Raw genomic sequence first — 115,343 nt, 5'->3', positions numbered from 1 at the left:
TTTCGCCGGCCGCGATCGTCAGGGTGCGCTCGTACTCACCGGCCCGCGGCAGCGTTGCTGTGATCGCGTCGAGGTGCCCTTCGACCTCACCCTGGAGTTCAAGCGCCGTCAGACTCCCCTCACGCACGTGAAGCACACCCGCACGATCGACGAGGGTGGTGACTGCGTTCGAGTCGATCTTCCTGCCCCCTTTCAGGGCCTGCGCGAGACGTTCCCATGGCTCGGCGGCGGCGGCAACGACGGCCCCTCCGAGTAGCGTGCGGCGTTTCACGTCGTTCTGATCCTCCCCTCCACGGCGCGCCTTCCTGCGCCGAGCACGAGCGGCCGCGGCCTCCCGGTGCAGGTACTCGGGGGCTAGGCCGCAGGCCACTGCAATGTGCGTGAGCGTGTGGTTGGTCGGGATGTTCGCGCCGTGTTCATACCGGTTGATCTCACGCCGGGTCATGGTCTCCCGGCCTGAGACAGCGTTGACCGCCGCTGCCTGCTCTTCCTGCGTTCGACCGGAGACCTTGCGGAGTCGAAGAAGCAGCTCGGCGAACTCGTCTGTTGCCATGAGTGTGACCTCGTCCTCGGGTGGATTCCAATCATGGCCTCAACTTCCCTCCGCGATTTCCCCCTTGGCGTCCTTTTCCCCCTCTGGTTTCCCCTGGCAGGTGGCGCGGACTCGCGAAACGGTGAGTCCATGACCACGATCCGTAGGGGGCCCGTGCACTGCGCGACCCGCGGCTTCGCGGTGGCCTCCGCCCCGGAGAGAACAGGCGCCAGCCAGATGCGCAAGGTCCCAGGGGCCCACGGCAGGCTGCTGCAGGCTCGCTCGGGGCAAGCTGGCCAACAACGTCACGCACAGCGTTCATCGGCTGAGCTGCTCGACAGCGACGTCCTCCCTATACACCTGCGACTGCCTCACGGGAGACAGCCGATGACTTCCACGACCGTCAAAGTCGCGGTGGCACACTCCGCTGCCGACCAGGAGACAGTGCTCGGCTTCGACGTGAGCTTCCTCCCCGACGATGTCCGCGTCCCGCAAATGCGGCGGCTCACCCGCGCCCACCTACGCCTCTGGCAGGCACTTCACCTGTCCGACGCAGCCGATGTCCTTGTGAGCGAACTGGTCACCAACGCTATCCAGCACGGCGGCGGCCACCCCGTTCGGCTGAAGGAGACATACACCCACGGCAAGCTGCACATCGAGGTCACGGACGGCAACCCGCAGCCTCCCCGCCCCCGCCGGCCCGACGCCGCCGAGGAGAGCGGCCGTGGGCTGTTGCTGGTCGCAGCCCTCGCCAGCCAGTGGGGCGTCAGCCCCGACGGCACGACCACTTGGTGCTCCCTCTCTCACGACAAGGGATCCCCCTCCATGGAACCTGTCGCTGGCTTCACACACGAGGCTGCGGCCCACACGGCATTCGACGTTCACGGCCGCTCCACCCCCTGACAGCCGCGCCCCCGTGAGGATCTCCGTAATTCCCCCACGGCGATGGGTAACGGGGGCGCGGCGCTCCACTCGTCCGACTCCAGGGTCCATGTGCTCGTGGCAGCCAGACTCCCGACTCGCAAAACGACAGCCCACGGTGGGCGGAGGTAGCCCAGAATGACCATCACAGCGTTACCGGTCCAACGACCGGCAGTGCCAGCGGGTACCCCCCTCGTGCTGTACGCCTGCCTTCCTGCATCGCTCGGCGAACTGGCGGATCGCACGGTCGACGCAGCCCGGCGCTACGCGAAGGAAGCGCACTGCGAGATCGTGAGCGAGTTCCTCGACAGCGCGGACCCGATGAAGGACCGAGAGGGATGTCCGGGGTGGCACGACTCCCTGGCCGCCGTCGAGTCGGGGAGAGCACAGGGCATCATCACGCCGCTGATGGTGATGCTCAGCCGGGGCAAGGAGACGCACCTGGCCGCATGGCAGAGGCGTACTGGTGCATACCTGCTGACCTCTTCCGCCATCGACACCCCGGACGCGTACGGCTTATCCGCCCTGGGGTCGGCGTGAACCCGTAGGAGCAGAACGCCCCTGGCCATCTCCTCATAACCACCACCGAGACCCGAAGACTCCACGTGCTCTCACACACGACCGTTCCAGCCCAGTTGCAGACCCCTCCGCCGGGCGACCTCGTCGTCGGCTCCAATCTCCGCGCCCTTCGCCGAGACCGCGACAAGACGGCCATTCATATAACCAAGCACCTGCGGCTCAACCTGGCCGCCGTCAGCCAGATGGAACGGGCGGCCAGCGCACTGGCCCCCAGCCGCGTCCGGGACATGCTGCGCCTCTACGGCCTCCGCGACTTCGAGGCCGCCGCGCGAGGGGAAAGGGGCCGCGGTCTCTGGCACATCGTCCGTCTGGGAGCCCGGGTCATGCGGTTCGTGCCACACAAGGAGGACGGCAAGACAGTACGTGCTGTCCTCCGCCCAGCATGAGCTGCACTTCCTTCCATCAAGCCCGCGAACGAGAAAGAAGAACCCACCATGGGCACCGCGACTGAGCCGCGCCTGGTTCCCTACATCACCCTGCGAGACACCGAGGAGATGGTGCCGGGCACGTTGGTCATGGACCTGGCCGTCCCCGGTCGGCCCCGGCTCTCCTACCGGGACGAGCGCGCCGGTGACCGAGACAGCCAGGGCGTTCTGTGGGCCCGGTACTCCGAGACGCTGAAAGACGTGCACGGCATGCCGGCCGGCGAACCTCGGCAGCGGCTCGTTCACCCGGCACGACAGCGCGAGAGCATGCTCGGGCTGAAGTGCGCGGTGTGTGTGGCCCCGGCTCGAACCCCCTTGGGGTGGATCTTCCTCGCGAGCCCCAACGAGCTGCGGTCGGAGGACGACCTGGTGCTCACTGTGCAGCCGCCCGTGTGCGGCGAGCACGTGCGCGCGGCAGCTGCTTCGTTCCCGCACTTGGAAGGCCGTCCCTTGGTGTACCTCAGCCAGTGCGCTCCGCTGCACGGCGTCTACGGCGCGGTGTACGGTGCCGACGCCGAGCACGGACTGCACGTCGTGGACGCGGCACACCGGCTGCTGCCTTACGGCCATACCCAGTCGGCCGTCTTCCTTGCATTCCAACTGGTTCGGCGACTTACAACTTTCCAGCTCATCACCGTCGACGAGCTGATGGAGGCGCTGACTGCGGCGGCTGTATACGCCGCATGACTCATGCTCGGTGGTCGAACTCGGACCGGCTGTCGGGCAGCCCAACTCCCGGCGGGGGGCTGCTTGCCCCATTCCCACACGGCGCTGGAAATGACCCCGTGCCGGGGCTCGCACTCCCCTTGCCTACCTGGTAGCGGCTCGCGCTCCAGCGAGGAGGGGTCTCAACACCCGGTGCCAGCTCATTCTTCCGGGCTGGCACGGGGCCGAATCACTACGAAAGGTCAGCCGGATGAAGACTTCGATCAGGGGGGAAGTGCGGCACCGTCACGGCGCCCCCGGCTCTGGCTTCTGGAAGAGCAAGAGCCGGCCCGCCACCCGGTTTGCGGTGCCCGCGGTGTGAGCTGCACCCGCCAGAAAGGCAGGTCACACCGGGGGTCCTGCGGACTCCTCCGCCCCGTGCCATGGGCGGCCGTCTTATCAAGGAGGACTAGCTATGGCCCAGGTCACTGCGCCACTCGCCACGAAGACCCTCGGGAGCTCGCTCTTCGACGACGAGTGGGAACTGGACACCACCATCACGCACGCCCCGACGCCGATCACCGAGGCCTGCGACAGCAGTGACGGGTGCGCCGCTTCCTGCGCGTCGTCCTGCGCGTCCAGCTGACCCGGCACTTCTCGCGTCGGTGCGGGCAGACCAAGCGCCCGCCCGCACCGACGCACGACCGAGAGGGAGGACACCTATGCCACGACCGATCTATCGGCGCTCCGGAGACGTGCTGGTGCTGCGCGCCGCCGCCATGCCTGCTACGGCCCGCCCCGCAGACTGGCCTGCTGTCGACTCATCGGAGGCTTGTCTTGAGTGGCTCGCGCGTGTGTGGGAGGACAGCGTGTTCGTCGCGTCGCTGCGCGCAGCCTCCCCGCGCTTGGTCGGTTACGTGGAACGGATCCTCGATGGCGCCGACATCGAGTCGAAGCGGGTTCACAAGGCAGCCTGCTCTGTCGCCGGCTACCTCCTGCGTGCCACGGGGCGGCCGACACCGTTCGGCTTGTTTGCCGGAGTCGCCCTGGCCGCAGTTGGCCCCGCCTCAGCCGAGTTCGGCACAGCGCATCACGCCGTCGCACGCCCCGATACCTTATGGGTCGACCACGTGCGCAGGGACCTGGAAGGCCGCGCCGACGTCCTGCCGTACTTGACCATGCAGATGAACACCACGGCGTTCCTGTGCGGTGACACCATCAATGTGCCCCGGCCGGGTGGTCGTATCGCCACCGCCAGGATTAGCCGCCCCCTGTCCGCTCTTTTGCAGGCCGTGCAGAAGGCCACCACGGGCCAAGAGCTTGAGCGGCTGCTCATCGAGGTCGGGGGAACTCCCGCACAGGCCCGGCATCTGATCGAACAGGCTCTCGCTGACGGGTACTTGATCAGCAACCTTTCGGCACCGATGACCAATGTTGATCCCGCAGGGCACATCCTGCGTATTCTCGCCCCGCATGAGGAGGAACTGGAGACTGCAACCCGGCGCGTCCTCGCACAGCTCGCTGAAGCTGGGCAGCTCCTCGCCGCGCACAACGAGGCATCTGGCACTGACACCGATGCTCTCCGCGAAGCCGCCGACGGCACGATGCGATTCGTCCCCGCATCCAGCCGCAGCCGCATCTGCATCGACCTGCGGCTCGACGCCCAAGTCAGCGTGCCCGCTGAGGTTCTGGACGAGGCGGAGTATGCCGCTGATGTGCTCCTCCGGCTCACCCGTGCTCGCGGGGAGTCAACGGCCTGGGCAACGTACGCCACGCACTTCTGGGAGCGGTACGGCGCAGGGGTCCTGGTTCCCGTACGTGATGCCGCCGACCTGGCTGCTGGCATCGGGTTTCCCGCCGACTACCCACTGTCGTTATGGCAGGACACGTCGCCCACGGTGCTGTCGCGGGATGAATGGCTGGCGGCGAAGGCCTCGCAGGCAGCCGTCACTGGTAACCGCGAGGTCGCCCTCACAGACACGGACATCGACCAACTGACTGATGGCGCCGAGATCGAGCTGGTGGCGCCGCATGTCGAGCTGGGGATTCGGATCCGTTCCGTCAGCCGTATTGCGCTGGACCGAGGCGACTTCCTGATCGAGTTACGGCCGGCTTGGACGGCGGGCGCCCTTTCCGGGCGTTTTATGGTCCTCCTCGGGACTGCAATGTCCGACTTGTATCGGACGCTTCCCACCACGGTTGAGGGAGCACTGCCCGCACAGCTCTCGTTCAGCCCCGTCTTCCCCCACGGGGAGAATGTTGCCCGCATCCCCGCAGTGGTGCCCCATGTGCTCAGCGTCGGTGAGCATCAGGAGCCGTCCGACCACGTCATTGATCTCGACGACCTGGCCGTCTTCTCCACCGGCAGGCGTTTGCACCTGGTCAGCGTTTCCCGTCGGCGGGTGGTGGAACCGCTAGTGCTGCACCCCCTTGCGCTTGAGAAGCAGGCTCCGCCCATCGCTCGGTTCTTGGCCATGCTCGGCCGGGGTTCGGTCACCGCCTGGACCGCTTTCGACTGGGGCCCGGCTGCCGCCGCCCTGCCGTTCTTGCCACGGATCCGCTATCGCCGTGCCATTCTGGCTCCGGCGCGCTGGAAGCTGTCCGTCACTGCGCTGCCAGCTGGACCCTTCTCGAAGCAGTGGCACGCGGCACTCCTCGACTGGGCCTCGATGTGGCGATGCCCAACACGTCTGGAACTCCATGACGACGACCGCACGATGAGCCTCGATCTGACCGAATCGCTCCATGCCCGCCTGATCCACCAGCACTTGCAACGGCGCCAGTGGGCAGTTCTCTGCGAGACGGCGCCCAGCGATGACCTGGGGTGGATCGGACACGCACACGAGATCACGGTGCCGCTCGCAGCTGCCGGCTCACAGCTCCCGCACCCGGACCTGACAAGCGCGCCACTGCTCACGAACGAGGACCTTCCGGGCGTCGGAGTCGGCCGCTGGCTGCAAGCGAAGGTGTTCACCCATCCGACGGCCATGGATCAGATCATCACCGACCGTCTGCCTGGGCTGCTGCAGGAGTTGGGCACGTCCGAGGTATGGCTTGTGCGCTACCGGTCGTTACACGAGTCCGATCACCTGCGTATCCGTGTTCCCGTAGGCACCAACACCTTGGCAAGCCTGGCTGCGTGGACCGATCAGCTCACTGCCGACCGGCTCGCCTCCCACCTCGTCATCGACGGCTACCGGCCGGAAACCGGCCGCTACGGTGTAGGCCCGGCGATGGAGGCCGCCGAAGCGGTGTTCATCGCGGACACCCTGGTGACCCGCTACGCGCTATCCGATCTGCCTCGTTTTGACAGGGAAGTGGTGTGTGCCCTCAGCATGATCGACTTGGCTGAGGGATTCCTCGGCACTCGCGAAGGCTGGAAATGGATGGCTGCTGCGGCTGAGCCGGGCGCGGGTCGCATTGAGACCACCCGACTCACTCTGAAGCAGGTGCATGGCCTGCCGCTGCTCACGGCGTCCGCCCGCCTGGCTGCGTCCCTGACCCAGCGTCGCGACGCTTTACGGAGGTACCGGATCTGCCTTGGCGACCAGCGCCTCGGGCAAGTTCTTGAATCGCTGCTGCACATGCATCACAACCGGATGGTCGGGCCCGATCGGGCCAGCGAGGCAGCTTGTCGCCATGCTGCACGGCAGGCGTGCCGGTCACTGACAATTCGGGAGGGCGCATGAGGCACGACGACCTGGGGGCTGGCCTCACGGGAACCGCTCTGTATGAGTTGGTGGCTGCCAATACCCGCGGCTCGTGGGCCGCTGCCCGTGCCACCGTGCAGGCCATCACCACCCAGCCGATAGCTGCCTACCCCGACGAAGCGAGTCTGTACCGAGGTGTGCCGGCCGTTGCCTACGCCCTGGACTTCGCCAAGCCGTCGGCCGCTTCACGGACGCTCGCGAAGCTGAACGCTGAAACGATCGCGATCGTCGCCGCCCGCCTGGATGCCGCGCAGCGCCGCATGGACAGCGGGCGTCCACCCCGCATTGCGGAGTACGACCTGATCAGTGGGCTGACCGGGCTCGGCGCCTATATGCTGCGGCGAGAGCAAGAGACCGCGCTTGAACGCATCCTTCACTACCTCGTACGACTGCTCACCGAACCGCTCACCGTCGTCGATCACCAGGTCCCCGGGTGGTGGACCTTCGATGGACCACGCGGCCGTCCGGAAGCCGGAGCGTTCGCCACCGGACACGCCAACTTCGGGATGGCACACGGGGCGCCTGGCCCGCTTGCGCTCCTCGCTCTGTCCAGCCGGGCAGGAATCACCGTCGATGGCCAGGACCGAGCTCTTGACGCAGGGATCAGGTTTCTCACCAAGTGGGCGCAACCGTTCAGCGACGGCACCCTCGGATGGCCAGAATGCCTACCACTGCGCGATTTCGTGAACGGACCGGTCGGCGGCAACGAACCTGGCCGTCCTTCCTGGTGCTACGGCGCGCCCGGCATCGGCCGCGCCCTACAACTTGCCGCGCTCGCCCGCCGCAATGCACAAGCAGGTCAGTTCGCTGAGCATGTCGTCCTTGGCTCCATCACGCCCCCCCCGGCACCTCTCCCGGATTGAGGACGCAACGCTCTGCCACGGCTGGGCTGGACTACTCCTGACCTGCGACCGCATCGCGGCCGACGCCACGACCTCCGCCATCGCCAACGAACTGCCAAGACTGCGCGCACACCTCAGCGAGCACCTGGTGCGGCACGAGATACCAGAGAACGTCGGCCTGCTCTCTGGCAGCGCCGGCGTTCTGCTCACGCTGCACACGCTCAGCACCCCCCGCCCCGACGACCTGGGGTGGGAAAGGTGCCTTCTCCTGAACTGATCTGAAAGGACCGACCAGTGGGTCAGACCCCCACCGCCGCCGACCTTCGCAACCGCCTCGTCGACAAGATCCGCTTGGACGGACGCCTAACCGACGAAGTCGAGCGGGTCATGCGCACGGTGCCCAGAGAAGCGTTCCTGCCCGGCATCGGCCTTGAGGAGGCCTACACCGACCAAGCTGTCTCCATCAAAGACAACCCCCTCGGTGGCCCTCTGCCGCTCTCCTGCGCTTCTGTGCCGTCCCTCGTCGGGATGATGCTGGGCCAGCTCGACGTCCAGCCGGGCAACAACATCCTCGAAATCGGTGCCGGAACCGGCTACAACGCTGCACTGCTCGCAGAACTGGCGAGTGAGAAGGGGAACGTCACCAGCATCGACATCGACTCTGATGTGGCGCTGCACGCGCGGACCGCCCTCGACCGCGCCGGATACCAGCGGGTCCACGTGATGGAGCGCGACGGGCTGATCGGCGCACCGGAAAACGCTCCCTACGATCGCATGCTCGCAGCCGTGGGTCTGTGGGACGTGCCGGCCGCATGGTGGGAGCAACTCGCCGAGGGTGGGCGCCTCGTCCTCCCGCTGCGTTGGCGCGGCCAGACTCGAGCCGTGGCACTGATCCGCCACGGTGACGCCCTTGTCTCGGACGGCATGGAGCTGTGCGGCTTCGTTCCGATCATCGGGCAGGATGGAGAGAAGGCCACCGCCCTCAACGCCTCCGACACGATCCGCGTCTTCCACGATGAGGACCAACCTGTGGATTCCGGTGCTCTCGGCGAGAGCCTGAATACGACCACCGGCATCGAGGTCATGTCGGAGCAGCGGATCAGCGGTGAGGAATCGTTCGACGGCGTGTGGCTGCGAGCCACTGCCTCAGACGATCGCGTGTGCCGCCTTCAGGTCATGCCCGAGGCGATGGCTCAGGAACTCGTCCTGCGGCCCGCAGTGCCTGTCCGCAGCCCAGTGCTGATCGACGGGGACTCTCTCGCCTACCTGATCGTGCGCCGCGAGGGAGTCGACCCGCAGCGCCCCCACCAGCTCGGCGCCGCCGCCTACGGACCGCACGCCGAGAAACTGGCTCAGGACCTCATCGCGCACATCGAGGACTGGGGCACGGCACGCACTGCAGTTCCGCGCCTGACCGTCACCCCCGCGTCGGCCGACGCGGCAGATGGTCCGGGGCACGTGATCAGCAAGGTGGAGAGTCGACTCACGCTGACCTACTGATCCGACCGCACGGGCGCCCTCAGGGTGGGGGCGCCCGTCACCCACCCCGTGATGCGGCGCCTTGACTGTCGTCGAAGCTTAGGGGTGCCACTGCTGGTCACGGAGGTTCGATCGGTCCGCCGCTAGCAACCAGCAATTCGGCGGATTCTGTGGCGTCACGGTGGTTGCATGAGCATGCTGGTCAACTATGGGTAACGAGCCGTCGCCTGAGAGTTCCTCGCTGTTAAAGCGGATCGGTCGCTGGGTCGGCCTCACCGTGGCTGCCGGAGGCGTGAGCGCAGGGGTTGGGTTCATCGTTCAGGCCCAGTCCTCGAAAGGTCCTGCGATGCTCTGGGTGGCCGCTATCGGAGCGGCTGTGACTGTGGTTGCCCTCGGTTATGGCGTATCGGCGCATGTGCGCGAGTCCGAGCGAGCCATTGATGCGGGCCGTGAGCGTGTTCGCGAGGCAGAGCGCGGGGTTGAAGGCGCTCTTGCTGCTCGCTCCGGACCAGCGCCCGCGGGGACTGAGGACGAAGCGGAGGTGCAGGCCGATCGCCGGGATTTGGCACTTGCTCGCCTGTGGTCGCTTACTCACCGCCGACTGGATCTCTACCACGAGATTGCTACGAACCAGGCGCGGCGATCGTTCCTGAGCGCGCAGATCTCAATGGGGGTCGGCTTCGCGCTGTTGGTGCTGTTCGTTGTCCTGGCTTTGAACGTGAGCAGCACGACTGGCGCAATCGTGACGGGCGGACTCGGGGCGGTCTCGGCTGCGCTCGCCGGGTTCATCAGCAAGACGTTCGTGAAGTCTCAGGAGTCTGCGGCTGACCACCTCAAGGCGTACTTTGATCAACCGCTGGAGTTCTCCCGCTACCTAGCGGCAGAGCGGTTGCTGGCCGATTCTGGCCTGTCCGATGACAAGCGGGCTGAGATCGTCGCCGTTTTGGTCCAGACGGTCGCAGCGGGGCCCGGGCCTAACACTCCCCTGGATGCGAACGGGCTTTTGCAGCAGTTGCAGGACCTTCTGCCCGGCCAGCCGTAGGAGCGGCCTATTTCCCTGCCCGCTCGCGCTCCGTACAGCGCGCGATGAACTTCAGCGACCATGCATCCTTCCGCGCGCGTCGGGCAGACAGGAAACGCCACTAAGCTCGAATGTATGATCGAATCCAGTGAAGGGCTGAATCTGGGGGCCGTCAGCACGCTTGTCGAGAAGAAAGTCCTGACCGACAAGATCAGGGTCTCTCGGCCGGGTGAACCAGTCTTCAACCCGGACACAGGTCAATACGAGCCTGGCCCTTCTCTGACCGTCTATGAGGGTCCCGGCGCTGTTTTTCCTTCCGGTGGACCCTCTGTGGTCCTGCACCTGGCCGGACAGGCGTACGTCGACGACACCCCGTCGCGCTACCGCCTACTCACCCCCTTGTCCGCGCCCGTCGCTTCTCGGGAGGACACCGTCACCATCGTCGAGGCCGAGGACGAGGCCGCCGTCGGCCGGACCTGGCGCGTCGTCGATATAGGTGAAATCTCCACCCTCAGTATCATTCGGACCACTTGGGTCGATCAGAACAACCAGACGACGGATGCGTGAGATGAGCACTGCGATCGACCCGGAGGAGGTCCGCAAGGACCTAGAGACGAAGCTGCTCTTGGACACGGTGCGTGTCACGCGCCCGACGGGCACGCCCGTTCTTGATCCGGGCACCGGGCTGGTCGGGGAGGTCCCGGCGGATGTGATCTACGAAGGACCGGGCGCGTTGCTCTCCGGACACGGCCAGGTGACAGCAGAAGGGATCGTCGGCAAGCAGTGGCTGGACGACACGGTCTCCTGGTACCGGTTGCTGACTCCGCTCAGTGCGCCCGTGCCGGCTAGGTACGACCGGGTCGAGGTGACCGTTGCCCACTCCGGGAGTGCCGCAACTGGTGGACGCGTGTGGCAGGTTCTCGATCCGGCCGAAGCGTCCACGGTGGAACTGGTCCGAGTCACCAGGCTGGACGAGATCACGCCCCCGTCCTGAGGCGATTCGGAGCGTCCGAGAACCGACCTAGGCTCGATGCATGGAGATCAACGACACTCCGCCCGCCGTGACCCAGCAGGTCAGCATCAGGACGGACGGCGCAAAGGCGGCGCTCCGCATAGACGGAATCGACTACTCGCGCCTCATCTCCGGGTACACCATTCACCAACGTGCCGGTCAGACAGCGGATTTGATCATCCAGTTCGCGCACGGCAAGACCAGCCCGGACTTCGACGGCCATGCGCGGGTCGCGGTGGGCGTGCCATACGCGCCGGGTCCGGCAGCGGCCCAATTCCTGTCGGCTATCGACGCCGCCCTGTTGGAGAAGGCAGTGCTTGCGCGTCACGACCTGATGGACGGAGGTCCCCACGAGCTGACACGCGCGACGCTGGTCCAGCTGCGGGAGTGGGCACAGGGACAGTGGGCATCGGCACCCGCGGGCGAAGAAGGCTGAAGCCGTGGTGTCCCCGCAGAACCCTCATCCCAACGCCCACCCGCGCGCGGGCGCATACTCCAACGCCGCCCAGATCGCCGCGCAGCTCGATGCCAGGGCGGCGCGCACCTTGCCCGAGGTCACTGCCACCGTCCAGCACTACGCCATGCTCCTGGAGACTCGTATCAAGGCCAAGGCCAGCGGCAGGCCGGGCCCCAACGCTCCCACGGGTGACTACCGGCGCTCGTGGACGCAGGAGGTATCAGCGGACGGCTTCACCGTCACCGCCGTCGTCGGTACGAACAAGCCGCAGGCGAGGCGCCTGGAGTACGGATTCGTCGGCGCGGACAGCCTCGGCCGGATCTACAACCAGCCGCCCTATCCGCACGTCGGTCCGGCAGTCGAGGAGATTCGGCCGCTGTTCATCGCAGCTCTGGGCGAGACCATCGGCGGCGACCTGTGACGTGCCGCAACCAGGGCCACCGGCGCAACTCCGGAAAGAACAGGAAGAGGGAAACCAGATGCCCATCTCCGGCCGGGAGGTGTCCCTGGCTGTGCAGAGGACGCTCGCCACGGCAACGGCCCGCAGCTGCGGGTACGGCACCGCTCCGACCGCATCCAGCACGCCCACTGGGGCTGCCATCCCGTACAGCGTCCTGTACCCGCTGGGGGTGACCACCAGTGGGCCGCCGTACGGCGACGGTGATGCGGACGCCCGCGTTCTCGTACAGGTGACCTCCGTCGCCTTGACGGCTGAACAGGCCGAGTGGATGGCCGACAAGGTCCGAACCGCCCTGCTCGGTCGAAGTCGTGGCTCCTATGCCAACGCCATCACGGTGGCCGGCTGTGCCGTGATGGGGCGAGAGCTCGACAAAGAGGAAGGTCTGACCGTCAGCAGCGGCGTATACAGTTGCGTACAGCGGTACGTCTTCACTGTGACCACCCTCGGGTCCTGACGAACCAGCTACCTCACCGCGGAGGCCCCCTCGCGGACGCCCGGCCCACCGGCACGGGCCGATTCCCTCACTGATCGCGTACGCACTGCTGCGCGACCTGAGTGGGACGGGCCCGCGGTACTCGCTCCGGGGCAGTCCCCGGAGAGCGAGAATCTGTGGGTACCACCCAGCAGCGGTTCATGCGCCGAGGCGTCACCCAGTTCCTGTTCCTCAAGGACATCGCCGCGGCCACCAACATCCCGACCCGCGCCGAGCTGACCGGCGAGGCCAACGCCACCCAGCTGTCCGGCGCCGTTTCCGACGTCGAGGGCTTCTCCCTGGAGAACACCCCCCCTGGAAACCCCTGACATGGCCAGCACATTCACGCCGAACATCCCCGGCGAGGACAAGGCCGACGGCAGCGCCCTCACCCTGTACGAGGACAAGGTCGACGACTCCCTGGAGACGCTCCTGAGCAAGGGCACCGAGGGGTACGTGGTGATTCTGCGCAAGGGAGACGTGGCGGGCTCCAAGAGCATGGACGTCTTCCCCGTGCGCGTCGGCTCCCGCAGCCCGAGCTACACCACCAACGCCGAGCCGGCCAAGTTCAAGGTCAGCTTCTCGATCACCGCTCTGCCGACCCTCGACGCGACCGTGCCGGCCACCACCGTGCCGACCACGGCCTGACGGGACGGTGCCGCATGTCCACGTTCACCCCGCCAGTGGCGGCTGTCGCCAAGGACGCCCACTGGGCTGCGAAGATGGCCCGCCTGCGTCACCGGAGTCTGCCGGAACGGACTCTGTCGATCTGCGACGACCCGGACGTCAAGAGGGCAGTGACCGATGCCGCGCTCGCCTTGGCCAAAGCGCGGACCAAGGCAACCAGTGCGGCGATCGAACAAGACGTCCCCGAGGAGCAGCGCGAACAGTGGGTCGCAGCCCAGCCGGACGTCCTGGCCGCCAGCAGCGCGCTCGATGCCGCACAGCGGGCGCAGGAAGACGCCACCATCACCCTCACCTTCCGGGCGCTGCCGCGTCCGGTTTGGGAGCAGCTGCTGCGTGCCCACCCACCGACCGAGTCCCAGGCCGAACAGGGCATGGAGTACAACGTCGAGACCTTCCCCGCGGCACTGATCGCGGCCTGCCACGTCGAGCGCGACGTGGACGGCACCGTCGTCGCCGGCATGACCGAGGCCGAGGCCCAGGAGCTGCTGGACGCCTGGCCGGACGCCGAAGCGAAGGCGCTGTTCACCTGCGCCCTGCTGGTCAACCAGACGCTCAGGTCGGATCTGGGAAAAGGCTGATTTCCGACCCGGGGTTCCGGGCGGAGATGGAGTTGTGTGACCGGTACGGCCTACCGCACTCGCAGCTCATCGGCGCTGGTGACGGTCGCTGGTCAGCCCTGGATCGGGCCAAGGCTCTGGCCTACCTGGCCTTCAGAAAGGCGGTCTGCGACGGCTGTGGGACTCGGATCGCCGAGTGGGACGAGCAGGCCGGTGGTGACAGGTTCGCCTACATCCCTGAGACCCACCGGTGCCCGGGGTGCGAGCTGATCGAGATGGAGCGGGAGCAAGTTCCCGGAGGCGCGGAGGGACGAGGCATCAAGATCGGGCTGAGGCCCCGGAAGGACGAGTAGCACGTGGCCGGCGCCTACAACCTCTACGTCAACCTCATCGCCAACCACGGCGCCCTGACCTCTGGGCTGCGGCAGTCGGCCGGGCAACTGCGCGCCTTCGACGGCCAGCTCGCCGCCGTCGGCGGCCGCATGGACACGGTGCAGGCCGCCACCCGGCGGCTCGCCCGTGCCCAGGCCGACGCCTCAGCGCAGGTAGTGCGATCCCAAGCTCAGGTCACTCAGGCGACGCAGCGGGCTGCTCAGGCCCAGCAGCAAGTGACTCGCATCCAGCGCAGCCAGCAGCTCGCTGCTTCTCTGGCGGCCCGCGCCCAGACGGCGCAGGCCGCCGCTACGGCGAATGCGGCTGCCGCCCAGGCAACCGCTGCCCGCACGGCTGCCGCAGCCCAGGCCGCACAGGCACGCGGAGCAGCCAACGCCGGTGAGCTGGCCCAGCGAGCCGCGCGTGCTCAGGCCATCGCCGACCAGTACGCGCGGGGCACGGCCGCCTCACAGGTGCGAGCGGCATCGGCCGCCGGGGCGGCCGCCCGCGCCAACCAGCTCGCGGCCCGCTCGGCAGTCGGTCTTGCCGACGCCGAAGCTCGCGCTCGTTCCGCAGTCGCCATGCGCGACGATGCCCAGCGAAACTCCGCCCGGACCGCGCAAGCATCCGCAGCGCGGGTGGCCGCCGCGCAGGGCGAGGTCATCACGGCGATGAACGCACGGGCCAGGTCGCTCGCGCAGACAGGTCTGATCATGGGCGCGGCCCTGGGCGTGGGTGTCGCGCAGGCCATCGCCTTGGAGCGGGCGATGGCCAACGTGATGACGATCTCGCAGCAGATCACCGCAGACAACGTCTCGGCGTTCACGGATGAGATCGTCGAGTTGAGCACGCAACTGCCGCAGACTGCGGAACAGCTGGCCGACGGCCTGTACCAGATCGTCTCCACTGGCTTCGACGGTGTCGACGCGATGGGGATTCTGCGGGTCGCGGCGTCGGGCGCGGCTGCGGGGCTCACCACCACCGAGAGCGCGCGAGCCCTGCTGGGCGTGCTGAAGGCGTACGGGCTGGAGGCCGGCGACGCGAGCGACGTCATGGACGTCATGTTCCAGACGGTCAACCTGGGCGTTGTCTCGTTCGAGGAACTGGCCCAGCAGCTTGGTGACGTCGTCCCGATGGCCGCCGCGGCAGGAGTCGAGTTCGACGACCTGTCGAGCGCCCTTGCAGCGATCACGTTGGCCGGCATCCCGGCCGCTGAGAGCGCCACCGCTCTGAACATGCTCATGACCCGGCTGATGAAGCCGACGAAGGAGCTGAAGGAGGCCGTCAGGGGCCTCGGCTACGAGTCGACTGCTTCTGCTGTTGAGCAGGATGGACTGTACGTCGTCGTCAACAAGCTCAACCGTGCGGCTGGGGGAACGGCCGAGAACCTGGCGAACATGTGGCGGGACATCCGTGCCACCAGGGCCGCCCTGGCGCTGGCCGCTGCGGACGGTCAGAACTACGCCGACACATATGCGGGGATCGCCAACGAAGTCGAGCGCGCTGGTGCCACCCAAAGGGCGTACGAGATCCAAATGGACACGACAGCTGGCCAGTGGCAGCTGTTCGCCAACCAAGCTCGCGCGCTGGGCATCGACGTCGGGCGAGCTCTGCTCCCGGCGTTGAAGGAGATCGGAGGCGCCCTGAATCTCTTCGCCGGGGCGGTCAACGAATTGCCGGGCCCAGTCAAGAGCTTCGCCGGTGCGCTCGTGGCCGTCGCCGCGGCAAGCCTCCTGGTGCGCGCAGGACTCACCAAGGCGAACGCCCAGCTCGTCACCTTCCGGACCGCGCTGGCCGCGACCCGAGCAGGGGGCGCCGTCATGCCGACGGTCCTGGCTGGCGCCGGTATGGCTGTCTCGGGTCTTACCGCTCTCCTTGCAGTCGGCACGATCGGTTACGCCGCCTACACCGCGTCCAAGCAGGCAGCGGTAGCAGCCACCGAAGAACTGGTGACCGCACTCCAGGCAGAACGGGAGGAAGGCCAGTCTGGCGCTGGACTTCGCGCCCTCACCGAGCAGCTGACGGACTCCGACGATGCGGGGAAGCTGAAGGAAGTCGGCGTCGACATACAAGATGCGATCGATGCCATCACGAGCGGCGGCAGCAAGCTGGCCGCGCTTCGCCGACGCATCCGCGCCGAGGGCTCGTTCGCGGTCACCGACCCGAGCGGCAGTCTCGGCTCAGCGGTGTCGGCTGAGGCTGAGGACGCGGTCGAAGTGCTGGACAAGCAACACAAGGTGTGGTCGAACGCGGTCCAGAAGGAAGCTGAGCTGGCTCAGCAGATGGACATCATCGAGGCCAAGATCAAGCAGTCGCGGGCAGGCATTGCCGGGGCCTGGAACCTGGACATGCTGCTGCCTCTCGACAAGAACGGTGCTCCCCAGTACACGAAGGAGGTGGAGGCGCTCGCCAAATCCGTTGGCGATGCGGTCGATCCTGCTCGTGCATTCAAGGACGCCCAGTCCGAGGCCGCCGAAGCCATGCAGAAGGCTGGCAAGAGCGCCGACGAGGCGAAGGTCAGCCTCCGTGACTACGTGCGTGAGCTGCGCGAGCAAGCGGCGGCTCAGCGCAACTTCCAGTCCAACCTGTCGGAGCTGGCCCTTGCCGGGTACACACCGCTGGTCGACCACTTCGCTGAACTCGGCGTCGACTCTGCGCCCATGCTGGCCGAACTGGTGCAGCAGCTGAAGCAGGGCAAAACGAAGGTCGCCGAAGAGATGCAGGGCATCGTCGAAGAGGACGCCCGCCGCTCAACCGAGGCGTACCGAGTGGGCCTGGAGCAGTTGCCCGCCATCGCGGCCCAGTACGGGGAGAAGACCGCGCGGGCATGGGCTGAGGCCTCCGAGACCAACGATCCGGCTCAGTTCCAGACGATCACCGAGCAGATGGCACTGGCGGACTTCGGCGGGGCGATCCGCAGGTCCAGCAAGGACGCTCGGGACGAGTTTGCCCGCGGCATGGATCTGATCAACCAAGTCGCCCGAAAGCGTGGCCGGGAGGCAGCTGACGCCCTTCGCGATGCTCTGCTTTCCGGCGACATCGACAAGGTCGCAGACCAGCTCAGCGCAGTCTGGGGCGCCGACAAGCCCATCGAAGGACCGGATCTTTCCAGAGTGGTAGCAGCTTTCAAGACGGCCGGCGGACAGGCGAACGCCGAATGGTCGGGGATGCTGACCCTGATCGCGGCAGTCTCGAAGACGAAGGGCACCGAGGCGGCAACGGCACTGACGTCGGCACTGCTTTCCGAGGACATGGCAGCGGTCAAGACGCAGCTGGACGACATCGGAATAGCCGTGCAGAACATACCCGGCCACAAGTCGGTCACCGTCAGCGTGACTGCGAATCAGCCCCCGCCGGTCGTCGTGCCCGTGTTGATCAAGCGACAGGCTACGTCGTGGGACCGCGACGCCAACGGCGTCCCGGACTCCATACAGGCCCAGGCCAACGGGTCGGTGCTGTTCTTCTTCGCGAACGGCGGTGTTCGCAATGAACAACACGTCGCGCAAATTGCGCCCGCCGGCAGTATGCGGATCTGGGCCGAGCCGGAAACCGGTGGTGAAGCCTATGTGCCTCTCGCTCAGTCGAAGCGACCTCGCAGCAAGGCGATCGTCTCGGAGGTCGTCCGACGCTTCAACGGAGAGGTGACCTGGTACGCCGATGGCGGTCTGTCGGACTGGTCGTATAGCACTCCCGAGCTGTTCAGCCTGTCGGGCATCGCCAGCGACTCCAGGGACAAGAAGGACCGCTTCAGCCTGTCCAAGTTCGCCACCAATCTGCACAAGTCGGTCTCCGTGGCTCGCCGCTGGCGGAAGGACCTGGACACGGTCGCCTGTCGGGCAGGGCAGGACGTTGCCGACGCCCTGGCCGAGATGGGTGAGGACGGGATCAACCTCACCCACAAGATGGCCACCGGCAGTTCCAAGTACGTGAAGGCGATGACAAAGGACCTGGAAGCCCTGGCCGCGACGGCCAAGCCGTCGCTGTCCTCCTACACCGCCCAGCTGAAAGCCGCGGTCAAGGACCAGCAGGCGTTCGAGGAGAACATCGCCAAGCTCGCCGCTCTCGGCTACAACGACCTCGCCCAAATGCTGGCCGAGCAAGGCGACCAGGACGCCGAGGACCTGGCGGCACAGGCGGTGAAGTCACCGAAGAGGGCAAAGGCCGCCAACGCCGCGGCGACCTCCGCCAGCAAGACGATGTCGGACGAGGACCTGGCCGACCTCGTGAAGATCATCGGCGCGATCACCTCGTCCAAGACGGGCATTCACGCCGTCGCCGAAGCGACCGAGCTGGATGAGGACCGCATCATCGACGTCGGCAACGTGGGCAGGTCCCGCATCAAGAAGGTTCTCGGGAAGAAGGCCGACAAGTTCCTCAGCGACCTGTTGAGGGCGAACAAGCACCTGGCCTACGCGAACGGCGGCATCCTCACACCGGGCATCTACGCCACGTCGCGCGGGATAGTCCGGTTCGCGGAGCCAGAGACGGAGGGCGAAGCCTTCCTTCCTCTCGGAGCGGGCAAGCGCGGCGCGGCTACTGCCGTTCTCAACGATGTCGCCCGGCGCTTCGGCTATGTGCTCACCCCCAGTGGCGTGACGGGCCCCGCCCGCCTAGTCGACGCCAGGCCGGCCAACGCGGTCCAGGTCGTCGTCGTACGTGAGCAGCCCGCCGCGCTCGTCGGCTCGATGCCGGTGACCGTCAACGGCGGTGGCGACGCCAAGGCAGCCGACCGCATCGGCACAGAGATCATGCGGCGGCTGCGAAACGCCCAGCGAGGAGGCCGTATCTGATGGCGACGATCAACCAGCCGTGGCAGGTCGACTTCGCGGGAGTACTCCTGGGACCCGACACCGTGTATCCGATCAGCGAGATCACTGGCCTGGGCACGCCCGAAGTCCGCGCCCAAGACGTGGACTTGCCCAACGACGACGGCTCCTTCCCCGGCGTCGACTACTACAACTCCCGCACGGTCACGGTCGAGGCTGGAATCCGTACGCCGGGCGACCCCGACGCCGCGGTTGCCGCGCTGGCAGCACTCGACGAGGCTGCGGCCAGTCCGGGGGTGCGGAAGACCGCCGGGGCCTTGCAGACCTTGAGGCTGTTGTGGCCCGGCCGCGACACCAGCAAGCGACTTTACGGGCGGGTTCGGCGGATTGAGGCCGTCACGATGGCGCAGGCTGTCTTCGGTTGGATACCGGTCACGCTGGAGTTCACAGCGACTGACCCGCGATGGCACGGAGAGCCAGAGCAGCAGATCACGATCCCCCTCGCCCGCGATTCCGCAGATGAGGGCTTCACGGTCCCGGTCACTGCGCCGATCACGACCGGTGTGGCCGACCCTACCGAGCGGCCCGGCTGGGTCGACAACGCGGGCGACCTGCCCGCCTGGCCGTCTCTGAGAATCACCGGCCCGGTCGTCAATCCCCACATCTGGATCACGGAGACCCGCCGAGTCCTCGACCTCTCACTAAGCCTCGGTGAGAACGAGACCGTCCAGATCGACACCCGCCCCGGCACCCGCTGGGTACTGCGCAACGGCGGCAACACGGCCTCGGCACTGTCCTCCACGTCACGGCTGGATCTGTTCCAGATTCCCCCGGGAACGAGCGAGGTCCGATGGACCGGCGCGGACTACACCAACTCCACCCGCCTGCAGGTGTCGTGGCGTGACGCCTACACCGCCCTGTAAGGAGAGCACCAAACCATGGCACTGATTCAGCCGCCCATGTTGACCCACGGTGGTACGCACCCTGCACGGGCTTTCCGGATGATGGTCCGTGACCTGGCATCCGGCAACCAGGGCGTGACCGAGGGAAACGACCTGAAGGTCAGAGCATGGACCACTCCAGGCGCAGGCGTCCGCGTGGGTGATGGCTCGGCCGTCATCAGAGGTGCGGCATGGGGGCAAGGCTCGTACACCCAGTACAACGTGGGGGACGCCGTCGTGCCGATTGCTCCCACAGGCTCCACCGGGCGCTCCGACCTCATCTGCCTGCGGGTCGAGGACCCGGAATACGAGGGCAACCGGAACCCGGCCGCCGACGAGATCGGCTACTTCCACGTCGTGTCCGGCGTCTCAGCGACGACGACGAACGTGCCGCCTGGCATGACCGCCATCCCGCTGGCCCGGCTCGACCTTCCCGCCAACACGGCCACAGTCACCACCGCCATGATCAAGGACCTGCGGAGGATCGCGAACCCGCGCCGAGACAGGAAGCTCTACACCGCTTTCCCGTCTGGGCTGAGCGAGCTGAAATACCAGGACAACAAGTGGCATGCCTGGCCTGCGGCTGCGCGATGGGCGGTCCCCATACCGGCATGGGCCGTCTCGGCCAAAGTGGTGATCACCATCGCCGGACTGCGCATGGCACGAGCCGACGTCTTCGCCTCGATGCAGACGAAGCTCGGGTCCGACCTCGGGCAGAACACGATCATCGACGACAACCAGAGCTCGACCGTACGCCGGCAGACCGTAGTCGTCGCAGACAACATCACCATCTCCTCAGAGCAGCGCAATACCACGCAGCTCCTCACGCTTCAGACCTACATGTCCAAGACGGAAACCGGTGACCTGTCGGTGGACGCCTCCACGTCGATCATCGCCGACGTCGAATTCACTGAAGGCGTTCTGTAGCTGGCAAGTAGCAGAGCAACAGCCCATCACGGCGCGGGGGAGAGCAAGGAAGCGCCGATGGCGTCGCCGTCGTACCGGTACCTAACAACTCATGCGCTCACCAACAAGGTGCTGGCCAGCGACCTGCCCCTGACCGGCGTTGAGTTCGGGCCAGCCCTATCCGCCTCCGGCACTCTCACAGGAGCCGTTGCGCCCCGCCTCGCCCACCTGGTCCGCTCCCAGCTCGATCCTGGCAACACCAAGATCTACGTCGAGCGAGACGGGCGCCTGCTGTGGGGCGGCATCGTCTGGAGAGCTGACCCAGAGGGCCAGCAGCTGAACGTCGAAGCGGCCGGGTGCTTCGACCACTGGTACAGCGCGGCCGGCGGGACTGCCACGATTCGCGCCCACCAGCACGCCAGCCGCCCGGCCAGGTTCTCGTGCGACCCGGAGGCGATGTCCGTCCCATGGAAGCGCAATCAGGGCAAGTGGGTTGATATCTCCACGATCTTCGACAGCGTGCGGTGGCGAGGTATCGCCCTGGACCCGAACAGCACAAGCCGCACCGCCTACGGGCGGGCGCGCGGCTACGGCCAGACCTACGCGCCGCGGCTGCGTGTGACCTTCACCAAGTAGACAACCAGAAAGGGGCGCTCCGTGCCCACGTACGGTGACCTGGTAACCAACGGGTCGTTCTCTGACGGCACGACCGGCTGGTGGTCGGGCAGCGCGGACATGGTCACGATCGTCGCCGGGCCAGCTGGTTTGGAGGCCACCGCCAGCACTGACGCAGCGAACCTTTGGGACGCAGTGTTCGGCCAGGACGGCATCAGCCTGCGCGAGGGCTGCCGGTACACCCTGTCCTTCACCGCCCGCGCTTCGCAGGAGGGCGCGGTCATGGCCGCCAAGGTTGGCCTCGGAGCAGAGCCCTGGACGGCGGCCGTGGAGAAACAGATGCGGCTGTCAGCCGTCGACACCGCCTTCGTGTTCACCTTCACCTCTCCGATGTCGGCGACCGGGCAGATCAGCTTCCAGCTGGGGCAGGCGAGCGCCGTCACCATCTACCTGACCGAGGTCCGGCTGACCTGCTCCACCGTCCGCGAGGGCTTCTACACAGACCCTGACTCAAACGCCCAGAAATGGATGAACGCCCATCCTGATGACGAAGGCACCCCCAAGATCCGCAGGGCCATCGCGTCCCGCCCCGGCGCACGATGGTTCGGCGACTGGACCAAGGACATCCGCGCCGATCTCGATGCGTACGTGACCGTGGCGGCCACCCTGGGACAGATGCCGATCATCACGCTGTACAACATGTTCAACCGCGATGTCGGCGGGCAGAGTTCCGGTGGCGCGGCCTCGCCGGACACCTACCGGGCGTGGATCGACGCCGCCGTGGTGGGCATCGGTGATCGGCCTGCCCTGGTGGTCCTTGAGCCAGACTCCCTGGCCCAGCTCGGCAACCTTGCCTCGGACACGGCCCGAACTGAACGTCTCAGCCTGGTCGCCTACGCTGCGAGAGCCCTTGCTGCACTGCCCGCCACCACTGTCTACCTGGACGGCGGCAACGCCACCTGGATCCGACCGCCGGAGACGGCGGCTCGCCTGGCGTCCGCTGGTGTCGAGCACGCCAGAGGCTTCGCTGTGAACGTCGCCAACTTCGATGCCATCGCCGTCTGTTGCACGTACGCGCATCAGATCACGGCCGAGCTGGCTCGCCTCGGCGTCCGCGGGAGGGGGTTCGTAATCGACACATCTCGCAACGGCAACGGCGCCTTGGACGAACTCGGCCAACACGTCGACTGGTGCAACCCTGGTGGCCGCCGTCTCGGCGTACCCAGTTCGATCGGCGTCGCCGGGGCCGACTACCTGCTATGGATCAAAACCCCGGGAGACTCGGACGGACAGTGTGGCGTGGCTGCCGGCACGCCGGCAGGGACGTTCTCACCGTATCTGGCGGAGCGCCTGATCGACGGGTGGTAGCGCGGGGGGCAGTCCCGCCTGGACAGGCCTGTCCCTCGTCGCATTCCCTAGACTGATCTCCACGGCGCGGGGCCACGAAGGAGGAAGGCCGCCGTGACCGAGCCCGCGGGCCAGGACCCCACGCCCTGGGAGCTATTGCGAGCCATGAGGCAGATGCGCGATGACCTGCGCGCCGACTTCGCGGCGCTGGGCGCACGGCTCGCCGAGATGGTGACGAAGATCCAGTACGAGGCTGACCGCCGAGCGGACGAACTCAGGATCAAGAGCGTGGAGGACGACGTTGCCGCGCTGCAGCGCGAGCGCGAGGCCGAGCGCCAGGAGGCCCGAGCGGTACGCCGACTGGCGGTGACGGCCTTGGTCGCCCCGATCCTGGTCGGCGTAATCGTCGCGATCACCACCAGCAGAATCGGATTGTAGGCTCACACCAGGCGCGGGGGAGAATCAGGAACGCGCCATGCCCGACCTCTGGCTGCCGGGAGCCGAGCGGCACCCGCTCACCGACACAGCCCCCACCGAAACCCAATACGCGCCGCGGGTGATCTGGCACATCACCTGGGACAGGAACGCGACAGCCACGAAGCCCGCGGACCTCGTACCGTTCGACAACCTCGTGCGCTACTTCACCAGTGCTGGCCGCAGCGCCGCACCCCATCTGCTCTGGGACCCCTTCACCGGCCGCACGGCCCAGTTCTACCCGGCCAACAGTCGCTCGAAGTCTGTGGTCGACGTCGCCGGCGGCACGCGCACCAACCGCACCGGGCGCGTCTGCCTGCAAGTGGAGACGTTGTTCTTCCCCAACTGCCGTGTGAACGGCCGCACCTATGCCACCGTGCGGGACACGCCCGCCAAGGGCCTGGACAAGATCCTTGCCTGGACGCGGAGCTGGAAGGTGCCCGACACGTGGCCGATGGGCGCACCGACCTGGAGTGCCAAGCGGAACGAGCACACCTGGCGGACCGAGGGGGGCCACTACGGCCACAGCCAGGTCCCCGAGAACACCCACACCGATCCGGGGCCGATGCCGAAGTGGCCCACCAGCACGACAGCGCCGAAGCCCGGACCGCCGCCGTTCCCCGGCCGCGACGCCTTCGGCCCCGGCCGGACCAACGCCTCGATCCTCCTCCTTGGCCAGCAGCTCGTGCGGCGGGGCTACAGCAAGCACTACGTCGTCGGCCCCTCACGCACTTGGGGCGAGGCCGACCGGCGTAACACGGCCGACTTCCAGCGCGCCCAGGGCTGGAGCGGCAGCGACGCCGACGGCTACCCCGGACCGCAGACCTGGTCTCGCCTCTTCAACAACTGACCCCGCACGGTAAGGAGCATCACGTGTTCACCTCGCTCGTACGTACCGGCGTGCCCGCCGTAGCTGGCTGGCTCGTCTCCGAGTCTTGGAGGTACGGCCTCCACCTGGACGAGACCGCCGTCACCGGCGTGCTCACGCCGGCGGCGATCTTCGCCTACTACGCTGTGTTCCGGTTCGCGGAGGAGCATCTGTCCCCGCGCTTCGGCTGGCTGCTCGGCTACGCCCGTCCGGCGAAGCGCGAGCTGCCCGCGGACTGACACGGCTCCCGCCAGAGGACGTCAGGCAGCGATCCAGGGCCTGTCCAGTGAAGACTGGGCGGGCCCTGCTCTCACGTGCTGCGCAAGATCAGGTCACTCTGACCGTCACGCGGACGAGCAGCAAAGGAAGAAGGCCCCTGCAGCAGCAGGGGCCTCCGACCTCTTGGAAAGGCCACCCTACCGTGCTCCCAGGCGTAGTACGGAGACGACAAGGGATGGCGGTGACAACCGTTTCACGAGCCGCAAAAGGAAACGGTGCAATGCCGATGTCGTAGAACGCCCTTGGACGGCATGATGAGATGACGACAACTGCCTAGCAGGTGGAAGGCTTTGGGCTGTGCGCAAACAGGTTTCGGAGCAGTTCGCCTTCTGGACGTGCCGCAGGCTGTTCGGCCCGATCCGTCCCTACGATAGGTGCTTCCGCTGCGGGACCATGCACATCCCACCCCGTTACGAGGATCCTCATAACGGCCGCTACGACTTCGCGGGTGAGGACGTTGCCGTTGAGGTCGTGTCGATCGTCAACTCCTCCGCGCTTAGGAACTTCTCCTCTTGGAACAAGCGCCACCCTGGACCCATCGAGGGGGAACCCGCCGAGTTCGGACTGACCCTGCCGTGGGTGATCGAGGTTCCTGCCCGCACTCCCACCAGCGAACTGGACACAATCCTGGAGGCAGTGCGTTCTATGGAGGGGGCCGGTATCCAGGCAAACCGCACCTACGGATGCGGCGGTCGCCGCTGCCCTGCCGGATCGGGCGGGCAGATATGCACGTTCTGCCAGGTCGCATACACCGCGCCCTTCCACGCCTACGTCGATGACGAGGGGCTGCTCGCTGCCCGGAACGGGAACGTGGTCGTCAGCGTGTCCGAGAGCCTGCTCTCCCGGGGTCTGTTTGACCTGGCGCATGAGATCAAGCGTCTGCTCCGGCCGAGCTCTGACGGGCAGAGAACAGACGTTCAGCAAAAGCTCGACCTGGCCGAACGGCAGGGCAAAAGCCGGCGGGTGGTGTGCTTCGTGCTGGATCTCTACTTCGCTCTCCGACTCAACGTGTACCCGGGCACCTGGAAGAAGCTGGGGACCTTCCCCTGGGATGCGATCCGACCAGTCACCGACGTCGTAGTGGCTTCACCAGACTTTCAACGCGCCGTGGTCTTCTCGGATGCTGCTCCCCCTAGGCAGATGCCGGTACGGGACGCGGAAAGGGTGCCGGCCCCACGCACTCTCGGGTGCAGCTCCCGCCGGTAGCAGCGGTCAGGGCTGCACATCACGGTTGGCGCACTGCGGACACCTCTCGCACACGTTCCGAGCGGGCAGGCTGCGTCGGCAACACGCGGGGGGCTCGTTTACACTCCCCACTCCGTTGAATGTCTGACCAAGTGGTGCAACGACCCCTGGCCGTTTTCATGGATCTTCATGAGCCAACACTGGTTAGAATCTATGTGCAGACATGCGGTGATCCGGAGGCGATGAAGTGGCGGAGGAGACGAGGCCGGTGGAGATGAAGCCGTACCTCGCCGGCGGTGCGGAGTTCGCTGCCCTGTACGGCGTGAAGCGCCTTCAGGTAAGCCAGTGGATCAGCCGTGATCACACATTGGACTACCGATACGCCAAGATCATCAGCGGGTCGCCCTACTGGCTACTGTGGTTCGCCAAAGCGTTTGGCGAGACGACCCCGCGCCGAAAGTACCTCGATGAGCGTGAGCTTGCGCGGCTGATCAAGGAGCAGGAGCCGGGCTACTGGGTCAGCGAAGTCTCCCAGCTGCCGCCCCTCGTGGGGCAGGCAGAACTCACCACCCTCTTCCGGCTGTCATCGAGTGCACTGCTGCGCAAGGCGGTCGACACAGGACGCTTCAGGCCTGCCGACTACACCCTCTCCGGTTCGCCAATCTGGCTTCTGGAGCCGGTCCTTGGGGATGTGCCCGCCCTTCAGGAGGGGGCGCGCACCGTGGACTGGCAGGTCGACGAGAAGGTGCTCGCGGCCCTTCGTGACGGTGCGTACGACGGCCCGGGGTCGAAGATCATCCCGCGCGGCAAAGCCGCAAGTCGAGCCGTCGAGTAAGCGCAGGTCGGGGCTGCGATCTTCTTGATCCAACCCCCGTCCGCCTATAGAATAGAAGTGCGCCCAGGGTGGGTGCACTTCCGCTCTTCGGGGGGTTCATTGCAGCTCATCAGAGGGTCGCCGCTTGGTGTGGCCGGTCTTGTCGATCGACATTCGCCCGCATCCAAAAGTAGATTCCAACACTCCAGCGTTGGATATCTCGATGAGGGGGGAGTCTTGCTGACCGACCAGCCGCCGTTGTTCGGCACCATCCAGCCCGTTCGCCACCCCGCAACCTCCGGCGAGCTGACCATCCAGCAGCGGTTCGAGGCGTTCCACGCGCTCAACCCCTGGGTGCTCAGAGCCCTGACGCGGATGACTGCGGACTGTGCGGAGAAAGGATTCCGCCGCATCGGCATCGGGATGCTCTTTGAGCTCCTGCGCTACCAGTACGGCGCGGCGACCTATGGCGATGAGTTCGCGCTGAACAACGACTACCGCTCCCGGTACGTGCGCCTGCTGTTGGCCCAGCACCCGGAGTGGACGCATCTCTTCGAAGTCCGCGCCCTGCGCACGGACTGACCACGACCTCTTGGAGCCAGATCGTGAACGCCCCAGCGGGCGCCGCAAGGCCGTCCGCCCCCAAGCTCAAAACCCGTAAGCCCACCGGCATCGTCCCCTGGCCACTCCTGCTCATTGAGGGAGAGGAAGGCGCCGGCAAGACCTACTCGGCCGCCGAGTTCTCCCGCAGCGACCGCATCGGCCAGATGTACTGGATCGACCTCGACGAGGGATCGGCAGACGAGTACGCGGCCATCGACGGCGCCAACTACCTGATCATCGAACACGACGGCACCTACCGTGACATCCTCGAACAGGTGGAGGCGGTGCACGCCGAGGCCAGGCGTGCGGCGGCGGCCGGAGACCCGCCGGTCGTTCTCGTCATCGACTCCGGCTCCGCCCTGTGGCGGATGCTCACCAACTGGACCTACGAGCGCGGTCGCCGCACGCGGAAGAATCGGAAGCTGCTCCAGGAAGACCCGGACGCCGCGTACGACATCGGGCGCAATCTGTGGAACGACGCCCTGGAGCGGTGGAACCGCATCATCTACCTGCTGCGGACCTTACCGGGCATCGCCATTGTGCTGGCTCGCGGGAAGCAGGTCAGCGCAACGGACGACAACGGTCAGCCCATCCAGGGCCGGAGCGAATGGAAGGTCTCCGCTCAGAAGGACCTCGGATTCGACTCGACCTGCTGGGTGCGGATGACGCGCGATGCGCATCCGCAGATCATCAAGGTCCGCTCCCTGCGGTTGCAGGTGACGAAGAAGAAGCCGCTCACGTTGCCTGACTTCAGCATCGAGGACCTGGTCTTCAACCGCCTCGGCTGCTCCGTCGAGTCCCAGCCCCGCGTCATGCCCGCCCTCGCGGGCGACCTCGTGCAGCCCTGGCTCACCCGAATCGCCGAGCTGGACGACACCGAGAAGCTGAAAGCCCTGTGGCGCGCGGTGCCGGACCCGGCGAACCGGCTCAGCCGCGACGAGATCGCCACCGTCCGGGCCGCCGCCGAACAGAGGGCCGCCGAACTGGACAGCCCGCGCCAGGACATGGGCGACGGCGCGCTGACGGATGCCGACAAGCTCAGGGCTGCAGCGGCACGGAAGGCCGCCGAACAGGACACGGACGCCGAGCAGTGACCGATCCGTACCGACCTGCTGGAGACAACCAATGTCCGTAGCCACCAGCGTTGACGGTGTCGCGCCCTCCATCTGGAATGCCGCGCACGACGTGGACGCTCGCCGTCCGCGCTCCTGTCAGACCCAACTCGGCGCCTCCGACACCGTATGCGGCCGACGGGCCGCCTACATCCTTCACGGCGTCACCCCCACCGACCAGCCGGACAAGCGCGCCGCCATCCTCGGTACGTACATCCACCACGGGCTGCTCGAGTCGGCCCGCACCGAGTACGGCTGGCTGGTGGAGCGCAGTGTCCAGGACGACCTTATTCGCGGTCACGTGGACGTCGTACAACTCGACGCAAACACCGCCGCTCGCCTCCCCGCCCGGCATAGACCAGTCATACCGGCCGACGTGCTCACCGTGGAGGACGTGAAGACCAAGTCGACCTACCTGTGGGACCGCGTCGTACGCTATGGCGCCACGGCCGCCGAGCTGCGCCAGGTCTACCTCTACGCGGGGGCGCTGTCCGAGGTGGGCTTCGAGAACGTGCCCGGCCAGCGTTACTTGGCCCGGCTTGGGCCGCTGCCCATCGGCCGGATCCGCTTCCGCTTCATCAACCGCGACTCTGGTGCCGAACACCTGCAGGAGTTCGACTTCGACCCTCAGCGTGCCGCCGAGGCCCAGTGGTGGGTCGAACGGGTACGCGAGAGCCAGAGTCCCGAGGACATGCCGCGTGACTTCCACGGACCCGGCCTGGATGCCATCTGCGATTATTGCCCGTTCCGTTCGCTGTGCTGGCCGGGAGCGGCCCCCGGCGTGCCGGAGCAGACGGCGCTCATCCACAACGACGCCGACCGGGAGCAGGCGCTGATCGAGTACGTGCAGGGTCACGAACTCGCCAGCGAGGGCAACCGCATCAAGAACTTCGCGCGCAAGAAGCTCGACCAGTCACCGCCCGGTGTTTACGGCAGCAACCGCCTGTCCTGGCGCGGCGGCAACGACGAGGAGAAGGACGACGTGGAGGCGATGGTCGACCTCCATGAGATCGCCGGGATTCCGGTCCCGATGCAGCCCGACGCCGACCGCATGGTCAAGAACCTCAAGGAGGCGGGACTGCCGATTCCCCGCCGGAAGACCGGGCGGAAGACGGCCCCGGTGATCAGCGTCGGGCCGGCCTGACCGGTCCCACGACCTGCCAGCCCCGCCCGGTCCGACCTGGCGGGGCATCCCGCCCTGCTGCCATGCCTGCACCATCCAAGGGGAACCGTGTCCATCCAGCTGATGATCGCCGCGGCCTATCTGCCGCCTGAAGAAATCACCCAGAGCCAGAAGCTCGCCCTGATGAAGATCGCGGACAGCGCCGACGATGAGACACGGCTTGCTCGTCCCGGTCTGACCCGTCTTGCCGCCTGGGTTGGCGTCACAGACAAGCGGGTCATCACCATAGTCACCGAGCTCGTAGCTCTCGGATTCGTTGAGAGGGTGGAGACGGGTAAGGCGGGCAGAGCCGCCGTGTACCGAGTCTTTCCCCTCGGTGTGCCACCGACGCCGACCACCGCGGACCTCAAGGTGGCTGCCGAGGCTCGCCGGGCCGCTCCGAAGAACCCGCGTAAGGCCCGCACCGGCGTGAAGCGTGCAGCGCCGGCCAAGCCCGCTAGGACCTACAAGGACGTCGAACAGCGCAGAGCCTCACGTGAAAAGGCCGCATCACCGCAGGTCGATGCAGGGTTCCACGGGGGGAACCCGGAGCAGACGCAAGGGTTCCACGGAGGGAACGCTGATGCGTCAGAGGGCCAGGTTCCACGGGTGGAACCCGACGAGTTCCACGCGGGGAACCCACCGTGTTCCAGTGATGGAACCCCTTCCTTCCCTGGTTCTTCCTCTGTTCCTTCCTTCCCCCCTACCCCCACGGCTGACGCCGTAGGGGAGCCCGCTCGCGAACCCGAAGACGCACTCCCATCTGCCGATGCGAAGCAGGGCTGTGAACGGCACAGGGGTCGCCCTGCTGCCTCCTGCCGCGGCTGCGGTACGAATCCGCGTGCAGGCCGGGAGAGAGAGCAGCGCAAGGCCAAGGAGGCGGAGCGGCGGGAGCGCGGGCGCTTCTGGGACCAGTGGCATGAGGATGCTGCCCGACGTCGTGAACAGGCCGAAGCGCGCCCCGAGGTCACTGAGGCGGCCCGCCGGGCGGCCAGGGAGGCCGCGCGGGTGGCGCGCGGTCGGGGGGCACAGGAACCCTAGGTCCCAGCAAGAAATTTCCGCCAGAAATTTGGACACCTCCGACTTTGCATATAGAATAGAACCACCAAGAGGGGGGGTCCCCTCGCTGACTGGAAGGGAGACGCTGTGTATCTGCCCGTACTGCGGCGCGAACACAAAGGCGCGCTCGTGCTCGACGGATCGGAGGTGGCGCGCGGTCAGATCCGCGCACTCGCGGACCTCTATCGCGAAGACCCGGAAAGGGTCGGTGAGATGCTCGCCGCCATCGCCGATCTGGGGGACCGGGCCGAACATGAGCGCGACCTCGACGGGCTCGGCAGGGCCGAGCATGAGCGTGACGATCTGGTCGAGGAACTGCTCGACGACATCGGCGGTGCACACACCCATCTCGACGGCCGCGTCAACCACAACGCACTGATGCAGGCGCGCAACTCGCCTTCGAGGCTGGGCGCATCGCCATGACGGCCATGGAGCGCGCGGAGGAGCTGGCGGTGCAGACCGCACTCGCACGCGGCAGGCGCGAAGAGCGGCGAAGGGAGCCGGTCTGCTAGGGCCTGGGCGGCTTCCCTCCGTTTTCAAATAGATCCCAACACTGTAGTGTTCGATAACAAGACCTCTTGGAGACACCCGTGAGCAACGACCTCGCGCGCATGGCACCGATGCCCAGCCACCGTCTGACCGGAGACCCGCTCTGGCGGAAGCTGTGGACGGCGTACGAGCCGGTCATCACCCCTCTCCGCCGGATCCCGCTCGTCACCAACGTGGAGTCCGGCAACGCCTTCGCCATCACCGCCGAGCTCACCGACGGCTCGTACCTGTGGATCACCTCGGTCGATGACCTCCCCATGGACCCGAGCACGGCCAAGGGTTTTCACGTGAAGCGGGTCCACGACGAGACCCCGACAATCGACGAGATCATCTACGACTCCACCGAGGACGGACCGGACGTTCAGCACGGCAACAACGTCGTCCCGCTCATCCAGGCCGTCACGGCGTTCGTCACCGAACGCGATCTCGCCCCCAGCTTCATCGAGCTGCTGTCCGTTCAAATCACGGGCGTCAGCCTGCAACACACCAGCGTGAGCAAGCCCTACGCGGGCCCCTTCGACGACCGCAACGAGGCCGTCAAGCAGTACGGCTACGCCACCCACGAACTCATGGAAACCGGCTGGCGCTGCGTCTACGAGCAGGGCGGCGTGCAGTGGCCGCTCACCATGTGGGTCCGCGACTGCGAGGTCGCCACCGTGTACCTGGCCCACATCGGCTACATCCCCGCCTGACGGGGGTTCCGAGATGGACCCCTTACTCGGGCTGCTCGCGGTCGCGATCGTCGTCGGCGCTGGCTGGGCCGCCGCAGTCATTGACGACCTCCGCTGGGAGGCCCGCAGCCGACTACAGCGATGCATGACCTGCGGCCACACCCACCCCCGGCACGCCGCCCACCGCTGAAACCCGCTGTCCGGCCCCACTGGCCGGGCAGCACCCAGACCTCTTGGAGAACCACCCAATGGGCTTTGACATCTACCTTCAGGCCAACGGAGAGAGGCTCGCCGAAGGCGAACCCACCTACCTCGGCCTCACCACCAGCCAGATGGCGCGCATCACCGACGCCATGAAGAATTTCGGGATGCTCGTCGAGCTGTCTCCGCCGGTCTACCCGACGCTCGCCACCTACGGGCTCAGCAGAGCGGACTTCCATCCCGATGTGCGCCACGACCCGGCCACGACCAACCGCATCGCCGAGTATCGGGCGGCCTACCAGGCCGTGAAGGAGGCGGCCGACCCTCACCCGCGCGGCATCCCCAGCTACAAGGTCGCCTTCAGCGCGGGCTACCTGATCACCCCCGCCGAGATCACCGCCGCCCTCACCACGTACGAGGCCCACCCCCACGTGGACATCGCCGAGATGCCTGTCGGCGACCCGACCTGGCGGAACTGGGTGGCGTTCCTTCGCCGCGCCCAGGCGCACGGCGGCCTGCGCGTTCGCTGACCCCTCCCACCATCCACCCGGCCCCGCCACCGCGCGGGGCCGGGCTCCGCAGAACTCCCAGGAGAACCACCACCACTATGGCCACAGTCATCGACCTGCTGTGCGGGGCCGGCGGCAGCAGCACCGGGCTCAAAGAGGCCGGACATGAACTGGTCCTCGGGATCAACCATTGGAAGCTCGCGCTCGACACCCATGCCGCCAACCACCCCAACGCCGACCACGCATGCATCGACATCTCCGGCTTCCCGATGCGCCACCTGCCCAAAGCCGACGTGCTGTGGGCGTCCGTCATTTGCACGGAGATCAGCCCCGCGGGCGGCCGCCGCCGGGAGACACCGCAGATGGATCTCCTCGACCTGCTGGACGAGGCCGACGACTGGGTGGCGCTGACCAAGGAAGCCTTCGAGGGCACGCGTGCCACCGCCTGGTGCGTGGTGCGCGCAGCTGAGGCGAAGCGGTTCAAGGCGATCATCGTCGAGAACGTCATCGAGTTCGGTCTCGACTGGATCTTGTTCCCCAAGTGGTTCGAAGCCCTGCAGCTGCTGGGCTACCAGTATCAGATCGTCTGTGTGAGCAGCGCCCACATCGGCGACGACGTCAACCTCCGCGCACCGCAGTGGCGCGACCGCCTGTACGTGGTCTTCACCCTCAACACCATGCGGAAGCCGGACCTGGAGCCCAGGCCGCTGGCGCCCTGCGTGGAGTGCGGTGAGGACGTGCACGCGGTGCAGTCTTGGCACGTCGACGGCGTACGTATCGGCAAGTACCGGCGCGACTACCTGTATCGCTGCCCCAACGCGTGTTGCCGCCACGCCGTAGTCGAGCCCTACGTTCGACCGGCCAGCGACATCATCAACTGGAGCGACCTCGGAACGCGGATCGGGGACCGCAAGAAGCCCCTCGCCGACACCACGATGGACCGCATCCGCGCAGGCCTGGCCAAGTTCCCCTTCCGGCCGAGCTCCATAACGCTCGCCCACGGCAGGGATGGCGGCGACAGGGCCTACGCGGTGGAGGACCGGCCGCTTCCCACACGGACCGCGAAGCAGGGCGACGCCCTCCTGGTGCCCACGGGCGGCTCCTGGAACACCGACGCTGTACCCGTCGACGCACCGCTGCGCACCCGCACCACCCGCGAGAGCGAAGCCCTGGTCACCGTGGATCCGTTCATCGTGGAGTTCCGCAACAACGCCACAGCCCGGCCGGCGAACAGCCCACTCAGCGGAGTCACCGCCCAGGGCAACCACCACGGCCTGGTCACCCATGCCGGCCACGTGCCCGAGCACGCCCGCAACACCCTCGTCGTTCCGTACCGCAAGGCAGTCGTGAAGACGGCCGCCGAACCGGTCCACACCCTGTCCACCCGCGACTCGGCCGCACTCGTGCGCAGCGCCCCCGACATCCTCGACTGCCACTTCCGCATGCTCAAACCCCGCGAACAGCTCGAAGGGCAGCGGTTCCCCGCTAAGTACGTCGTCTACGGCAACCAGGCCGAACAGACGATGCAGGCAGGCAACGCAGTCTCGGTCAACGTCGCCCGGTGGATCGGCGAGCGACTGGAACCGGTCCTGTGACCGGGTCACGAAGCCGACTGCCCGGCACACATGTCACCAGCCACGCGCCCTGCTTCGGCGATGAGGACTTCGCCGTAGCCGACGACCGCTGGAAGAACGGCCAGGATCTGCTGGCCATTTGCGAACCCGTGCTCTACGTCTGCGGCGGCTGCCCCTACCGAGCCGCCTGCATCCGTCAGGTCGTGCCCGCCAAGAGCGAGTTCAGCGGTGTGTGCGGCGGGCGGATCTGGCTCAACGGCGTCATCGTCCGCGCCGTGCCCGACGCCGACATGAGCGAGCTGCCCGCTCCCGTCATCCGCCAGGCATGCGGTACGGCCGCCGGATCACGAGCCCACCGGCGAGCCGTGGAACAGCAATGCCCCGACTGTCTGCCCTTCTATCGCCCCGGCCCGAACCCGCTCGACGAGGAACAGCTCGAACTCGCCGACCTCCCCTGACCGTTGAAGGACCTACCCATGCCCATGCACAGATCCATGCGGGACCTCCTCGGACCTGTCGCGGCCGTCGCACTTATCGCTCAGCTCAACCCCGATCTCCCCGCCCCCGACATCGAGTTCGCGGACATATACCGCGACGACATGGCGTGCGGTGCTGGCCTGCGCCTGCACATGCACCGGCCCGAGCCGGGAGTGTACGAACGCTGGGCTCACCTGATCGGCAGCGACGACCCCGATTCACACACCGATCCCCGGCCGTCCCGCCGCGGCACCGTCTGCCGTCGCACGTACGGCAACTACGCCCAAGTCCCCATCGAAGCCATCGCCTACCTGCCCGCCGCCCAACACACGCGGTCCGTTGGCGCGGTGGCCTGACTGCCGCCCTGACCCAAGCCAAGGAGACACCATGAACAAGCAGCAGCTCATCGCAAGCGTCGCCCCCCAGTTCAAGTCGCGGCGCTAGGCCGCCCACGCCGTGGAAGCCGTCTTCGACGGACTCGTCCGCGCCATCGCCCAGAAGCAGCGGATCAACATAACCGGCTTCGGCTCCCTCGAGGTCGTCGAGCGCCCCGCGCGCATTGCGCGCAACCCGCAGACCGGAGAGAAGGTGCGGCGGGAGGCCACTGACGCGGTCCGCTTCCGACCCGGCGCTTCCCTGAAGGCCATCGTCGACGGCAGCAAGAGCCTGCCCGCCGAGGGCAGCGCCATCGCCAAGGCCCCCCGGACGCCTCGCCCACGCGTCTGACCAGGACTCCCGCTCACCACAGCCGCCCCGCGACCTGCGGGGCGGCCCAACCCCGGAGAGAACAGTGCCCACCGCACACCACCAGCCCGACGACCCGCAGCCACCCATGGGGTGGCCGGAGGGCGCAAGCTCCGGCAACCCGGCGCCGGAAGGGCGAGACCCCTGCCCGCCTGCGGACCGCCAGGTCTGCCGCGCCAGCCGCAAACTCGCCAGAGCCCTGCTCGGGCGCATCGCCGTGAACGCCCACACCTTGCAGCCGCAGATCCGAACCATCGTCGCCACTCATGGGGACCCCGGCTACACCCTGTGGCGACTGCACGGCGCGAACGGGCGACTCCTCATCCAGTTCGGCCCCTACAGTCGACCCGGCCCGGCATGGGGCGCGCTCATCGCCGACCTGAACGTCCTCGCCGGGCTTGCCGACCTGCGCACCCACCCGCCCGGCTACTTCTACGTCCACCACATGAGCGACCCGCGGGACATAGCCGTCCCTCTTCCTGTCCGCCCCCGCGGTCGGGCACCCCGAACGATCGAGCGCCTCCAAACCGCCTAGGTCTCCACCGGTGAAACCCAGGGCGAGCCATGCCCTAAATGCTTATAGAAAAGAACCTAACCGAGAGGGTCCCATGCCACCCAGCCGCTCCATCCCGGTCATTGACACGCCCGAGCACCAGATCGGCGCCATGGCGCTCGTCCTGCTCACCCGCACGCCCGACGAGGACACCCTCAAGGCCGCCGTACGGCTGGCGGATCACGCAGCCGTCGCCGTCTGGGCTCTGCGTCCCGATCACCTGGGGACGCTCGCCGTGGAGCAGTACCGGCAACTCCTCGACTACGGCGCCGCGCCACAGGTCCTCGACCTGGCCCTCTACCTCGGCGGCGACCCCCAACAGATCCGCACCCTCATGGACCACATCACCCGGTCCGTGGAAGACATCTGCGCCCACTACCCGGACCCCGCGTCCAGCGACTGACCCCCAGCCTCGCCCACCCCGGCGACGCGCAGTCGCGCCTGGGTGGGCCCCACCCTCACCGCATCACCTGACACACCACCTCATCGGAGAACCCTGTGCACGTTGCCCAGCCCCAACTCGCCCGCGTCATCGCCCACGTAATCCAGAACCTCGGTGTGAGTCCCGCGGCAGCCAGGCATGCCGTAGGCGCCACCATCCGGCACTTCGATGCCGAATCCACCAACCCCGCCATCATCAACGCCGGCCTCACCTCGGACGAATACCTTCAGCGAGCGGTCACGACCCGACGCTTCACGGCGACCTTCGTCGCTGCTGCTGTGCACGCTGACGGTCGCGAGGCGGATGCCCGCCTGGTCTGGGCGGTGTTCCTCCAGCGAGAAGCGTCCGCCGCACGAACTGCCCACCGAGCCGTTCCCGCGACCGCACCGCTCGGCAGCCCGGGCACCATCCGCCGCATCGGCAAGCAGCTCGGCCTCCCCGATGAGATCACCGACCAGCTCACGGCGGACATCGTGCTCAACCTCGCCATGGGCTACCCATACCGCAGCCCCGGCCATCAGCACCTCAGCCTCACCGACCTCCTCGGTCAAGTCACGGTCCAGGAACTGGCCGACATGTTGCACCATTCCGCCCTGGTCGCCGCCGGCCACGCCCAGGAGGCCGCCACGGCGCTTCGCCGCATGCAGCGCGGCACCCCCTGAACTCCCGGTCGGCTCGCCACTCGGCGGGCCGACCGCACATCCCTCCCACCAGGAAGGAACCTCGTGAGCCAGCTCGACCTGTTCGCCGCCGACGAATCCGAACAGCTGCCGACCAAGCCCGCACCCGCCGCGCGGCCCCGCAGATACCTCACCGACGTGCCGCCCGCGCCCGCGACCCGCCTTGCCAACCACGCCAATTCCAAGCCAGCCGTTCCCAAGCCGACCACCGTCAAGCGAACCCTGGGCCACTACCGGCCCTCGCACAGCAACCCGCACCAACATGCGTTCGATATCGCCGAAGCCGTCAGCTACGCCTGGCATCACAACTACGGAGGCCCCGGCCTCGAAGTGCCCATCGGCGTTGTGGCCACGCTCGCACTCTGGCCCCTGCGCGGCCCCGACGCCTACCTCGCCGCCGACTGGTGGCTCAGCCTCGACGACCCCCAGCTCATGACCGCCTTCCGAGAGTGCTGGGCCCGATGGTGGATCATGCACCCTGACCTCATCGACCGTGCGACCCCGCTCCACAAGTGGATCGATGACAGCGAGCCGCCCGCCCGACGAGCCGGAGCTGTTCGGGCGGTCGTCGAAGCTGCCCTCACCCGAGGGCTCCTTCACCTGACCTCCAGCGATGACCCCTACCTCCGCTCCACGGCGGACGTCATGGGAGCCTTGCTCACCGTCATGCGCTCGCAGGGCGCTCACGATGCCCTCGCGGAGATCCATACGCCCCCGTCGGTCGCTGAACTGATGGCGCGGATGATGCTCGACGGTCTGGCCTTATCGCCCGGCATGCGCTTTGACGAGCCCGCCGGCGGCACCGGAGGCATGTATCGCGCCGCCGCTCAGACCATGCGTGAGCGGGATATCAGCCCCCACGACTTCGGCTGGGCGCTGACCGACGTAGACCCGATTGCCGTAGCAGGCGCCGCCGTCAACGCCATTCTGTGGGACCTCGGCCCGCACGTGCTCATCGCCTGCGGGGACACGCTGCATGAGCGCGACGTGTACGCGAGGGCGATCAAGGAGGCACGGGGATCTGTGGAGCGGCGCGATGAGCTCCACGCACAGGCCGTCCTCCTCGCGGCGATCCAGGGAGTAGAAGCCCTGCTGCAAGACGTCTCCTGATCTGAGGCGTCCCCGCGGAATCTCATGCAGGTGATCTTGACCAACCCACTAATGCATATGGAATAGAACTAGTAGCGGGGGTATGGCCTCTCTCAAACGCCATCGCAGGAGACCAGATGACCTACCAGCGGGGCGATCGCATCGCCCTCGTCCGCACCAGCGACCCACGCACCGACCTCCAACCCGGCGACCACGGCACCGTTCGCCGGTTCGACGCCAGCCAGTCCAAGCTCTCCGTGGACTGGGACAGCGGCCCCACCCTCTCGATGCTCTTGGACGAAGGCGACGAAGTGCACCTCGCCTAGGCGCTCCGGGGCCTGCCCCGCCGAGGCAGGCCCCGGAGCACCACCAGCAGACCTCTTGGAGAAACAGACATGCTCATCACCGACGCCGCGGTCCAAGAAGCCGCGGCCAGCCTGCTCCAAAGCCTCGGCGCCGACTGGACATTCGACCCAGAAGCCCCGGCCGACGGTGCAGCCCACATCATCCACAGCGACGGACGCGGCATCAGCTTCCGCCCCATTTTCGGCGGGACCACTGTCCAGCTCTGGATCACCGGCGGCACCACCGAACCCAACACGGCTGACAACCAAGACGCCGACGACACGGTCCCCACCGTGCGCCTGGCCAATGGGCACCGATACAACAAGGCCGCCACGCTGATCACCGAAGACGACGACGTTGAACCCATCGACATCATCCGGCAGACCCTCCAAAACGACCTGATGCCCGCCTTCGAGTTCAAGCCCATGTATGTCGGACACCGACCCTGGGATGAGCTGTTCAACAGCGCCCTGGCTGCGGTCGCCGCAGGGAGTGACGAGCCGCTGGCGGGAGCCGACGATTCTGGGCCCGACCAGCAAGCCGAGGGTGCTCCGACCAAACCGGACTCGGTCGAGGAGACTGCGCCGGACCAGATCGAGGAGTCCATGCCGGAGGCGGTCCAGCTGGCCTCGGCCGCAGATGACCCAGCGCCGGACCCGGCCGAGGAGCGCGCGCCGGACCTGGCTCACGAGTCGGAGCCCGATTCGGCGACGGAGCTGGAGGCCGTTCCGGTGCCGAAACAGAACGAGGAGATCGAGCCGGAGGCCAATGCCGTCGAGCCGGTCGCCGCCGAGACCGCCACGGAGCGGGCCGCTTCTTCCGCGAAGCGCCGCCCGCGTAAGCGTGTAACCGGACGGCGCTCCAAGCCCAAGACGGCCTAAGTGCAGCGGCCTGGCCGGCCGCAGTCCCGACCTCGTGTTTCAACGGCAGGCCAGATACGCTGTTCCTAGACGTCTGGCCTGCGCAAAGGCCACAGAGGCTCCGCCCCGGCTACGGGGGCGGAGCCTCTGCACGTTGGAAGGTCAATCCGCTGCGGCAGGGTGCGGCTCCCCGCGCCCAGCTGGCACGACGCTCCGTCAGGCCCGGGGCCTGTCCAATGAGGTGGGTTGTCGGGCGGCAGTCGGGACACAAGGATCGGAACAGGGGCATCCGCACTACCGACACCGGTTCCAGCCAGCCTCCAGAATCCAGTGCCCAACCAGCCGCAGGAGCCCTTTAGCGCAAGTTCAACCGCTGCGAACTGGAACATTCGTGCAGGTCCGCGGGGAAACCGGAAGCGATTGCTCCGAAGCGGAGCCGTCCATGTTGGACTGGCGAGCGGAGTCGGTGGGCGTGGTGGCAATGGGCTCATGCAGTTGCCGAAGAGGCTGGTCGACAAGGAGGGAGGAACGGCCCGTACTGAAAACGGCCCAGAGGGTCGAGGTGAGTGCGTGACTCGTGGAACTCTGCCGCAGAGAGCGCCTCACGTCCCGATGACTAGGACTGCCGCCATGGGAGTTCCGCGTGGGGTCGGGCCCCACAGCGGCAGGCTGCGGTCACTTCAGGTGGTCGGCGAGAACTCGGGAGCTTCCCGAGGGACTGGGTGATGTGCGGCGTCTTGTCGTACAGATCGGCGTGGCTGGCACCGGGGATGACGAACGGTTCCTTGGGCTCGGCCACCTAAAGGCCAGGGCGGGTAGCCCTGCTCGGCGAGCAGCTGGGCGTGCAGGTCGGAGTTCTGTTCCTTCATGTCGAGGAACGGGTCGCCGACGAGGATGGCTGCGTGCTTGCGGTTGAGGTCGGGGTTCGCCAGCAGGGAGAGGCTGGCCGCGATCATGGTCTTGGACCTGAGATTGGGGTAGGTCACGTGCTCGATGCGGACGCCCTTGTGATCCGGGAAGCCGAAGACCAAGGAGCTCTAGGGCGGTGGTAGTGCCCTCAGCGACGGGTTGCTCACGAGTGGCTCCAGCGGAATGACGCATGATCGATCTCGATACGGCGGTGATGGGCGTGGTGAAAGCGCCCGCTGTTCGAGGCCACGAGTCTGGGGATCGAACTCAGCGAGCCGTCAGTGGGAGGTGTGTGAAGCCGGACGGGAAAAGGCGACTGGCCGGACATTGTGGTCCAACTGCGCGCTTCTCAGTCATTCTGCACCTCTGCGGCCTGAGGAGCAGGTGCGTTGGGGGTGTCCTGACGGGCGCTGAACGGCCCTGCACGGCCTGTTACGGAGCGTGCGTGGTCAGCAGGCTGGGTCCTCCCTGGAGAGAGTCGGAGTTGGCTCCGGCTCCGAGCCCCTCGACCTCTGGCTCGTTCGTACCCCTGCCGCAGCAGGCCTCAACTGGAATCGTTGGCGGCGTTCTGCTCGACCGGCGTCCGGCATTGGATAAGGGCGGTGGGAGAGAGTGTCCAGCTCATGTGGTGTGCAACAACCCGAAGGTGTCTCTAGCCCTTCTGCGTCGTTACTCGGACCGAGTGAAGAAGCCGCCGTTCCGTACCGACCCTGGCTGCAGCACTGTTATCCGGTTCCACTATGATCGACCGTTGCGGAAGACAACGGAACGCCGGTCGAGAGTCACTGTTTGGGAGTCTGCGCGTTCGCCGCAGGCGCCCGAGGGGGACAGGGGCAGTCGCCGCAGGTAGTTCCGTTGATCAACATGTTGGAATCATTGCTTCCACCAGGGTGTCTGTGATCTCCTGGTGCTCGTTCATGTCATGCGTACGGAGGGTTGGGCTGTGAAGAAGGGATGGTACGGCGTACCCCTTGAACGCAGTGACTACCTCAAGCTTGATCCAGACGAGAACAGCTGTGATCCCGAGGGCTTCCCGGAGTGGCTTGAAGGCTTCGGTAAGGGCAAGAGGCTGGCTGTCGACCTCTTCTCCGGTGCCGGCGGCCTCAGTTTCGGCGTTCAGCAGGCAGGTTGGACCATCGCGGCCGCCGTGGACTTCGACGACCCTGCGCTGGACACCCACATGGCGAACTTCCCGGGCCTCAGCCTGAAGATGGACCTCGGTGACCCCGCTGAGCGCGACAGGCTCGAGGAGATCCTCAAGCCTGCCAAGATCGACCTTGTGGCGGGAGGACCTCCCTGCCAGCCCTTCAGCCGGGCCGGGCGCAACAAGATTCGTGACCTCGTCAAGAACCACGGCCGTGACCCGGAGGACCGCCGGAAGGAGCTCTGGAGCGCCTACCTGGACATGGTCAAGCGGATCCGCCCGCGGACGGTCCTCATGGAGAACGTCCCCGACATGGGGCTGCACGACGACTTCTTCGTCATCCGGACGATCGAGGACGAGTTGGAGGACCTGGGCTACGCGACCCAGGTGCGACTCGTCGACGCGTGGAACTACGGAGTCCCCCAGCATCGGAAGCGTCTCATCCTCCTGGCCCGGAATGACGTCGACCAGTTCACCTGGCAGAAGCCCGACCTGCAGCGCACCACCCTGCGCGATGCCATCGGCGACCTGCCCGAGCTGGAGGTCGTCCCCACAGAGCGAGTTGGACAGCGGGAGCTGAAGTACCGAAAGTCGGGCAATCTATCTGATTTCGCCACGAAGATGCGGGAAGGTGCGCCTCGTGGAGTGATCTGGGACCACATGACCCGGAGGGTCCGAAAAGACGACTACCGGATCTTCGAGGTCATGGAGTCCGACACGAAGTACTCGGATCTCCACAAGAAGCTGACCAAGGAGGAGATGGAGTACCAGCGGTACAGCGCGGAAAACTACACGGACAAGTACAAGAAGCTGGCCTGGGACGAACTCAGCCGTACGATCACCGCGCACATCGCCAAGGACGGCTACTGGTACATCCATCCGGAGCAGCTGCGGACCCTCACCGTGCGCGAGGCGGCGCGCGTTCAGACGTTCCCGGACCGGTTCCGTTTCGCCGGTACCCGGAGTGACGCCTTCCGACAGATCGGGAACGCCGTACCTCCCTTGCTGGGGGCAGCCGCCGCGTCGGTACTGAAGCCCGTCGGTGACGCCGCTCCGGAGGCCGCCGGTCTCCGGCCACACTGGCGGGAGGTCCGGAGCGCCCTCACCGTGTGGGCGGAACAGCGGCGCGACAGCAGGGACTGGTATCAGCTTCCCAGCGAGGACCCTGTGCCGCTTCATGCCGCCGTCGTGGCCATACTCTCCGGAGCGAAGGCCAAGCCGGCCGTGATGGCCGACATGATGGCCCTGGTCAGAAAGTCGAAGCGGCTCACCGCGACTCTTTTCAAGAAGCTGGTCGACGCTGCGCCCACGGCGCCCGTCCGAGCCCGCGTCGACCGCTTGGCGCCGCTGGTGGACAAGCCCTACGACTGGCAGTGGAACAAGCGGTTCGACGTACCTGCCAAGCTGGCCATGAAGCCAGCCGAGGCATCCCTCTACCGACTGCTGATCGGAGAGGATCTCATGCTGGTCGCGCAAGGGACGCTGCGGGTCGCCGCGCGGATAAACGACGTCGACACGGATCACCCGAACCGGCTCAGTGAGGGTCGCGTCAACCTGGTGAAGCTCGTGGGGGCAGGAGAGGAAGCACCGCTCCGCATGGGCGCGATCCGCCTTATCGGTTTGGATCATTGTCGGGAAGAGCAGCCCATGTGCTCGGGGTGTCCGCTCGCCGCGTACTGTCCCCGGCGGGAAGCAGACGATCTGCTGACACTGGCAGCCGTCACGGAGGAGTGACTGGCCTACGGAGGGCCGCCCTGTCGGTGCCGGCGATCGCCGCCACCCGCTCTGCCGCACCCTGGACATCCCGCCGAATCTCGCACTCCCAGACGCGGACCACAGTCCACCCGGCGGCCGCGGCCTGCTCGGTGTTGCGCCGGTCCCGCTTCTTGTTGGCCCCGATCTTCTCCTGCCAGAGGGCGGCGTTGGGCCCCCGGAACTCCGCTGGAGAGTGATCCGGACAGCCGTGCCAGAAGCAACCGTCGACAAAGACCGCGAGGTGGTATCGGGGGAGCACGAAGTCGGCCGTGCACCGGGGCGCCACCCGCTTGTGGAGACGGAACCTGAGGCCCAGCCGGTGCACGGCCTTCCTGAGTGCCACTTCCGGCTTGGTGTCCCTCACGCGCCGGCCGCGAAGGTGCTCCCCTTCAGCAGTGGCAACCCACTGCTGGTTCGGCGTCCTGCCACCTCCGGCCATGTTCACAGCCCCAGCCTGTCTACGTTCTCCGAGAGGAAGGGTGCCACACTCTCCTCATGATCCGAGAGCCAGCCGAAGTTCATGTCGATGACCAGGGACGTGTGGAGCTGCCGCTTGGCCTGCTCGCAGAAGCCGGCATCACACCTGGTGCTGATCTCGTTGCTTTCAGTGATGGTGACGGGCGGATCGTACTCAGGAGGGCCGAGGACTCGATCAAGGACCTGATCGAGAAGGGAACACTCTGAGTGGCGGCTTCGCCGCTGAGGTGCGAACCCACTGGCCAGAACGACCTACGTCTCGAAGCCTTGCGGCTCCGGTTCGAGACTGCCGACGAACGGGGCCCGTTACCGCTGCCGGGGTTACGGCAGGCCATCAGCGTCTCTACTCGTCCGCGAGATCCTCGAGCAACTCGGCGAGCCCTTCGGTCCACGATGGCTGGGGCAGGGCATCGAAGGCATCGCATGCAACCAGGACCGCCCTGCCGAGAACGTGCAGGTCTTTGACGGAGCGCCCGTAGATGTACCATCGCCCGTACACCTGATCGATGCCGCAGCCGCTTTCCTCGATCAGCCGGGCGAGTAGGCCCGCGCGCTCTGGATCGGGCACAGCACCAACCATCGGATACTTGGCGTGATGACGCTTGTTGAGCCCGCTTGAGCAGGAGTAGAAGGTTGCAATCCGGGCGGCGCTGAGCGCCAGACTGAGCCCCGCCACCCCGATGTCGTTCCAGTGGAACGTGTACGCCATCAGTTCGGCATAGCCGACGTCGTCAGCGTCATGCAACTCGTCAAGAACCGCCTCCATCCCGTCGGGCTCCTCAGACCTCCCCGCCCGCTCCAGGAGGGCGGCCTCCTCCGTCAGACACTCTGCGGCCTCTTCCCAGCTCGGGAGCCCCAGGCATTCGTACTCGTGGTGATCCGTGAAGCCCCTGGCCACGTCCTCTGCGCTCAAGCCCGTGAGTAGCGTTTCCAGGTCGTAGTCACGACGGATGTACACATCGAACTCGGGAATCATGCCTCTATCTTGGCGAACTGCCAGCTGACATGTGGGTGGTTCTCGCTTGAGGTACGAACCACCGGCTACGGGTGGGGGGTAAATCCCAGCCGCAGTGCCTCGGTACGGGCGTGCAGGGCTTGGACAGCCTGGGTCTCGGGAACTTCTTGCTCCAGTTCGAGGCGCCTGCCGACGAACTGTGCCAGCTGCCGCTGCCAGGGTTCGAGGTTGCGGGTCTCTTTGGCCCATCGCTCGATCGCGAACCACTCGTCGGCCGGGATCAGTGCTACCGCCTCGCTCGCGCCCTCGTCACCACCGGCTCCGCCGGCGAGTGCCGCCTCGTCCAGCGAATGGTCCAACAACTCCGACGCCAGAGCACGAGGTATCGTCCAGGGCACCCTGGACACGGCGTCCCAGCACGCCGCCTTCTTGGCCCACTCGCCCACGTGGTTTCCCTCAAGCGGCGTGGTCACCGCCCGCATGACGCGGGGGCAGAGATCGTGGATCGCGGCCTCCAGCACTGGTGAGACGCCCTGTTCTCGCCAGATCCGGTCGAGATCGATCCTGCGGTCCGTCGCCAGGGACAGGCGAGCCACGGTGTAGGTGGTGATCATGCTCTTGTGGCTGCCGGCTCCATGGATGGCGGCGATCCGGTCCACAGCCTTGAACAGGATGGCCATTGCGATCACCCGCTGGCAGTACTGGACGTCGACGCGGGGCGGCGCTTCGTCGACGTTAACCATGAACTCGACGAAGTTCTTCTGTGCTCCGCGGCTCACGTGGTACGGCAGCTGGTTCCAAGAGTGGACGAACTTAGCGAGGTCCGCCTTCGTGAACTTCTGCTTCGTCGGATTCAGCTTCTTGAACTGCCGCTGCCTGGCCGGGGTGCGGGCCTTCGCCAGCTCGTCCGTGTACTGACCGCGCGCACGCTCGTAGAACCAGTGGGTCTCCTGGCCGCTGCCGTCCGTCGCGGGAGCCCAGAGGGAGCGGGTGATCCGCTGCATGTCCACGTGGTAGTCGTGGTTGGAGCTGAAGTCGACCTGGGTCACTCGGTTCTGCGTGTTGGAGTACTCCGAGATTTTCGGAACGATCTCCGCGAGCCGCTGGGGCGCCACCTCCGTCAGTTTCATCTGGACCCGGACGTGGGATAGATCGGCCTTGTCGCGGCTCCGCGCATAGTGAAGCGAGGCTGTCGTCTGACCACCGTTCACTATCTGGAGGCCGTGTACTGCGGAGATGTGGGTCGGCTCGCCGTCCGGGCCCCTCACGAAGTCGACCTGCGACGCGGTCGCGGTGATCCCGTTGTTGTAGGCCAGGAATCTGCCTGGTGCGTGCAGCAGGGTTTCCCGGATACCTCGGTTGACCGCTCCGCGGGTCTGGAGGAAGGAACGCACGTTGAGCTCAAGGAGCCGGGTGCCATACTCCGCGTACAGCTCGGCGAGCATCTCCCCGGGTATGACCGCCAGGACCACGGAGTGGTCCTCCTCCGAACTCGGGGCGGAGACACACGGAAGCGGAGGGCTGAACGGCACCATGATGGGCTCTCCGAGGGCGCCCGACGTCGCGTGACGGTGCAGGCGCGCCAGGTCCCACACCTCATGGGTCACCGGCAGACCGTCGAAGTGCGAGACGGGGACCTCGGTCGAAGTACCCACCCGGTTGCTGAGCAGGAAGAGCCTGATCCGCTGCACCTCGGTGAGGGCCTTCTCGACCGCCGCACACATGTCGTACACGTCGAAGGACTCGTCGATGTGCTGCTGCAGCCCGTCCCGGCAACGCTGAACGAATGCCAGAAGTCGTCTGAAGGATGTCTCGGTCTGCGCTTTCGTGAGCTTGGTCTCCAGCGGTGCCAGCTGGAAGTCGGTCACGAACAGGTCCAGGGACTCGCCCGACTCGCCGATGCCGTAGCCGTGTACCTCGTGCCCGTGCATCTTGTGGTAGGCGGTGAAGGTGTTGGACACGACGCCGGCCTGCTCGAGGTCCTCGAAGACCCGACGTGTGAACGCCTCCGGGGTTGTCGTCCCCTCGGCGTCAGCTGTTGCTTGGACGTCGGCGACGAGGTTCCGCGAAAATTCGGCCAGGTCGAGCTCAGCCATGGGACCCCCCGATCAGTTCTTTCACCTCGTCGGCCGTGGCGCGGTAGGCGTCCAGACCCGAGGTGCTCACGTGGTACGTGCAGTCGCCGACTCCCTCGGGCAGGTCCGATTCGACCAGTCTGGGGAAGCCTTCCCGTACATGCCAGAAACGAAGCTCGCGGAGGGTGTACCGGGGTTCCTCGTAGAGGTCACGGTGTCCGGGGAGGTAGCCAGCCTGGATGAGCAGACCGTCGAACCGGGTCCGAGCGGCGGGGCTCGTGAGCTGCTGTCGTATGCCCTCCACCCGCCTGTTCAGGCTCTCTCCCGATCCACCACGTCGTTCGTCGAGCTGCGCGAGGGCGAGGAGCAGAGCAGGGGTCCCGGTCCCGTCCAGCTGTCGCTCACTGGCGATCCGGATGTTTCGTGGGCGCTTCGCGACGCTGGCCTTGGTCTCGATCGCGACCTCGGGGAGCTGGAAGTCCTGATTGGTCCCCGTGGGACCGGTCCATGCTTCCACGGCCGAGGTCTGGGCCAGCGAGGCTAGGAGGAAATCGCCCAGTATCAGGAGTTCGCCGTAAAGGCCTCGCCGCATCTCGGCACTCAGTCCGTCCCTGCTGACCGCGCGCAGAAGGTCCTGCCACCTCCCGAACCTATCCACCGCGGCCGCCATGGCTTCGGCGGCGGCCGGAGCGGCTCTCGCCGTGTCGGCGACGTCGCTGACGAGAGGGTTGAAGACTTCACGGAGTTCGTTCGCGGTCAGGACGACTTGGAGCTCGTACTCGACCCGGGACACCGCACTCAGGTTCATTTCGATCCCGGCAGCCTTGGGGAGGCGACCCACCGACCGCACGATTGCGTCTGCGGAGCGGGCGTCCGCTCGGAGGACAAGCATGCGCTGTCGACTGGGGTGGGATACGGAGAGGAAGATGTCGAGCGGTGACTCTGGGTACAGGCGGAGGCTGGATCGCCCCGGTGCCTCCTGGGGGGTCTCCAGCTCGTGCCACGCGTCCTCTGTGACGGTCACGCCTCGTCCTCCTCGACGATCGAGTAGATGTCGTCTTGGAGCCAGACGGTGTTGGCGACGTACTCGGTCTTGGACTGGTGCTTCGAGTGAGGGAGGCTCACCTGGAAGCCCACGAGAGGTGTGGTCGACACCCCGACGCCGTCCTTGTTGACGGGCATGACGGGGTAGATCAGCAGCAGGCCCTGGTCCGGGCGGCGCTGCCTCCGGATGTACGTACCCGATGGGTTCTGCGGGGGCGCCGCCTTCTCCGCCTCCTCCGCAGCCTTTCGCGCGGCTTCGCGTGCCCTCTCCTCCTGGGTCGGGTCGAGACCGATCAGCTCGTCCTGAGGGCTGATGACCCGGCGGATCGTGTACCTGCCCTCGCTCTCGAAGTCGTCCTTGAGCGCGGCTCGCTTCACAGCACCGACGGTGTGTCCGGCGATCTGCCGCGGCCACTTCGACGTCGTGCTGCTGACCAGAACGACCGTCCAGTCGACCAGTTCTCCCACCTTCGCGCACTGGTCGATGTACTTGGCAATGAGCCTCGGCCGGACCCGCTGCGCCATGGGGTCGGTCTCGTAGTCGGAGAGAAACTCGGAGACCAGTCCGGGAGAGACACCCTCCCACTGCACGTTGCCGCCCTTGGGCGTCGCCTTGAGACCCCCCGCGCTGTCGAGTCGTCGGACGAAGCCCTCAAGGAGCCTGAAGTTGTGAGCGACGGTCCGATCGGCGAGCTTGAAGATCACTGTTTCCGGCCCTTCGCCAGAGTAGCTGAGAAGGATCTTCTTGCCCTTGCGCATCTTGTTGGGCGCCGTCACTGTCAGGCCTAGTGACGAGGACCGCACCTTCAGTCCGAACGCCGTCGGTTCGAGGCCGAGCGTGGCCATCTCCTCGACTTCCCGGCGCAGTTCGTCGGTGGCGGCCGTGACCTCCACGTAGGCGTCCTGAAGCTCGGGGGTCGTGTACAGACGGCATAGGTCCTCGTGTTTTGGCCGGTACCCGAACCACCGCCCCATCTGGAGGAGCGCGTCGTATGACTTCGACCAGCGCAGGTAGTAGCTGACCGTCAGACCTTCCAAAGTGAGGCCGCGGGAGAGTTTCTGCCCTCCGACAGCGATCACGGAGAGCCCGTCCTTGCGGTTCAAATAGTAGTCGAGCGCGTCCTTGGACGTGCCGTTCACCGCTTTGACCTGGATCTTTCGGATGGCGTCAAGGAGTTCCGCCGAAACCTGATCCCACGTGAGGCGCTCGGCCTCGTCGGTCGGGAACTGTTCCGTGGTGGGGACGAATTCCCGCTCCCAGAGCCCCTGGAGTTCCTCGCGGAGCGCGGGGCCCTTCCCGTACCGGTCCCGGAGCGTGTCGACGAGGAGTCGCAGATGGTCGTCGACCTGGTTCCGCACCAGCCCCTGCACCGAGGTGAAACGGGTGACGTGCACCAGCATCGAGTTGTGCACCTTCGTCTGTCCCCTGGCCCGCCGAGCCGCGCAGGCGAGCACGAACGAGGAGATCGCCTCGCGCAGGGACGCAGGCAGCTCGGCGCCGGGAACGTGGCCCGACTTGTGCTTGGCGGGAAGCCAGATCTCGGCGTCCTTCACGTGACGCACCAACGGCAGAGGCGGCGTGTCCTCCTCGTCATCGTCGTCGACCTGGAGGCCGAAGACCCGCTCGGGCCCAAGGTAGTTGGAGGGCGAAGGAAGGCTGCGGATGAAGCTTGCCGGAAAGAGATCCTCCCCGACCTTCTCGTTGTTCGCCTCCGGGTTGATGTAGATGTTGGCGAACGGTGTGGCCGTGTATCCAACGTACGCGGATTGGTCGAACGCGTTGACGAGGTCACGTATCGCGGCGTTGGTCTTCGTCGGGTCCGCGTCGTCGTCCTTGGTCGTGTCGATCGAGGCGTTGTCAGCCTCGTCGTCGATGACGAGCAAGGGAAGATCCTTCACGACCTTCTTGCCGTTCTCGTCCTCGGTCCCGTGAACGTCGATCACCCAGTTACGCACGTACTCGAGAAGCTTCCAGTGCTTCTTGACGACGAGCACGACGGGGAAACTCCCGAGAGGGAAGTTGGTGTGGGAAGCCGTCTTCTTGCCGAAATCCCCCTTCGCGCTGCTGTTCGTCGGCGAGGCGATGTCGAGCTTTTTCGCGCCCGGCATCCGGCCCGCGCCGATGAGTCGGGACTTGCCGACCTCGTTGGACCGCCTGTAGTGCTGGGTGTCGAAACCCAAGAGTCCCTCGTCGACCCGTAGCTGTGTCTGGCTGCGGAGGTCGTCGTGGATGCCGGCTAGCACCACGATGAGCCGGTAGCCGGCATCAACGGCCTTGGCTGCAAGCCCGATGTACTGGCCGGTCTTGCCCGACTGCACCTGACCGATCACGAGCCCCTTGCGGCTCCAGGAACCGGGGCGGCGTGGATCCTCCAGCTGGCTCAACACCTCGTCGGAGCTCTGGTCCAGCCGCCTCACGACCCACGGCGGAAGGCTCACCACGTCCTCGAGGTAGCGCCGGTACCGCTCCCAGAAGTCCCAGTCACGGTCGTTCTTCGCCTCCGGCAGCCACGGCTCGTGGCCCTTGGAGTCAGTGAGGCCCGAGGATCGCTCCTGGAATACGGCAGTCATGGCCTCGATCTCCTTGGCCAGCTGGTCCCGGTCCAGGGATTCTCCCTGTGCGGCCAGCATTCCGAAGATGGCGTTGACCGCGTTCTGTACCTCCTCTGTCTTCGGCTGACGGTCCTGTGGCAGGAACCCGAGAACCAGGCGGGTGGCCTTGGCCATGGGGTCGTCGGGAACGGCGCTCACGTGGGACCTCCAGCGGGATGTAGACGGTATCGGGCAGGGTAGGGGCGAGCACCGACAACAGCTCGGGGGCTCATCTGCTCCAGAAGCCCTGTAGTTGGTCGAAGGGAGGCATGGTCCGCAGCCTCTCGCGCGCAGCGGCGGGCGAGCGGCCCCCAGAGACGAGCGACTCGTAGATTCGCTGTGCGACCTCGGTTGCCGCCTCGTCGGCGGGCCCGGGTCCACCGAACGGTTCCGGGTCGTCGCTGGTGTCCGTCTCGTGCATGACGCGGAGGGCGGCGACGGGCACTGTCTCCTCCAGGAGCCGGATTAGCGCACGGACGTCTGCAGTGGTGTTGCCGCCAGGTCTCAGAGCAGCCTGGACCAGTGGGTGGCTGCGGTTGATCCTGCAGGTGACCTTGCCGTCCGGTCGGCGCACGTTCCATGCGTACGACAAAGGATCACCGTGGGTACGCGCGGCGACTTGTCCACGGTGCCGTAGCACATCCGCGGCCACGGCTCGGGCCTGCCGTGCGATGCGGTGAAGGTGCGGACGCAGACCGACGGGCGGGACGACGCTCGACTTCCTCACGTCGACGCCCCACTCGGCGTCCGTCTCGGCCGGGATGTCGATGGCAATGCGCGCCAGGTTGTACTTCTCCTCGCGGCGCATGCCTCTCTGCCCCAGCCAGTCACCCGCCAGGATGAGGCGGTTGCGGCGGAAGACGTAGAAGCCCTGCTGGTCGAGCCACCCCTGTGGTCCTGCGGCTCTGTCGTACTCCTCCGGCGTCAGCCGGTGGGCGCTGGGGAGGATGAACGCCTCGACCCGTACGGAACTGCCGCCGATAGGGAGTTCCTCTGAGGGGAGTCGCTGGACTGAAGGGTGGTTGCCCATGAACGGATCCCAGGGCTCCACCCGGGTCCCGGACACTCGCAGATTCCGGCGTCGGGTTCCAGTGAGGAAGCGGGCGAACACCATTCCGAGGTGCGACTCCGTGCGGGCCGCCTCTGCGTAGAACTGCTTCTGGGTGCGCTCGTCGTCCTCGCTGACGTCACCGCCGTGGTAGCCGTTCAGCCGTCGCCAGAGCACGATCGTGCCGTGGCCAGCGGCACTCCGAACTCTGTCCAGCACGGTTGTCGTGTCGTCGTCGGCTCCATGGAGTAGCCGCCACTCGCCGGTCTCCTCGACGACATCGAGGTCCCAGGTGCGCGTGTGCCATTCACAACCGGCCTTGGCGGTGGCCACGGTGAGCTGCCTCGACTGCGAGAACGAGGCCGACTTCAGACCGACGCCGAAGCGGCCCAGATCCGTGGAGGAGCGCGACGTCGCGGGCCCCCGAGCCGCCACGGTCATTGCCGTGACGAGCTCCTCAGCGGTCATCCCCCATCCGTCGTCGACCACCGCAATCCATGAGTTCCGTCCTGCCCAGGCGAACTCGACGTCGATGTTCCGGGCTTCCACCGAGATGCTGTTGTCCACGAGGTCAGCGATGGCCGCTGGCAGCGAGTACCCCAGGGAGCTGAGCGAAGCCACCATTCCCGCGGGCTCAGGAGCCGCGATGTCGTACGTCATGGGTGGATCCAGTCCTGCTTCCCCGTTACGAGCGTTCCTTGGAGTGCAGCCGTCTCGGAGGTCCAGCGGAACCGAGCGGCGAGCACCCCAGATTCGGGGGACGCCCCATCGCGTACTCAGTCTGTCGCACACGACATGCCCCCACCCAAAAGCCGATAGTACTGGAGCCATTGGGCATATCCCATGACCACGACCCTCACGACGGCGTAGCCTGCGGGCGTGCTCACGAAGTCACCAGGGAAGGAGGACTGGGTTTGTGCCACGACGCCCTCCCGGCCCTGCTCCGTCCGGTTACCACGGCCCGCCGGTCGTCCGCCTCGAAGCGAACGTGCTGATCGACCTCCAACAGCACGGGGCCACGCTCGTGAAGGACGAGCCGCTGCCCGCTGCGAGTTGCTGAGGACAAGGCCCATGCCGAAGAGCTGTCCGGCCTCGGCGACCTGCTCAACCTGTGCCTGCTGACCGACATCCGATTCGTGGTCACTCCCGCTCGAAGACCGATGCCAAGAAGGTCAACGAGTGTTTCCTGGCCGCAGAACTTCAACGACGTTGAGATCGAGCTTCCCCAACGAGGAACAAAAGCGAGAAGGAGCTCCCCGATGAGCGAACGAGACCACCTCGTCGAGGATCTCGTAGCTGAGATCCTCGGTCCCCGAGGAGGGCCGATGGAGAGGCTCGGGGGCGACGAGGACCCGCTTGACGAGTACATCGTCGGTGTCCTGGCTCCGTTCTCATCCCCATCGGTCGAGGTCGACTCGGACCAGGAGCTCGTCGGCGATGAGCTCCGGGACGGTGACGACGACCTCGATCCAGGCGACTCCGTCTCAGGACATCAGCCGGTCGGCGCCGGCCTTCCGCCCCTGGTTATCGACCCCCGCGCCAGACCGTCATCGATGGGCGTGTCCCTGGCGGTCAGCGCCCCTGAGGGGCCACGCCTCGACATCTGCGGTACCTGGGCCAGATACCGCAATGAGGCGAACGGGGAATGGCGCAGGGAGCCACACGGGGCTGTCTGGCGCGACGTGGACTGTTCCGTTGACACCTCGCTGAGCGATCCCGCGGATCCGGGGGTCATGGTGAGGGTCCGAAGCCGAAGGGATTCCCAGGGCATCTGGAAGATTTCGGTGTTCGTGGTCAACCAGAGCACCGTGGAATCAGACCACCCCTCCCCGTCGGACCACGTGTTCCAGCCGCAGGTACGTCTGCGCTGTCAGAGCGGAGTTGAGCTGGTTCCATTGGAACACCAGCACTTGGCGCAGGACGAGGAGGACGCGAGCCTGGCGCTTCTTTACGAGGGCCGTCCCGTCCTTGCGCGGGGGCACCTCTGCTCCGCCGTCTGGCGTCAGGTCGACCCGGAGCGCCCACATCCAGGAGGGGTGGAAGGAACCCGACCCCCGTTCAGGTGGTCCGATGGGCGTCACCTGTTCGACGACGGGACGGTGGCCGAGTTCGAGCCGGCCGACGTCCGGTCCGAGTTCGTTCCTGTGGTTCCCGTGAACGCCCCGGACAAGGGCTGGCCGACCGGCGCCGGGGATCCACCCGAGCTGGACCCGGTGGAACTGGCCGAGATCACGGATGGTGCCGTACTCCGCCGACGGCTGGAGCCGCTCGCGGACGCGTACGAACGCTGGATCGAGGGCCAGGCTGGTGTGATGGGAGACCATGCGCCAGGCACAGCGGCTCATCGACACCTCTCTGGGTGCCGACGTGCGCTCGACCGGATCCGTGACGGCATAGAGGTGTTGGCCAGCAACCGCGACGCCCTCCTCGCGTTCTGCTTCGCCAACCGTGCGATCGCTCTCCAGTCGCAGTGGACCAAGGGAAGGGTCAACCGCTGGTGGCCCTTCCAGCTCGCGTTCCAGCTGATCAACCTACGAGGGATCGTCGACGACACCCATGAAGACCGCGAGGTGTGTGACCTGCTGTGGTTCCCGACCGGTGGAGGCAAGACCGAGGCGTACCTCGGACTTGCTGGATTCACTCTCGCGTTTCGGCGGCTCCGGGCCCAGCACGAGCAGGTGCCCGGGGGAGGAGCAGGCGTGACCGTCCTCTCCCGGTACACACTGCGGCTCCTCACGATCCAGCAGTACCGGAGGGCACTCGCGATGGTTACCGCGTGCGAGTTCCTCAGGGTCAGCGGCTCGCCCGGGCAGCGTGGCTGGCGTCCCTCAGGATGGGAGGATCTCGGTGACGTCCCGTGGGGGTCCACCAGGTTCTCGGTCGGGCTGTGGGTGGGCGGAACCGTGACCCCGAACAACCTGCAGGACTTCGAATATCGTGACGCGAACAACAGGATCGTCAAGCGGCACGGAGCCATCTCGATTCTGGAGGGGAAGGAGGGCGAGGGTGACCCGGCCCAGATCCTGAACTGTCCGGCCTGCCGGTCGACCCTGGCCCTTCCACCGGAGGGCCTGCGTGAAGGCGACACGGGTGTGCTGCATCTCGTCGTGGGCGACCCTGATCCCGCTCTGGGCCCGGACGTGGCACCGCAGATCTCGGAAGAACCGTTCGACGTGACCGCGGTCACGGTAACCCGTCATCCGGACCCGTCGTTCGTGACCGTGTCCGTTCGGTTCCGCGTCACTGCGGACGTCTCCGACCAGAGCGTCGACAAGTGGTTCGACGGGCATGTGCGTCGTCTGCTCGGTTCCAGTTCCTGGCTCGTCTCAGCGCGTGCGAGCCGACCGGGGTACTTCGTGCGGACTGCCGACTGGGGCAAGCGACGAAGCGAGAAGCCCGTCGAGTTCGAGATTTTCTGTCCGCACCCGGAGTGTCCGCTCAACTCCGACCTGGCCTGGTCCGAGACGACCGAGGTCGGTGCCTGGCCCGTGCCACCGGCCTTCGCCCGGCGGGACGGTTCCTCGACGCACTGTCCTGTGCCGGCGTGGACGGTGGACGAGCAGGTCTACGCCAGGTGCCCGTCAATGGTGGTGGCGACGGTGGACAAGTTCGCCCGTCTGGCGTTCGAACCGAGAGCCGGCGCTCTGTTCGGCAACGTTGACAGACTCAACGAGCACCTGGGCTACTACCGGGCCTGGGCACCTCCGCTCGGGCCGGCGACCCTCCCACGAAACGCACGTGAGGAGGTGACAGCTGGCAAGAATGTTCCAGTGTGTGGATTCCGCCCACCCGACCTCGTGCTGCAGGACGAACTGCATCTCATCGAAGGTCCTCTGGGCAGCATGGTCGGCCTCTACGAGGCTGGCATCGACCTCCTCTCCACGGTGCCCGGCGGCAAGAACACTGTCAGGCCCAAGTACGTCGCCTCCACCGCGACCGTCCGGAGGGCGGAGGAGCAGGTCCGTTCGCTGTTCGACCGGAGTCTGGAGGTTTTCCCTCCCCAGGGACTCCGCGCGGAGGAGACGTTCTTCTCCTCGACCGGCTCCTCCCATCCACTCGACGCACAGGAGGCGGGTCGTCTGTACGTCGGAGTGATAGCCCCCGGCCGCGGGGCGCAGACACCCATCGTCCGAATGTGGTCGCGCCTACTCCAGACGCCCCGCGATCGACTCGACGAAGGCGTCGCACAGGAGGAGCTGGATCCGTTCTGGACGCTCGTGGGCTACTTCAACGCCATCCGCGAACTGGCCGGAGCAGTTGCGCTGGCTCGTCAGGACATCCCCCAACGCCTGGGGAGCGTTGCCGCGTCGCCGCGCACTCTGGACGAGCAGGAGCCGATGGAGCTCTCCAGCCGCACCAGTTCCCTACGGCTCCCTGGCATGCTCGAGGAGCTGGGGGTTCGGCTGGCGCCTGGCCGGGAACCTACGAACGCGGTCGTCGCCACCTCGATGTTCGGCACGGGTGTCGACGTGGACAGACTCGGACTCATGGTCGTACACGGGCAGCCGAAGACCACCTCCTCGTACATCCAGGCCACCGGTCGCGTGGGCCGGGGTGTTGGCGGTCTCGTCGTCACTTTCTACCGGGCATCGCGCCCGCGGGACCTCAGCTACTACGAGTACTTCGCCGGCTACCACACCACGCTCTACCGGCACGTCGAGCCCGTCACCGTCAATCCCTTCGCGCCCCGGGCAAGGGACAGGGCCCTGGGCCCGGTGATGGTGAGTGTCCTCCGCCAGGCAGCGAGCGTTCCAACCGCGACGGGCTCCGTGGAAGTCGACCAGCGGTGGCGGATCCAACAGCGGCTCAGCGACGGGGGCTGGTTCTGCCGTGCCCACGAGATGAGCGGTGCCCACTTGCACCCCGAGGTGGACCTTCTCCCCGGGTTCCTCGAGGAACGTGCCGCCCAACAGCCCGCCCTCCGCCGCCCACCGACCTCGGATACGGAGAACCACGCCCGCTCGGAGTTGGAACGTTGGCGACAGCTTGCTGATCGAGTAGGTAGTGCCTTGCTGTACAACGAGCCGACAGTCACGCGTCCCGCCTCTCGGCCGGTCGTCCTCGGTGACCTCGCGCACCTCGTTGCGAACACCGGTGAAGCCTACGAGAACGCACCGAACTCGCTGCGTGAGGTGGAGGCCACCACCACTGTCAAGGGAAGGGGATGAATCGTGAGCCGTCCCTACCAGGAGATCCGCCCATCCCAGTTCGTCATCACCCTCGGCCCTGGAAGCATTCTCGAGACCGGGTCCGGCCCAGTCGTGTTGAAGACCGTGGACGCACTCTTCAACGAGATCGGCCGTAAACCCCAGGACTTCGAGATCGTCGACGAACGGCTCTCACGTCTCGAGCTGAACGATGCGCGTATCGCTCGTGTGCCCACCAACGCCGAACTCGGACTCCCCTCTGACAGAACGATCTACCCCACTCACGCGTTTCCCTTCTGGTCCCTGTGCACGCAGCACCGACCGCACCAGGTCCTGTACGCGGCCGACAGCGGCTGCCCGGAGTGCCCGTCGGTGTCGTCGCAGCAGCGTCGGGAGAAGGCGGGGCGCGAGGCGATCCGTTTCGTGCAGGCATGCGAGAACGGTCACTTGGACGAGGCCCATTGGCACGGACTCGTACACGAAGGTGGAGGATGCGGCACAAAGCACTACCTATGGCACGGGGGTGGCCGCGCCCTCCGGCTCGTCCGCATCGAGTGTCCCCGTTGCCATGCGACCGCCAACTTCGGCCAGGCATACGCCAAATCGTGGCGGTGTAGTGGCCGCATCGTGGAGCACGGAGGGCGCCCGGCGCCGGCAACGGCGCGGTGTGTGCAGAAGGCCCGCATCGTCCAGCGAGGGGCCGCCAACCTACGGCTCAGCCTGCTCCAGAGCGCGCTGACGATCCTGGATATGCCGACCAGGCTGCATGACATCCTCAGCGATCGATCCCTGATGGGGGCAGTCGGGGCACTTCACCCTCTTGGTCTCCTCGACCAGGTGGCACTCATGGCCGGGGCTGAACGGGCCGGGCTTCCCCCGGACGCGATTGAGTACCTGAAACAGACACCCTGGTCCGAGATCAGCAAGGCGGTTGACCAACTACTGGGGGTTGGCAACACGGCCTCGTCGTCACTACGTGACGACGAACTCGACCGTCTACGCCAGGCCGCGACCTGTGGTGTTCCGGCAGTGCCACACCCGCATCCGGGCTCTCCTCCGCTGTTCGAGGTTCGCCAGGACGACGTGCGTCTCGTACAGGGGCCCGATCACCGTCACAGGCTGCGGGTAGCACCTGTCAGCCGTCTCCGCATGGTCATGGTCCAGACCGGTTACCAACGGTTGGACCCGCAGAAGGCTGAAGAGGTGTCGACCGCCTTCGATTGGAACGGCACCACCTGGTACCCGGGCATCGAGCTCTTCGGCGAGGGCGTCTTTATTGATCTTGCGAGCGACTCACTCACCCTGGAAGGCAGCAGGGCCAACCAGTGGAACGAACGGTCCAGGAGTGATCCACACGGTGATCTGTCACTCCACCCCGCACACGTCTGGTGGCACACCCTCTCTCACCGCCTTCTTCGGGCGCTGTCAGTGGACTCCGGATACTCGTCCGCAGCGATCCGTGAGCGGGTCTATCTCAGCGTGCGGGACGGCAGGGTCACGGGCAGTGGACTTCTCCTCTACACGGTTCAACCCGGTGGAGACGGCACCCTTGGAGGACTGGTCGCCCTCGTCAACCGGTTCGAGCACGTTCTTTCGCACGCGCTCCGAGACGTCGACAGCTGCTCGAACGACCCGTTGTGTCAGGAAGCGCCGTCGGTGGGGGCCGACGGAGTCGCCTGCTACTCGTGTCTCCTGGCGTCGGAGACCTCGTGTGAGCATCGCAACCAGGGGTTGGACCGCCTTCTTCTCGCTGAGAACCTACCGTGACCTTCTGATCGGGTGGGGGCGGTCATCGATCGCTTCTGCGTGGGCTGAAGACAGCCGACGCAGAAGCGGTGTGCTGTACGACTACGGGCGGCTCTGGTTACTCGACCAGTAGCCGGAGTACCGTTCGTAGGCGAGTTGTCCGCTGAACCGGATGTTGTCCTCGATGTCCACAACGAGGCAGCTCTCTGTTCCACCGAAACGTCGTCCGCGCATGCCTCGACCGATCATCTGCTCGTACAGGACCGGGCTGGTGGTGGGGCGACCGACCACCAAGGCACGCACCGCCGGAGCGTCGAAACCGGTCGTGAGGACACCGTAGTTACAGAGTACGGACAGGTGCTTGTCGCGGAACTGTTCGATGAGCGCGCGCCGTGTGGCACTGCGTGTGTCGGAGGTGACGACCTCCGAGGCTCGGCCGGCGCGTCGCAGTAGGACAGCCATTGCTATCGCGTGTTCCACGGTGCAGCCGAAGAACAGCGTCGGCCAGTCCGGCGGTAGTTCGAGCAGTTGCTTCAGCAGAGCACGGTTCCTCGCGTCCGACTCACCGATTTGACGAAGAAAGCCAGGGTGGAAGTCGTCGAACTGATCGAAGTGCGCACGGTAGCTTTCGACATCCTCCATCTTGAACTCAGGACCGGCATAGGAGAGTACCTTGTGCTCTGGCCGCGACAGGATGTTTTGCTGACGGAGCTCGGACACGATGTCCTCTCCCAAGGAGCGGGAACTGAGAAGCTTGCTGTGGAACTTGTCTGCCAGCTGGCGTGTCTCGGCGTTGACCCTGCGGAACGGGGTGGCTGTCAGTCCGATGAGGGGTACCGGGGCCTTCTGTCCGAGTTCGATCCCAAGGAAGCGCAGGACCCTGGTATAGCTGGGGGCCAGCATTCGGTGCGCCTCGTCGACAACCACCGCGCCGAGGTCCTCGCGCAGAAGCTCGAGTTCCTGTCGTACGTCCTCGTTGGTGCCTCGAAGAATAGCGTCAAGCTTCTGGATGCTGGCCACCACGACGTCTGGGTCGCTCGGAACTGAGGCGTTTCCCCAAAGCCGGGCAATCTCCATAGTGTGCCGTACCTGGTCATTGCGGTGCCCGAGGTCTGTCCACACCTCACGGAACGCCTGGACGGCCTGCTCGCACAGCTCCTCACTTTGGGCGATCCAGAGGACGGCCTGACGGCGTTGCTGGGAGATGCGCCATTCGATGAGGCTCTCTACCGCGGTTCTGGTCTTTCCTGCTCCTGTGGGCAGGGTCAGAACACCACGGTTGGCGCCCGGTGCCCCGGAGAGCACCTCGATCATTTGCTCCTTGAGGTCCTGTTGAAAGTCCTCCAGGTCTCGGAGAGGCACAAATGGGGCAACTTCCAGAGTGTCCGGCTCCCGTGTACTCCCCGGCAGACCAGCAAATGCGGGCGGGATATCGAGGACTCGCACGAAGTGGCGGGGCCAGCTCTTACCCGGCTTCCACGTACGCTCCGCGATCTTCTTGGCTTTTGCTCTGTCGCCACCACGGCTGCGTTCGCCACCTCGGTAGTCGTGCAGTCTCTCCAGCTCGTCCTCCGATGCCCGAAGCGCAAGCCGTTCCCGTAGCATCCGTGACTCGAGAAGACCGAAGCCCGACCTGTCGACCAGGAACTCGGCAAGCTCGTCCTCGGGAAGCTTCTGCCGCAGCCTTCCGGATTTGTTCTCGACCGCTGCGATGATCCACTCCACCGACTTCCTCGAGCGAGATCGCCCTCCGCTCTCCAGGTCCTCGATCACCGCCCGTAGATCCCGAGGAGCGAGACGCCGACGCAGTACTTTGATTGCCTGGGAGCGGTCCTGCTCGCTCAGCTGGCCGAAGGCTTCCATCAAACACTGTCTCCTGGAACAAACGCGGAGCTGTCTGTACTGGTCATGCACAGACGGTCGAAACGGGCAGGTGGGAGTACGTGAGTCTTTCATGGGCGCAGGGGTTGAGTCCCGGGAACGGCTGTATGGGGCAGCCGGCCCAGCTGCCCCATCGTGAGATTTCGTGTCGTAGTACACCGAGATCATCAGCACCCGCTCGTCCAGTGCCCGTGGTGTCTGCCGCTTGCTGGCCGGGTGCTGGTGGTGGCTGTCCTCTACCGGACGAGCCTGACCACGCGGCCGCTCGCGCCACTGTTCGGCAGCTCGCCTGCAACAGCGTGCTGGGTCATGGGTGACCCGATGCGGCGCCAGGGGCGCTGTCTGGGACTCGCAAGTTACCTTGGCGTCTGCGTTGGTGCCGAGGACGATGCCTTGGTGCGATGGAAGGGCAATCCGCTGCGGGCGGGTTCGAGTCGCTCTGCCGAACAGGCACGATCGGCACGCACCCCTCGGAGCAGTCCATCCGGGACGCGTTCTGGACGCAGGTTGGACACAGAGATCGGAAAAGACTGACAAAGGCCGAGAGGGGCTGAGGCGTCAAACCCTGTCTGACCTGGGAAAACGGCAGAGATGAACAGTGATCGGCAAGGGCCGCCAAGATCCTCAAAGGACTCATAATCCGTCGGCCGTGGGTTCGAGTCCCACCCGCCCCACCACCACGCAGTGCAGAATCGATCTGACCTGCGTATCGCACCCCCTCCCCCTTCTCCGCCGAGGCGTCGGCGTGTCGAGGGCTGGGCGGCCGCCGGGGGGCCGGGTGCGGGGGGCGGCCCGGGAGGCCGCATGGACGCCCAGGAGGCGTCCCACGGCCGTGCAGGGCGCTCACCCCGGTCGTGTGGTGGCCGGAACGCCGGTGTCCCGGCGCCAGGTTGTCTCAGCTCCCCGCCCGCGCGCCGAGGACAGGCCGAAGGGCGCCGGCCGGATCGGCGGGCGCCCTTGGGGGTCGGGGAGGGTCAGCTGCCCAGTGGGTCCAGCTCCAGGGGCTGGATCTTGCCCTCCAGCATGACGCCGAGGCCCTGGACGGCGCACACGTCGGGTCGTTCGGCGATGTGGACCGGCATGCCGGTGGCCTGGCGGAGCATCTGGTCGAAGCCGGGGAGCAGGGCGCTGCCGCCGACCATCATGATGCCGCGGTCGGCGAGGTCGGCCACCAGATCGGGCGGGCAGTCGCGCAGCACCTTGCCGATGCCGTCGAGGACGGCGGTCAGCGGGGTCTGGATGGCGTCGCGCACCGCGGCCGTGTCGACCTGGACCGAGCGGGCGAGGCCGGTGGCGACGTCGCGGCCGTGGATCTCGGTGGAGGCCGGGCCGTGCGGGGTCAGACCGTTGCCGGACAGGGCCAGTTGCAGGGGCCGTACCGACTGGCTGGGCAGCATCAGCTCGTGTTCGTGGCGCAGGTGCTGCACGATCGCGTGGTCCACGGCCTCGCCGCCGACGGGGATGCGTTCGGCGGTGACGATCGAGCCGAGGGAGAGCACGGCGACCTGGGTGGCCGCGGCGCCGCAGTCCAGGACCATCGTCGCCTCCGGCTGCTCTACCGGGAGGCCGCAGCCGACGGCGGTGGCGATGAGCGTGTCGACCAGTTCCACGCGGCGGGCGCCGAGGCCGACGAGGGTCTCGATGGCGGCGCGCTGGGCCAGCGGGTCGGCGTCGTGCGGGGTGCAGGCGGCGGCCCGCAGGAACGGCTTGCGGCGCAGCTGGCGGCGGATCTTGTCACCGATCAGGTGCCGCAGCATGCGCTGGGCCATCTCGATGTCGACGACCGTGCCGCCGGAGACGGGCCGGACGACGCGGATGTAGTGCGGGGTGCGGCCCGTCATCTTCTCCGCGAGCTCGCCGACCGCGATCAGCGCGCCGGTGCGGGTGTTGACGGCGGCGGCGGACGGCTGGTCGACGACCAGCCCGGCCCCCTTCACGTACACCCGCGTCCGCGCCGCGCCGAGGTCGACGGCGAAGTGGCAGCGGCGCAACTGCTCCAGGCTGGCGGTCATTGGCAGGTCCTCCCGAGAGCGCAGACCGTGGGGCCGCCCGCGGGCGGGCCTCGCTGTGCGGGCCGCCGGACCGGCGGGCCGTACTCGCATCGTGCGGGGGCCGTGGGGGCGGACGCCTTCTGGGATGCGCCGGGCGGGTCACCGCCGAATGGTTGATTCACCCTGTTCGCCCGAACATGTTTCGGATAATGGTCGTGCGGAGTTCCCTGCGACGGCCCCCGCACAGGCCGTTCACAACGCCCGTGCCGCCTGAAGGACCGGTTCCAGCGACGGCACCGTCGTCTCGCAGCCGGCCTCCAGCAGCCGCTGCTCGGTGGTGGGGCTCCGGGCCAGCCCCACGCACGGAAGACCGATGCGCAGGGCGGCCGTCACCTCCGCGGGGGAGGCCGTGATCAGCAGACCGGCGGGCGTCGGACGGCCGGGGCGGTGCAGCGCCCGCAGCAGACAGCTCGGGTCGGGCATCAGCCGGGTGAGGTCGTCGTCGCGGCCGTACACACCGACCGGGGGAAGACCGTACGGCTCCAGGTACCGGTGCACGGCCCGCTCGCACACGTCGCTGACGACCTCGACCGGTCGGCCCGCCTCGTGCAGCGCGCGGATGAGCGCGGCGAACCGGTAGGTGGCGGGCGCCTCCGGGACGGCACGCAGCTCCAGCTCGTCGAGACGGGCGCGCAGCACCGGGGCGAACGGCTCGCGGGCGAGCAAGCGCAGGACGTCCAGCGGGTGCGGGAACACCTCGCGCGCCTCGCCGGCCCCCCGCCCGAACGGCCGGCCCGCCTCGGCCGCCCGCGGATCGCGGTGCTCGGCGGCGACCGAGAGCAGGTCGAGCGCCGCCTCACGGGCGCTCTGCGCCGAGTACAGCCGGGCCAGCGGCCCGTCGAAGCCGAGCAGCACGGTCTGAGCCGCCGCGAGCAGCTCCGGCAGCGTGCGCGAGGCGGCGGTGCGCCGGGGCGGGGCGGGCGCCCGGCCGGGGGTCAGCCGCACCGAGTAGCTCACGGCGAGGCCCGGCACCGGCCAGTCGCGCACCACCGCGTTGACCGCGCGCTCCGCCCCCGCCGCATGGCGCGGCGAGCGGTGGCGGGTGACACGGCCGGCGGCCTCCGTCAGCCGCTCCAGCAGCCGGGGCAGGACCCGGGCCGGACCGCCGTGCACGAACGCCACCGGGTCCGTGACGTGCCAGGACAGCTCGACCGCGGCCGTGAAGCCGTCCTTCCCGGAGCTCGGCAGGCGCAGCTGCCGGGCCGCCGTGTGCGGGGTGAGGTCGACCTCGTAGTAGGTCGTGACGCGTGAGCGGGCGGGGTCGAGCAGGGCGAGGGGGCCGTCGGACGGCGCGTGCACCCGCGCCGAGCGGCCCGCCTCGGGGACGCCGAGTTCGCGCGGGTCCCGCACGATGTGCGGGCCGCTCACCAGGTCCCGGGTCCCGCCCGGCGCGTCCCCGCTCTGCGACAGCGGGCAGTACCAGGACAGCGGACCTGCGTCCACGTCGTCGTACCACGGCAGGAAGCGCTGCGGGCCCCTGGCGGCCGAGCTCGCCGCGAACCGCTCGTACAGGGCGGGCGGTACGGCGACCGTGAGCGGCGCCCGCCCCGACGGCTGCGGCGCGTCCTGGAACCGCACCCCCACCTGCGGCGGGTCCCGCAGCGCGGCCAGCGCCTCGGGGACCGTGCGCAGGGCGGCCACCAGGACGGGGAGCAGGTCCGCGCCGGGTTCGGTGCGCACGTCGTAGCCGTCCTCCCGGACCGTCACCTCGTACTGCTGCGGGGTCAGCGCCCCGCGCGCGAGCGTCTCGTGGACGGCGTACTCCAGCTTGATCCGGGCCTCGGGCCGGCCGGTGAGGGGGGTGGTGGTGAGGGAGAGGGCGGGTGCGGCGGGGGACGGCGCGGGGCCCGCCTCCTCGCGCAGCTCCCGGCCCAGTTCCAGCAGCTCCGGGCTCCGGCCGCCGGAGAGTTCGTACTCCTCGAACACCTCCAGCGCCTCGGCCGTACGGCCCTGGCGGCGCAGCGCGATCAGATACAGGCGGCGGAAGTCCTCCCGGGCCGGGTGCGCCCGGACCAGGCCGGCGAGGTCGCCGGCCGCGCGGTCCACCTCGCCGAGGTCCAGGTCGAGTTCGGCGCGGGTGCGGCAGAGGGTGAGGTGCAGCTGGAGGAGGCGGGTGCGGGCGGTGCGGGCGGCGGGGCCGGGCACGTCGTGCAGGAGCGCGTCGGCTTGCCACAGGCCCAGCGCGTCGGTGATGTGGGCGTGGGCCTCGGCGAGGTCCGCCGCCAGGCGGGCTCTTTCCGCGGCCCGGACGAGGGTGTCGCAGCGGACGACGTCCACCTGGTCGGCGCTGGTGTGCAGGGCGTAGCCGTCGGGGCGGGTCGCGAGGGCGGCGTCCGGGCCGAGGAGGGTGCGCAGCCGCGACGCCGTCGCGCCGAGGACGGCCATGGCGTTGCCCGGCTCCTGTCCGGGCGCCCAGATCCCCGTACGCAGCTCCTCATGAGTGACCACGTGGCCGTGTCTGAGCAGCAGCAGCGCGAGCATGGCGCGTGCGGTGCCGTCGGGTTCGGGTGCTCCCTCGACCCGCAGCGGGCCCAGCACCCGGTAGCGGCGCGGTGCGTAGGTGTCGTGCGCGAGGGACGGCAGCTGCGGATCGCTGAGCAGGGTCAGCCCCGTCGGCTCGGCCCGCATCAGCCGGTTCAGGGCGTGCGCGTAACTCCGCCGCATCCGGGCCGGCAGGCGCACGAGCGTGCCGGCGTCGACCGGGCGGTCCCGGGAGCCCGTGTCCGTGGCCAACTGCAGCAGCATCTCGGCCAGGGCCCACAGATCCGCCTCGCGGCCTTCCGCGCCGGGCGCGCGGCCCGGTTCGAAGAGGCTGAGCTTCACCGTGCCGTCGGGCAGCAGCACCACCCGGGACATGCCGAGACCGCCGTGCGCGGTCCCTGTCTCGTGCACGGTCCGGAGTGCCTGGGCGAGCCCGCTGCCGACCGACACCAGCAGCGGCGGCGGAAGCCGGTAACCGTTGGGCGCGGCCAGGCTGTTGAGGGGGATGCCGTCCAGGTGCTCCATGACGACGTAGGGGGTGTCGCCGTCGAAGCCGATGTCGTGGACGGTCACCACGTTCGGATGGCGCAGCTTCTTCAGACGCCGTGCGTCGCGCAGGAACGCCTCGCGGCGGGCCGGGTCGGTGATCGGCCCGTGCAGCCGGAGCGCGACCTGGCGGCCGGTCTCGGTGTCCCGCGCCTGCCACAGGGACCCGGTGGGGGTCAGTCGCCGCACCAGCCGGTAGCGGTCGGCCAGGCCCGCCGGCACCGGCTCGGTGCCGGTCAGCTGTCGCGCGCTCTCGGGGCTGACCGTCGCGAAGGCCTCCCCGTCCGCCCCCGTCGTCCCGCCCTCCGCCGGGGTCGTCGCCGCGAACTCGCCCGGTGCGCGTCCGGCCCGGCTGTCGATGAGGCCGCCGACGCGTTCCAGGAGGTCGGTCGTGCGCAGCCGGGACGTGCGGGGGACCGCGCGGAGCAGCAGCTCGCGCACCCCGGGCCGGAAGGTGTACGAGCCAGGAGGGCCCGGTGCGGCCGTCAGCAGCCCGCTGAGGATGACCTCGGCGAGGTGCTGCGGGCGCGGGTCGGGTTCCAGGGCGGCGTGGATCAGGCGCATGACCGGCAGGTCGGGGCGGCCCAGGGCCAGATGGCCGGCCAGGCGGAACGCCTCGGGGGAGGCGGTGGCGCGGAAGCGCAGGACCAGGTCCTCGGGCGTGAGCAGGGAGAGGTCCGTCAGGTCCGTCGCGTCGGGCGGGCCGGCCGGCAGGGCCGCCACCGCCGCCGGGTACCGCGTGCCTCCGGGCGAGGCGATCAGCGACGCCCAGTTCGCCAGCCAGGCCGGGTCCGGCTCCAGCACCGGCAGGGGCAGGCCGGGCTCCGTGACGCCGTCGTACGGCTCGAACGCCAGCAGGGACGACGGTGCCGCCGGGTACGGGGACGACAGGCGGCCCGGTGCCGCCGGGAGGGCCGTGTCGCGCCAGAGGTGTTCCGGCAGGGGCTGGACCAGGGCGACCGGCATACGGTGCGACCAGCGGCGCAGGGTGGCGTACCAGCGGGTGGCCGCCGGGCCCTCGCGCCACTGCGGGCCCATGCAGTCGCTGATCAGCAGCGTGACCGTACGGCCGTCGGCGGGCGCGTGCGCGGCCCGGCCGTCGACCGTGCCGTCGGGGGCGGCGCGGTGCAGGGTCACCGTGCGGAACACGCCCGACTGGGCCAGGGCGGTGTGGAGTTCGGCGACCAGGGGCCGCCAGACGGGCATGGTCGGGCCGGTGTCGTGGACCAGGTGCAGCCGCAGCCAGCGTTCCCGCGCCGGCCGCATGACCGGCAGCCACCACTCGGGGGCCGCGCCGAGGCGGGCGATGCGTTCGGCGGTGGCCCGCTCGTCCAGCTCATGGCCGGCCGGCGCGTCCGTACGGCGCTTGAGGGGCCGCAGCGCGCGCTGCAGGCCCAGCGGGTGACGCAGCATCGGGGGCGCGGGGGCCAGCAGGGCGGCGTGCCGCGGCGCCGGGCCGTCCCCGCCGCGGGGTGAGGGCAGGTGCAGCGGGACCCGCGCCTCGGGGGCCGGCGGTGTCCCCGGTGCCCCGGGCCCGGGCGGCGGGGGCGGGGCGGGCTCCTCGGCGGGCTCCCGCGGCTGCGCCGGGCGGGGCCGCGGCGGCTCGGCCCGCGGGCTTTCCGGGGACGCCGGGTGCACGTCCTCCATCCGCCGGGCCAGCCAGAGCAGTTCGGCCAGCTCGCGCCCGGTCGGGCGGACGCCGGAACCGCTCGCCTCGGCCAGCAGGCCGGCGAGCCGGACCAGGGGCTCGGCGCCGCCCGGCGCCCCCGCGGACCCGGGCCCGTCCGGGAGGTCAGAAGGCATCGGTCTGCGGGTCCTGCCCCAGATACGGCATCAGCTGGGTGGCGAGGTCGTCGAGGGAGCTCGCGGGGAGGTCGGAGGTGCGGGCGAGGTAGATGGCGTTCAGGAGCTGGTCGGTGGCGAGGTCGCCGCCGCCGACCCGGGACAGGAAGCGGTCGATGAGGCGGCGGGCGTTGTCGTCGGGCTCGCCCAGGTGGGCGCGGACGATGTCGGCGAGGTGGCGGTCGTCGGGCTGGCTCAGCCGGAGGGTCACGCAGCGGCGCAGGAAGGCGGGCGGGAACTCGCGCTCGCCGTTGCTGGTCAGCACGACGAAGGGGAACGCGTGGCAGCGGACCCGGCCGCGCTCGACCGGGACGCGCTCGTCCGAGCCGTCGGCCAGCACCTGCGCGACCGGTGTGTCCCGGGCCGCGCGGACCAGCTCCGGGATCTCGTACTGGCCCTCCTCCAGGACGTGCAGCAGGTCGTTGGGCAGGTCCAGGTCGCTCTTGTCGATCTCGTCGATGAGCAGGGCACGCGGGCGGGCGTAGGGGAGGAGCGCGGTGCCGAGGGGGCCGAGGCGGAGGTGGTTCTCCACGCCCGTGTCGCCCGGTCCCTCCAGCGACTGCCGGGCCGCGTACAGGCGGGAGAGAGGGTCGTACTGGTAGAGGCCGTCGTGCAGGGTGCTGCGGCTGGTGATGTTCCAGCGCAGGACCGGGCCGAGGCGCAGCTCGCGGGCGACCGCGTAGGCGAGGGAGGACTTGCCGGTGCCGGGCGGGCCGGTGACCAGCAGCGGGCGGCGCAGATACAGGGCGGCGTTGACGAGCTGGACGGTCTGCTCGGTGGCCCGGTACGTCTCGGCGCGGTGGGTGCGGTCGGGGGAGTCCGCGTCGGCCGAACCGTCCGTGGGCGCGCTCAGCAGCGGGCCGCCGTCGAACGCCCGCCACGGCGGGGGCGCGGGCAGCTTCAGAATGCCGTCGTGCGGCTCGTTGGTGCCGGTGTAGACGGGCCACAGGGGCATGGCGGGGCTCTTCTTTCGTGGTTCGCTCAGGCGACGGGGGAGTGCAGACAGGCGGTCGGCTCCGGGAAGCAGCGCGGGTCGTCCCACAGCAGCTGCAGGTCACGGGCCCAGTGCCGGTCCGGCTCGTCGGCGGCCTCGGCGGTCTCGCGCAGGGTCAGCACGAGACGGGGCAGCTCGGCGGGCGGTACGCCCGTCACGGACTCGGTGAGTTCGTCGAGGAACGCGCTGCCCGTGCAGGGGCCGGCGTGGACGGTGCCGGGGCAGCCGGTGCGCGGCCACAGCAGGACGGGCACGGGCACGTTGACGGCGACCTCGAAGTGCTCCCGCACGGCCGGGGGCGGGGCGCCGTAGGCGGTGAGCCCGGCGTCGTGTTCGCGCAGGCGCTTGCGCAGGCTAGGCGGGCGCTCGCGGGTGCCGCACTCGACGCGGTGCAGGGGCGTGGTGCCGGCGTCCAGCTTCTGCCACTTCTTGGCGAGCTGGTGGCGCAGCCGGCCGCTGCGGTGCCGGGCGCGGTCCGCGACGACCAGCGGGTAGGCGCAGCCCAGCGGGGTCGGGTCGTCGGGGCTGCACTCCCAGCGGGCCACCGGTTCGTTCAGCCACTCCCGCGGCAGCACGAAGGTCAGCAGCTCCTCCGCGTCGGGGGAGAGCTGGGTGAACGCCTCGTCGATGCGCTCCTGCACATAGGCGCGTACGGCGGTGCGCGGCAGCCGGCGGGCGCCGACCGGGCGGCGGTGTCCGTCGCGGTAGGCGGAGACCTCGACGGTGACCTGGTCGGCGCCCGCGCCGCTGTGCTCGATCTCCACGACGATCGGCGACCAGGCCGCCTCCGGGCGGGTGGGCGGCGTCTCGTCGAGCAGCAGTTCCTGGAGCCGGTCGGCGAACCGGGTCACCGCCTCCGCCTCCGGCACCTCCCACTGCACATAGCGGGCCGCCCGCTCCAGTGAGGGGAACCCGCCGGGCGGCAGGGGCGGTCCGAAGGGGCCGACCGCGTCGACGTACAGCCGGTCGGGGTCGAGGCCGGGACGGGCCTCCCGCTGCGCGCGCCGCACCAGCGTGTACAGCCGGCGGCGTTCGTCCGCGGCGTGGCCGGCCGTGGGGACCAGTTCGCCGAGGCCGCTCCAGTAGCGGGCCATGACCTCCGTCGGCAGCATGCGGCCGACCCGCACCTCACGGGAGCCCGCGACCGCCGACACCATCCCGACCACGCTGCCGTCCGCCCGGGTCACGGCGGCCCCGCTGAACCCGGCCGCCAGCGGCTGGCCGTGCGCGGTCAGCGCCTCCAGCTGGACCCACTCGCCGGAGATGAGCGGGCCGGGCAGGGCACGGTAGGCGGCGAGCATGCCCTCGTCGTAGCCCTTCGGGAAGCCGTACGCGACCAGCTCGCCGTCGTGCTCCGCGCCGGGCGGCGCGAACAGGGCCGGGGCCAGCGGCACATCCCGTTCCAGCTCCAGTACGACGAGGTCGCCGGGGTCGGCCGCGCCGCCCCGCCAGCCGCCGTGGACGGCGACCGAGGCGCGCACGCCGCCCAGTTCGCGGCGGCCCGGGAAGGACACCGTGACCTCGGCCGCGTCACTGCACCGCACGACATGGGCACAGGTGAGCACCCGGCGCGCCGACACCAGGAAGCCCGCGCCGACCTCCCTCCCGCACTCGACGCGGGCGTGCCAGGCCGCCTTGCTCATACGGACCCGTCGGCCGGCCCCGGCGACCAGCTGAGCTTGACGATCAGATGGCCCTCCGCCGCGCCCTTGGCGATGACCGCGCCGGTCTCCGCGCTCAGCTTCACCCCGAACTCCAGCTCCACCGAGTCGGGGCGCAGCGTGCCCTCCCGGAACACCCGCAGCGCGGACTCCGCCGCCGCGCGCACGCCCTCCAGCGCGCCCTCGAAGGTGCGCGCCGCCAGCGCGGGTCCGCCGCCGCGCGAGACCAGCCGGGCGCCGGACTCGTCGTCGTCGGCCGCCTCGACGACGATCCGCGCGCCGTCCTCGGTCTTGAACTCCACCAGGCCGTCCATGGCGCCGTGTCGCTCCCCCGTGTGTTGCGTGACGTCGGTGAACTCCATTGTGTCCGAGACGACTTCGCCTTGTCCCGCCGCAATCGCCGGACGCCCGGCGGCGATGGCGGAAACCCGCCACATCGGCGATCCCCCGCTCCCGGGCAACTCCCGCCCGCACAGGGCACATCACACTGCTCCCACCACATGACCCACTCGACCGAACCGACCGAGAGAGGTGGGGATGACCACAGGACCAGTCGGGCGCCGGGCCGCCGTCACAGCGGCCGTCATGGCGCTCCTGCTGACGCCGACGGCGGACGCGCGGGGCGACACCCCGGCCCCCGCGCCCGCCGGGGACTCACGGAGCTTCGTCCAGCACGTCACGCTCGTCACCGGCGACCGGGTGACGCTCACCGACGTGGGTGACGGGAAGCGGACGGTCTCCGTGCGCCGGCCCGAGGGCGCCGCCGGAGCGGTGCGCGTGCGGTCGGCGAACGGCCGTGTCACCGTCGTACCGGACGAGGCCCTGCCGTACCTGCGCGCGGGCACGCTGGACGAGCGGCTGTTCGACGTCAGCGGGCTGATACGGCAGGGCCTCGCCGACGAGAAGGCCGGTGAGCTGCCGCTGATCGTGACGTACGACCGGGGCGCGCGGGCCGCCGTACCGCGCGGGGCCGAGCGGACGCGGGCCCTGCCCAGCGTGCGCGGGGCGGCGCTGGAGGCGGGCCGGGGCCGGGAGTTCTGGCGGTCGTTCACCCGGCAGGACGGCATCCGCGCGGTGTGGCTCGACGGCCGGGTCCGCGCCGACATGGCCGAAAGCAACGCCCGGATCGGCACGTCCGCCGCCTGGGAGGCCGGGCTGACCGGCGAGGGCGTCACCGTCGCCGTCCTCGACTCCGGCGTCGACGCCGGCCACCCCGACCTCGCCGGACGCGTCGTCGCGAGCCGCAGCTTCGTCGGAGAGGGCGGCCAGGAGGTCACCGACCGGTGGGGCCACGGCACCCACGTCGCGTCCGTCCTCGGCGGCAGCGGGGCCGCCTCCGCCGGCGTCGAGCGCGGTGTGGCGCCGGGCGCCGCGCTCGCCATCGGCAAGGTGCTCGGCGACCAGGGCACCGGCAGCGAGTCCCAGATCATCGCCGGGATGGAGTGGGCCGCCCGCGAGGTCGGCGCCGACATCGTCAACCTGAGTCTCGGCACCACCGAGCCCAGCGACGGCACCGATCCGATGGCACAGGCCGTGAACACCCTGTCCCGGGAGACCGGCACCCTGTTCGTGGCCGCCGCCGGGAACACCGGGGCGCCCTCCTCCATCGGCTCGCCCGGCGCCGCCGACGCCGCGCTCACCGTCGGCGCCGTGGACTCCGCCGACCGGGCCGCATGGTTCACCAGCGCGGGCCCGCGCCACGGCGACGACGGCCTCAAGCCCGACCTCGCCGCGCCCGGCGTGGACGTCCTCGCCGCCCGCTCCTCGCTCACCGACGGCAGCGGCCCGTACACCTCCCTGAGCGGCACCTCGATGGCGGTCCCGCACGTCGCGGGTGCGGCCGCGCTGCTCGCGCAGCAGCACCCCGACTGGACGGGCGCCCGGCTCAAGGACGCGCTGATGTCGACGGCCGAGCCGCTGGACGCGCCCGTGTACGAGCTGGGCGCGGGCCGGGTGAGCGTGCGGGACGCCGTCCGCGCCCCGGTCACGGCGACCGGCAGCGTCGACCTCGGCTTCCTGCGCTGGCCGTACCCGGCGAACCCGCCGGTGGCCCGGACCGTCACCTACGCCAACTCCACCGGCACGGACGTACGGCTGCGTCTGTCGGCCTCCGGCGACGCCGCCGTGCTCGCCGACTCCACGCTCGTCGTGCCCCCGCACGGCACCGCGTCCACGACCGTCACCCGGGACGGCGCGAACACCCCGGCCGGCGCCACCGGCGGCCGGATCACGGCCGTCTCCGACGACGGCACGGTCCTCGCCCGGACCGCGTACGGGCTGGTCAAGGAGGACGAGCGGTACACCCTCACCGTGCACGTCAAGGACCGCGACGGAGCGCCCGCCGCGGCCGACGTCACGGTGCAGCGGCTCGCCGAGGGCGCCGACCCGCTCCCCGCCCGCGTCGGCGGCTCGGGCACCCTCGCGCTGCGGCTCGCGCCCGGCACCTACAGCCTGACCTCCTTCCTCGACGTCCGCGGCAGCCACGGCGCCGACTCGCTCGGCCTCGGCTTCCTCGCCGCGCCCGAGGTCGTCCTCGACCACGACCGCGAAGTAACGCTGGACGCCCGGGAGTTGCACGAGCTGCGAGCCGAGGTCGACCGGCGTACCGAGCGGCGCCAGCTCGTCATGGAGTACGCCCGCGCCGGGGGCGGCTCCGACGCGTTCGGGGCGGTCATGGTGCCGCCGGTCTACGACAGCGTGTTCGCGGCGCCCACCGCGCGGGCCGGCCAGGGCCTGTTCGAGTACCGGACCGTATGGCGGCTGGGCAAGCCGCGGCTTCAGGTCCGGGGCGTCCGCGACGCGCTCGTGCAGTCCGGCGGCACGCTCGCCGACGGCCGCAGCCGGCTGCCGCTGGTGGACGTGGGGGAGGGGCCGTTCGCCGGCGTCCGGGGCAAGGCGGTGCTCGCCCGTCTCGGCGAGGGCGTGGAGCCGGGCGCACTGGCGCAGGCGGCGCAGGACGCGGGGGTGGCCGCCCTGTTCGTGACCGACGACCGGCCCGGCCGGCTCAGTGCCTGGTGGGGCGCGGACGACGGCACCGACCGGCCCTTCCCGATCGCCACGCTCGACACCGCCGACGCGGCCCGGCTGCGGCAGGCCGGGACCGTCGACATGACCGGCACCCGCGACACGCCCTATGTGTACGACCTCGCGCAGGGGCACCGGGGCGCGATCCCCGACCGGGACCTGACCTACCGGCCCGGCGACGACGAACTGGCCGTGCTGGACACCGCCTTCCACGCGGCGCGGCCGCGGGACGGCAGCGAGTTCCGGTACGCGCTGACCGACGCCTTCCCGCTCGGGCTCGGCTTCCCGGAGCGCGTCGGCCTGCCCGCCGAGCGCACGGACTTCGTCTCCACCGGGCCCGGGCAGCGCTGGCAGGAGACCGTGTCCACGGCGGACGGGGCGCTGGAGCAGCGCGGCGGCCCCGTCCGGTACCGGGGCGGCACCCACCGGGAACTGGCGTGGTTCCGGCCGGTCTGGCACCCCTGGCTCGGCACGGCGCTGGAGCGGGGCCCGGCCCGCACGGGCGACCGGCTGGAGTTCAGCCTGCCCGGCTGGGGCGACTCCGGGCCCGACCACTCCGGTTTCGGTGACGTGTGGAGCGAGGAGAGCGGCATGAGCCAGTCCACCGAGGTGTACCTGGACGGCGAACTCGTCGACCGGCGCCAGGGGGCCGACGCGTACGTCGCCGGCGCGCCCGCCGACGAGCACACCTACCGGGTCGTCACCGGCACCGCGCTCGACGCGGGGCGCTGGGGGCTCGGCACCGAGGGCCGCACCGAGTGGACCTTCCGCTCCGCGGCCACCGCCGCGGAGACCCGGCTGCCGCTGCTCAACCTCTCCTTCGACCTCCGCACCGACCTCGCGGGGCGGGTGCCGGGCGGGCACCGCGTGCCCGTCGGGGCGGCGGCCGGGTACGTGGCCGGGGCGCAGGGCACCGGGGTGGTCGGCGGGGTCGCGCTGGAGGTGTCGTACGACGACGGGGTGAGCTGGCGGCGGGTCGGCCTGGACCGGTCGGGGCGCGGGACGCTCATCGTCCCGGAGGGCGCCGCGTCCGTGTCCCTGCGGGCGTCGGCGCGCGACGACCGGGGCGGGTCGGTGCGGCAGGAGATCGTCCGGGCCGCAGGGGTCCGCTGACCACGGCCCGGCACGCGGACGGCGCCGCCTCCCTGGGAAGGGGGACGGCGCCGCCGTGCGTTCCCGGGACGGTCCTCGGGCCGGCCGGCCGGGACCCTCACGGTTGACGGTCACCTGTTCCAGGGGACAACTGGTCACCTGTTCCAGGGCACAACTCGTCCCCTGTTCGGATCAGCCCCAGCTCCGCCAAGTCCTGGGGACGAAGCCGCAGTTGGCCGGCGGTCGCCTCGGTCTGCTCCGGCGGGCGCTTCAGGATCGCCGCCGCGAGCTCCGGGGCGATGACGGAGAAGTAACTGTCCGGCGTGGCCCAGGTGTTGCCGGGCGCGGCCACCGCCAGCGCCCCGCCCGAGCCGCCCTCGCCGATCAGCAGCGTGGTCACCGGGGTGCGCGCCCCCGCCACCGCGCCGAACAGCTCCGCGATCGCCGCGCCCGCGCCCTGCCGCTCCGCCTCGGCGTCGTTGGCGGCGCCCGGGGTGTCCACCAGCGTCAGCACCGGGATGCCGAGCCGGTCCGCGAGCCGGATCAGCCGGGTCGCCGTGCGGTAGCCGGCCGGGCGGGTCGCGGTGCCGCACTGGGCCGCGTAGGCGACGGTACGGCCCCGGTGCTCGCCGAAGCCGCACAGCATGCCGGGGTCGGTGCCGCCGCAGCGGTCCCCGCTGATCGCCGCCCGGTCGGTGAAGTAGGCGTCCAGGTAGGCCTCGGCGCGCGGGCGTCCGGACGACCGGGCCCGACGGACGGCGTCCCAGCCGGTGCGCGGCAGGTCACCGGCGCCGAGGGGCCCCGGGGGCGGGGCGGGCTCGGCGGAGGGCCTGGTCAGCAGGCGCAGCCAGCGGCCCAGGGTGGCGCGCAGTTCCTCCGGCCGTACGACCGCGTCGGCCGCGCCCGCCGCCACCTGGGACTCGGCGGTGTACGCGGCCGGGTCGGCGTCCTGAGGGCGCACCCGGGAGCCGGCGAAGCCGACCTGCGCGCCGGGCAGGGCGAGGATCACGTCGGCGCCCGCGCCCAGGGTGGCCCAGCCGCCGCCGGTCGTGGGGTCGCGCAGGACGGCGATCTGCGGCAGCCCCGCCTCGCGGGTGAGCACCGACTGCCGGGCCACGCGCTGGAGCTGGGTCAGCGCGACCATGCCCTCCTGCATCCGGCTGCCGCCCGTGGCGATCAACGGCACGACCGGCAGCCGGTGTTCACGCGCGTGGACGTACGCCGCCTCGATGCGGTCGCCGGTGCGCTCGCCGAGGGAGCCGCCCAGGAAGCCGAACTCGAAGGAGATCAGCACCGCCGGCGTGCCCTCGACCCGGGCGGTGCCGCACACCACGGACTCCGGTTCACCGGTGCGCTCGGCGGCACGCGCGCGGGCGGCGTCGTAGCCGTCCCAGCCGAGGGGGCCGTCCGTGGCCGCCGTGCGGCCGGGCGGCGGCTCCGTGAACTCCTCGAACCCTTCGGCGACCAGGGCGATCGCCTCCCGCGCGGTGAGGCGCACGGTCATGAGGCCAGCGCCCGCTTCATGATCTTGCCCATGTCGTTGCGGGGCAGGGCGTCCAGGTGGTGCACGACCCGGGGCCGCTTGTGCGGGGCGAGCCGCCGGGTCACGTGGTCCGCCAACTCCTGGAGACCGGGCGGGGCCTCGGGGTCGGCGGGCACGATCCAGGCGACGATCCGCTCGCCCAGGTCCGGGTCCGGCTCCCCGGTCACGGCGGCCTCCCGCACCCCCGGATGCTCCAGCAGGGCGTTCTCGATCTCGCCGGCTCCGATCTTGTAACCGCCGCTCTTGATCAGGTCGGTGGCCTTGCGTCCGACGATCCGCACATAGCCGTCGGGCTCGCGCACCGCCATGTCCCCGGTGCGGAAGTAGCCGTCCGCCGTGAACGCGGCCGCGGTGGCGTCGGGCCGGTTGAGGTACTCGGTGAACAGGTTGGGCCCGCGCACCTGGATCTCGCCGACCGTCTCCCCGTCGTACGCCGTGATCGCGGAGCCGTCCTCCTCCACCAGCCGCAGCTCCACGCCCGGCAGCGGCACCCCCACGGACCCGGCGCGGGCCTCGCCGTCGGCACGGACGCTGGTGTTCATCAGCGTCTCCGTCATGCCGTACCGCTCGATCACCCGGCGTCCGGCCGCCGCCGCGATCCGCTCGTGGTCGTGCACCGGCAGCGCGGCCGAGCCGGACACCAGCAGACGCGCCCCCGCCAGCGCCTTCGCCAGCTCCGGGTCGCCGGGCAGGGTCTCCGCGATCCGGTGGTACATCGTCGGCACCCCGAACAGCATGGTCGCCCCGGACGCCAGCTCCCGCGTCACGCCCTCGGTGGTGAACCGGCCCAGATGCCGTACGGCGCCGCCGCGCCGCAGCGGGCCCAGGACGCCGAGCACCAGCCCGTGCACATGGAACAGCGGAAGCCCGTGAACGAGCACATCGGCGTCCGTCCACTGCCAGGCCTCGGCCAGCGCGTCCAGGGTCGCGGCGACGGCCCTGCGCGGGATCACGGCACCCTTGGGCGGGCCGGTGGTGCCGGAGGTGTAGACGATCAGCGCGGGGTCGGCGTCGTCCGCCCGGTCCTCGGGGAGAGCGCCCTGCGCGTGCACGTCGACGTCGGCCCGCACCAACCCTTGTAGCGCCTGGGGCAGTTGGGCTCCCGGCGCGGCGAGCACGACGTCCGGTGCGCTGTCGCCCAGGATGTGCGCCAGCTCCTTCTCGCCCGACTTCGGGTTCAGCGGCACCAGCGGCAGCCCGGCCAGCAGCACGCCGACCGCGCCGACTGCCGTCTCCAGCGCGGGCGTCGCCCACACGGCGACCCGGCCAGCGCCGCGCACCCGCTCCGCCACGGCACCGGCCGCGGCGGAGAGTTGAGCGTACGTCAGCGACCGCGCCCCGAACCGGAGCGAGACGCGCTCGCCGGGACCACCGGCGAGCGCGGGAAAGAGGGAGGACACGCGGGGCACTCCTTGACTGTCGGGCGGCGTTCGGAAACTGCCGGGGACGAACCGTTCCTACCCCAACCCGGGCGGGGCCCGCAGGACCCGGGCCCGTGACACCGGTCACCGGCCGGCGCGCCGCGTCCCCACGACCGCGCTCAGGTCCGGCGCGAGCCGCAGCTCCACCGCGTTCAGCGCCGGGTGGGTGAGCCAGTGCAGCCGGGCCCGGTCCGGGCGGCCCTCGTGCAGGGGCGGCCAGGTGGTGGCGGGGGTGAAGTCGTCGACGACCACGGTGCCGCCGGGCGCGAGGAGCCATTCCACGTCGGCGGGCGGATCCTCGGGCACCTTGCCCTGCCCGCCGCCGTCCAGGACCAGCAGCTCGAACGGCCCGTGCTCCTCCAGGCGCCGCCAGTCACCGGTGAGCACCCGTACCTCCGGCCGGCCGGCGAACAGGGCCGCCGCCGCGCGAGCCCGCTCCGGGTCGCGCTCCACGCTCACCAGCCGTACGCCGTCTCCGGCGCCGGACGCCAGCCACGCGAGCCCGACGCCGAGTCCGGTGCCGGACTCCCCGACGACCGTGCGGGCCCCGCCCGCCAGGGCGTGCAGCAGACGGCCCTGCTCCGGGCGGCAGGAGTGGGGGAAACCGTGCGCCCGGGCGGCGGCGACGGCGCGGGCGACCAGCGGGGGCAGGGGACCGGCGGTGGCGTGGGCGGCGGTTCCGGCGATCGACATGCCGCCGATCCTGCCGGACCCGGCCGCGGCCCGCTGCCCGGACGGGACCTCCCGCTCAGATCGCCGCCCGGCCGACCACGTCCGCGACCACGCAGCTGACGTTGTCCGGTCCGCCCGCCTCGTTCGCCGCGTCCGTCAGCGCCCGGACCGCGTCGTCGGGGGATGCGGCCTCCATCAGCAGCCGCCGGACCCGGTCGTCGGGCACGGTGACGGACAGTCCGTCCGAGCACAGCAGATAGCGGTCGCCGGGCCTGGCCTCGTGGAGGCGGAGGTCCGGCAGCGGGTCGGCGTCCCCGGACAGCGCCTTCAGGAGCAGGAAGCGCTGCGGATGGGACTCGGCCTCCTGCGGGGTCAGACGGCCCTCGTCGAGGAGGGACTGCACGAGCGTGTGGTCGTGGGTGATGCGGAACAGGCCGCCGTCGCGCAGGACGTAGGCGCGGGAGTCGCCGATGTGGGCCAGGGCAAGGGCCGACCCGGTCCACAGCATGGCGGTCAGCGTGGTGCCGGCCTCCCCGCCACCGGCGGCCTCCCGCACGGCACGGGACGCGTCCCGCACGGCGTCCTCCAGCAGACCGAGCACGCCGCCGTCCGGCACGTCGGCGCCATCCAGCGCGGCGAGGGCCCGCACGGCCGCGCCGCTCGCGCCCTCGCCGCGCGGCCCGTACCCGTCGGCGACGGCGAGCAGGCGCCGGCCCGCGTAGGCGGCGTCCTGGTTGGCGGGCCTGGTCCGGCCCCGGTCGGAGCGGGCGGCGTAACGGAGTTCGAGCATGGCGGTGTCCTCCCGGAGCGGGGCCGACAGATGACCGACGAGGAACGCGGCGAGGTCCCGCCGTACGGCCGTCTCCGCCTCGACGCGCGCCCAGTACGCCCGGATCTCGGCGGCCGCGGCCGCGGGGTCGCGCTCCTGGAGCTCGCACACCTCACGGATCGACGCGAGCGGCATCCCGAGCCGCCGCAGCCACGCCACGAGCCGCGCCCGCTCCAGCTGCCCTGCCGCGTAGTACCGGTACCCGGTGTCCGGGTCCACCCGCGCCGGCCGGAGCAGCTCCAGCTCGTCGTACAGCCGCAGTGCCTTCGGCGACAGCCGGCACGCCTTCGCGAAGGCCCCGATCGTCAGCGTCTCCATGGAGTACCCCGCCCGTCCTCGTCTCTTCCCGCCACCGATGCTGGGGCTTGACCGAGGGTGAAGGTCAACCGCGCACCGCGGTCCGCTGGAGCAGCCCCCACGTGAACTCGGCCACCACCTCCCGGCGTACGCCGCCGGTGTCGGGGGCCGTGAAGGACAGACCCCACCGGGTGGGGGCGCTGCCCTCCAGGGGGCGGGCCGGCGGGAAGGCGCGGGCGGCCTCGTCGACGGTGCAGGACCAGGGCGTGAGGTCCTCCAGGGTGCGCAGGTCCGGGCCCTCGGCTCCCGGGGCCCGGACCAGCCACTCGTTCCAGACCGCGCCGTTCGGCGCGAGCAGGATCTCGAAGCGCAGGTCCGGCCAGAGCGGGACCGGCCACCGCCAGGCCTCGCAGTCGAGGTCCCCGACGCGGCGGGGGGCGACGGACTCCGGGGGGCCGAGCACCGAGCGGTAGCGGGAGGCGGCCGGGCGGGCGTGGCGGGAGCGGGCCATCGCCTGCCAGCGCTTGTTGGCCTCGCGCATCTCCGCCACCGACACGCCCAGCTCATGGCGTGCCCGCTCCACCAGGACCGGGTTGTGGTCGGCCATGCGGCGCAGCAGCACCAGCTGGAAGTGCAGGGGCGTGAAGGGGCTGGCTGACGGCATGCGTCCCATCGTCCCGCACCCGCCTCCCGGCCGGGCGGCGGCCGTCCGGGAGGAACAGCGCCGAGTGCGGCAGATCCGCGGCTGACGGCAAGCAGACAGCGGACGCCAGGCAGCGGGCGGGGCAGGGGCATTGCCCGCGGAAACGGACTTTGAGTAGCCTGTGTTCGTCATTCCGATCGGCTGTTGAAATTTCGAACAGCCTCGCAGATCAAGGGAGGGGGCCGACGTGGGACGCCTCGTGCCTGCCGTGACCCGGGCTCTCGACATACTCGAGCTCTTCCTCGACGGGGACGGCACGCTCTCCGCCCCCGACATCGTGCGCAAGCTCCAGCTGCCGCGCACCACCGTGCACGAGCTGGTCACCACGCTCGCCGCCCGCTCGTACATCGTCGGCGTGCCCGGCCAGCCGGGACGCTACCGGCTCGGTGTACGCCCCTACCAGCTCGGCAGCCGCTACGCCGAGCAGCTCGACCTCGCCGCCGAGGGCCAGCAGGTGGCCCGCTCGGTCGCCGAGACCTGCGACGAGACGGTGCACGTGGCGATCCTGGAGGGCACCGACGTCATCTACATCGCCAAGGTCGACTCCACCCACGCCGTCCGGATGGTGTCCGCGGCGGGCCGCCGCCTCCCCGCGCACTGCACGTCCGTCGGCAAGATGCTGCTGGCCTCCCTTCCCGAGCAGGAACTCGCCGCGCGCATCCCCGACGACGCCGAGCTGGTCGCGATGACCCCGAACAGCATCACCGACCCGGCCGCTCTGCGCGAGACCCTCGCCGAGATCCGCACCCGCGGCCTCGCCGTGGAGAACCGCGAGTCCAACCCGGACGTCTCCTGCGTTGCCGCGCCCGTCCGCGACCGCACCGGCAGGGTCGTCGCCGCCCTGTCCATCTCCGTGCCCATGATCCGCTGGAGCGAGGAGCGCCGCGCCGAGCTGGAGCAGCTCGCCGCCAAGGGCGCCGCCGAACTGTCCGAGCGGCTCGGCCACCGGAGCGCCGTATGACCGCCCACGAGGTCGCCGTGCGGGCCGAGGCAGCCCTCGGCGAGGGCCCCACCTGGGACGCGGACGCCGGCCGCCTCATCTGGGTCGACATCCTCGGCTCCCGGGTGCACACCTACGACCCCGTGACCGGCCGGCGCACGGTCCGCCGTACCGAGCAGCACGTGGGAGCGGCGAAGCCGCGCACCGGCGGCGGCCTGGTCCTCAACCTCCGTGACGGGGTCGGCCTGCTCGACCCCGACGGCACCTTCCGCTGGCTGCACCGCGAGGCCGTGCCCGGCCGCCGCGGCAACGACGCCGCCGTCGCCCCCGACGGCTCCCTGTGGGCCGGCACCATGCGCTACGACGAGGCCCCGGGCGGCGGCACGCTGACCCGGCTCACCGGAGCGGGCGCCGTGGAGACGGTCCTCGACTCGGTCGCCGTCAGCAACGGCACCGGCTGGAGCCCCGACGGCCGCCTGATGTACTACATCGACTCCCCGACCCGCCGCATCGATGTCTTCGACGTCACCGGCGACCGGGTCCTCGGCCGCCGCCCCTTCGCGCGGATCGAGCCGGACGCCGGCTTCCCCGACGGCCTCACCGTCGACGCCGACGGCTGTGTGTGGGTCGCCCTCTGGGACGGCGGCGCCGTACGCCGCTACACCCCGGACGGCACCCTGGACCGAGTGGTCCCCCTCCCGGTCCCCCGCCCCACGGCATGCGCCTTCGGCGGCGCCGGCCTGACCGACCTCTACATCACGACGGCCCGCACGGGCTTGCGGGCACCCCACCCGTTGTCGGGCTCGCTCCTGGTGGTCCCGGCCGCGGGGAAGGGCCTTGCCCAGCCGGCGTTCCAGGGCTGAGGGTCACGCCCGGGCGCTCTCCGCCGGGGTGGTCGTGCGGGTGCGTACCGTCTGGAGTTCGGCCGGGCTGCCCAGTGCGCGGGCGACGGAGTGGATCTCGCGCATCAGGTAGCCCGGGTCGGCGGGGGTGCCGGGCTCGCGGCGGCTCTGTACCGCGTCCAGGAGCATCACCGCGGTGGCCAGGGCCTCGGCGCGGGCGGGTGGGTGGCCGAGAGCGAGGGCGGCGTCGTACGCGCGGGTGCGCAGGCCGTCGTCGAGGTGGCGGGAGAGCTGGAGCAGGGCGTCGCGGATGAAGGTCTCGCGGCGGATCAGGCGGAGTTCGCCGGTGGCGTGCGGGGCGAACGGCTCGCGGCCACCGGTGACGCGGCGCATCAGCAGGTACAGCGGCCGCAGTTGCCGGCGCACACGGCGAAGCCGCCAGTGCTCCTGGAGGTACTGCCCGGCGTGCGGGACGATGAAGCCCACCGCGACCAGGGTGGCCGAGGCGCAGGCGGCCGCGGGCGCCAGATAGGTGCTCAGCCAGTCGAGGTCGTGCCCGGTCCAGCGGGCCGCCACCGCCGTGAGCTTGGCGCCGCCGAACAGCAGGTTCAGGCTGTAGCCGACGGCGAGGATGCGCAAGCCGCAGCGCAGCCAGGCGTCGAGCCCCTCGGTGCGGATCCAGTTCCAGATCACCCGGGCCGTGATGGAGCAGGCCAGGGTGTGCGCGAGGAGGTAGAGCAGGATCTGCTCGCGCATGAACGGGGTCGTGGCGTAGTAGGTGTCCAGATCGCGAGGGCGCTCCACGGGGGCGTCCGCACATGCGAAGAGCACCCAGAGCCCGACGACCACGCCCGCGTAGGCGCCGACGACCCGGCGGGTGGCCCGGCGGGTGGCGGCCGAGCGGCCGGTGCCGTTGCGCCAGGCCACGATCAGCAGCAGCCAGGACGCGGACAGCGCGGTGATCAGGGAGTACACCCAGGGTGCCGCGATGTTCGGCACGCCGGTGACCCGGTTGGTCCAGGCGATCGTGGAGGGCGCCGCGGACACGAACACCGCACAGCCGAACAGCAGCAGTCCGCCGACGGCCCGCAGCAGCGGGTCCCGCCACATCTTCACGATGCTGGGCAGTTTGATCGCCAGCGCGGCCGCCAGCAGCACGGTCGGCAGCCACACGGAGACGTTCAGGTCGGTGAGCAGCCGCGACGGCTCCAGCGCGAACGGCAGGGGCGCGGCGGCCGCGGTCCGGATCACCGCGGCGGCCCCCGCCGCCGGGACGGTGCCGGTCACCGGGCCGTCCTCCCGCGGCCCCGGTAGCCGAGGGAGCGCTGCACCGGGTCCGAGGGTGCGTGCCGGTCCTGGCCCGGCGTCAGCAGGTGGCGGAAGGCGGCGGCGAGGCGGTGGCCGAAGTCGTCGGCCTGGGCCTCGTCGGCCTGGCGTGAGCCGTTGCGGGCGGCGACGGTCAGCGCGGAGCCGCCCCAGCCGGCCAGGGCGCGGGCGGCGGCCGCCTCCTCGACGCCGTGGTGATGGCGGTGGCCGGCGTGCAGATGCCACAACTCGTGCCCGAGGATGACCAGTTGCTGGGAGGCCTCGGCCCGTTCCTCGACGATGACCAGGTCGAAGTCGTGGAACTCCACGCACAGCCCGGTCACTTCGATCTCGTCGGGGAACCGCTCGAAGCGCAGCTCGACGGGCCGCCCGCCGCGCAGGACGCTCATCTCCTCGCACAGGACACGGCACAGGTCGCGGACGTCGGCGGGCGGCCGGGGTCTGGCCCGGAGCGCCGCGGTCAGGTCGCGGGCGAGCCCCCGCATGGCGGAGGCCGCGCTCGGGCGGCGTAGCGCCGTCGCGGCCCGGGCCGCCTTCCTCCGCGCGCCCGCGATGTCCATCGCGCCCCCTTCCACCGCCGTTCGGCGGGCTGTTCGAGACTACGCGGGGAGACCGCCCGCGTCATGCGATCCGACGACGGTCGTTCCGATCCGAACCATCGGTTGGCCCGGTTCTGGCCGAGAGTCGCCGTCGTCGTCCTTGTCACCGTCGGCGGCGTCCGGCTCTGCCGAACCGTGTCCGACCCATTGACGTCCGGGCGCGGGGAATCTACGGTCCCGTTCGAAGTTACGAGCGGCATCCGATATTTCGAACGATCGAGTTTCGAACCACCGTGTTTCGAACCACCGCGTTTCGAACGACCCGGCTGCGGCCGGTTCATCGAACCAGGAACGTAAGGGCAGGCAATGGGACGACCTGACCTCAATCGCAGGCAACTACTCGCCGGTGCGGGCGGACTGGCCGTCGCCGGCGGCTTCGGCTTCGCGGCGCTGGGCACCGGCGCCGACGCGCTCGCCTCCGGCGCGGACACCCGTGTGCGCTACTGGAACCTCTTCAGCGGCGGCGACGGCGCCAACATGATCGCCATGCTGGACGCCTTCCGCGCGCAGAACCCCGGCATCGACGTCAAGGACTCCACCCTCCAGTGGGGCAACCCCTTCTACACGAAGCTGGCGATGGCCGCCGCGGGCAACCGCGCCCCGGAACTCGCCGTCATGCACCTGGGCCGGGTCGCGGGCTTCTCCCCGGGACGGCTCCTCGACCCCTGGGACATGGACCTCCTCGCCAGGTACGGAGTCCGCAAGGAGGACTACAACCCCGCCCTGTGGAACCGCGGCGTCATCGACGGCAGGCTCTACGCCCTGCCGCTCGACATCCACGTCCAGCTCTGCTTCTACCGCAAGGACGTGCTGAGGAAGGCCGAACTCCTCGACGCCGACGGCCGGATGGCCCCGGTCGGCTCCACCACCGAGTGGTTCGACGTGCTGAAGAAGGCCAGAAAGGCACAGAAGAAGGGCCTGCAGACCATCGGCCTGTGGACGAACGACCAGAACTTCCAGTGGTGGTTCTTCGTCGCCTTCTACACCCAGCTCGGCGGCGAGTGGTTCGACGACGCCCGCACCGGGGTCCTCTTCGACGCCGAAAAGGCCACCCGGGTCCTGGAGTTCCTCCGGCAGCACGTCACCGACGGCTATGTCGTCCCGGGCGCCCCCACCGGCGAACAGTTCATCAACGGCGCCCCCTTCACCTGGGAGGGTAACTGGTCGGTCCCGGTGTTCTCCGGCGCGAAACTCGACTACGGCGCCACCCCGCTGCCGCCCGTCTTCGGCAGGCCGGCCACCCACGCCGAGTCCCACGCCTTCGTCCTGCCCCACCAGTCCGGCCGCGGCGGCGCCGCGAACGAGGGCGCCCACCGGCTCGCCGCCTACGTCGTCCAGCACGCCCGGCAGTGGGCGGCGGGCGGCCACATCCCCGCCTACACGCCGACCCTCACCTCGGCCGCGTACCAGAAGCTCACCCCGCAGAACGAGTACGTGAGCGCCATGGACCACCAGGCCACCGAGCCCAAGGTGTGGTTCGCGGGCTCCACCGGCGTGCTCGCGCAGGACCTCGGCCCGATCGTCGTCTCCTCCACGATGGGCTCCGCCGGACCGGCCACCGCCGCCGCGCGGATGAGGTCCCGGCTCGACACGCTCCTCGCCTCGAAGAACCCGATGGACGGCAGGACAGCCGCGCAGGGAGGTGCGGTCGCATGACGACCACCAGTGCCGAGACCGTCCTCGCCCCCGCGAGGACCAGGGCCGCCACGGCCGTCGCCACCGTCCGCCGCGGGCAGGGCTTCCAGCACGGAGGCTGGTTCGTCGCCCCGTTCCTCGCCCTGTTCGTGCTGTTCGTGATCTGGCCCCTGCTGCGCGGCGTCTGGCTCAGCCTCACCGACGCCAACATCTCCGGCGAGGGCGCGCGCTTCGTCGGCCTCGCCAACTACCGCGAGGCGCTGGACGACCCGATGATGTGGGACGCGCTCGGCCACAGCGCGTACTTCACGCTCCTCGTCGTCCCCTGCATCACCGTCCTCGCCTTCCTGCTCGCGATGCTCGCCCACAACATCGAGCGCGCCAAGTGGCTGTGGCGGCTGTGCTTCTTCGCGCCGTTCCTGCTGCCCTCCACGGTCGCCGCCAACATGTGGCAGTGGCTGTTCACCCAGGGCATCGGCCTGTTCAACCACACCCTCGGCATCGACACGCCCTGGCTCACCGACAAGTCGTACGCCATGCCCGCCATCGTCATCCAGACCCTGTGGTGGACCGTCGGCTTCAGCTTCCTGCTCTACCTCGCCGCCCTCCAGGGCATCCCCGGCCACCTCTACGAGGCCGCCAAGCTCGACGGCGCCAACGCCTGGCAGCGCATGGTCCACATCACCCTGCCGATGCTGCGCAACATCACCGGCCTGGTGATCACCCTGCAGATCCTCGCCTCGCTCCAGCTCTTCGACCAGGCCGTCGTGATGATGGACTTCGGCCCCGGACCCGAGCTCAGCACCCGCTCCTTCGTCCAGTACACCCTCGAACAGGGCTTCACCGGCTACCGCGTGGGCTACGCCTCCGCGATCTCCGTCATCTTCTTCCTGATCATCGCAGTCGTCGCCCTGGCGCGGATGTGGCTGCTGCGCACCCGTGAGGAGGGCGCCCGATGAGCGGCACCCGGATCCGGCTCAAGCCCCGCACTGCCTGGACCCCCGGCCAGATCGTCCTCACCCTGCTCGGCGTCGCCGTCTCCGCCCTCTTCACGGCACCGGTCGCGGCGGCCCTGTTCACCTCCCTGAAGTCCGAGGCCGAGGCCGCCGAGATACCGCCGCACTGGCTGCCGAGGGAGTGGACCGGCCAGGCCTGGAAGGCCCTTCTCGAGACCGGCAACATCACCGACTGGTTCATCAACTCCCTGGTCGTCTCCGTCTGTGTGACGACCGTGGTCCTCGTGGTGGGCGCCCTCGCCGGATACGGCTTCGCCCGCACCGAGTTCCGCGGCAAGAGCGCCCTGCTCGGCCTGGTCATGGCCGGCCTGATGATCTCCCCGGCCGTCCTCGGCGTCCCCCTGTTCACCACCGTGCAGCAGATGGGGATGGTCGACACCTACTGGGGCATGATCCTGCCCCAGTGCGCGCCCGCCGCGATGGTGTTCATCCTCTACAAGTTCTTCCAGGGCGTCCCGCGCGAAGTGGAGGAGGCCGCCTTCATCGACGGCGCCGGCCGCTGGCGGGTCTTCTTCACCATCGTGGTCCCGCTCGCCCGCCCCTCCCTCGCGGCGGTCGGCATCTTCACCTTCATCGCGTCGTGGAACAACTTCCTGTGGCCGTACATGGTCACCAACAACCCCGACCTGATGACCATGCCCAACGGCATCGCGACCGTCATGAACTCCTACGGCATCCAGTGGGCCCAGCTGATGGCCGGCGGTCTGATGGCCGGCCTGCCCCTGATCGTCGTCTTCGTCTTCTTCCAGCGTCGGATCGTCGCGGGCGTCGCCCACACCGGATTGGCGGGACAGTGACCGTACGCACCGCACTCACGGCCGTCACCACGGCGGCCCTCATGGCCCTGGCACCGCACGCGGCCCGGGCCGCCGAGACCTACCCCGAACCCCGCCCGGTCACCGGCCAGGAGATCATCCACGACCCGACGGTGATCCGCCTGGGCTCCGGCGGCTACGCGGCCTATTCGACGGGCGGCGTCATCGGCGCCCGCCTCTCCGCGGACGGCAGGCACTGGCACGACTCCGGCAACGCCTTCGCCGAGCCCCCCGAGTGGTGGTACGAGTACAACGACACGGGCGACCCCTGGGCCCCGGACATCTCCTACCGCGACGGCCGGTACTGGCTCTACTACGCCGTCTCCTCCTGGGGCACCAACCACTCCGCGATCGGCGTCGCGACCTCGCCCTCCGGCCTCCCGGGCACCTGGACCGACCACGGCAAGGTCTTCTCCTCCGAACGCACCGACTCCTGGAACGCCATCGACCCGGCGATCGTCAAGTCCCGCGGCCGCCTGTGGATGACCTTCGGCTCGTACTGGACGGGCATCCGCATGGTCGAGCTGGACCCGGAGACCGGCAGGGCCCTGCCGCACGCGACCGTCCACCACCTCGCGACCCGCCCCGACGCCCCGTACGCCGTCGAGGGCCCCTACATCGCCAGACACGGCCGCTACTACTACCTCTTCGCCTCCTACGACGCCTGCTGCTCGGGCGTGAACTCCACCTACAAGATCAAGGTGGGCCGCTCCACGTCCGTGACGGGCCCCTACGTCGACAGCTCGGGCACCCCCATGCTCGAAGGCGGCGGCGACCTCCTCCTCCAGGGCCACGGCGACTTCGTCGGCACCGGCGGCCAGTCCGTCTTCCAGGACCGGGGCGAGGACTGGCTGGCCTACCACTACTACGACGCCCAGGACAACGGCACGCCGAAGCTCGGCCTCAACAAGCTGAACTGGAAAGAGGGCTGGCCGGAGGTTGCCTAGGGGCGCGGGGCCGTATCCGATGTGCGGCTCCGCCGCGTGAGCGCAGGAAGCCACGCCGATCCCGCACCCGCCCACCGACAGAAACCACCCACCACGAAAGGCGAACATGCGCACCGCCCGCTTCACCCTGGACCCCGCCTTCACCGTCGCCCAGGTCGACCCCCGTATCTTCGGCTCCTTCGTGGAGCACCTCGGCCGCTGCGTGTACACGGGCATCTACGAGCCGGACCACCCGACCGCCGACGAGGCCGGCCTCCGCCGGGACGTCCTCGACCTCGTGCGGGAACTCGGCGTCACCGCCGTCCGCTACCCCGGCGGCAACTTCGTCTCCGGCTACAAGTGGGAGGACTCGGTCGGCCCGGTCGAGGAGCGCCCCCGCCGCCTCGACCTCGCCTGGCGCACGACGGAGTCCAACCGCTTCGGCCTCTCGGAGTTCATCGCCTTCCTCAAGAAGGTCGGCCCCCGGGCGGAGCCCATGATGGCGGTGAACCTCGGCACGAGGGGCGTCGCGGAGGCCATCGAGCTCCAGGAGTACGCCAACCACCCCTCCGGCACGGCCCTCTCCGACCTCCGCCGCAGCCACGGCGACAAGGACCCCTTCGGCATCAGGCTGTGGTGCCTCGGCAACGAGATGGACGGCCCCTGGCAGACCGGCCACAAGACGGCCGAGGAGTACGGCCGGATCGCCGCCGAGACGGCACGCGCCATGCGCCAGATCGACCCGGAGGTCGAACTCGTCGCCTGCGGCAGTTCGAGCCAGTCGATGCCCACCTTCGCCGCGTGGGAGGCGACCGTCCTCCAGGAGACGTACGACCTGATCGACTACATCTCCCTGCACGCCTACTACGAGCCCCTCGACGGCGACGTCGACTCCTTCCTGGCCTCGGCCGTGGACATGGAGACCTTCATCGAGAACGTCGTCGCCACCTGCGACCACGTCGGCGCCCGCCTGAAGTCGAAGAAGAAGATCAACCTCTCCTTCGACGAGTGGAACGTCTGGTACCTGTCCCGCACCGAGGCCGAGGTCAGCGCCCTCGACTGGCCGCAGGCACCGCGCCTGCTCGAGGACAACTACAGCGTCACGGACGCCGTGGTCTTCGGCTCCCTGCTCATCGCCCTGCTCCGGCACGCCGACCGGGTGACGGTCGCCTGCCTCGCCCAGCTGGTGAACGTCATCGCCCCGATCATGACGGAACCCGGCGGCCCGGCCTGGCGGCAGACGACGTTCTTCCCGTTCGCGCAGGCCTCCGAGTACGGCCGGGGCGAGGTGCTGGACGTCCGCGTGGACTCGCCGACGTACGAGACGAGGAAGTACGGCGAGGCCGACCTGCTGCACGCCACCGCCGTGCGGGCCGAGGACGGCACGGTCACCGTCTTCGCCGTCAACCGGGGCCGCACCGACCCCCTCCCGCTGGAGGTGGCGCTGGGCGGCCTCGGGGTGACGCGGGTCGTCGAGCACAGCGCCCTCGCCGACGCCGACCCGGACGCCCGCAACACCCTCGACGAGCCCGAGCGGGTCGTCCCGCACGCCGTCGAGGGCACGCGGGTGACGGACGGCCGCCTGACCGCCGTACTGGAGCCGCTGTCCTGGAACGTGATCAGGCTGGCCTGAGCCGTGCCCCGGCCTGACCGACAATGGGCGCATGAGGATCTCGGCACGGGCGGACTACGCGGTGCGGGCGGCGCTGGAACTCGCCGTACGGCAGGGCGACGGCGAACCGGTGAAGGCGGAGACGGTCGCCGTCGCACAGGACATCCCGCACAAGTTCCTGGAGGGCATCCTCGGCGACCTCCGCCGCGCCGGCGTCGTGGACAGCCGGCGCGGCGGAGGCGGCGGCTACCGCCTGGCCCGTGCGGCGTCCGCGATCACCGTCGCGGACATCATCCGCGCCGTCGACGGCCCGATCGTCTCGGTGCGCGGGGAGCGCCCGACCGGCCTGACCTACCAGGGCACGGCCGAGCCGCTGCTCCCGCTGTGGATCGCGCTGCGCGCCAACGTCCGCCGCATCCTGGAGGGCGTCACCCTGGCCGACCTCGCCGCGGACGCCCTGCCGGAACCGGTCCGGGCGCTGGCCGCGGAACCGGCGGCGTGGGAGAACCCGTAGAAACGCGCAGGACACGGGCCGCCGTCCCGGCACAGGGTCGGCGGCCGTGAACAGGCGTGTGGGGAAGAAGCTCTCGCGGCGGCTGGTGACGGCGGCGCTCATCGGGGACGCGGCCCGGGTCCGGGCCCTGCTGCGGGCGGGCGCGGACCCGGGGCGGGCGAACCGGGAGGGGACGACACCGCTGTACCAGGCGTCGGTCCACGGGGACACGGCCGTCGTCGAGCTGCTCCTGGCGGCCGGTGCCGGCCCCGACGCGGAGAGCGGGCACGGCAGCGAGGGCCTGCCCCTGTGCGGGGCCGCCTGCTGGGGCCACACCGACACGGTCCGGGCGCTCCTGGCGGCCGGCGCGGACCCGTCGCTGCGCGAGGACGGCGGCACGGGCCTGACCCCGCTGGAGTGGGCGGAGCGGGGCGCGCACGCCGAGACCGCCGCGGTGCTGCGTGCCGCGCGGGGCGCGGGAGCCTGAACTTCCGTCGCTGCGTGGACCATTGACGCGCAAGGGGTTCGATTCTACGGTCCCGTCCGATGACGCGACCGTCGTTCGGTATGCCGAACAGGCGGTGACCCCCACCCTAGGAGCGTCCCCTTGAGCCGCACCCGCACCCGTACTCGCAGCCGTACTCGTCCTCCCTCCCGCACTCGCACCACCCTCCTCGCCGCTCCGCTCGCCGCACTTCTCGCCCTGCTGCCCTCCACCGCCTCCGCCTATCCCGGCCCCGGCACGGTCACGGGCTCCACGGTCGTCCACGACCCGACCATGATCCGCACCTCCTCCGGGCAGTACCTGCTGTACGCCACCGGCGGCGGCCTCGCCGCGAAGACGTCCGGCGACCGGATCGCGTTCAGGGCGGCGGGTGACGCGTTCTCCGCACGGCCGGGCTGGTGGTCGACGTACTCCTCCGTGCCGGAGGCGTGGGCGCCAGACATCTCGTACCACGGCGGGAAGTACCTGATGTACTACTCCGTCTCGAAGTTCGGCACGAACACCTCCGCCATCGGCCTCGCCGGGTCGAGCACCGGGCAGCCGGGCAGCTGGACCGACTACGGGATCGTCCACAGCTCCAGCTCGTCCAGCGACTACAACGCCATCGACCCCAACCTCTTCATCGACGGCGACGGCAAGTGGTGGCTCTCGTTCGGCAGTTGGTGGACCGGCATCAAGATGATCCGGATCGACCCGTCGACGGGCAAGCAGCTGTCGACCGACACCACCCGCCACTCGCTCGCCTCCCGCCCGACCGGGACGAAGGCCGTCGAGGCGCCCTTCGTCGTCAAACGGGGCGGCTACTACTACCTCTTCGCCTCGTACGACGTCTGCTGCCAGGGCACCGGCTCCACGTACAAGGTGAAGGTCGGCCGGGCCACCTCCGTCACCGGGCCCTACTACGACAAGAACGGCGTCGCGCTGACGAACAACGGAGGCACGCCCGTGCTGGAGTCGCACGGCAGGGTCATCGGCCCCGGCGGACAGTCGATCATGGCCGACGTCGACGGGGACCTGATCGTCTACCACTACTACGACGGCAACGACAACGGCACGCCCAAGCTCGGCGTCAACCTGCTGAACTGGAGCACCGGCTGGCCCGTCGCCTACTGAGCCATGCCCCCGGCGGCGGGCCACCCCGGCACACCCCGGACCTGCGCCGCGGTGAGGCCTCCCTGCGCCGGCACCCCCACGGGTGTCGGCCCGACCGCCGCGGGCAGCGGCATCGACAGGCCCGCCCCGTTCGTGGCGCTGACCAGCCGGTCCACGGCCGCCGTGCCCGAGCTGTAACTGGTCCCGGTGTTCAGCTCGGGCACGGCGCCCTCCCTCCTGGACGTCCCGTAGAGCACCTGTTCCAGGCCGGACACCAGGCGACGCACGTCGACCTGGGGGCGCACCACGAGCCGCAGGAAGCGGCTGGAGGAACCGATCTTGTTGCCGCACTCGCGGACGAGGATCCGGTGCTCGGTGAGCAGCCGGTCCCGCACGACGGTTCCCTCGGCGCCGACGGGCAGGCGCACGAAGAGGAAGTTGCCCTGGGAGGGGTAGACCGTCAGCCCCGGCAGCGCCGACAGCGCGCTGGCCATCTCCAGCCGGTCCCGGCGCACCTGCGCGAGGCTCTGCGCGTACTCCGCCCCGTGCTCCTTCAGCATGAACACCACGTGCTCGGCGAAGGAGTTGAGGTTCCACTTGGGCAGCATCGCGCGGACCTTGCCCGCGAGCGCCGGGCCCGCGACCAGATAGCCGAAGCGCACGCCGTGCAGCCCGAAGTTCTTGCCGAGGCTGCGCAGCACGATGACGTTGGGCCGCAGCATCGCCTCCTGCACGACCGACGGATCCGCCTCAGCGTCGGCGAACTCCAGGAACGACTCGTCGACGATCACCAGGTCCAGGTCCGCCAGCGCGTCCAAGAACTGCACGACGGCGTGCCTGCGCAGATAGCCGCCGTCGGGGTTGTTGGGGTTGCACAGGACCGCGACACGGGTGCCGCGCGCCCGGATGAACTCCGCGTACCGGGCCAGGTCCAGGGCGAAGCCGGCGGACTCCTGGAGCGGGAACATGTCGACGCGCTTGCCGGTCTCCATCGGCTGGTCGGTCCAGCGGCCGAAGGTGGGGACGGGGACGGCGAGGGACTCCCGGACCAGCAGGTGGTCGATCCAGGTGATCAGCTCCGTGGAGCCGTTGCCCATCGCCACGCACTGCGGCGGAAGGCCCAGCAGCGCGCACAGCTCAGCGGTGATGGTGTCGGCGCTGCTGGGGTAGTAGGTGACGATGTCGCGCAGGCGGGCCGCCATCTCGTCGAACATCGCCGGGGTGGGGAAGTACGGGTTGCAGGGGATGCAGAAGTCCACCGGACCGGACCCGTCGCCGCCCTCGCGCGTCAGCGCCGCCATGGACGGGCTGTGTGCCGATCCGGCGCGGAAGAGCGAGGTGACACTACCGGACAAGGGAACCTCCGTCTGTGGGTGGCCCGTGCGGGGGAGCACGGGCCGCCCCTACATACGGAGGTGACGGCGCGGGCGTTCAACTCGCCTGCGGAGGCGCGTGGTTCAGCCGAAGGAGTGCACGGTGGCGGACCGGTACACCTGGCCCGGCCGCAGCACCGTCGAGGGGAACGCCGGCTGGTTCGGGGAGTCCGGGAAGTGCTGGGTCTCCAGGCACAACCCGTCGCCCTGGCGGTAGACCGTGCCGCCGGTGCCGACGAGGGTGCCGTCGAGGAAGTTGCCGGAGTAGAACTGCAGGCCCGGCTCGGTCGTGGCGATCCTCATGGTGCGGCCCGAGGAGGGGTCGCGCAGGGTCGCGATGTGCTCGGGCCGGGCGGTGAGTCCCTTGTCGAGCACCCAGTTGTGGTCCAGGCCCTGGCCGTAGAGCACCTGCTGGTGGGCGACCCGGATGTCCTCGCCGACCGTCTTGCTCCGGCGGAAGTCGAAGGGGGTGCCCGCGACCCGCGCCAGCTCGCCGGTGGGGATCAGCCCGGAGTCGACGGGCGTGTAGCGGGAGGCGGCGATGGTCAGTTCGTGGTCGTAGACCGAGCCGCTGCCCTCGCCGGCGAGGTTGTAGTAGACGTGGCTGGTGAGGTTGCAGACGGTCGCCTTGTCGGTCGTGGCCTCGTAGTCGATGCGCCAGTCGCCGTGCCGGGTGAGGGTGTAGGTGACCTTCGTCCTGAGCGTGCCGGGGTAGCCCATCTCGCCGTCCGCGCTCGTGTAGCGCAGGTACAGGCCGACGTCCGTGCCCTTGGTGAACGGCTCCACGTCCCAGACCCGCTTGTCGAAGCCCTGGGCACCGCCGTGCAGGCTGTTGTCGCCGTCGTTGACGGAGAGCTGGTACTCCTTGCCGTCGAGGGTGAAGCGGCCCTTGCCGATGCGGTTGCCGTACCGGCCGATCAGGGCGCCGAAGAAGGGGCTCGACGCGACGTAGTCCGCCAGGTTGTCGAAGCCCAGCGAGACGTTGGCGTACCGTCCGCGCCGGTCCGGTATCTCCAGGGACTGCACGATCCCGCCATAGGAGAGGACCTTCAGCCGGGTGCCGCCGTTCTGCAGCGACCAGCTGTGGACCTCGGTGCCGTCGGCGAGCGTGCCGAAGTGCGACTTCACCGGCTTCCTGCCTCCCGTGGCGTGGGCGGTCCCGGCGGCGTGCGCGGTTCCGCTCAGTGCGGTGGTGACGCCGGCGGCCGCGGCCCCGGCGATGAGGGTGCGTCTGTTCAGTTCCATACAGCGGCTCCTGCCATATGAGGCGGGCCCCGCCTCAAGGCGGGGCCCGGTGACTTATGAACCGACCTTGCGCTTGTTCCACACGTCGAACCCGACCGCGGCGAGCAGCACCAGGCCCTTGATGACCTGCTGCCAGTCCGTGCCGATGCCGACGAGGTTCATGCCGTTGTTCAGCACGCCCAGGACCAGGCCACCGATGATCGCGCCGAGGACGGTGCCGACACCGCCGCTCATCGACGCGCCGCCGATGAAGGAGGCCGCGATCGCCTCCAGCTCGAAGTTGAGGCCCGCCTTGGGCGAGGCCGCGTTGAAGCGGGCCGCGAAGACCAGGCCCGCCAGGGCCGCGAGCATGCCCATGTTCAGGAAGACGAGGAAGGTGACCTTCTTGTCCTTCACGCCCGACAGCTTGGCCGCGGGCAGGTTGCCGCCGATGGCGTAGATGTGGCGGCCGATGATGGCGTTGCGCATCACGTAGCCGAAGCCGACGAGCAGCACGCCGAGGATGAGCAGGACGATCGGGGCGCCCTTGTAGCTGGCCAGGAGCATGGTGACGACCAGGACGGCCGCGCTCAGCGCCACCAGCTTCAGCAGGAACAGGTTGCGCGGCGGCACCTCCAGCGAGAACTCCTGCTGCCGGCGCCGGTCGCGGACCTCCTGGAACACCACGAACGCGATCAGGGCGAGGCCCAGCAGCAGCGTGATGTTGTGGTAGTTCGTCTCCGGGCCGACCTCCGGCAGGAAGCCGTTGGCGACCTTCTGCAGGCCCTCGGGGAACGGGCCGAGGGTCTGGCCCTCCAGGAAGATCTCCGTCAGACCGCGGAAGATCAGCATGCCGGCGAGGGTGACGATGAAGCTGGGTATCCCGCCGTAGGCGATGAAGAAGCCCTGCACCGCGCCCGCTACCGCGCCCATCGCCAGGCACAGGATCACCGCGACCGGCCACGGCAGGTCGTTCTTCACCATGAACACGGCCGCCATCGAGCCGATGAACGCGGTCAGCGAGCCGACCGACAGGTCGATGTGGCCCGCGATGATGACGAGCATCATGCCGATCGCGAGGATCAGGATGTAGCTGTTCTGCAGCACCAGGTTGGAGACGTTGCGCGGCAGCAGCAGGTCGCCGTCGGTCCAGACGGCGAACAGCACCACGATCAGGCCGAGGGCGAAGAGCATGCCGTACTGCCGCATGTTGCGGCGCATGCCGTCGAGCATCAGCTGGAGCAGGCCGTCGCCCCCGGCCCCGCCGCTCCCGCCCGGCGGCGCGGGGGCCGGGCTCTTGGCGGTCACATCCGTGCTCATCGCGTTACCTCTTTGTCCTTCTTGTCCTTCGTCATCCGGCGCATCAGCGACTCCTGCGAGGCCTCGGCCCGCGAGAACTCACCCGTGAGGCGGCCGGCGGCCATCGTGTAGATGCGGTCGCACATGCCGAGCAGCTCGGGCAGTTCGGAGGAGATGAAGACGACCGCCTTGCCCTGGGCGGCCAACTGGTCGATGACCGTGTAGATCTCGTACTTGGCGCCCACGTCGATCCCGCGGGTCGGCTCGTCCAGGATCAGCACGTCCGGACCCGCGAAGATCCACTTGCTGAGGACGACCTTCTGCTGGTTGCCGCCGGACAGCTTGCCGACCGGCTCGAAGACGGTGGGTGCCTTGATGTTCATCGACCTGCGGAAGCCCTCGGCGACCTGCCGTTCCTCGTGCTCGTCGACCACGCCCCGCCGGGAGACCTTGCCCAGCGCGCTGAGCGAGATGTTGCGGTTGATGGTGTCGATGAGGTTCAGGCCGTAGTGCTTGCGGTCCTCGGTGACGTACGCGATGCCGTGCGCGACCGCCTCGGGGACGCTCTTCGTGCGGATCTCCTTCCCGTCCTTCAGGACGGTGCCGCCCGCGTATCTGCCGTACGTCCGCCCGAACAAGCTCATCGCCAGTTCGGTGCGGCCGGCGCCCATCAGGCCGGCGATGCCGACGATCTCGCCCCGGCGCACGGACAGGGACACGTCGTCGACGACCTTGCGCTGCTGGTCGATCGGGTGGTGCACGGTCCAGCCCCTGATCTCCAGGGCGGGCGCGCTGCCTTCCTCGGGCCGGTGCGGGGTGCGCTCGGGGAAGCGGTTCTCCAGGTCGCGGCCGACCATGCCGGAGATGATCCGGTCCTCGGTGGTGCTCTCGGCCTTCACGTCGAGGGTCTCGATGGTGCGGCCGTCGCGGATGATCGTCACCGAGTCGGCGACCCGGCGGATCTCGTTGAGCTTGTGGCTGATGATGATCGAGGTGATGCCCTGGTCCTTCAGGTCCAGGATCAGATCGAGCAGCTTGCCGCTGTCCTCGTCGTTCAGGGCCGCCGTCGGCTCGTCCAGGATCAGCAGCTTCACCTGCTTGGACAGGGCCTTGGCGATCTCCACCAGCTGCTGCTTGCCGACCCCGATGTCGGCGACCCGGGTCTCCGGGTGCTCGTCGAGGCCGACGCGGCGCAGCAGTTCGGTGGCGTGCCGAAGGGTCTCGTTCCAGTTGATGAAGCCGCGGGTGGCGTGCTCGTTGCCGAGGAAGATGTTCTCGGCGACGGACAGATACGGCACCAGCGCCAGCTCCTGGTGGATGATCACGATGCCGTGCTGCTCGCTGGCCCGGATGTCCTTGAACCGGCAGGTCTCCCCCTCGAAGAGGACGTCCCCTTCGTAGGTGCCGTGCGGGTGGACGCCGGAGAGGACCTTCATCAGGGTCGACTTGCCGGCGCCGTTCTCCCCGCAGATGGCGTGGACCTCGCCCCGCCGGACGGTCAGGTTGACGTCCGACAGCGCCTTGACGCCGGGAAAGGTCTTGACGATCGAGCGCATTTCCAGGACGGGTCCCGCCATGGTCGTGCCTTCCAATCCTTGAAGGGCGGACGTCAGTTGAGGTCGCTTTCCTTGATGTAGCCGGAGTCCACGACGGTGGCCTTGTAGTTGGCCTTGTCGACGCTCACCGGCTCCAGCAGGTACGCCGGGACGACCTTGGCGCCGTTGTCGTAGGTCTTGGTGTCGTTGACCTCGGGCTTCTTGCCCTTCAGGGCCGCGTCGACCATGTCGGAGGCGATCTTGGCGAGCTCGCGGGTGTCCTTGTAGACGGTCATCGACTGCTGGCCGGCGATGATCGACTTCACCGAGGCCACCTCGGCGTCCTGGCCGGTGACGATCGGCCACGGCTTGGCCTTGGAGCCGTAGTCGTCCGAGCGCAGCGCGGACAGGATGCCGATGGAGATGCCGTCGTAGGGGGAGAGGACGGCGTCGACGCGCTCGGTCTTGTAGGCCGAGGTGAGGATGTCGTCCATCCGCTTCTGCGCGGTGCCGCCGTCCCAGCGCAGGGTGACGACCTGCGTGAGCTTCGTCTGCCCGGAGCGGACGACGAGCTGCTTCTTGTCGATGTAGGGCTGCAGGACGTTCATCGCGCCCTGGAAGAAGTAGCGCGTGTTGTTGTCGTCGTTGGAGCCGGCGAACAGCTCGATGTTGAACGGGCCCTTCTTGCTGCCGTCCTTCAGGCCGAGCTTCTCGACGATGTAGGTGCCCTGCAGCTCGCCGACCTTCTCGTTGTCGAAGGAGGCGTAGTAGTCGACGTTCGGGGTGCCGAGGATCAGGCGGTCGTAGGAGATGACCGGGATGCCGGCGTCCTTGGCCTGCTGCAGGACGTTGTTCATCGACTTGTTGTCGATGGCGGCCACGATCAGCGCCTTCACGCCCTGGGTGATGAGGTTCTCGATCTGCGAGACCTGCTGGTCGGGGTCGTCCTCGCCGTAGACCAGCTTGGTCTTGTAGCCCTTCTCCTCCAGGTGCTTGACGACGTTGTTGCCGTCGGCGATCCAGCGCTCGGAGGACTTGGTGGGCATCGCGATGCCGATGGTGGCGCCCTCGGTGCTGCCGCCCTTGTCCTCGCTGCCCCCTTCCGAGTTCTGGCCGCAGGCCGTGAGGGTCAGGGCCAGGGAGGCGGTGGCGGCTATCGCGGCGAGTGCGGCTCTGCGAGTGCGCATGATCATCATCCTTGATGTTCGTGACCGGCTGGGTGAGCGGGTGTGTGCGATTCTGTGGGGCTGCGTCGAGTTCTGTGAAGGGGTGTTCGCCGGAACGTTATGAGGGCGTGTCGAAGCGCCGCAGCGCGCCCGGCAGCCGTGAGCCCAGCGGCGCCATGTCGCCGTCGGCGCCGTGCCGCGCCAGCAGATCCAGGGCCAGCCGGCCGCGCCGCACCCGCTCCTTGGCGGTGGACAGCGTCAGTTCCCGCAGGTGGTGGCCGTACGGGTAGATCCCGGGCGCCTTGGAGAGACCGAACTTCAGGTACAGCGGGGCGCCGCGCCGGATCAGCTCGGCCACCTCGTACATCCGGACGTAGCCGCCGAGGTCGTCCGGCGCCTCGATGTACATGTCCATGGGCGCGGCCGAGACCCGGCGGATCTCGGTGAGGTGGTCCAGGGTGAGATCGCTGGGCACGTTGATCGAGTCGCCGCCGAGCCGCTCGTACACGGCGTACGCCGCCGGGTTGACCGGGCCGATCAGCGCCGAGACCTTCAGGGTGGTGTCGGCCGGGACGATCCCCGCCTCGCGGGCCCGGTGCAGCGTCCACAGCACGCCCTCGTCCGCCACCAGCAGGCACTTCACACCCAGCTCGGTGGCCCGTACGGCGTCCTCGACGCAGCCCGCGACGGCGTCGTGGCCCCGCGCGCGCAGCCCGGCCCCGCGTGAGTCGGTGCGCACCGAGCCGCCGATGTCCCAGGTGCCGCGCGGGCCGGTGAACAGGCAGAGCTCGATGTCGCGCTCGGCGGTCGCCTCGACCATCTCGGTGATCTCGGCGTCGGTGAGCATCCACACCCCGCTGCCCTGGCTGATCCGGTGGATCGGCACATCCAGGCGCGAGGACTCCTTCAGGACGACGGCCAGCGCCTCGGGACCCTCGCACGAGGGGATCTCGGTGCGCCAGCGGCCGCCGCCGGGGAAGGTGTGCGGCGAGGCGTCGGCGGGGTCGAGCGCGGGCGCGCCCAGGCCGAGCGCGGCGAGCGCCTGCTCGCCGGGTCGCCGGGCTGCCGTGACGGAAGCGTCGGTCACAAGCTGTCCTTCGTGTTCGGTATTTCGGACGTAGTTCGCGCCCTGAGGTATGGGAAAGGTGGTGGTACGCCGGTACGGCGGCCTTCGGGAAGCCCCCGTACCGGCGCACGTCTACGGGCGCAGCAGCACCTTGCCGACCTTCGGGTCGCCCGACCCCACCAGCTCGATGGCCCGGGAGAACTCGGCCAGCGGCAGCTCGTGCGTCACCAGCGGCACCGGGTCCAGCAGTCCCGCGGCGAACACCCGCACGGCGTGCGACCAGGCGTCCGGCGGGGCGCCGAAGACGGTGTGCACCTCCAGCTGCCGTACGACGAGGTCGGTCGGGTCGAGCCCGTCCGCGCCCGGCGCCGGGATGCCGGTCAGCACCAGCCGGCCCCCGCGCCGCAGCAGCGCGGCGGCGGTGCGGGCCGCGTCGGCGGACCCGGCCGTCTCCACGACCACGTCGAAGTCCCCGGGCAGCTCCTGCTCCTTGGTGCGGAAGCCGGTCGCACCGAACTGCCGCGCCAGCGCCTCCCGGTCCGGGCGCGTTCCCACGACCAGCAGCTCGCCCGGGGAGGAGGCCCGCAGGAACTGCACCGCGAACATGCCGAGCGTGCCGGTGCCGACGACGGCCACCCGCTCGCCGGGCCGCGTGTCCGCCTTCAGGGCCGCCGCCGCGATACAGGCGGCCGGCTCCAGCAGCGCCGCGGCGGTCAGGTCGGCGTCCTCCGGCAGGGGGTGCAGCAGCCGGGCCGGCAGGGTCAGGGTGGCGGCCATCGCACCGGGCTGGGTGAACCCGGTCTCCTCGTAGCCGTCCGTGCACAGGGTCGTCTCACCGGCGTGGCAGCGGTCGCACACCTGGCAGTTGCGGAAGCCCTCGCCGACCACCTTGCGGCCGACCAGGGAAGCGGGCACGCCCGCCCCGACCGCCTCGACCGTCCCGGACCACTCATGACCCGGGGTCAGCGGGTAACGGACGTACCCCTCGGGCCTGTTGCCCTGATACACCTCGCGGTCGCTGCCGCAGATGCCTGCCGCGTGCACCCGCACCAGCGCCTCACCGGCACCGGGCGCGCGCGGTGTGTGCTCCTCGACGCGATGGACGCCGGGCGCCTCGACGACGACCTGTGAACTCACTTCGTGCCCTTCGGCTTGCGCTGCTCCCAGCCCTCGGCCCACAGGTCGAAGCGGGCCTGCTGCTGCGGGAACTCGGCGGCCGCGTCCACGTCCAGCTCGACACCGAGACCCGGCGCGTCGGACAGGTGGAAGTAGCCGTCCACGACCTGCGGCGCGCCCTTGACGACCTTCTTGATCTCCGCGTCGGCGAAGTCGTTGAAGTGCTCCAGGATCTTGAAGTTGGGGGAGGTGAACCCGACCTGGAGGGACGCGGCGGTCAGCACGGACCCGCCGACGTTGTGCGGGGCGACCAGCATGTAGTGGGTCTCGGCGGTCGCGGCGAGCTTGCGGGTCTCCCAGATGCCGCCGATGTGGCCGACGTCCGGCTGGATGATGTCCACGGCCTGGTTCTCGAACAGCTCGCGGAACTCGATCCGGTCGTGGATGCGCTCACCCGTGGCCACCGGGATGTCGACCTTCGCGGCGACCTTCTCCAGCGCCTTGAGGTTCTCCGGCGGGCACGGCTCCTCCAGCCAGGCGGGCTTGAAGGGGGCGAGTTCGCGCGCGAGCCGGACCGCCGTCGCGGGCGAGAACCGGCCGTGCATCTCCAGCATCAGCTCGGCCTCGGGCCCGATCGCGTCGCGCACGGCCTCGATCAGGGAGACCGCGTACAGGGTCTCCTGGTGGTCCAGCTCGAAGTGCCCGGTGCCGAACGGGTCGATCTTCAGCGCCTTGTACCCGCGCTCCATGACCCCCTGCGCGGCCTTGTGGTACGCCTCCGGGGTCCGCTCGGTGGTGTACCAGCCGTTGGCGTACGCCTTGACCTTGTCGGTCACCTTGCCGCCCAGCAGCTGCCACACCGGCACACCGAGGGCCTTGCCCTTGATGTCCCAGCAGGCCATCTCGACCACGGCGATGCCGGACATCACGATCTCGCCGGCCCGGCCGTAGTCGCCGTACTTCATGCGCTTGACGAGGTCCTCGACGGCGAACGGGTCGGAACCGAGAATGTGGTTGGTCTCGGCCTCCTTCAGATACCCGAGGAGGGCGTCGGTGTGTCCCAGCATCCGGGTCTCGCCGACTCCGGTGATGCCCTCGTCGGTGTGCACCTGGACGTACGTCAGGTTGCGCCACGGCGTCCCGACCACGTGTGTGCTGATTCCGGTGATGCGCACGGCAGTTGCCCCTCGTGAACGTTAGCTTGTTCGAGATTTCGTCACTCGTTCGAAATGCTGGCGTGACAGTAAGGACGGGGTGGCGGAGGTGTCAATGGGTCGCACAGATAACGGTTTCGGTACTTTCGAAACCCGGCCGGACCCACCGTGCCACGCCGGGGGGCCCGCTTCCCCACGAAACCTTCACGGCGACGCCTAGGAACGTGACGTGCCGGGAACTTAATCTTCCGGCGTCATGGACTACTGCCACCCCTGCCGACGGCATCTCAACGGCGCCCTCGCCTGCCCGGGCTGCGGCGTACCCGCCGAGCAGCTTCCGGCGGAGCCCGCCTACGACGACCCGGCCGCGCACCCCACCGCGCCCGCCGCCCGCACCGAGGGTCCGCCGCAGGGCCGTGCCGCCTCCCGCCGCCCCGGCGAGAGCCGCCGCGACCGCAAGGCCGCCGCGCACCGGCGCCGCCGCCGCAGGACCGTCCTGATCACCGCGGGCTTCCTGCTCGCCGCGGGCGGCCTGAGCCTGGCCGAGCTGGGTCTGGACGCCCCGGGCGCCACCCCGCAGCCGTCGGCGGCCGAGGGCGGCGAGCAGGCGGACGGCGGCGCCTCCGAGGAGGCCGGGGGCGAGCAGGGGGACCCCCTGTCCGGCCCGGCGGACGCCACCTCCCCGGACGGGCCGGCCGGCTCCACCGCCTCGCCCTCGCCCTCGTCGTCCTCCTCGGCGTCGGCCTCCGCGAGCGAGTCCCCCGAGGCGGCGGAGAGCCCCCGCGAGATCCAGCGCACCGCGACCCCGGCCGCGACCCTCGGCCCCACGGACCAGCCCCCGTCCCCGGACGGCACGGCTTCCGCGCCGGAGCCGCCCCCGGCGGACACCCCCACGACCACCCCGCCGCCCCCGGCCCCGGACCCGACCCCCACCCCGACGGAGGAGTGCGACCGCTTCCTGTGGTGGTGCACCTGACGTCCCTTCAGGGGCGCGGGGAACGGCGCGAACAGCCACGACGGCGCGAAAGCCGGCCGGCGACCGGCAGGCCCTACGGCGCGAAAGCCGGCCGTCGACCGGCAGGCCCTCGGCGCGAAAGCCGCCGAGGCCGGCAGGCCCTACGGCGCGGCCGCGAGCATCCGCTGCAACAGCCCCCGCAGCACGACCCGTTCCTCCTCGGAGAGCCCGGCCAGCGGCTCCCGCGCGAACCGCAGCGACTCCCGCAACGACCGGGCCACACCGCGCCCCGCGTCCGTCGCCACGGCGACCTTCACCCGCCGGTCCGCCGGGTCCGGCCGCCGCTCCACCAGCCCCCGCGCCTCCAGCCGGTCCACGATCCCGGTGACGTTCGACGGCTCGCACTTCAGCTTCTGGGCCAGCTTCCGCATGGGCAGCGGCTCCAGGGTGAGCAGCCCGAGCAGCTTCGCCTGCGCCCCCGTCAGCGCGTGCTCGGCGGCGGCCTCCTCGTACTCCTCGTGATAGCGCGCGACGACCGAGGCGATGAGGTCGACGACCTCCAGGGTCAGCTCGTCGGGGCGGGACGTGTGCGGAGTGGCCATGGCCTCAGGATACCCGCATTACTTGACAAGCTGAAATATTTAGGAGCATCGTTGTTTCAGGTAATGAAGTAATCCGGAAGGCATCCCATGATCAACCGCGAATGGCACCTGCTCAGCCGTCCCGTCGGCTGGCCCAAGCCCGAGGACTTCGCCCTGGTGGAGACCGAGGTCCCGACGCCGCGCGAGGGTCAGGTGCTGATACGCAACAAGTACCTCTCGGTCGACCCGTACATGCGCGGCCGCATGAGCGCCGCCAAGTCCTACGTCGCCCCCTTCGAGCTGGGCAAGGTCATGCAGGGCGGCGCGGTCGGCGAGGTGATCGCCTCCGAGGCGGAGGGCGTGGCCGTCGGCGACCACGTCCTGCACTTCTTCGGCTGGCGCGAGTACGCCGTCGTGGACGCCGGGCACGCGGTCAAGGTCGACCCGCAGGCCGCGCCCCTGTCCACGTACCTCGGTGTTCTCGGCATGCCCGGTCTGACCGCGTACGCGGGCCTGCTGCGGACCGCCGCGTTCAAGGAGGGCGACAGCGTGTTCGTCTCCGGCGCCGCGGGTGCCGTGGGCAGCCAGGTCGGCCAGATCGCCAGGCTCAAGGGCGCCTCGCGGGTGATCGGCTCGGCCGGCTCCGACGACAAGGTCAAGCTGCTGGTCGAGGAGTACGGCTTCGACGCGGCCTTCAACTACAAGAAGGGTCCCGTCGCCGAGCAGCTGCGCGAGGCCGCGCCCGACGGCGTCGACGTGTACTTCGACAACGTCGGCGGCGACCACCTGGAGGCCGCGATCGGTCTGCTCAACGAGGCCGGCCGGATCGTCATCTGCGGCATGATCTCGGTCTACAACAACACCGAGCCCGCCCCCGGCCCGAAGAACCTCGCCCGTCTCATCCAGACCCGCGGCCGTATCGAGGGCCTCCTGGTCGGCGACCACTACGACCTCCAGCCGCAGTTCGTCCAGGAGGTCGGCCCCTGGGTCGCGTCCGGCGCGCTGAAGTACCGCGAGACGGTCGTCGAGGGCATCGAGAACAACCTGGAGGCGTTCCTCGGCGTCCTGCGCGGCGACAACACGGGCAAGATGATCGTCAAGCTGTAGCCGCCACGGGCCGCTCTCCCGCGGGCGGCCTTCCCGGACTTTCCGGTATGCGGTAACTTCTTTCCGAAACCGCCGTGGATCGTGGGCGCGAGTCGCACGGCGGACGAGGAGGAAGACCACCGCATGCCCATTCAGCAGTCCGACGTCCTGTACACCGCCGTCGCCACCGCGGAGAACGGCCGCGACGGCCGGGTCGCCACCGACGACGGCAGGCTCGACGTGATCGTCAACCCGCCCGTCGAGATGGGCGGCAGCGGCACCGGCACCAACCCGGAGCAGCTGTTCGCCGCCGGCTACAGCGCCTGCTTCCAGGGCGCGCTCGGCGTCGTCGCCCGCCAGGAGGGCGCCGACGTCTCCGGCTCGACGGTCACCGCCAAGGTCGGCATCGGCAAGAACGACGACGGCTTCGGCATCATCGTCGAGATCTCCGCGAACATCCCGAACGTGGACGCGGAGACCGCGCAGAGCCTGATCAAGAAGGCCCACGAGGTCTGCCCGTACTCGAAGGCGACCCGCGGGAACATCATCGTGACGCTCGGCTGACTCCACTCGTTGCGTACGACGAGGGCCGCACCCCTGGACGTGGGGTGCGGCCCTTGCCGTCCGCGTTCCGCCTGTTACGTCCGCTCAGCCGGCCAGCGCCGCGGCGTGGACCGCCTTCACGAACCGCTCGTTCTCCGGGGCCGCGCCGCCCGGGTAGGCGAACCTGCGGCGGGTGTAGCCGTAGGCGAGGCCCGCGCGCGGGTCGGCGAAGCCCTGGGAGCCGGCGGCGCCGCTGTGGCCGAAGCTGCCGGCACCGAGGAACGGGTACGCCACGGCGGCCGTCGCCTGGAAGCCCAGGGCGAACGCGCGCAGGCCCTGGCTCACCAGATCGTGGCCGACGGAGTGGATCTGCCCGATCTCGGCGACGGTGTCGGGCTTGAGCAGCGGCGGCCGGCCGTCCACCTCGCTGATCGCCGCCGCGTACATCCCGGCGATCCCGCGCGCGGCCGCCACACCGCCCGCCGACGTCGGCCCCTTGGCGCGGACCAGGCGGGAGTTGGCGTGGCGCACCAGGTCCGAGGGGTCCGGGGCGTGGGTGTTGAAGGCGATCGCGCCCAGCGTGTGCGGCCCGGCCGGCGTCGCGTCGAGCTCCGCCTGCTGCTCCGGTGTCGGCGCCATCGGCAGCACGCTGCGGAACCGCGGCTCCAGCGCCTCGGGCAGCCCGAGGTGGAAGTCCAGCCCGTACGGCGCCCGCACCCGCTCCTCGAACAGCTCCTGGATGGTCCGGCCGGTGGCCCGGCGCACCACCTCACCGGCGAGCGCGCCGATGACGTACGCGTGGTAGCCGAACGCCGTGCCGGGCCGCCAGAACGGCCGCTGGTCGGCGAGCCGCTCGGCGATCGCCCGGTCGTCCGCCAGCTCCTCCTGGCTGAACCCGGCGTCCAGGCCCACCAGGCCGGCCCGGTGCGCGAGCAGATCCCGCAGGATCACGCCGCCCTTGCCCTCGGCGCCGAACTCCGGCCAGTAGTAGGTGACCTTCCGGTCCAGCTCCAGGGTGCCGTCCTGCACGAGCAGCGCGACCACGAGGTGCGCCGCGCCCTTGGTCGTGGAGAACACGCCGTACAGCGAGTCGGCCTCGGCGCCCTCGCCGGCCCACAGGTCGACGGCCCGTCTGCCGTCGGCGTACGCGCACAACTGGCCCTCGTAGTCCGGCCGTTCCTCCGCCACGAAGGCGGCGAACTCCTCGCGCACGGCCTCGTAGCCGTCGGCGACGGTGCCGTGGATCTCCTGGGTCATCCGCTCTCCCTCAACCTCGCATCAGCCTCTGCCGGCCTGTCCAATGATCAACAATGCCCGGGCCACCTGGGGGAACACCCCCTTCGGGTGCGCCCGGAAGAGCGGCTCGGTCCCGAACAGAACTGCGTGCGGGCCACTGACGACCGAGGCCCGGCCCGCCGCGTCCGCCGGCCCGCCGGTGCCGTCCTCGCGCGCCCGCCAGTGTCCGGACACGAGCGGACTCCCGCCCCCCGCATATGACTGCTCGACCCGCGCACCGGGGCCGAGGCCGGTGAACCACACGGGCGCGTAGACGAAGCCGTACGCCGGCGAACCGGCCGTCACCGGACCGGAGTTCACCACCCGCAGCACGCCGTTGGCGTCCTCGGGGCCCTCCACGGCCCGCGCCTTCAGCAGCCCCGTGGCCGCGCTCACCGCGGCCCCGACGGCCCCGCGGCCCACCAGCCCGTGCCCGGCCGCCAGGAACGCCTCCAGGGCGCCCCGCGCGGCCGGGGTGAGCGCCCCGGGGTCCAGCCCGGCCGACACGAACAGCACGTCCGTGCCCGACCAGTCGAAGCCCCCGTTCAGCACGGCCGTCGACACCGGGGTGACCTCGAAGCCCATCTCCCGCAGCGCGAACAGCTCACCCGGAGCGACCGCCGCCGCGACCCGTACCGGGTGCAGCGCGGTGCCGCCGAAGCTTGCGGCGGGCGAGAAGACGACGTCGTACGTCCGGGCCGCCCCGGCCGCCGCCCGCCGCGCGGAACCCGGCACGAGCGCCGACCCGTCCGCGGCCCGGCGCACCCGGACCCCCTGCCGCAGCAGCGAGTTCAGCGCCGCCACCTCCGCGGGGTCGGTCAGCCGCAGCCGCAGGTCCCCGCGCGGGGCGACGTACCCGACGGGCGCGGCCTCCCGGACCGCCCGCAGCGGAAGCCCGGCGAGGCTCACCGACGGCGCGGCCGGCACGGACCGCACCGCCGCCCCCCACAGCCGGCCGAGGCTCCAGCCCGAGATGTCGTACATCACCGACACCTTGTCGCCGATGTCCCGCCCGTCCGCGAGGAGCGCGTTGGCCAGGCCGCGCTTGGGCTGGCGCATGTCGACGACGTACGAGCCCTGCGGCCAGGTCCGCCCGCCGAGCCGGAAGGCGTGCACGGCCCGCAGGACGCGGACGTCGTTGGCGATCAGGTGACCGACGAGGCGGGCGGCGGCGGTGGTCGAGCCGCCGGGGATCACGTACGCGCGCGGGAACTCGGTGGTGTACACGTCCTCGGGCCCGACACCGGGCACGCCCGGGACGGTCTCCGGCGACACCGGCACCTGCGCGGCCCCAGCGGCGCCCCGCCGGAACACCTCGATCTGGTCGGCCAGCAGGGACGCGCGGTGCGTGCGCGCGAACTCCAGCGTGGCCCGCATCGCGGCGCCCGCCACCTCCACGTTGACCGCGGAGCGGCGGCGCAGCTCGGCCACCGGGAGGCTGCTGTAGGCGGAGTCGTTCACCTGCAACGGGATCTCGACCGTGTGCGCGGCGACCGTGCCGTGGTAGGCGGCGTACTGCGGGGTGAAGACGGGCGGCCAGTCGTCCCAGCCCTCCTGCTGGTCGCGGAACGGGATCTGCGCGGACTCGACCCCGTCCTCGTCCGGGGTGTAACCGAGGCCGTCGACGGCGGCCTCCATGCCGAGGGCGTTGGCGTAGGTGTTCTTCAGGAACAGGTCGTACTCGTAGTTCTCGCCGTGCGGGGGAGTGGCCGGCTCGATGAGGGTGCCGTTGACATAGCCGTGCAGGTCCAGCATGACCGCGGGCTGCTTGTCGATCTCGATCCGCCGCATCGCCCGGGTCTCCGGCTGCGAGGCGGTGACGAAGTCCCGGTTGAGGTCGAATCCGTTCGCGTTGGTCCGTGTGCCGGCGACCCGGCCGTCCGGGTTGGCGGTGATGTCGAAGTACAGGCGGCTCGTGCCCAGCAGCTCCCGGGTGCGGGCGTCGTCCGCGGTCGCGAGCCGCTCGATGAGCCTCAGGGCGGCGTCCGTGCCCTCCCACTCGTCGCCGTGGATGTTGCTGTTGAAGAACACCGGCGTCTTGTACGCCGCTTGGAGCTCCGGGTCCTCCGCGGCCGCCGCGGGCGCGTTCTCGATGAGCTCACGCATCCGCTCCTGGGCGCGGGCGAAGGCCGCCGACTCCGGCGCGGTGACCGTCACCAGGAAGAGCCGGTGCCCGCCCGCCGAACGCCCGGCCACCTCCACGCTGACCCGGTCGCCGAGCGCCTGAAGGGCGTTCAGCCGGGGCGCGATGCCGTGGTACGGGACCAGGCCCAGCCTGAGGGACTTGTCGGCCGGGTCCGCCGGATCGGGCGCGAGCACCTGCTGCCGCGGATAGCCGAGGAAGGTGTCCGTGAGGCCGGGGCCGGGCGCGCCGAGGGCCCGGCGGGCCGCGGACTCGGGGGCCGTCGCGGCCCCGGTGTCCCGGGCGGGCTCGTGCCGGGTGACGGGGCTGGGGACGGGCGGCGTGGGGCGGGCCTGGGCCGGGGCGGTGAGCAGGAGGGAACCGGCCGACAGGGCGAGGGCCAGGGCGGTTCTCGCAAGGACGCTACTGGTGGTGCGCACGCGTACCTCCTCGGGCTTCCTTCGGATCGGTACGGCGAGATCTACCTGTTCGACTCAAGAGCGACAACAACCGCGACGGCAACCGCGGCAGGAGTGACTCGATGTCACCCGGTTAGAGTTCCGCCATGCGTGATCTCGGGGCGGGTTTCCAGTACCTCATCAAGGGCCAGCGGTGGGTGGCCCGGCACGGCAGGCAGTTCGAGTTCGGGCTGATCCCCGGGCTGATCACCCTCGTGCTGTACGCGGCCGCGCTGGTCGCGCTCGCCGTGTGGGGCGACGACTCCGTCGCCTGGGCCACGCCGTTCGCCGACGACTGGTCCAGCCCCTGGCAGGGCCTGTTCCGCGGCTTCCTGACGGCCGTGCTGTTCGCACTGGGCCTGCTCCTCGCCGTGCTCACCTTCACCGCGGTGACGCTGCTGATCGGGCAGCCGTTCTACGAGAGCCTCTCCGAGGCCGTCGACCGGGACGTCTCGCCCGACGGCACCGCGCCCGAGTCCGGGCTGCCGCTGTGGCGGGAGCTGTGGATCTCGGCCCGGGACAGCCTGCGCATCCTCGTACGGGCCCTGTGCTGGGGCGTGCTGCTGTTCGCGCTCGGGTTCGTCCCCGTCGCCGGGCAGACCGTCGTGCCCGTCCTCGGCTTCTTCGTCACCGGCTTCTTCCTCACCGAGGAGCTCACCGCCGTCGCCCTGCAGCGCCGCGGCGTCGAACTGCGCGAGCGCCTCGCCCTGCTCCGCTCCCGCAAGACCCTGGTCTGGGGCTTCGGCACGCCCCTGGGCCTGGCCTTCCTGGTCCCGTTCGTGGCCGTGTTCCTGATGCCGGGCGCGGTCGCGGGCGCCACCCTCATGGCCCGCGACCTGCTCGGCGAGGAGACCGGGACCGACGACGGCGGGGCCCACGACGCATCCGCAGAGGAGACCGTGTGACCGAGATACTCGCCGTAGCCGTCATCACCGTCCTGGCCGTCGTCGCCCCCGGCGCCGACTTCGCGATGATCGTCCGCAACAGCTACCTCTACGGCCGCCGCACCGGCCTGCTCGCCGCCACCGGCGTCGCCGCCGGAGTCCTGGTCCACGTCACGTACACCATGCTCGGCGTGGGCCTGCTGATCGCCTCCTCCACCTTCCTGTTCACCGTCATCAAGCTGACCGGCGCCGCCTACCTCGTGTACATCGGCGTCCGCACCTTCCGCGCCCGCGGCGAGGTGCAGGTCGACCTGGAGAACAGGACCGGCCTGACCCCGCTCGCGGCCCTGCGCAGCGGGTTCCTGACCAATGTCCTCAACCCCAAGACGACCCTGTTCGTCGTCTCCACCTTCGCCCAGGTCGTCAGCCCCGGCACACCCGTCCACCAGCAGGTGGGCTACGGCCTGTTCATGTCGCTGGCCCACCTGCTGTGGTTCGGCGTCGTAGCGGTGTTCTTCTCCCAGGAGCGCATGCGCACCCTCATGCTCGGCGCGCAGAAGGTGCTCAACAAGGTGATCGGCTCGGTCCTGGCCGGCCTCGGCGTCAGCCTCGCGTTCGCCCCGTCGCACTGAGCGCGGCGCGTACGATCGCCCGCACCTGCGCGACGATGTCCAGCCGGTTCCGCACGAACTCGGGGTCGGTCACCTCCGTGGTGTTCCCGGCCCCGAACTGCAGCACCGGCGTGTGCACATGCCCGCCCGGCAGGCTGTCGTGCAGGCCGAGGCGGTCGCGCAGCAGGGTCGCCCGGTAGGCGATCTCGTTGGACAGGTAGTTCCCGCCGCCCCCGGCCCGTGCCGTCGAGCCCGGCGTCGGCCCGTCCGGCCGTACGACCGGCTCGGTGCCGCCGGCCGGGACCTCGGTGACGCTCGTGTTGTCGTACACCGGGAAGCGGCCGGTGCCCGCAGCGACGATCTCCGCGTACGGCAGTGTCGTCGACGTCCACTGCGGCTGCGAGGCCGGGTCGGTTACCGGGACCGTCTCCGTGCGGCCGACGTTCTCGTTGTCGGGGAAGCCGCCCCGCCAGGCCCCGTTGGTGCGCTCGATGTCGAACCGGCCCACGCGGCCCTGGCTCACCGTGGTGAACAGGTCCACGCGGGGCAGGTGCGGCCGCAGGGTCCGCTCGACCGTCCCCTGCGCGAAGTCCGCCCATCTGACCGGGAACACGGCCGTCTCCACCCGGGCCGGACCGTCCGCCGTCTCGATCACCGTGCCGTCCAGCGCCAGCGCGCTCGCGCCCGACGGGTTGGAGATCCGGATGTCCCGGTCCAGCGTGAACGGGTCGAAGCCGGTGACCAGGACCCGCCGGACGCCCTTGCCGCCCGGATACCGCAGATCCGCCTGGCCGCGCGAGGTCCGCTCCAGCGCGTCGAGCAGCCGCTCCCGCTGGATGCCGGTCAGTGCGAACCCCGGCTGCCAGGACCGCACTTCCCGGGTCATCCCCAGCCGCGCCCAGTACAGCGGCCGGTCGTCGTCCCGGCTCAGGCCCCCGCCCGCCGGGCCCCGCCCCTGCACCCGGTCCACGGCCCGCCGCCACAGCGCCGACCCCTCGGCCACGACGATCCGGCGGGCCTGCGCGTAGGAGCCTGCGCGCGCCAGCCGGGCGGCGAACTCCGGTGCCACCGAGTCGAATCCGGAGCGGCGCAGGATCTCCTGCGGCACCGCACGGTCGAGGCGCTGCTCCTCGACGGTGGGCGTGACACCGGCGGCGGTGCTTCCCGGGGCCGCCGTGAGCCCGACGGCCAGCGCCAGCACGATGGCGCGGATCCCGATGCGTATGACACTCAACGGACTTCAGGTCCTTTCCGTTGCGGGTGGGGGAGCAGGGTCCTACCCGCGGGCGGCCCCCGGGAATCAGTCGTTCAAGCCGTCGGTATCCGCGGGGTCGGGCCGTCGGAATCCGTGTGCTCAGGCCGTCGGAATCCGCTCCGCCGCCTCCCGCAGTGCCGCCAGGAACACCCGTGCGGCCGGGGTCGGGGCGCGGCCCTTGACCGTCGCCGCGTACACCGCGCGGGCCGGCGCGTCCTCGTCGAGGACCGGCAGCAGGGCGATGTCGGGGCGCACCGAGGCGGCGGCCAGCGCCGGGATCAGGGTGACGCCGAGTCCGGCGGCGACATAGCCCTGCTTGGCGGTCCACTCGGCGACGACATGGGTCACCCGCGGGCGGAAGTCCTGGCGCAGGGCCGCGTCGAGGAGGGTGCCCTCGGGGGTGGGGCCGCCCGCGATCCACTCGGCGTCGGCGAGCTGCCCGAGCCCGACCGGCCCCTGCCCGGCGAGCGGATGGTCCGCGGGGACGGCCACGTAGAGGGACTCGTCGAGCAGGTGGTGCAGGTCGTAGGCGTCCAGCGGGACCCGGCCGGTCGTGGAGACCACCGCCAGGTCCAGGTGCCCGGCGGTGAGCCGGTCGAGCAGGGCCGGGGTGAGCCCCTCCTCGCGGGTGACGCGGATGCGGGGCCGGCGGGCCCGGAAGGCGGCGAGGGCGCGCGGCACCAGCGCCGCGTCGGCCGTGGCGAACGCCCCGAACCGCAGCCGCCCGGCCGTCCCCGCCCGCAGGTCCGCCAACTCCCGCCCGGCGCCCCGCAGGGCCTGTGCCACGGCTTCGGCGTACGGCACCAGGACCCGCCCGGCCTCGGTCAGCCGCACGCCCCGCGGCAGCCGTTCGAAGAGCGGCTCACCGCCCAGTGCCGACTCCAGCGAGGAGATCTGCCGGGAGACGGCCGACTGGGTCCAGCCCAGGGTGCGGGCGGCCACGGTGAACGAGCCCTGGCGGGCGACCTCCAGGAAGGCCCGGAGCCACACCGTCGACAACTCCGGCAGCAAGTCATGCGTGTTCGGCATGCCTGCCATGCTGGACATTCGCTTGTCGCATGGCAAGGCCGGGCCTAGCGTCGAGGCATGGAGAAGATCGCCTTTCTGGGGCTCGGCCACATGGGCGCCCCGATGGCCCGCCGACTGCTGTGCGCGGGCCACCCCTTGACCGTCTGGAACCGTACGGCGGCGAAGGCCGCCCCGCTGGCCGCCGAGGGCGCCCGGCACGCCGGTACGGTCGCCGAGGCCGTCCGGGACGCGGACGTGGTGCTCACGATGCTCGCCGGCCCCGACGCGCTCGACGCGGTCGCCGCCGAGGCCGCACCGGCCCTGCGGCCCGGCACCCGCTGGGTGGAGATGTCCAGCGTCGGCCCGGACGCCGTACGGGAACTCACCGCCCGGCTCGGAGACGGCGTGAGCGTCGTCGACGCCCCGGTCATGGGCAGCACCGACAAGGCGGCCGCGGGCGAACTCGGCATCCTGGCGGGCGGTGACGCCGACGCGGTCGACGCGGTCGGCGGGATCCTCTCCCGTCTGGGCACGGTCACCCGCACCGGCGGCCCCGGCTCGGGCGCCGCGCTGAAGCTGGCCATGAACGCGGCGGTGATCGGCGGCGTCGCCCTGGTCGCCGAGTCCCTCCGGCTGGCCGACGCGCTCGGCGTCGACCCCGCGACCTCCCGCGCCGCCCTGGCCGCGGGCCCGCTCGGCGGCGTCGTCGCCCGCGCCTTCGCCGAAGGGGTGCACTTCGGCACCGGGCTCGCCGTCAAGGACCTCGGCCTCGCGGTGAAGGCGGCCGAACTGCCCGTCGTCGAGGCCGTGCTGGAGCGCCTGCGGCGGGCCGCCGAGGCCGACCCCGCACTCGCCGGCGCCGACATCGCCCAGGCCGCCGCCCGCCTGCGTACCGCCGGCTGAACCCGAAGGAGCTCCCCGTGCAGGTCACCCTCGACAACCCCGCGAGCGCCCCCCAGCCGCTCAGCCCCTACTACTCCCAGGTCGCCCGCGTCGAACACGCCGACGGCAGCGCGCTGTTGTTCGTCTCCGGGCAGATCGCGGAGGGCGACACCCTCGCCGAGCAGAGCGAGGGCGTCTTCCGCACCCTGGACGCCCTGCTCGGGGCGCACGGCGCGACCCTCGCCGACATCGTCAGCATCCGCACCTACCTCACCGACATCTCCCGGCTGGAGGAGTACGGCCGGGTCCGCCGCCGCCACCTCACCGGCACCCCGCCCACCAGCATGACCTTCGAGGTGCCCAAGCTGTTCCGGCCCGAGGCGCAGATCGAGGTGGAGGTGGTGGCGGCGGTCCCGGCTCAGCGGACCCCGAAGCCGTAGACCGTCTCCGAGCGGTACACCTCGCCCGGCCGCAGCACCGTGCCCGGGAACTCCGGCCGGTTGGGGGAATCGGGGAAGTGCTGGGTCTCCAGCGCGATGCCGTCGCCCGGCGCGAACGGGGCGGACAGATGGTCGGCCGTGTACAGCTGCAGTCCCGGCTCGGTCGTCGACACGGTCAGCACCCGCCCGGACTCCGGGTCGTACAGCTCGGCCACCTCGGCCGGCGCGTCCGTCACGCCCTTGTCCAGCACGAAGTTGTGGTCGTAGCCGGAGCCCGTCCTGCGGGCCGTACGGAAGTCGAAGCGGGTGCCGGTGACGTCCGCGAGCTCACCGGTCGGGATCAGGTCCGCGTCGACGGGAGTGAACCGGGAGGCGTCGATCCGCAGTTCATGGCCGCCCGCGGGTCCGGAGCCCGCCAGGTTGAAGTAGCTGTGGTTCGTCAGGTTCACCACCGTCGGCGCGTCCGTGACCGCCTCGTACGCGATCCGCAGGGCGCCGGACGCCGTGAGCGTGTACGTCGCCGACACCTCCAGCCGGCCCGGGAAGCCCTCCTCGCCGTCATCGCTGACCAGTTCGAGGCGGACGCCGTGCGCCACGGGCGTCATGTCCCACCCGCGCTTGTCGAAGCCGCGCCCGCCGCCGTGCAGCGAGTTGCCGCCGTCGTTGTGCTCCAGCGCGTACGCCACCCCGTCCAGCGTGAAGCGGCCGCCCGCGATCCGGTTCGCGTAGCGGCCCACCAGCGCCCCCAGGTACGGCCCCGGATGCGCCACGTACCCCTCCGGGTCCGCGAACCCCAGCACCACGTCCGTGAGGCGCCCCTCGCGGTCCGGTATCTCGACGGACTGGACGATTCCGCCGTACGACAGGACCCGCACCCGGACCCCCGCGCGCTCCAGGGTGCAGCGGCGCACGGGGATGCCGTCGGAAAGTGTCGCCAAGTGTTCGATCATGCGGGAAACCTTAAGTCAGGACTCCCGCGCGGTGACCGTCCGGTAGGCGATCTCGGCCAGCCGGGCCTGTCCGTCGACGCTCGGGTGGAACCAGTCCCACTGGCTGAGCTGTCCGGTGCCGAACCGGTACGCGTACACCGCGCCCCCGTCGAACCGGCAGCGCTCGTCGCGCCCGCACACCTCCCGCAATACCGCGTTGTAGTCCTCCACCCGCTTCTGCACCGTCGTCCGGCGCCGGTCGGCCGCCGCGTCCAGCGCGTCCGCGTCGGCCAGCATCGACGGGCATATCCCCAGCTTCCACACCTGCTTGCCCAGCACGTTCGTCCGGCCCTGCGACCACAGCCGCTTCAGGTCCGGCACGCTCGCCACATACACCTGCGCCCTGGGCAGCGCCCCGCGCAGGGTCCGCATCGCCTCCTCGAAGGAGGCCCGGAACGCGGACACCGGCGTCATCTCCTGCGGCGAGTCCCGGCAGGCGTCGTTGGCCCCCGCCATCACCGTGACCAACTCCGGGGAGCGGCGCACCGCCCGGGCCACCTGACCCGGCACGTCCGCCATCCGCGCGCCCGACCTCGCGTAGTTCCAGCTGCGCTCCGCCGCCCTCGCGCGCCCCAGCAGGCGTACGGCGAGACTGTCGACGTCCTCCCGGCTGCCGGTGGCCCAGGACGCCTCCGGGCAGTCCGAGAGGATCCCGCACGCGTCGAAGCCACGGGTGATCGAGTCGCCCACCGCCACGATCGAGTCGGGGCTGCGGTCCCACACCGGCGCCGGCCGCACCGCCCGCGACCGGCTCCCCGTCGGCGACGGCTCGTCGCCGCCCACCGCGTCACATCCCGCGACCCCCGCCACAGCCGCCGTCACGGCGGCCACCACAGCCGCGAAGACACGGTTCCGCATCCGCATGCCGATGATCCCCTCGGTCGTCCGGCACGGCCTCGTCCCCACAGAACTCCTCACCATGACAACGCGCGGGAGTTCCCGGATGCGCGCGCCGTGACGGTCCGCCCACGCACAGGCGTCCTGCCGAGTGAATGGTGTGTGTTTCCGGGCACCGGGACCGACGGTACGTCACACTCCTTGCCCCGCCGCACGGTAGCCTCGCCATCAGCGTGGCTGCCTGCCACCACCGCTCGGCCCGCCTGTCCCGCTCTGCCCGGAGGTCCCGGTGACGACACGTGGAGTTCTGTACGTGCACTCCGCTCCGCGCGCGCTGTGCCCGCACGTCGAGTGGGCCGTCGCCGGGGTGCTGGGCACCCGCGTCAACCTCGACTGGATCCGGCAGCCCGCCGCGCCCGGCACCTGGCGCTCGGAGTTCTCCTGGCAGGGCGAGGCCGGCACCGCCTCCAAGCTGGCCTCCGCGCTGCGCGGCTGGCACCTGCTGCGCTTCGAGGTGACCGCCGAGCCCTGCCCCACCGCCGAGGGCGAGCGCTACAGCTGCACCCCCGACCTCGGCATCTTCCACGCCGTCACCGGCATCCACGGCGACATCCTCATCCCCGAGGACCGCCTGCGCGCCGCCCTGCTGCGCAGCCAGCGCGGCGAGACCGACCTGGAGGCCGAACTCGCCAAGCTCCTGGGCAAGCCCTGGGACGACGAGCTGGAACCCTTCAGATACGCGGGCGAGGGCGCCCCGG

105 protein-coding genes (2 of these 105 only partly in view) are annotated in these 115,343 nt (G+C 69.8%); 69 read left to right on the top strand and 36 right to left on the bottom strand.

Features of this window, described 5'->3' with window-relative positions:
* A protein-coding gene (locus ACIGXJ_RS03610) for a helix-turn-helix domain-containing protein (protein ID WP_399641127.1) crosses the window boundary here: on the bottom strand, window positions 1–553 show its 5' end (the start). It extends 683 nt beyond the left edge of the window; only the first 553 of its 1,236 coding nucleotides appear in the window; the start codon lies at window positions 551–553; its stop codon lies off the left edge, out of view.
* Window positions 554–919: 366 nt separating this feature from the next.
* Between ACIGXJ_RS03610 and ACIGXJ_RS03605 the strand changes: the two genes are divergently transcribed.
* The 46 genes from ACIGXJ_RS03605 to ACIGXJ_RS03380 all read left to right on the top strand — a co-directional run bounded on the left by ACIGXJ_RS03605 (window position 920) and on the right by ACIGXJ_RS03380 (window position 39,017).
* Window positions 920–1,435: an ATP-binding protein gene (locus ACIGXJ_RS03605; RefSeq protein ID WP_399641124.1), complete on the top strand. Its 516-nt coding sequence runs from the start codon at window positions 920–922 to the stop codon at window positions 1,433–1,435.
* 192 nt (window positions 1,436–1,627) lie between these two features.
* Window positions 1,628–1,993, top strand: a complete 366-nt coding sequence (locus ACIGXJ_RS03600; protein ID WP_399641121.1) for a hypothetical protein — start codon at window positions 1,628–1,630, stop codon at window positions 1,991–1,993.
* A gap of 65 nt (window positions 1,994–2,058) precedes the next feature.
* Complete coding sequence (locus ACIGXJ_RS03595) at window positions 2,059–2,418, top strand: hypothetical protein (protein WP_399641119.1); 360 nt, start codon at window positions 2,059–2,061, stop codon at window positions 2,416–2,418.
* Window positions 2,419–2,466: 48 nt separating this feature from the next.
* The gene (locus ACIGXJ_RS03590) at window positions 2,467–3,144 is read left to right on the top strand and encodes a hypothetical protein (RefSeq protein ID WP_399641117.1); all 678 of its coding nucleotides are present in this window, start codon (window positions 2,467–2,469) and stop codon (window positions 3,142–3,144) included.
* Window positions 3,145–3,577: 433 nt separating this feature from the next.
* The gene (locus tag ACIGXJ_RS03585) at window positions 3,578–3,748 is read left to right on the top strand and encodes a hypothetical protein (protein ID WP_399641114.1); all 171 of its coding nucleotides are present in this window, start codon (window positions 3,578–3,580) and stop codon (window positions 3,746–3,748) included.
* A gap of 76 nt (window positions 3,749–3,824) precedes the next feature.
* On the top strand, window positions 3,825–6,791 hold the full coding sequence (locus ACIGXJ_RS03580) for a lantibiotic dehydratase (protein WP_399641112.1): 2,967 nt from the start codon (window positions 3,825–3,827) through the stop codon (window positions 6,789–6,791).
* Window positions 6,788–7,675 carry a lanthionine synthetase C family protein gene (locus tag ACIGXJ_RS03575; RefSeq protein WP_399641111.1) on the top strand — a complete coding sequence of 296 codons (888 nt, stop codon included), beginning with the start codon at window positions 6,788–6,790 and terminating at the stop codon, window positions 7,673–7,675. The genes ACIGXJ_RS03580 and ACIGXJ_RS03575 overlap by 4 nt, the downstream gene beginning before the upstream one ends.
* Complete coding sequence (locus ACIGXJ_RS03570) at window positions 7,599–7,931, top strand: lanthionine synthetase LanC family protein (protein ID WP_399641109.1); 333 nt, start codon at window positions 7,599–7,601, stop codon at window positions 7,929–7,931. The genes ACIGXJ_RS03575 and ACIGXJ_RS03570 overlap by 77 nt, the downstream gene beginning before the upstream one ends.
* 17 nt (window positions 7,932–7,948) lie before the next feature.
* A complete protein-coding gene (gene fxlM / locus ACIGXJ_RS03565) occupies window positions 7,949–9,154 on the top strand; it encodes a methyltransferase, FxLD system (RefSeq protein ID WP_399641107.1) in 1,206 nt (401 codons plus the stop codon).
* 187 nt (window positions 9,155–9,341) lie between these two features.
* Window positions 9,342–10,175 (top strand): hypothetical protein, encoded by an 834-nt coding sequence (locus ACIGXJ_RS03560; protein ID WP_399641106.1) that lies wholly within the window; start codon window positions 9,342–9,344, stop codon window positions 10,173–10,175.
* A gap of 114 nt (window positions 10,176–10,289) precedes the next feature.
* The gene (locus ACIGXJ_RS03555; protein ID WP_399641103.1) at window positions 10,290–10,721 is read left to right on the top strand and encodes a DUF6093 family protein; all 432 of its coding nucleotides are present in this window, start codon (window positions 10,290–10,292) and stop codon (window positions 10,719–10,721) included.
* A gap of 1 nt (window position 10,722) precedes the next feature.
* Window positions 10,723–11,148, top strand: coding sequence for a DUF6093 family protein (locus ACIGXJ_RS03550; RefSeq protein ID WP_399641100.1), 426 nt, complete (start codon window positions 10,723–10,725; stop codon window positions 11,146–11,148).
* A gap of 40 nt (window positions 11,149–11,188) precedes the next feature.
* Window positions 11,189–11,602, top strand: coding sequence for a hypothetical protein (locus ACIGXJ_RS03545; RefSeq protein WP_399641097.1), 414 nt, complete (start codon window positions 11,189–11,191; stop codon window positions 11,600–11,602).
* A 4-nt stretch (window positions 11,603–11,606) separates the two neighbouring features.
* Window positions 11,607–12,044, top strand: a complete 438-nt coding sequence (locus ACIGXJ_RS03540; protein WP_399641094.1) for an HK97 gp10 family phage protein — start codon at window positions 11,607–11,609, stop codon at window positions 12,042–12,044.
* Window positions 12,045–12,252: 208 nt separating this feature from the next.
* Window positions 12,253–12,537 (top strand): hypothetical protein, encoded by a 285-nt coding sequence (locus ACIGXJ_RS03535; protein ID WP_399641091.1) that lies wholly within the window; start codon window positions 12,253–12,255, stop codon window positions 12,535–12,537.
* A gap of 155 nt (window positions 12,538–12,692) precedes the next feature.
* Complete coding sequence (locus ACIGXJ_RS03530; RefSeq protein ID WP_399642162.1) at window positions 12,693–12,884, top strand: hypothetical protein; 192 nt, start codon at window positions 12,693–12,695, stop codon at window positions 12,882–12,884.
* Between the two features lies 1 nt (window position 12,885).
* The gene (locus tag ACIGXJ_RS03525) at window positions 12,886–13,203 is read left to right on the top strand and encodes a hypothetical protein (RefSeq protein WP_399641087.1); all 318 of its coding nucleotides are present in this window, start codon (window positions 12,886–12,888) and stop codon (window positions 13,201–13,203) included.
* Window positions 13,204–13,217: 14 nt separating this feature from the next.
* Window positions 13,218–13,820 carry a hypothetical protein gene (locus tag ACIGXJ_RS03520; protein ID WP_399641084.1) on the top strand — a complete coding sequence of 201 codons (603 nt, stop codon included), beginning with the start codon at window positions 13,218–13,220 and terminating at the stop codon, window positions 13,818–13,820.
* A 335-nt stretch (window positions 13,821–14,155) separates the two neighbouring features.
* A complete protein-coding gene (locus tag ACIGXJ_RS03515) occupies window positions 14,156–18,961 on the top strand; it encodes a phage tail tape measure protein (RefSeq protein ID WP_399641081.1) in 4,806 nt (1,601 codons plus the stop codon).
* Window positions 18,961–19,860, top strand: a complete 900-nt coding sequence (locus ACIGXJ_RS03510) for a phage distal tail protein (protein WP_399641078.1) — start codon at window positions 18,961–18,963, stop codon at window positions 19,858–19,860. The genes ACIGXJ_RS03515 and ACIGXJ_RS03510 overlap by 1 nt, the downstream gene beginning before the upstream one ends.
* A 15-nt stretch (window positions 19,861–19,875) precedes the next feature.
* A complete protein-coding gene (locus ACIGXJ_RS03505; RefSeq protein WP_399641075.1) occupies window positions 19,876–20,805 on the top strand; it encodes a hypothetical protein in 930 nt (309 codons plus the stop codon).
* Window positions 20,806–20,862: 57 nt separating this feature from the next.
* Window positions 20,863–21,420, top strand: a complete 558-nt coding sequence (locus tag ACIGXJ_RS03500) for a hypothetical protein (RefSeq protein ID WP_399641072.1) — start codon at window positions 20,863–20,865, stop codon at window positions 21,418–21,420.
* Between the two features lie 21 nt (window positions 21,421–21,441).
* Window positions 21,442–22,767: a glycoside hydrolase family 6 protein gene (locus tag ACIGXJ_RS03495; protein WP_399641069.1), complete on the top strand. Its 1,326-nt coding sequence runs from the start codon at window positions 21,442–21,444 to the stop codon at window positions 22,765–22,767.
* A 93-nt stretch (window positions 22,768–22,860) separates the two neighbouring features.
* The gene (locus ACIGXJ_RS03490) at window positions 22,861–23,184 is read left to right on the top strand and encodes a hypothetical protein (RefSeq protein WP_399641066.1); all 324 of its coding nucleotides are present in this window, start codon (window positions 22,861–22,863) and stop codon (window positions 23,182–23,184) included.
* A gap of 37 nt (window positions 23,185–23,221) precedes the next feature.
* The gene (locus ACIGXJ_RS03485) at window positions 23,222–24,070 is read left to right on the top strand and encodes a peptidoglycan-binding protein (RefSeq protein ID WP_399641063.1); all 849 of its coding nucleotides are present in this window, start codon (window positions 23,222–23,224) and stop codon (window positions 24,068–24,070) included.
* A 23-nt stretch (window positions 24,071–24,093) separates the two neighbouring features.
* Entirely contained in the window at window positions 24,094–24,327 is a 234-nt protein-coding gene (locus ACIGXJ_RS03480) for a hypothetical protein (RefSeq protein WP_399641061.1), read from the top strand.
* Window positions 24,328–24,664: 337 nt separating this feature from the next.
* Entirely contained in the window at window positions 24,665–25,573 is a 909-nt protein-coding gene (locus tag ACIGXJ_RS03475; protein WP_399641058.1) for a hypothetical protein, read from the top strand.
* 247 nt (window positions 25,574–25,820) lie between these two features.
* Complete coding sequence (locus ACIGXJ_RS03470; RefSeq protein ID WP_399641055.1) at window positions 25,821–26,387, top strand: hypothetical protein; 567 nt, start codon at window positions 25,821–25,823, stop codon at window positions 26,385–26,387.
* Between the two features lie 216 nt (window positions 26,388–26,603).
* Window positions 26,604–26,948 carry a hypothetical protein gene (locus ACIGXJ_RS03465; RefSeq protein WP_399641053.1) on the top strand — a complete coding sequence of 115 codons (345 nt, stop codon included), beginning with the start codon at window positions 26,604–26,606 and terminating at the stop codon, window positions 26,946–26,948.
* A 23-nt stretch (window positions 26,949–26,971) separates the two neighbouring features.
* On the top strand, window positions 26,972–28,063 hold the full coding sequence (locus tag ACIGXJ_RS03460; protein ID WP_399641050.1) for an AAA family ATPase: 1,092 nt from the start codon (window positions 26,972–26,974) through the stop codon (window positions 28,061–28,063).
* Between the two features lie 31 nt (window positions 28,064–28,094).
* The gene (locus tag ACIGXJ_RS03455) at window positions 28,095–29,225 is read left to right on the top strand and encodes a PD-(D/E)XK nuclease family protein (protein ID WP_399641047.1); all 1,131 of its coding nucleotides are present in this window, start codon (window positions 28,095–28,097) and stop codon (window positions 29,223–29,225) included.
* Between the two features lie 87 nt (window positions 29,226–29,312).
* Window positions 29,313–30,284, top strand: coding sequence for a helix-turn-helix domain-containing protein (locus ACIGXJ_RS03450; RefSeq protein ID WP_399641044.1), 972 nt, complete (start codon window positions 29,313–29,315; stop codon window positions 30,282–30,284).
* Between the two features lie 105 nt (window positions 30,285–30,389).
* On the top strand, window positions 30,390–30,725 hold the full coding sequence (locus ACIGXJ_RS03445; RefSeq protein WP_399641041.1) for a hypothetical protein: 336 nt from the start codon (window positions 30,390–30,392) through the stop codon (window positions 30,723–30,725).
* 167 nt (window positions 30,726–30,892) lie between these two features.
* Window positions 30,893–31,543 (top strand): hypothetical protein, encoded by a 651-nt coding sequence (locus tag ACIGXJ_RS03440; protein ID WP_399641039.1) that lies wholly within the window; start codon window positions 30,893–30,895, stop codon window positions 31,541–31,543.
* A gap of 13 nt (window positions 31,544–31,556) precedes the next feature.
* Window positions 31,557–31,712 carry a hypothetical protein gene (locus ACIGXJ_RS03435; protein WP_399641036.1) on the top strand — a complete coding sequence of 52 codons (156 nt, stop codon included), beginning with the start codon at window positions 31,557–31,559 and terminating at the stop codon, window positions 31,710–31,712.
* Window positions 31,713–31,770: 58 nt separating this feature from the next.
* Window positions 31,771–32,253 carry a hypothetical protein gene (locus tag ACIGXJ_RS03430; RefSeq protein WP_399641033.1) on the top strand — a complete coding sequence of 161 codons (483 nt, stop codon included), beginning with the start codon at window positions 31,771–31,773 and terminating at the stop codon, window positions 32,251–32,253.
* Between the two features lie 77 nt (window positions 32,254–32,330).
* Window positions 32,331–33,827 (top strand): DNA cytosine methyltransferase, encoded by a 1,497-nt coding sequence (locus ACIGXJ_RS03425; protein ID WP_399641031.1) that lies wholly within the window; start codon window positions 32,331–32,333, stop codon window positions 33,825–33,827.
* Window positions 33,824–34,264, top strand: coding sequence for a hypothetical protein (locus ACIGXJ_RS03420; protein WP_399641029.1), 441 nt, complete (start codon window positions 33,824–33,826; stop codon window positions 34,262–34,264). The genes ACIGXJ_RS03425 and ACIGXJ_RS03420 overlap by 4 nt, the downstream gene beginning before the upstream one ends.
* 18 nt (window positions 34,265–34,282) lie before the next feature.
* A complete protein-coding gene (locus ACIGXJ_RS03415) occupies window positions 34,283–34,639 on the top strand; it encodes a hypothetical protein (protein ID WP_399641027.1) in 357 nt (118 codons plus the stop codon).
* 100 nt (window positions 34,640–34,739) lie between these two features.
* A complete protein-coding gene (locus ACIGXJ_RS03410; protein WP_399641025.1) occupies window positions 34,740–35,009 on the top strand; it encodes an HU family DNA-binding protein in 270 nt (89 codons plus the stop codon).
* 64 nt (window positions 35,010–35,073) lie between these two features.
* Window positions 35,074–35,562, top strand: a complete 489-nt coding sequence (locus ACIGXJ_RS03405) for a hypothetical protein (protein ID WP_399641022.1) — start codon at window positions 35,074–35,076, stop codon at window positions 35,560–35,562.
* A 73-nt stretch (window positions 35,563–35,635) separates the two neighbouring features.
* Window positions 35,636–35,983, top strand: a complete 348-nt coding sequence (locus ACIGXJ_RS03400) for a hypothetical protein (protein ID WP_399641020.1) — start codon at window positions 35,636–35,638, stop codon at window positions 35,981–35,983.
* Between the two features lie 95 nt (window positions 35,984–36,078).
* Window positions 36,079–36,684, top strand: a complete 606-nt coding sequence (locus tag ACIGXJ_RS03395; protein ID WP_399641018.1) for a hypothetical protein — start codon at window positions 36,079–36,081, stop codon at window positions 36,682–36,684.
* Window positions 36,685–36,747: 63 nt separating this feature from the next.
* Window positions 36,748–37,812 (top strand): N-6 DNA methylase, encoded by a 1,065-nt coding sequence (locus ACIGXJ_RS03390; protein ID WP_399641016.1) that lies wholly within the window; start codon window positions 36,748–36,750, stop codon window positions 37,810–37,812.
* Between the two features lie 116 nt (window positions 37,813–37,928).
* Window positions 37,929–38,117, top strand: a complete 189-nt coding sequence (locus ACIGXJ_RS03385; protein ID WP_399641014.1) for a DUF4314 domain-containing protein — start codon at window positions 37,929–37,931, stop codon at window positions 38,115–38,117.
* Window positions 38,118–38,186: 69 nt separating this feature from the next.
* Entirely contained in the window at window positions 38,187–39,017 is an 831-nt protein-coding gene (locus ACIGXJ_RS03380) for a hypothetical protein (protein ID WP_399641011.1), read from the top strand.
* Window positions 39,018–39,676: 659 nt separating this feature from the next.
* On the opposite strand, the gene ACIGXJ_RS03375 is transcribed toward ACIGXJ_RS03380, so the two are convergent.
* Complete coding sequence (locus ACIGXJ_RS03375; protein ID WP_399641009.1) at window positions 39,677–39,982, bottom strand: hypothetical protein; 306 nt, start codon at window positions 39,980–39,982, stop codon at window positions 39,677–39,679.
* A gap of 866 nt (window positions 39,983–40,848) precedes the next feature.
* On the opposite strand from ACIGXJ_RS03375, the gene dcm reads away from it, so the two are divergent.
* Complete coding sequence (gene dcm, locus ACIGXJ_RS03370) at window positions 40,849–42,783, top strand: DNA (cytosine-5-)-methyltransferase (protein WP_399641006.1); 1,935 nt, start codon at window positions 40,849–40,851, stop codon at window positions 42,781–42,783.
* On the opposite strand, the gene ACIGXJ_RS03365 is transcribed toward dcm, so the two are convergent.
* Window positions 42,770–43,243, bottom strand: a complete 474-nt coding sequence (locus ACIGXJ_RS03365) for a very short patch repair endonuclease (RefSeq protein ID WP_399642134.1) — start codon at window positions 43,241–43,243, stop codon at window positions 42,770–42,772. The genes dcm and ACIGXJ_RS03365 overlap by 14 nt on opposite strands.
* A gap of 56 nt (window positions 43,244–43,299) precedes the next feature.
* Between ACIGXJ_RS03365 and ACIGXJ_RS03360 the strand changes: the two genes are divergently transcribed.
* Entirely contained in the window at window positions 43,300–43,488 is a 189-nt protein-coding gene (locus tag ACIGXJ_RS03360; protein ID WP_399641004.1) for a hypothetical protein, read from the top strand.
* A gap of 136 nt (window positions 43,489–43,624) precedes the next feature.
* Here ACIGXJ_RS03360 and ACIGXJ_RS03355 read toward each other — a convergent pair whose 3' ends face one another.
* The 5 genes from ACIGXJ_RS03355 to ACIGXJ_RS03335 form a co-directional block, all read right to left on the bottom strand.
* Complete coding sequence (locus ACIGXJ_RS03355) at window positions 43,625–44,257, bottom strand: hypothetical protein (RefSeq protein WP_399641001.1); 633 nt, start codon at window positions 44,255–44,257, stop codon at window positions 43,625–43,627.
* Window positions 44,258–44,322: 65 nt separating this feature from the next.
* Window positions 44,323–46,332 carry an AIPR family protein gene (locus tag ACIGXJ_RS03350; protein ID WP_399640999.1) on the bottom strand — a complete coding sequence of 670 codons (2,010 nt, stop codon included), beginning with the start codon at window positions 46,330–46,332 and terminating at the stop codon, window positions 44,323–44,325.
* Complete coding sequence (locus tag ACIGXJ_RS03345; protein WP_399640996.1) at window positions 46,325–47,335, bottom strand: PD-(D/E)XK motif protein; 1,011 nt, start codon at window positions 47,333–47,335, stop codon at window positions 46,325–46,327. The genes ACIGXJ_RS03350 and ACIGXJ_RS03345 overlap by 8 nt, the downstream gene beginning before the upstream one ends.
* Entirely contained in the window at window positions 47,332–50,106 is a 2,775-nt protein-coding gene (locus ACIGXJ_RS03340; protein ID WP_399640994.1) for a Z1 domain-containing protein, read from the bottom strand. The genes ACIGXJ_RS03345 and ACIGXJ_RS03340 overlap by 4 nt, the downstream gene beginning before the upstream one ends.
* Window positions 50,107–50,176: 70 nt before the next feature.
* A complete protein-coding gene (locus ACIGXJ_RS03335; protein WP_399640991.1) occupies window positions 50,177–51,655 on the bottom strand; it encodes an ATP-binding protein in 1,479 nt (492 codons plus the stop codon).
* A 599-nt stretch (window positions 51,656–52,254) separates the two neighbouring features.
* Between ACIGXJ_RS03335 and drmA the strand changes: the two genes are divergently transcribed.
* Complete coding sequence (gene drmA / locus ACIGXJ_RS03330) at window positions 52,255–56,163, top strand: DISARM system helicase DrmA (RefSeq protein ID WP_399640989.1); 3,909 nt, start codon at window positions 52,255–52,257, stop codon at window positions 56,161–56,163.
* 3 nt (window positions 56,164–56,166) lie between these two features.
* Window positions 56,167–57,909, top strand: coding sequence for a DrmB family protein (drmB, locus tag ACIGXJ_RS03325; protein ID WP_399640986.1), 1,743 nt, complete (start codon window positions 56,167–56,169; stop codon window positions 57,907–57,909).
* An 81-nt stretch (window positions 57,910–57,990) separates the two neighbouring features.
* Here drmB and ACIGXJ_RS03320 read toward each other — a convergent pair whose 3' ends face one another.
* From ACIGXJ_RS03320 to ACIGXJ_RS03295, 6 genes are all read right to left on the bottom strand, one after another.
* Window positions 57,991–59,751: a DEAD/DEAH box helicase gene (locus ACIGXJ_RS03320; RefSeq protein ID WP_399640983.1), complete on the bottom strand. Its 1,761-nt coding sequence runs from the start codon at window positions 59,749–59,751 to the stop codon at window positions 57,991–57,993.
* A gap of 992 nt (window positions 59,752–60,743) precedes the next feature.
* Complete coding sequence (locus ACIGXJ_RS03315) at window positions 60,744–61,781, bottom strand: rod shape-determining protein (RefSeq protein ID WP_399640979.1); 1,038 nt, start codon at window positions 61,779–61,781, stop codon at window positions 60,744–60,746.
* A 231-nt stretch (window positions 61,782–62,012) separates the two neighbouring features.
* Window positions 62,013–66,650: an SAV_2336 N-terminal domain-related protein gene (locus tag ACIGXJ_RS03310; RefSeq protein WP_399640976.1), complete on the bottom strand. Its 4,638-nt coding sequence runs from the start codon at window positions 66,648–66,650 to the stop codon at window positions 62,013–62,015.
* The gene (locus ACIGXJ_RS03305) at window positions 66,640–67,644 is read right to left on the bottom strand and encodes an AAA family ATPase (RefSeq protein ID WP_399640973.1); all 1,005 of its coding nucleotides are present in this window, start codon (window positions 67,642–67,644) and stop codon (window positions 66,640–66,642) included. The genes ACIGXJ_RS03310 and ACIGXJ_RS03305 overlap by 11 nt, the downstream gene beginning before the upstream one ends.
* Before the next feature lie 26 nt (window positions 67,645–67,670).
* Entirely contained in the window at window positions 67,671–69,326 is a 1,656-nt protein-coding gene (locus tag ACIGXJ_RS03300; RefSeq protein ID WP_399640970.1) for a trypsin-like peptidase domain-containing protein, read from the bottom strand.
* On the bottom strand, window positions 69,323–69,658 hold the full coding sequence (locus tag ACIGXJ_RS03295) for a CU044_2847 family protein (protein ID WP_399640968.1): 336 nt from the start codon (window positions 69,656–69,658) through the stop codon (window positions 69,323–69,325). The genes ACIGXJ_RS03300 and ACIGXJ_RS03295 overlap by 4 nt, the downstream gene beginning before the upstream one ends.
* A 223-nt stretch (window positions 69,659–69,881) precedes the next feature.
* Here ACIGXJ_RS03295 and ACIGXJ_RS03290 point away from each other — a divergent pair, with 223 nt between their 5' ends.
* Window positions 69,882–73,481 carry a S8 family serine peptidase gene (locus ACIGXJ_RS03290; protein ID WP_399640966.1) on the top strand — a complete coding sequence of 1,200 codons (3,600 nt, stop codon included), beginning with the start codon at window positions 69,882–69,884 and terminating at the stop codon, window positions 73,479–73,481.
* A gap of 97 nt (window positions 73,482–73,578) precedes the next feature.
* Here the strand turns inward: ACIGXJ_RS03290 and ACIGXJ_RS03285 are convergent, their stop codons facing one another.
* The 5 genes from ACIGXJ_RS03285 to ACIGXJ_RS03265 form a co-directional block, all read right to left on the bottom strand.
* Entirely contained in the window at window positions 73,579–74,964 is a 1,386-nt protein-coding gene (locus ACIGXJ_RS03285; RefSeq protein WP_399640963.1) for a carboxyl transferase domain-containing protein, read from the bottom strand.
* Window positions 74,961–76,403, bottom strand: coding sequence for an acyl-CoA synthetase (locus ACIGXJ_RS03280; protein WP_399640961.1), 1,443 nt, complete (start codon window positions 76,401–76,403; stop codon window positions 74,961–74,963). Before ACIGXJ_RS03280 ends, ACIGXJ_RS03285 begins: the two co-directional genes overlap by 4 nt.
* Window positions 76,404–76,508: 105 nt before the next feature.
* A complete protein-coding gene (locus tag ACIGXJ_RS03275) occupies window positions 76,509–77,117 on the bottom strand; it encodes an O-methyltransferase (protein WP_399640957.1) in 609 nt (202 codons plus the stop codon).
* Window positions 77,118–77,172: 55 nt separating this feature from the next.
* Window positions 77,173–78,243 carry a MerR family transcriptional regulator gene (locus ACIGXJ_RS03270; protein ID WP_399640955.1) on the bottom strand — a complete coding sequence of 357 codons (1,071 nt, stop codon included), beginning with the start codon at window positions 78,241–78,243 and terminating at the stop codon, window positions 77,173–77,175.
* A gap of 64 nt (window positions 78,244–78,307) precedes the next feature.
* On the bottom strand, window positions 78,308–78,895 hold the full coding sequence (locus tag ACIGXJ_RS03265) for a hypothetical protein (RefSeq protein WP_399640952.1): 588 nt from the start codon (window positions 78,893–78,895) through the stop codon (window positions 78,308–78,310).
* A gap of 217 nt (window positions 78,896–79,112) precedes the next feature.
* Between ACIGXJ_RS03265 and ACIGXJ_RS03260 the strand changes: the two genes are divergently transcribed.
* Window positions 79,113–79,886 carry an IclR family transcriptional regulator gene (locus ACIGXJ_RS03260; protein ID WP_399640951.1) on the top strand — a complete coding sequence of 258 codons (774 nt, stop codon included), beginning with the start codon at window positions 79,113–79,115 and terminating at the stop codon, window positions 79,884–79,886.
* Window positions 79,883–80,728 carry an SMP-30/gluconolactonase/LRE family protein gene (locus ACIGXJ_RS03255; RefSeq protein ID WP_399640948.1) on the top strand — a complete coding sequence of 282 codons (846 nt, stop codon included), beginning with the start codon at window positions 79,883–79,885 and terminating at the stop codon, window positions 80,726–80,728. Before ACIGXJ_RS03260 ends, ACIGXJ_RS03255 begins: the two co-directional genes overlap by 4 nt.
* A 3-nt stretch (window positions 80,729–80,731) precedes the next feature.
* On the opposite strand, the gene ACIGXJ_RS03250 is transcribed toward ACIGXJ_RS03255, so the two are convergent.
* Window positions 80,732–81,931 carry an MAB_1171c family putative transporter gene (locus ACIGXJ_RS03250; protein WP_399642133.1) on the bottom strand — a complete coding sequence of 400 codons (1,200 nt, stop codon included), beginning with the start codon at window positions 81,929–81,931 and terminating at the stop codon, window positions 80,732–80,734.
* Window positions 81,932–81,990: 59 nt separating this feature from the next.
* Window positions 81,991–82,593, bottom strand: coding sequence for a toxin-antitoxin system, toxin component family protein (locus ACIGXJ_RS03245; protein WP_399640947.1), 603 nt, complete (start codon window positions 82,591–82,593; stop codon window positions 81,991–81,993).
* A 345-nt stretch (window positions 82,594–82,938) separates the two neighbouring features.
* Here ACIGXJ_RS03245 and ACIGXJ_RS03240 point away from each other — a divergent pair, with 345 nt between their 5' ends.
* From ACIGXJ_RS03240 to ACIGXJ_RS03205, 8 genes are all read left to right on the top strand, one after another.
* A complete protein-coding gene (locus tag ACIGXJ_RS03240; RefSeq protein WP_399640944.1) occupies window positions 82,939–84,288 on the top strand; it encodes an extracellular solute-binding protein in 1,350 nt (449 codons plus the stop codon).
* Window positions 84,285–85,226: a carbohydrate ABC transporter permease gene (locus ACIGXJ_RS03235; RefSeq protein WP_399640942.1), complete on the top strand. Its 942-nt coding sequence runs from the start codon at window positions 84,285–84,287 to the stop codon at window positions 85,224–85,226. Before ACIGXJ_RS03240 ends, ACIGXJ_RS03235 begins: the two co-directional genes overlap by 4 nt.
* A complete protein-coding gene (locus tag ACIGXJ_RS03230) occupies window positions 85,223–86,080 on the top strand; it encodes a carbohydrate ABC transporter permease (protein WP_399640940.1) in 858 nt (285 codons plus the stop codon). The genes ACIGXJ_RS03235 and ACIGXJ_RS03230 overlap by 4 nt, the downstream gene beginning before the upstream one ends.
* On the top strand, window positions 86,077–87,045 hold the full coding sequence (locus tag ACIGXJ_RS03225; protein WP_399640938.1) for an arabinan endo-1,5-alpha-L-arabinosidase: 969 nt from the start codon (window positions 86,077–86,079) through the stop codon (window positions 87,043–87,045). Before ACIGXJ_RS03230 ends, ACIGXJ_RS03225 begins: the two co-directional genes overlap by 4 nt.
* Before the next feature lie 106 nt (window positions 87,046–87,151).
* Window positions 87,152–88,657, top strand: coding sequence for an alpha-N-arabinofuranosidase (locus ACIGXJ_RS03220; protein ID WP_399640935.1), 1,506 nt, complete (start codon window positions 87,152–87,154; stop codon window positions 88,655–88,657).
* A gap of 31 nt (window positions 88,658–88,688) precedes the next feature.
* The gene (locus tag ACIGXJ_RS03215; protein WP_399640933.1) at window positions 88,689–89,150 is read left to right on the top strand and encodes an RrF2 family transcriptional regulator; all 462 of its coding nucleotides are present in this window, start codon (window positions 88,689–88,691) and stop codon (window positions 89,148–89,150) included.
* A 46-nt stretch (window positions 89,151–89,196) separates the two neighbouring features.
* Window positions 89,197–89,616 carry an ankyrin repeat domain-containing protein gene (locus tag ACIGXJ_RS03210; protein WP_399640931.1) on the top strand — a complete coding sequence of 140 codons (420 nt, stop codon included), beginning with the start codon at window positions 89,197–89,199 and terminating at the stop codon, window positions 89,614–89,616.
* A 120-nt stretch (window positions 89,617–89,736) separates the two neighbouring features.
* Entirely contained in the window at window positions 89,737–90,747 is a 1,011-nt protein-coding gene (locus ACIGXJ_RS03205) for an arabinan endo-1,5-alpha-L-arabinosidase (RefSeq protein ID WP_399640928.1), read from the top strand.
* Here ACIGXJ_RS03205 and ACIGXJ_RS03200 read toward each other — a convergent pair.
* From ACIGXJ_RS03200 to ACIGXJ_RS03165, 8 genes are all read right to left on the bottom strand, one after another.
* Window positions 90,741–92,027, bottom strand: coding sequence for a pyridoxal phosphate-dependent aminotransferase (locus tag ACIGXJ_RS03200; protein WP_399640925.1), 1,287 nt, complete (start codon window positions 92,025–92,027; stop codon window positions 90,741–90,743). The genes ACIGXJ_RS03205 and ACIGXJ_RS03200 overlap by 7 nt on opposite strands.
* Before the next feature lie 156 nt (window positions 92,028–92,183).
* The gene (locus ACIGXJ_RS03195; protein WP_399640923.1) at window positions 92,184–93,344 is read right to left on the bottom strand and encodes an aldose epimerase family protein; all 1,161 of its coding nucleotides are present in this window, start codon (window positions 93,342–93,344) and stop codon (window positions 92,184–92,186) included.
* 54 nt (window positions 93,345–93,398) lie between these two features.
* Window positions 93,399–94,643 carry a multiple monosaccharide ABC transporter permease gene (mmsB, locus tag ACIGXJ_RS03190; protein ID WP_399640921.1) on the bottom strand — a complete coding sequence of 415 codons (1,245 nt, stop codon included), beginning with the start codon at window positions 94,641–94,643 and terminating at the stop codon, window positions 93,399–93,401.
* Window positions 94,640–96,199, bottom strand: a complete 1,560-nt coding sequence (gene mmsA, locus ACIGXJ_RS03185; protein WP_399640918.1) for a multiple monosaccharide ABC transporter ATP-binding protein — start codon at window positions 96,197–96,199, stop codon at window positions 94,640–94,642. The genes mmsB and mmsA overlap by 4 nt, the downstream gene beginning before the upstream one ends.
* Before the next feature lie 32 nt (window positions 96,200–96,231).
* Window positions 96,232–97,344 (bottom strand): multiple monosaccharide ABC transporter substrate-binding protein, encoded by a 1,113-nt coding sequence (chvE, locus tag ACIGXJ_RS03180; protein WP_399640915.1) that lies wholly within the window; start codon window positions 97,342–97,344, stop codon window positions 96,232–96,234.
* 97 nt (window positions 97,345–97,441) lie between these two features.
* Complete coding sequence (locus ACIGXJ_RS03175) at window positions 97,442–98,410, bottom strand: hypothetical protein (RefSeq protein WP_399640912.1); 969 nt, start codon at window positions 98,408–98,410, stop codon at window positions 97,442–97,444.
* Between the two features lie 111 nt (window positions 98,411–98,521).
* Entirely contained in the window at window positions 98,522–99,526 is a 1,005-nt protein-coding gene (locus ACIGXJ_RS03170) for a zinc-binding dehydrogenase (RefSeq protein ID WP_399640910.1), read from the bottom strand.
* The gene (locus tag ACIGXJ_RS03165; RefSeq protein WP_399640907.1) at window positions 99,523–100,680 is read right to left on the bottom strand and encodes a mandelate racemase/muconate lactonizing enzyme family protein; all 1,158 of its coding nucleotides are present in this window, start codon (window positions 100,678–100,680) and stop codon (window positions 99,523–99,525) included. Before ACIGXJ_RS03165 ends, ACIGXJ_RS03170 begins: the two co-directional genes overlap by 4 nt.
* 235 nt (window positions 100,681–100,915) lie before the next feature.
* Between ACIGXJ_RS03165 and ACIGXJ_RS03160 the strand changes: the two genes are divergently transcribed.
* Window positions 100,916–101,635: a hypothetical protein gene (locus ACIGXJ_RS03160; protein ID WP_399640904.1), complete on the top strand. Its 720-nt coding sequence runs from the start codon at window positions 100,916–100,918 to the stop codon at window positions 101,633–101,635.
* 140 nt (window positions 101,636–101,775) lie between these two features.
* Here the strand turns inward: ACIGXJ_RS03160 and ACIGXJ_RS03155 are convergent, their stop codons facing one another.
* Window positions 101,776–102,216 carry a MarR family winged helix-turn-helix transcriptional regulator gene (locus tag ACIGXJ_RS03155; RefSeq protein WP_399640902.1) on the bottom strand — a complete coding sequence of 147 codons (441 nt, stop codon included), beginning with the start codon at window positions 102,214–102,216 and terminating at the stop codon, window positions 101,776–101,778.
* An 87-nt stretch (window positions 102,217–102,303) separates the two neighbouring features.
* Here ACIGXJ_RS03155 and ACIGXJ_RS03150 point away from each other — a divergent pair, with 87 nt between their 5' ends.
* Window positions 102,304–103,302 carry an NADP-dependent oxidoreductase gene (locus ACIGXJ_RS03150; RefSeq protein ID WP_399640899.1) on the top strand — a complete coding sequence of 333 codons (999 nt, stop codon included), beginning with the start codon at window positions 102,304–102,306 and terminating at the stop codon, window positions 103,300–103,302.
* A gap of 123 nt (window positions 103,303–103,425) precedes the next feature.
* Window positions 103,426–103,845, top strand: coding sequence for an organic hydroperoxide resistance protein (locus tag ACIGXJ_RS03145; protein WP_399640896.1), 420 nt, complete (start codon window positions 103,426–103,428; stop codon window positions 103,843–103,845).
* 84 nt (window positions 103,846–103,929) lie between these two features.
* Here ACIGXJ_RS03145 and ACIGXJ_RS03140 read toward each other — a convergent pair whose 3' ends face one another.
* Together ACIGXJ_RS03140 and ACIGXJ_RS03135 are read right to left on the bottom strand one after the other, a co-directional pair.
* Window positions 103,930–105,081 carry a serine hydrolase domain-containing protein gene (locus tag ACIGXJ_RS03140; protein ID WP_399640893.1) on the bottom strand — a complete coding sequence of 384 codons (1,152 nt, stop codon included), beginning with the start codon at window positions 105,079–105,081 and terminating at the stop codon, window positions 103,930–103,932.
* 21 nt (window positions 105,082–105,102) lie between these two features.
* Window positions 105,103–107,661, bottom strand: a complete 2,559-nt coding sequence (locus ACIGXJ_RS03135) for a M14 family zinc carboxypeptidase (protein WP_399640890.1) — start codon at window positions 107,659–107,661, stop codon at window positions 105,103–105,105.
* A 125-nt stretch (window positions 107,662–107,786) separates the two neighbouring features.
* Here ACIGXJ_RS03135 and ACIGXJ_RS03130 point away from each other — a divergent pair, with 125 nt between their 5' ends.
* On the top strand, window positions 107,787–108,584 hold the full coding sequence (locus ACIGXJ_RS03130; RefSeq protein WP_399640887.1) for an EI24 domain-containing protein: 798 nt from the start codon (window positions 107,787–107,789) through the stop codon (window positions 108,582–108,584).
* Window positions 108,581–109,195 (top strand): LysE family translocator, encoded by a 615-nt coding sequence (locus ACIGXJ_RS03125; protein ID WP_399640883.1) that lies wholly within the window; start codon window positions 108,581–108,583, stop codon window positions 109,193–109,195. Before ACIGXJ_RS03130 ends, ACIGXJ_RS03125 begins: the two co-directional genes overlap by 4 nt.
* On the opposite strand, the gene ACIGXJ_RS03120 is transcribed toward ACIGXJ_RS03125, so the two are convergent.
* Window positions 109,167–110,408 (bottom strand): pyroglutamyl peptidase, encoded by a 1,242-nt coding sequence (locus ACIGXJ_RS03120; RefSeq protein ID WP_399640880.1) that lies wholly within the window; start codon window positions 110,406–110,408, stop codon window positions 109,167–109,169. The genes ACIGXJ_RS03125 and ACIGXJ_RS03120 overlap by 29 nt on opposite strands.
* 120 nt (window positions 110,409–110,528) lie before the next feature.
* Window positions 110,529–111,467, bottom strand: coding sequence for a LysR family transcriptional regulator (locus ACIGXJ_RS03115; RefSeq protein WP_399640877.1), 939 nt, complete (start codon window positions 111,465–111,467; stop codon window positions 110,529–110,531).
* A 48-nt stretch (window positions 111,468–111,515) separates the two neighbouring features.
* On the opposite strand from ACIGXJ_RS03115, the gene ACIGXJ_RS03110 reads away from it, so the two are divergent.
* Together ACIGXJ_RS03110 and ACIGXJ_RS03105 are read left to right on the top strand one after the other, a co-directional pair.
* Entirely contained in the window at window positions 111,516–112,340 is an 825-nt protein-coding gene (locus ACIGXJ_RS03110; RefSeq protein ID WP_399640875.1) for an NAD(P)-dependent oxidoreductase, read from the top strand.
* 17 nt (window positions 112,341–112,357) lie between these two features.
* Window positions 112,358–112,759 carry a RidA family protein gene (locus ACIGXJ_RS03105; protein ID WP_399640872.1) on the top strand — a complete coding sequence of 134 codons (402 nt, stop codon included), beginning with the start codon at window positions 112,358–112,360 and terminating at the stop codon, window positions 112,757–112,759.
* Here ACIGXJ_RS03105 and ACIGXJ_RS03100 read toward each other — a convergent pair.
* Both ACIGXJ_RS03100 and ACIGXJ_RS03095 read right to left on the bottom strand, forming a co-directional pair.
* Window positions 112,738–113,709, bottom strand: a complete 972-nt coding sequence (locus ACIGXJ_RS03100; RefSeq protein WP_399640869.1) for an aldose epimerase family protein — start codon at window positions 113,707–113,709, stop codon at window positions 112,738–112,740. The genes ACIGXJ_RS03105 and ACIGXJ_RS03100 overlap by 22 nt on opposite strands.
* 15 nt (window positions 113,710–113,724) lie before the next feature.
* Window positions 113,725–114,612 (bottom strand): SGNH/GDSL hydrolase family protein, encoded by an 888-nt coding sequence (locus tag ACIGXJ_RS03095; protein WP_399640865.1) that lies wholly within the window; start codon window positions 114,610–114,612, stop codon window positions 113,725–113,727.
* Window positions 114,613–114,874: 262 nt separating this feature from the next.
* On the opposite strand from ACIGXJ_RS03095, the gene ACIGXJ_RS03090 reads away from it, so the two are divergent.
* Window positions 114,875–115,343, top strand: the 5' portion of a protein-coding gene (locus ACIGXJ_RS03090; RefSeq protein WP_399640862.1) for a DUF3145 domain-containing protein. The gene runs 26 nt beyond the window's last position; 469 of the gene's 495 nt are visible here — the first part of the coding sequence; its start codon is at window positions 114,875–114,877; the stop codon falls past the right edge of the window.

The sequence above is a fragment of the Streptomyces sp. NPDC053367 genome, from assembly GCF_044545925.1.
Classification (GTDB): Bacteria; Actinomycetota; Actinomycetes; order Streptomycetales; family Streptomycetaceae; genus Streptomyces.
Note: the sequence above shows the minus strand (reverse complement) of the source record. Positions and strands in the feature narration are given on the sequence as shown.

Bases quoted from the DNA above. Each gene is read 5' to 3' on its own strand.
- ACIGXJ_RS03605 (WP_399641124.1), top strand. From the start codon at position 920: ATGACTTCCACGACCGTCAAAGTCGCGGTGGCACACTCCGCTGCCGAC.
- ACIGXJ_RS03590 (WP_399641117.1), top strand. From the start codon at position 2,467: ATGGGCACCGCGACTGAGCCGCGCCTGGTTCCCTACATCACCCTGCGA.
- ACIGXJ_RS03585 (WP_399641114.1), top strand. From the start codon at position 3,578: ATGGCCCAGGTCACTGCGCCACTCGCCACGAAGACCCTCGGGAGCTCG.
- ACIGXJ_RS03580 (WP_399641112.1), top strand. From the start codon at position 3,825: ATGCCACGACCGATCTATCGGCGCTCCGGAGACGTGCTGGTGCTGCGC.
- ACIGXJ_RS03575 (WP_399641111.1), top strand. From the start codon at position 6,788: ATGAGGCACGACGACCTGGGGGCTGGCCTCACGGGAACCGCTCTGTAT.
- ACIGXJ_RS03570 (WP_399641109.1), top strand. From the start codon at position 7,599: ATGCACAAGCAGGTCAGTTCGCTGAGCATGTCGTCCTTGGCTCCATCA.
- ACIGXJ_RS03560 (WP_399641106.1), top strand. From the start codon at position 9,342: ATGGGTAACGAGCCGTCGCCTGAGAGTTCCTCGCTGTTAAAGCGGATC.
- ACIGXJ_RS03555 (WP_399641103.1), top strand. From the start codon at position 10,290: ATGATCGAATCCAGTGAAGGGCTGAATCTGGGGGCCGTCAGCACGCTT.
- ACIGXJ_RS03550 (WP_399641100.1), top strand. From the start codon at position 10,723: ATGAGCACTGCGATCGACCCGGAGGAGGTCCGCAAGGACCTAGAGACG.
- ACIGXJ_RS03545 (WP_399641097.1), top strand. From the start codon at position 11,189: ATGGAGATCAACGACACTCCGCCCGCCGTGACCCAGCAGGTCAGCATC.
- ACIGXJ_RS03525 (WP_399641087.1), top strand. From the start codon at position 12,886: ATGGCCAGCACATTCACGCCGAACATCCCCGGCGAGGACAAGGCCGAC.
- ACIGXJ_RS03520 (WP_399641084.1), top strand. From the start codon at position 13,218: ATGTCCACGTTCACCCCGCCAGTGGCGGCTGTCGCCAAGGACGCCCAC.
- ACIGXJ_RS03510 (WP_399641078.1), top strand. From the start codon at position 18,961: ATGGCGACGATCAACCAGCCGTGGCAGGTCGACTTCGCGGGAGTACTC.
- ACIGXJ_RS03505 (WP_399641075.1), top strand. From the start codon at position 19,876: ATGGCACTGATTCAGCCGCCCATGTTGACCCACGGTGGTACGCACCCT.
- ACIGXJ_RS03500 (WP_399641072.1), top strand. From the start codon at position 20,863: ATGGCGTCGCCGTCGTACCGGTACCTAACAACTCATGCGCTCACCAAC.
- ACIGXJ_RS03485 (WP_399641063.1), top strand. From the start codon at position 23,222: ATGCCCGACCTCTGGCTGCCGGGAGCCGAGCGGCACCCGCTCACCGAC.
- ACIGXJ_RS03455 (WP_399641047.1), top strand. From the start codon at position 28,095: ATGTCCGTAGCCACCAGCGTTGACGGTGTCGCGCCCTCCATCTGGAAT.
- ACIGXJ_RS03435 (WP_399641036.1), top strand. From the start codon at position 31,557: ATGGACCCCTTACTCGGGCTGCTCGCGGTCGCGATCGTCGTCGGCGCT.
- ACIGXJ_RS03430 (WP_399641033.1), top strand. From the start codon at position 31,771: ATGGGCTTTGACATCTACCTTCAGGCCAACGGAGAGAGGCTCGCCGAA.
- ACIGXJ_RS03425 (WP_399641031.1), top strand. From the start codon at position 32,331: ATGGCCACAGTCATCGACCTGCTGTGCGGGGCCGGCGGCAGCAGCACC.
- ACIGXJ_RS03415 (WP_399641027.1), top strand. From the start codon at position 34,283: ATGCCCATGCACAGATCCATGCGGGACCTCCTCGGACCTGTCGCGGCC.
- ACIGXJ_RS03400 (WP_399641020.1), top strand. From the start codon at position 35,636: ATGCCACCCAGCCGCTCCATCCCGGTCATTGACACGCCCGAGCACCAG.
- ACIGXJ_RS03385 (WP_399641014.1), top strand. From the start codon at position 37,929: ATGACCTACCAGCGGGGCGATCGCATCGCCCTCGTCCGCACCAGCGAC.
- ACIGXJ_RS03380 (WP_399641011.1), top strand. From the start codon at position 38,187: ATGCTCATCACCGACGCCGCGGTCCAAGAAGCCGCGGCCAGCCTGCTC.
- ACIGXJ_RS03365 (WP_399642134.1), bottom strand. From the start codon at position 43,243: ATGGCCGGAGGTGGCAGGACGCCGAACCAGCAGTGGGTTGCCACTGCT.
- ACIGXJ_RS03360 (WP_399641004.1), top strand. From the start codon at position 43,300: ATGATCCGAGAGCCAGCCGAAGTTCATGTCGATGACCAGGGACGTGTG.
- ACIGXJ_RS03355 (WP_399641001.1), bottom strand. From the start codon at position 44,257: ATGATTCCCGAGTTCGATGTGTACATCCGTCGTGACTACGACCTGGAA.
- ACIGXJ_RS03350 (WP_399640999.1), bottom strand. From the start codon at position 46,332: ATGGCTGAGCTCGACCTGGCCGAATTTTCGCGGAACCTCGTCGCCGAC.
- ACIGXJ_RS03335 (WP_399640991.1), bottom strand. From the start codon at position 51,655: ATGACGTACGACATCGCGGCTCCTGAGCCCGCGGGAATGGTGGCTTCG.
- drmA (WP_399640989.1), top strand. From the start codon at position 52,255: ATGAGCGAACGAGACCACCTCGTCGAGGATCTCGTAGCTGAGATCCTC.
- ACIGXJ_RS03320 (WP_399640983.1), bottom strand. From the start codon at position 59,751: ATGGAAGCCTTCGGCCAGCTGAGCGAGCAGGACCGCTCCCAGGCAATC.
- ACIGXJ_RS03315 (WP_399640979.1), bottom strand. From the start codon at position 61,781: ATGACCGCCAGCCTGGAGCAGTTGCGCCGCTGCCACTTCGCCGTCGAC.
- ACIGXJ_RS03310 (WP_399640976.1), bottom strand. From the start codon at position 66,650: ATGCCTTCTGACCTCCCGGACGGGCCCGGGTCCGCGGGGGCGCCGGGC.
- ACIGXJ_RS03305 (WP_399640973.1), bottom strand. From the start codon at position 67,644: ATGCCCCTGTGGCCCGTCTACACCGGCACCAACGAGCCGCACGACGGC.
- ACIGXJ_RS03300 (WP_399640970.1), bottom strand. From the start codon at position 69,326: ATGAGCAAGGCGGCCTGGCACGCCCGCGTCGAGTGCGGGAGGGAGGTC.
- ACIGXJ_RS03295 (WP_399640968.1), bottom strand. From the start codon at position 69,658: ATGGACGGCCTGGTGGAGTTCAAGACCGAGGACGGCGCGCGGATCGTC.
- ACIGXJ_RS03290 (WP_399640966.1), top strand. From the start codon at position 69,882: ATGACCACAGGACCAGTCGGGCGCCGGGCCGCCGTCACAGCGGCCGTC.
- ACIGXJ_RS03285 (WP_399640963.1), bottom strand. From the start codon at position 74,964: ATGACCGTGCGCCTCACCGCGCGGGAGGCGATCGCCCTGGTCGCCGAA.
- ACIGXJ_RS03275 (WP_399640957.1), bottom strand. From the start codon at position 77,117: ATGTCGATCGCCGGAACCGCCGCCCACGCCACCGCCGGTCCCCTGCCC.
- ACIGXJ_RS03270 (WP_399640955.1), bottom strand. From the start codon at position 78,243: ATGGAGACGCTGACGATCGGGGCCTTCGCGAAGGCGTGCCGGCTGTCG.
- ACIGXJ_RS03265 (WP_399640952.1), bottom strand. From the start codon at position 78,895: ATGGGACGCATGCCGTCAGCCAGCCCCTTCACGCCCCTGCACTTCCAG.
- ACIGXJ_RS03255 (WP_399640948.1), top strand. From the start codon at position 79,883: ATGACCGCCCACGAGGTCGCCGTGCGGGCCGAGGCAGCCCTCGGCGAG.
- ACIGXJ_RS03245 (WP_399640947.1), bottom strand. From the start codon at position 82,593: ATGGACATCGCGGGCGCGCGGAGGAAGGCGGCCCGGGCCGCGACGGCG.
- ACIGXJ_RS03240 (WP_399640944.1), top strand. From the start codon at position 82,939: ATGGGACGACCTGACCTCAATCGCAGGCAACTACTCGCCGGTGCGGGC.
- ACIGXJ_RS03235 (WP_399640942.1), top strand. From the start codon at position 84,285: ATGACGACCACCAGTGCCGAGACCGTCCTCGCCCCCGCGAGGACCAGG.
- ACIGXJ_RS03230 (WP_399640940.1), top strand. From the start codon at position 85,223: ATGAGCGGCACCCGGATCCGGCTCAAGCCCCGCACTGCCTGGACCCCC.
- ACIGXJ_RS03220 (WP_399640935.1), top strand. From the start codon at position 87,152: ATGCGCACCGCCCGCTTCACCCTGGACCCCGCCTTCACCGTCGCCCAG.
- ACIGXJ_RS03215 (WP_399640933.1), top strand. From the start codon at position 88,689: ATGAGGATCTCGGCACGGGCGGACTACGCGGTGCGGGCGGCGCTGGAA.
- ACIGXJ_RS03200 (WP_399640925.1), bottom strand. From the start codon at position 92,027: ATGGCGGCGCTGACGCGCGAGGGCGGCGACGGGTCCGGTCCGGTGGAC.
- ACIGXJ_RS03195 (WP_399640923.1), bottom strand. From the start codon at position 93,344: ATGGAACTGAACAGACGCACCCTCATCGCCGGGGCCGCGGCCGCCGGC.
- mmsB (WP_399640921.1), bottom strand. From the start codon at position 94,643: ATGAGCACGGATGTGACCGCCAAGAGCCCGGCCCCCGCGCCGCCGGGC.
- mmsA (WP_399640918.1), bottom strand. From the start codon at position 96,199: ATGGCGGGACCCGTCCTGGAAATGCGCTCGATCGTCAAGACCTTTCCC.
- chvE (WP_399640915.1), bottom strand. From the start codon at position 97,344: ATGCGCACTCGCAGAGCCGCACTCGCCGCGATAGCCGCCACCGCCTCC.
- ACIGXJ_RS03160 (WP_399640904.1), top strand. From the start codon at position 100,916: ATGGACTACTGCCACCCCTGCCGACGGCATCTCAACGGCGCCCTCGCC.
- ACIGXJ_RS03155 (WP_399640902.1), bottom strand. From the start codon at position 102,216: ATGGCCACTCCGCACACGTCCCGCCCCGACGAGCTGACCCTGGAGGTC.
- ACIGXJ_RS03150 (WP_399640899.1), top strand. From the start codon at position 102,304: ATGATCAACCGCGAATGGCACCTGCTCAGCCGTCCCGTCGGCTGGCCC.
- ACIGXJ_RS03145 (WP_399640896.1), top strand. From the start codon at position 103,426: ATGCCCATTCAGCAGTCCGACGTCCTGTACACCGCCGTCGCCACCGCG.
- ACIGXJ_RS03140 (WP_399640893.1), bottom strand. From the start codon at position 105,081: ATGACCCAGGAGATCCACGGCACCGTCGCCGACGGCTACGAGGCCGTG.
- ACIGXJ_RS03130 (WP_399640887.1), top strand. From the start codon at position 107,787: ATGCGTGATCTCGGGGCGGGTTTCCAGTACCTCATCAAGGGCCAGCGG.
- ACIGXJ_RS03115 (WP_399640877.1), bottom strand. From the start codon at position 111,467: ATGGCAGGCATGCCGAACACGCATGACTTGCTGCCGGAGTTGTCGACG.
- ACIGXJ_RS03110 (WP_399640875.1), top strand. From the start codon at position 111,516: ATGGAGAAGATCGCCTTTCTGGGGCTCGGCCACATGGGCGCCCCGATG.
- ACIGXJ_RS03100 (WP_399640869.1), bottom strand. From the start codon at position 113,709: ATGATCGAACACTTGGCGACACTTTCCGACGGCATCCCCGTGCGCCGC.
- ACIGXJ_RS03095 (WP_399640865.1), bottom strand. From the start codon at position 114,612: ATGCGGATGCGGAACCGTGTCTTCGCGGCTGTGGTGGCCGCCGTGACG.